Annotated in this window: 80 protein-coding genes, 2 tRNA genes and 4 rRNA genes (2 of these 86 running past the window's edge); 40 read left to right on the top strand and 46 right to left on the bottom strand. The window is 57.9% G+C overall.

Going from position 1 to position 115,343, the window contains the following annotated elements; genetic code table 11:
- From OQ460_RS00695 to OQ460_RS00660, 8 genes are all read right to left on the bottom strand, one after another.
- Positions 1-1,009: the 5' portion of an HlyD family secretion protein gene (locus OQ460_RS00695; protein WP_410020032.1), read on the bottom strand. It extends 50 nt beyond the left edge of the window; the window shows 1,009 of its 1,059 coding nt (coding positions 1-1,009); its start codon is at positions 1,007-1,009; its stop codon lies off the left edge, out of view.
- Positions 1,010-1,026: 17 nt separating this feature from the next.
- Positions 1,027-2,556 carry an MFS transporter gene (locus tag OQ460_RS00690; protein ID WP_410020031.1) on the bottom strand — a complete coding sequence of 510 codons (1,530 nt, stop codon included), beginning with the start codon at positions 2,554-2,556 and terminating at the stop codon, positions 1,027-1,029.
- 171 nt (positions 2,557-2,727) lie between these two features.
- Entirely contained in the window at positions 2,728-3,648 is a 921-nt protein-coding gene (locus tag OQ460_RS00685) for a LysR family transcriptional regulator (RefSeq protein WP_410020030.1), read from the bottom strand.
- Between the two features lie 52 nt (positions 3,649-3,700).
- Positions 3,701-4,249 carry an energy transducer TonB gene (locus OQ460_RS00680; RefSeq protein ID WP_410020029.1) on the bottom strand — a complete coding sequence of 183 codons (549 nt, stop codon included), beginning with the start codon at positions 4,247-4,249 and terminating at the stop codon, positions 3,701-3,703.
- Positions 4,250-4,271: 22 nt separating this feature from the next.
- A complete protein-coding gene (locus OQ460_RS00675; protein WP_410020028.1) occupies positions 4,272-4,565 on the bottom strand; it encodes a hypothetical protein in 294 nt (97 codons plus the stop codon).
- Between the two features lie 161 nt (positions 4,566-4,726).
- Positions 4,727-6,088, bottom strand: a complete 1,362-nt coding sequence (locus OQ460_RS00670) for an HlyD family type I secretion periplasmic adaptor subunit (RefSeq protein WP_410020027.1) — start codon at positions 6,086-6,088, stop codon at positions 4,727-4,729.
- Positions 6,078-8,234 carry a type I secretion system permease/ATPase gene (locus tag OQ460_RS00665; protein ID WP_410020026.1) on the bottom strand — a complete coding sequence of 719 codons (2,157 nt, stop codon included), beginning with the start codon at positions 8,232-8,234 and terminating at the stop codon, positions 6,078-6,080. The genes OQ460_RS00670 and OQ460_RS00665 overlap by 11 nt, the downstream gene beginning before the upstream one ends.
- A gap of 41 nt (positions 8,235-8,275) precedes the next feature.
- Positions 8,276-9,628, bottom strand: coding sequence for a TolC family outer membrane protein (locus OQ460_RS00660; protein WP_410020025.1), 1,353 nt, complete (start codon positions 9,626-9,628; stop codon positions 8,276-8,278).
- 337 nt (positions 9,629-9,965) lie between these two features.
- On the opposite strand from OQ460_RS00660, the gene OQ460_RS00655 reads away from it, so the two are divergent.
- Positions 9,966-31,205: a retention module-containing protein gene (locus tag OQ460_RS00655; protein WP_410020024.1), complete on the top strand. Its 21,240-nt coding sequence runs from the start codon at positions 9,966-9,968 to the stop codon at positions 31,203-31,205.
- Between the two features lie 159 nt (positions 31,206-31,364).
- On the top strand, positions 31,365-31,703 hold the full coding sequence (locus OQ460_RS00650) for a tryptophan synthase subunit beta (protein ID WP_410020023.1): 339 nt from the start codon (positions 31,365-31,367) through the stop codon (positions 31,701-31,703).
- 5 nt (positions 31,704-31,708) lie between these two features.
- Here OQ460_RS00650 and lapD read toward each other — a convergent pair whose 3' ends face one another.
- Positions 31,709-33,655: a cyclic di-GMP receptor LapD gene (gene lapD, locus OQ460_RS00645; RefSeq protein ID WP_410020022.1), complete on the bottom strand. Its 1,947-nt coding sequence runs from the start codon at positions 33,653-33,655 to the stop codon at positions 31,709-31,711.
- A 14-nt stretch (positions 33,656-33,669) separates the two neighbouring features.
- Positions 33,670-34,362 carry a cysteine protease LapG gene (lapG, locus tag OQ460_RS00640; protein WP_410020021.1) on the bottom strand — a complete coding sequence of 231 codons (693 nt, stop codon included), beginning with the start codon at positions 34,360-34,362 and terminating at the stop codon, positions 33,670-33,672.
- Positions 34,363-34,641: 279 nt separating this feature from the next.
- Between lapG and OQ460_RS00635 the strand changes: the two genes are divergently transcribed.
- The 5 genes from OQ460_RS00635 to OQ460_RS00615 all read left to right on the top strand — a co-directional run bounded on the left by OQ460_RS00635 (position 34,642) and on the right by OQ460_RS00615 (position 41,497).
- Positions 34,642-35,352, top strand: coding sequence for a GntR family transcriptional regulator (locus tag OQ460_RS00635; RefSeq protein WP_410020020.1), 711 nt, complete (start codon positions 34,642-34,644; stop codon positions 35,350-35,352).
- Positions 35,353-35,919: 567 nt separating this feature from the next.
- Positions 35,920-36,684 carry a DUF3050 domain-containing protein gene (locus OQ460_RS00630; protein ID WP_410020019.1) on the top strand — a complete coding sequence of 255 codons (765 nt, stop codon included), beginning with the start codon at positions 35,920-35,922 and terminating at the stop codon, positions 36,682-36,684.
- Positions 36,681-37,628 (top strand): diiron oxygenase, encoded by a 948-nt coding sequence (locus tag OQ460_RS00625; RefSeq protein ID WP_410020018.1) that lies wholly within the window; start codon positions 36,681-36,683, stop codon positions 37,626-37,628. Before OQ460_RS00630 ends, OQ460_RS00625 begins: the two co-directional genes overlap by 4 nt.
- Entirely contained in the window at positions 37,625-41,014 is a 3,390-nt protein-coding gene (locus OQ460_RS00620; RefSeq protein WP_410020017.1) for an amino acid adenylation domain-containing protein, read from the top strand. Before OQ460_RS00625 ends, OQ460_RS00620 begins: the two co-directional genes overlap by 4 nt.
- 21 nt (positions 41,015-41,035) lie before the next feature.
- Complete coding sequence (locus OQ460_RS00615) at positions 41,036-41,497, top strand: SRPBCC family protein (protein ID WP_410020016.1); 462 nt, start codon at positions 41,036-41,038, stop codon at positions 41,495-41,497.
- 44 nt (positions 41,498-41,541) lie between these two features.
- Here the strand turns inward: OQ460_RS00615 and OQ460_RS00610 are convergent, their stop codons facing one another.
- The 9 genes from OQ460_RS00610 to OQ460_RS00570 all read right to left on the bottom strand — a co-directional run bounded on the left by OQ460_RS00610 (position 41,542) and on the right by OQ460_RS00570 (position 52,156).
- Positions 41,542-43,422: a methyl-accepting chemotaxis protein gene (locus tag OQ460_RS00610; protein WP_410021897.1), complete on the bottom strand. Its 1,881-nt coding sequence runs from the start codon at positions 43,420-43,422 to the stop codon at positions 41,542-41,544.
- 276 nt (positions 43,423-43,698) lie between these two features.
- Positions 43,699-43,814 (bottom strand): 5S ribosomal RNA (gene rrf / locus OQ460_RS00605).
- Positions 43,815-43,920: 106 nt separating this feature from the next.
- Positions 43,921-44,036: ribosomal RNA gene (gene rrf, locus OQ460_RS00600) — 5S ribosomal RNA — on the bottom strand.
- Between the two features lie 156 nt (positions 44,037-44,192).
- A 23S ribosomal RNA gene (locus OQ460_RS00595) occupies positions 44,193-47,086 on the bottom strand.
- A 234-nt stretch (positions 47,087-47,320) separates the two neighbouring features.
- Positions 47,321-47,396 (bottom strand) — tRNA-Ala (locus tag OQ460_RS00590).
- A 30-nt stretch (positions 47,397-47,426) separates the two neighbouring features.
- Positions 47,427-47,503: transfer RNA gene (locus OQ460_RS00585), tRNA-Ile, on the bottom strand.
- A gap of 81 nt (positions 47,504-47,584) precedes the next feature.
- Positions 47,585-49,121 (bottom strand): 16S ribosomal RNA (locus OQ460_RS00580).
- The 16S, 23S and 5S rRNA genes sit together here with 2 tRNA genes alongside, the layout of an rRNA operon.
- A 619-nt stretch (positions 49,122-49,740) precedes the next feature.
- The gene (locus tag OQ460_RS00575) at positions 49,741-50,961 is read right to left on the bottom strand and encodes a CaiB/BaiF CoA transferase family protein (RefSeq protein ID WP_410020015.1); all 1,221 of its coding nucleotides are present in this window, start codon (positions 50,959-50,961) and stop codon (positions 49,741-49,743) included.
- Positions 50,962-50,974: 13 nt separating this feature from the next.
- Complete coding sequence (locus OQ460_RS00570; protein ID WP_410020014.1) at positions 50,975-52,156, bottom strand: acyl-CoA dehydrogenase; 1,182 nt, start codon at positions 52,154-52,156, stop codon at positions 50,975-50,977.
- A 157-nt stretch (positions 52,157-52,313) separates the two neighbouring features.
- On the opposite strand from OQ460_RS00570, the gene OQ460_RS00565 reads away from it, so the two are divergent.
- The 19 genes from OQ460_RS00565 (at position 52,314) to OQ460_RS00475 (ending at position 72,712) form a co-directional block, all read left to right on the top strand.
- Positions 52,314-53,213 carry a LysR family transcriptional regulator gene (locus OQ460_RS00565; protein ID WP_410020013.1) on the top strand — a complete coding sequence of 300 codons (900 nt, stop codon included), beginning with the start codon at positions 52,314-52,316 and terminating at the stop codon, positions 53,211-53,213.
- A 447-nt stretch (positions 53,214-53,660) separates the two neighbouring features.
- Complete coding sequence (locus OQ460_RS00560) at positions 53,661-54,782, top strand: Re/Si-specific NAD(P)(+) transhydrogenase subunit alpha (RefSeq protein ID WP_410020012.1); 1,122 nt, start codon at positions 53,661-53,663, stop codon at positions 54,780-54,782.
- Positions 54,783-54,797: 15 nt separating this feature from the next.
- Positions 54,798-55,121: an NAD(P) transhydrogenase subunit alpha gene (locus tag OQ460_RS00555; protein ID WP_003187010.1), complete on the top strand. Its 324-nt coding sequence runs from the start codon at positions 54,798-54,800 to the stop codon at positions 55,119-55,121.
- Positions 55,121-56,557, top strand: a complete 1,437-nt coding sequence (locus tag OQ460_RS00550; protein WP_410020011.1) for an NAD(P)(+) transhydrogenase (Re/Si-specific) subunit beta — start codon at positions 55,121-55,123, stop codon at positions 56,555-56,557. The genes OQ460_RS00555 and OQ460_RS00550 overlap by 1 nt, the downstream gene beginning before the upstream one ends.
- Positions 56,558-56,737: 180 nt before the next feature.
- Positions 56,738-58,231: an acetyl-CoA hydrolase/transferase family protein gene (locus OQ460_RS00545; protein WP_410020010.1), complete on the top strand. Its 1,494-nt coding sequence runs from the start codon at positions 56,738-56,740 to the stop codon at positions 58,229-58,231.
- Positions 58,232-58,550: 319 nt separating this feature from the next.
- Positions 58,551-58,766, top strand: coding sequence for a DUF1127 domain-containing protein (locus tag OQ460_RS00540; RefSeq protein WP_032885015.1), 216 nt, complete (start codon positions 58,551-58,553; stop codon positions 58,764-58,766).
- Positions 58,767-59,128: 362 nt separating this feature from the next.
- A complete protein-coding gene (locus OQ460_RS00535) occupies positions 59,129-59,449 on the top strand; it encodes a DUF2388 domain-containing protein (protein WP_410020009.1) in 321 nt (106 codons plus the stop codon).
- Between the two features lie 106 nt (positions 59,450-59,555).
- Positions 59,556-59,864 carry a DUF2388 domain-containing protein gene (locus OQ460_RS00530; RefSeq protein WP_410020008.1) on the top strand — a complete coding sequence of 103 codons (309 nt, stop codon included), beginning with the start codon at positions 59,556-59,558 and terminating at the stop codon, positions 59,862-59,864.
- A 26-nt stretch (positions 59,865-59,890) separates the two neighbouring features.
- Positions 59,891-60,211: a DUF2388 domain-containing protein gene (locus tag OQ460_RS00525; protein WP_410020007.1), complete on the top strand. Its 321-nt coding sequence runs from the start codon at positions 59,891-59,893 to the stop codon at positions 60,209-60,211.
- A complete protein-coding gene (locus OQ460_RS00520) occupies positions 60,208-62,169 on the top strand; it encodes a DUF4105 domain-containing protein (protein WP_410020006.1) in 1,962 nt (653 codons plus the stop codon). Before OQ460_RS00525 ends, OQ460_RS00520 begins: the two co-directional genes overlap by 4 nt.
- A 415-nt stretch (positions 62,170-62,584) precedes the next feature.
- Complete coding sequence (locus tag OQ460_RS00515; protein WP_410020005.1) at positions 62,585-63,892, top strand: CitMHS family transporter; 1,308 nt, start codon at positions 62,585-62,587, stop codon at positions 63,890-63,892.
- Positions 63,893-63,957: 65 nt separating this feature from the next.
- Entirely contained in the window at positions 63,958-64,725 is a 768-nt protein-coding gene (locus tag OQ460_RS00510; RefSeq protein ID WP_410020004.1) for a TerC family protein, read from the top strand.
- A 232-nt stretch (positions 64,726-64,957) separates the two neighbouring features.
- Entirely contained in the window at positions 64,958-66,616 is a 1,659-nt protein-coding gene (locus tag OQ460_RS00505; protein WP_410020003.1) for a Na/Pi cotransporter family protein, read from the top strand.
- Positions 66,617-66,674: 58 nt separating this feature from the next.
- The gene (locus tag OQ460_RS00500; protein WP_410020002.1) at positions 66,675-68,057 is read left to right on the top strand and encodes a M16 family metallopeptidase; all 1,383 of its coding nucleotides are present in this window, start codon (positions 66,675-66,677) and stop codon (positions 68,055-68,057) included.
- A gap of 71 nt (positions 68,058-68,128) precedes the next feature.
- On the top strand, positions 68,129-69,160 hold the full coding sequence (locus OQ460_RS00495; RefSeq protein ID WP_410020001.1) for a DUF5924 family protein: 1,032 nt from the start codon (positions 68,129-68,131) through the stop codon (positions 69,158-69,160).
- A 55-nt stretch (positions 69,161-69,215) separates the two neighbouring features.
- On the top strand, positions 69,216-70,364 hold the full coding sequence (locus OQ460_RS00490; protein WP_410020000.1) for an MlaE family ABC transporter permease: 1,149 nt from the start codon (positions 69,216-69,218) through the stop codon (positions 70,362-70,364).
- Positions 70,361-71,164 carry an ABC transporter ATP-binding protein gene (locus OQ460_RS00485; RefSeq protein ID WP_410019999.1) on the top strand — a complete coding sequence of 268 codons (804 nt, stop codon included), beginning with the start codon at positions 70,361-70,363 and terminating at the stop codon, positions 71,162-71,164. Before OQ460_RS00490 ends, OQ460_RS00485 begins: the two co-directional genes overlap by 4 nt.
- Position 71,165: 1 nt before the next feature.
- Complete coding sequence (locus OQ460_RS00480; RefSeq protein ID WP_410019998.1) at positions 71,166-72,104, top strand: MlaD family protein; 939 nt, start codon at positions 71,166-71,168, stop codon at positions 72,102-72,104.
- On the top strand, positions 72,101-72,712 hold the full coding sequence (locus OQ460_RS00475; RefSeq protein WP_410019997.1) for an ABC-type transport auxiliary lipoprotein family protein: 612 nt from the start codon (positions 72,101-72,103) through the stop codon (positions 72,710-72,712). Before OQ460_RS00480 ends, OQ460_RS00475 begins: the two co-directional genes overlap by 4 nt.
- A gap of 89 nt (positions 72,713-72,801) precedes the next feature.
- Here OQ460_RS00475 and OQ460_RS00470 read toward each other — a convergent pair whose 3' ends face one another.
- From OQ460_RS00470 to OQ460_RS00450, 5 genes are all read right to left on the bottom strand, one after another.
- Complete coding sequence (locus OQ460_RS00470; RefSeq protein ID WP_410019996.1) at positions 72,802-74,031, bottom strand: nucleoside recognition domain-containing protein; 1,230 nt, start codon at positions 74,029-74,031, stop codon at positions 72,802-72,804.
- 96 nt (positions 74,032-74,127) lie between these two features.
- A complete protein-coding gene (gltP, locus tag OQ460_RS00465) occupies positions 74,128-75,459 on the bottom strand; it encodes a glutamate/aspartate:proton symporter GltP (RefSeq protein WP_410019995.1) in 1,332 nt (443 codons plus the stop codon).
- A gap of 709 nt (positions 75,460-76,168) precedes the next feature.
- Positions 76,169-76,636 (bottom strand): inhibitor of vertebrate lysozyme family protein, encoded by a 468-nt coding sequence (locus OQ460_RS00460; protein ID WP_410019994.1) that lies wholly within the window; start codon positions 76,634-76,636, stop codon positions 76,169-76,171.
- A 2-nt stretch (positions 76,637-76,638) separates the two neighbouring features.
- Positions 76,639-76,803, bottom strand: coding sequence for a DUF1328 domain-containing protein (locus OQ460_RS00455; protein ID WP_084378456.1), 165 nt, complete (start codon positions 76,801-76,803; stop codon positions 76,639-76,641).
- Positions 76,804-76,882: 79 nt separating this feature from the next.
- Entirely contained in the window at positions 76,883-77,167 is a 285-nt protein-coding gene (locus OQ460_RS00450) for a hypothetical protein (protein ID WP_410019993.1), read from the bottom strand.
- Positions 77,168-77,552: 385 nt separating this feature from the next.
- Here OQ460_RS00450 and algB point away from each other — a divergent pair, with 385 nt between their 5' ends.
- Both algB and OQ460_RS00440 read left to right on the top strand, forming a co-directional pair.
- A complete protein-coding gene (algB, locus tag OQ460_RS00445) occupies positions 77,553-78,899 on the top strand; it encodes a sigma-54-dependent response regulator transcription factor AlgB (RefSeq protein ID WP_410019992.1) in 1,347 nt (448 codons plus the stop codon).
- 10 nt (positions 78,900-78,909) lie between these two features.
- Entirely contained in the window at positions 78,910-80,697 is a 1,788-nt protein-coding gene (locus tag OQ460_RS00440) for a KinB sensor domain-containing domain (RefSeq protein ID WP_410019991.1), read from the top strand.
- A 31-nt stretch (positions 80,698-80,728) separates the two neighbouring features.
- Here OQ460_RS00440 and OQ460_RS00435 read toward each other — a convergent pair whose 3' ends face one another.
- The 6 genes from OQ460_RS00435 to OQ460_RS00410 all read right to left on the bottom strand — a co-directional run bounded on the left by OQ460_RS00435 (position 80,729) and on the right by OQ460_RS00410 (position 86,319).
- Positions 80,729-81,505: an N-acetylmuramoyl-L-alanine amidase gene (locus OQ460_RS00435; RefSeq protein ID WP_410019990.1), complete on the bottom strand. Its 777-nt coding sequence runs from the start codon at positions 81,503-81,505 to the stop codon at positions 80,729-80,731.
- Positions 81,506-81,603: 98 nt separating this feature from the next.
- Positions 81,604-83,646, bottom strand: coding sequence for a diguanylate cyclase (locus OQ460_RS00430; protein WP_410019989.1), 2,043 nt, complete (start codon positions 83,644-83,646; stop codon positions 81,604-81,606).
- Positions 83,643-84,521 (bottom strand): endonuclease/exonuclease/phosphatase family protein, encoded by an 879-nt coding sequence (locus tag OQ460_RS00425; RefSeq protein WP_410019988.1) that lies wholly within the window; start codon positions 84,519-84,521, stop codon positions 83,643-83,645. Before OQ460_RS00425 ends, OQ460_RS00430 begins: the two co-directional genes overlap by 4 nt.
- Positions 84,522-84,531: 10 nt before the next feature.
- Entirely contained in the window at positions 84,532-85,167 is a 636-nt protein-coding gene (dsbA, locus tag OQ460_RS00420) for a thiol:disulfide interchange protein DsbA (protein ID WP_410019987.1), read from the bottom strand.
- 200 nt (positions 85,168-85,367) lie between these two features.
- A complete protein-coding gene (locus OQ460_RS00415; protein WP_410019986.1) occupies positions 85,368-85,982 on the bottom strand; it encodes a c-type cytochrome in 615 nt (204 codons plus the stop codon).
- Between the two features lie 46 nt (positions 85,983-86,028).
- Positions 86,029-86,319: a c-type cytochrome gene (locus OQ460_RS00410; protein WP_410019985.1), complete on the bottom strand. Its 291-nt coding sequence runs from the start codon at positions 86,317-86,319 to the stop codon at positions 86,029-86,031.
- A 192-nt stretch (positions 86,320-86,511) separates the two neighbouring features.
- Here OQ460_RS00410 and yihA point away from each other — a divergent pair, with 192 nt between their 5' ends.
- Positions 86,512-87,153, top strand: a complete 642-nt coding sequence (gene yihA / locus OQ460_RS00405) for a ribosome biogenesis GTP-binding protein YihA/YsxC (RefSeq protein WP_410019984.1) — start codon at positions 86,512-86,514, stop codon at positions 87,151-87,153.
- A gap of 265 nt (positions 87,154-87,418) precedes the next feature.
- On the opposite strand, the gene polA is transcribed toward yihA, so the two are convergent.
- A complete protein-coding gene (gene polA / locus OQ460_RS00400; RefSeq protein ID WP_410019983.1) occupies positions 87,419-90,226 on the bottom strand; it encodes a DNA polymerase I in 2,808 nt (935 codons plus the stop codon).
- A gap of 74 nt (positions 90,227-90,300) precedes the next feature.
- Here polA and OQ460_RS00395 point away from each other — a divergent pair, with 74 nt between their 5' ends.
- Both OQ460_RS00395 and OQ460_RS00390 read left to right on the top strand, forming a co-directional pair.
- Entirely contained in the window at positions 90,301-90,591 is a 291-nt protein-coding gene (locus OQ460_RS00395; protein WP_410019982.1) for a DUF2782 domain-containing protein, read from the top strand.
- Between the two features lie 55 nt (positions 90,592-90,646).
- Positions 90,647-91,600: a homoserine kinase gene (locus OQ460_RS00390; protein WP_410019981.1), complete on the top strand. Its 954-nt coding sequence runs from the start codon at positions 90,647-90,649 to the stop codon at positions 91,598-91,600.
- Positions 91,601-91,735: 135 nt separating this feature from the next.
- Here the strand turns inward: OQ460_RS00390 and OQ460_RS00385 are convergent, their stop codons facing one another.
- Positions 91,736-92,665, bottom strand: coding sequence for a zinc ABC transporter substrate-binding protein (locus tag OQ460_RS00385; RefSeq protein WP_410019980.1), 930 nt, complete (start codon positions 92,663-92,665; stop codon positions 91,736-91,738).
- Between the two features lie 58 nt (positions 92,666-92,723).
- On the opposite strand from OQ460_RS00385, the gene zur reads away from it, so the two are divergent.
- Genes zur through OQ460_RS00365 form a run of 4 tightly spaced genes read left to right on the top strand, consistent with a single transcriptional unit; the run spans position 92,724 to position 95,529 of the window.
- Complete coding sequence (gene zur, locus OQ460_RS00380) at positions 92,724-93,206, top strand: zinc uptake transcriptional repressor Zur (RefSeq protein WP_410019979.1); 483 nt, start codon at positions 92,724-92,726, stop codon at positions 93,204-93,206.
- A complete protein-coding gene (gene znuC / locus OQ460_RS00375; protein ID WP_410019978.1) occupies positions 93,206-93,991 on the top strand; it encodes a zinc ABC transporter ATP-binding protein ZnuC in 786 nt (261 codons plus the stop codon). The genes zur and znuC overlap by 1 nt, the downstream gene beginning before the upstream one ends.
- Entirely contained in the window at positions 93,984-94,772 is a 789-nt protein-coding gene (gene znuB / locus OQ460_RS00370; protein WP_410019977.1) for a zinc ABC transporter permease subunit ZnuB, read from the top strand. The genes znuC and znuB overlap by 8 nt, the downstream gene beginning before the upstream one ends.
- Positions 94,773-94,809: 37 nt before the next feature.
- Positions 94,810-95,529, top strand: a complete 720-nt coding sequence (locus OQ460_RS00365) for a PA5502 family lipoprotein (RefSeq protein ID WP_410019976.1) — start codon at positions 94,810-94,812, stop codon at positions 95,527-95,529.
- A gap of 53 nt (positions 95,530-95,582) precedes the next feature.
- Here OQ460_RS00365 and katE read toward each other — a convergent pair whose 3' ends face one another.
- Entirely contained in the window at positions 95,583-97,724 is a 2,142-nt protein-coding gene (gene katE, locus OQ460_RS00360; RefSeq protein ID WP_410019975.1) for a catalase HPII, read from the bottom strand.
- 267 nt (positions 97,725-97,991) lie between these two features.
- Here katE and OQ460_RS00355 point away from each other — a divergent pair, with 267 nt between their 5' ends.
- The 3 genes from OQ460_RS00355 to OQ460_RS00345 are packed head-to-tail and all read left to right on the top strand — an operon-like array spanning position 97,992 to position 100,493.
- Complete coding sequence (locus tag OQ460_RS00355; protein WP_410019974.1) at positions 97,992-98,999, top strand: methionine ABC transporter ATP-binding protein; 1,008 nt, start codon at positions 97,992-97,994, stop codon at positions 98,997-98,999.
- A complete protein-coding gene (locus tag OQ460_RS00350) occupies positions 98,999-99,673 on the top strand; it encodes a methionine ABC transporter permease (protein WP_410019973.1) in 675 nt (224 codons plus the stop codon). The genes OQ460_RS00355 and OQ460_RS00350 overlap by 1 nt, the downstream gene beginning before the upstream one ends.
- Positions 99,674-99,722: 49 nt before the next feature.
- Positions 99,723-100,493, top strand: coding sequence for a MetQ/NlpA family ABC transporter substrate-binding protein (locus OQ460_RS00345; protein WP_410019972.1), 771 nt, complete (start codon positions 99,723-99,725; stop codon positions 100,491-100,493).
- A 153-nt stretch (positions 100,494-100,646) separates the two neighbouring features.
- On the opposite strand, the gene OQ460_RS00340 is transcribed toward OQ460_RS00345, so the two are convergent.
- Genes OQ460_RS00340 through OQ460_RS00320 form a run of 5 tightly spaced genes read right to left on the bottom strand, consistent with a single transcriptional unit; the run spans position 100,647 to position 104,555 of the window.
- Entirely contained in the window at positions 100,647-101,282 is a 636-nt protein-coding gene (locus OQ460_RS00340; protein ID WP_410019971.1) for an SCO family protein, read from the bottom strand.
- Positions 101,279-102,178, bottom strand: a complete 900-nt coding sequence (gene cyoE / locus OQ460_RS00335) for a heme o synthase (protein ID WP_410019970.1) — start codon at positions 102,176-102,178, stop codon at positions 101,279-101,281. The genes OQ460_RS00340 and cyoE overlap by 4 nt, the downstream gene beginning before the upstream one ends.
- A complete protein-coding gene (locus tag OQ460_RS00330; protein WP_410019969.1) occupies positions 102,166-103,245 on the bottom strand; it encodes a COX15/CtaA family protein in 1,080 nt (359 codons plus the stop codon). Before OQ460_RS00330 ends, cyoE begins: the two co-directional genes overlap by 13 nt.
- 10 nt (positions 103,246-103,255) lie before the next feature.
- Positions 103,256-103,849, bottom strand: coding sequence for a hypothetical protein (locus OQ460_RS00325; RefSeq protein ID WP_410019968.1), 594 nt, complete (start codon positions 103,847-103,849; stop codon positions 103,256-103,258).
- Complete coding sequence (locus OQ460_RS00320) at positions 103,815-104,555, bottom strand: SURF1 family protein (protein WP_410019967.1); 741 nt, start codon at positions 104,553-104,555, stop codon at positions 103,815-103,817. The genes OQ460_RS00325 and OQ460_RS00320 overlap by 35 nt, the downstream gene beginning before the upstream one ends.
- An 85-nt stretch (positions 104,556-104,640) precedes the next feature.
- On the opposite strand from OQ460_RS00320, the gene OQ460_RS00315 reads away from it, so the two are divergent.
- Entirely contained in the window at positions 104,641-104,844 is a 204-nt protein-coding gene (locus OQ460_RS00315; protein WP_410019966.1) for a twin transmembrane helix small protein, read from the top strand.
- 21 nt (positions 104,845-104,865) lie between these two features.
- Here the strand turns inward: OQ460_RS00315 and OQ460_RS00310 are convergent, their stop codons facing one another.
- Genes OQ460_RS00310 through coxB form a run of 4 tightly spaced genes read right to left on the bottom strand, consistent with a single transcriptional unit; the run spans position 104,866 to position 109,136 of the window.
- A complete protein-coding gene (locus OQ460_RS00310) occupies positions 104,866-105,753 on the bottom strand; it encodes a cytochrome c oxidase subunit 3 (protein WP_410019965.1) in 888 nt (295 codons plus the stop codon).
- A gap of 34 nt (positions 105,754-105,787) precedes the next feature.
- A complete protein-coding gene (locus tag OQ460_RS00305; RefSeq protein ID WP_410019964.1) occupies positions 105,788-106,339 on the bottom strand; it encodes a cytochrome c oxidase assembly protein in 552 nt (183 codons plus the stop codon).
- 21 nt (positions 106,340-106,360) lie between these two features.
- On the bottom strand, positions 106,361-107,950 hold the full coding sequence (gene ctaD, locus OQ460_RS00300) for a cytochrome c oxidase subunit I (protein ID WP_410019963.1): 1,590 nt from the start codon (positions 107,948-107,950) through the stop codon (positions 106,361-106,363).
- A gap of 58 nt (positions 107,951-108,008) precedes the next feature.
- Positions 108,009-109,136 (bottom strand): cytochrome c oxidase subunit II, encoded by a 1,128-nt coding sequence (gene coxB, locus OQ460_RS00295; protein ID WP_410019962.1) that lies wholly within the window; start codon positions 109,134-109,136, stop codon positions 108,009-108,011.
- A gap of 368 nt (positions 109,137-109,504) precedes the next feature.
- Here coxB and OQ460_RS00290 point away from each other — a divergent pair, with 368 nt between their 5' ends.
- A complete protein-coding gene (locus tag OQ460_RS00290) occupies positions 109,505-110,152 on the top strand; it encodes a hypothetical protein (RefSeq protein ID WP_410019961.1) in 648 nt (215 codons plus the stop codon).
- 22 nt (positions 110,153-110,174) lie between these two features.
- Here OQ460_RS00290 and OQ460_RS00285 read toward each other — a convergent pair whose 3' ends face one another.
- The 4 genes from OQ460_RS00285 to OQ460_RS00270 all read right to left on the bottom strand — a co-directional run.
- Positions 110,175-111,725 carry a SulP family inorganic anion transporter gene (locus OQ460_RS00285; RefSeq protein WP_410019960.1) on the bottom strand — a complete coding sequence of 517 codons (1,551 nt, stop codon included), beginning with the start codon at positions 111,723-111,725 and terminating at the stop codon, positions 110,175-110,177.
- Positions 111,726-111,808: 83 nt separating this feature from the next.
- Entirely contained in the window at positions 111,809-112,540 is a 732-nt protein-coding gene (locus OQ460_RS00280; RefSeq protein ID WP_410019959.1) for a carbonic anhydrase, read from the bottom strand.
- Positions 112,541-112,770: 230 nt separating this feature from the next.
- Entirely contained in the window at positions 112,771-113,829 is a 1,059-nt protein-coding gene (locus tag OQ460_RS00275) for a PA0069 family radical SAM protein (protein ID WP_410019958.1), read from the bottom strand.
- Positions 113,830-114,356: 527 nt separating this feature from the next.
- Positions 114,357-115,343, bottom strand: the 3' portion of a protein-coding gene (locus OQ460_RS00270) for a c-type cytochrome (RefSeq protein ID WP_410019957.1). Its footprint extends 297 nt past the window's final position; the window shows 987 of its 1,284 coding nt (coding positions 298-1,284); its start codon lies beyond the right edge, outside the window; it ends in the stop codon at positions 114,357-114,359.

Below are 115,343 nucleotides of genomic sequence, written 5' to 3'. Positions count from 1 at the left end.
TGGCTTCTACCGACATGCCGACCCGCAAGCGCTCGGCCAACGCCTGGCCGGGTTCCAGAATGATTTTCACCGGCACTCGCTGCACCACTTTGGTGAAGTTGCCGGTGGCGTTGTCCGGCTTGATCGAAGCGAAGGTCACACCGGTGGCCGGCGCCAGGCTTTCGAGATGACCTTTGAGCACCTTGCCGTCGAGGCTGTCGACCCGCACTTCAACGGCTTGGCCGGCGTGCATCTGCGACAGTTGGGTTTCCTGGAAGTTGGCGACCACGTACGCATCGGCCAGAGGCACCACGGCGAGGATCTTGCTGCCGGGCGTGACAAAGGCACCCACACGCACGGCACGCTCACCGACCACGCCGTCGACTGGCGCAACGATACGCGTATAGGACAGTTGATAACTGGCCATTTCCAGGGCCGCCTGAGCGCGCTTCAAACCACCTTCGGCGGCATCGCGCTGGGCGGTGAGGATTTCCACCTGCTTGCGCTCGGCAGCCAGTACGGCAGTGGCATTGGCCAGGCGTGCGGTGGCCTGATCGATGCGGGTCTTGGCTTGCTGGGCGTTCTGCACGGTACCGGCGCCGACACCAGCGAGGTGGTTGTAGCGGCTCAGTTCGTGTTGGGCGAAAGCCATTTCGGCACGATCCGCTGCCACCGTCGCCTGGGCCTGGGCAATCACCGAGCTCTGGCGCTCGAGCGTCGCGACGGCATTTTTCAACTGTGCCCGCGCCATCAGGGTTTCTGCATCGGCGGCCTGGGCAGCGGCGCGCAAGTCGCGGTCGTCGATCAACGCCAGCAACTGCCCGGCCTTGACCCGCTGATTGTCCTCCACCAGCACGTCCTTGATAAACCCGGCCACCCGAGGTGCCACTAGGGTGTAATCAGCCGCCACGAAGGCATCGTTGGTGGTCTGGCGTTTGCTGCCAAAGACCCCCGGTGCCAGCAAGTACACCAACACACCCACGGCGAACACGCTGATAGCGGTCACGGCAATCTGGTCTTTACGTTTCATAAGTATCCTTTGTTCAGTCAAGTCGGCGCACGGGGCGGATAGATTCGCGTCGGCATCCAGAAAATCAGCAGGATCAACGCCACCGCGACAGCGGCCATGACGTAATAGAGATCCGAAGACGTCAGCACCACGGCCTGCTGATGCAGCCGGTGGGCAAGGCCCGGAGCATCGCTGTCGGCCAGCGGCGAGTTGCCAAGGGCGTCTACCAGCATTGATGAGTGGAAATGCAGGCGGTGCGTAGTCAGTGCCTCGATCACCCCCGTAGCGATCACCGCAGCCAGGCCCTTGACCGTGTTGAACCAGGCCGAGGCAAACGGCCCGTCCGCCGGCACGATACTGCCGGTGGAGAGCATCAGCAGTGGCAACACGGCCATCGGTTGCCCGAAGATCTGCAGCAATTGCAGCGCGTAGAAATCATCGCGGATCCACGCCGACGTCAGTTGCGCGCCGCCGACACACGACAGCACCAACATGCCCAGGCCAATCCCCAGGACCCAGCGGCAATCCACCCAGCGCAGGTTGCACAAGGCCGCCACCAACGGCAGCGCGATCAACTGCGGCAGCGCCATGACCAGCATTACTGGTGCGGTCTGCAATGGCCGGTAGCCTTGGACCTGCGCCAGGTAGTTGGATGGGATAATGATCACGGCGAGCAGCACCACCAATACCCCCGCGAGCACGATCAGCGCGAATGCCAGATTGCGCAGCCCAAGCATCTGTAGCTTGAAAAATGGCATCGGGTGAAACCATTCGTTGAGCATGAACAGCACCAGCAACAGCGTCCCGCCACACAGCAATGTGGTGATCAGCGACGACTCAAACCAATCCAGACGGTTGCCTTGCAATAGACCGATCACCAGCATGCAGATCGCCGGGAACCCCAGCAGCACACCGCGCCAGTTGAACTGCTTGAAGCGCTCCAGGCGCAGCGGGTCCTGGGGCAAGCCGTAAGCCACGGCAGCCATGGAGAACAGGCACGGCGCAACGATTTGCCAGAAGGCCCACTGCCAGCCGACGTACTCGGTCCACAGCGCAGCCAACGGCGTACCAAGGCTGGGCCCGAAAGTGGCGGTCAGGGCATAGCCGGCCAGACCGTACAGCTTCACATTGGCGGGCAGGAAACGCAGGGCCACGGTCATCAACATCGGCGGCAAGGCCCCTGCGGCCAAGCCTTGCGCAGTACGCAGCACCAGCAGGCTTTCATAGTTCGGCGCCAAGGGGCACAGCACGCCCAACACGGTAAACACGCCGATGGCCCAAAGGGTGAAACGGCGCAGGGACAGGGTGACCGCACACCACGGCGCAAACGCCATGGCCGCCACGGAGGTCGCGGTGTACGCAGCCACCAGCCAGGTTCCTTCGTCGTACCCGATATACAACGCACCGCGAATGTCGGCGAGGGCGACCTTGGTGACCATGTCGTTGAGGCCCGAAACCAGCACTGCGAGCAACACACCGACCAGGCCGACGATGATGCGCGGGCCGAATGCGAGTGGGCTGATAGCGCTTGGCTTGACTGCGGCCAAGGGGGCAGCGAGGGAAGTCATGGAGATACAGCTCGGGAAAAGAATACCCGAGCAGTTTAATAAGGCTTAAACATGACGAAAACTGACTTATCGGAAGGTTATAAGTGCGTCAGACGCAATGATTGATGAGCAGAAGCAAGCAGTACTTTGTAGGAGCGAGCTTGCTCGCTCCTACAGGCGTTCGCTTAAGTGTCATGCGGGCTGAGCTTCGCGCCAGGTGGCCTCGCAGCTTTCACGCATGGTTTCGCGCAGCCATTTGTGGGCCGGGTCTTTGTCGAAGCGTGGGTGCCAGGCCTGGGTCAACACGAGGGTAGGCAAGGAGATCGGCAAGGCAAAAGCGCGCAGCGGCAGCTTCAGTCGATTGGCGCTGTACAGCGCTTCCTTGGGCACCGGCAGGATCAAGTCCGAGTCGGGAAGCATGAACATCGCACCGTGAAACCCGGGCGCAATCATCGCCACCCGGCGTTCCAGGCCTTGGGCGTTGAGTGCGGTGTCGATGGGGCCGCGGGCAATACCTCGGCGCGAGATGCTGATGTGCGAATAACTGGCAAACCGCGCAGCAGTGATTTCTTCGTCGAACAACGGGTGCCCTTCCCTGGCCAGTCCAACGAACGTGGTGGAAAACAGATTCTGCACCTTCACTTCAGGGGTGATCGGCATGGTGTTGCCCACCCGCAGGTCAAGTCGGCCTTCGCGCAGCGCTTCGTCATCGCTGTCGCCTTCCGGGACGAAGCGCAGTTCGCAATGGGGTGCCATGCGCTCCATGGTGTCGAACAGGCGACCACCATAAACCCCGACAAAAAAGTCATTGGCGCGCACGCTGAAACGCCGGCGCAAGGTGCTCAGGTCTACCTCGTCCGCCGAGCGAAACAGCAACGCAGCCTGCTCCACCACATTGCGCACCTGGGCCTGTAGCTCCAGGGCCTTGGGCGTCGGCACCAGGCCGCGACCGGCGCGCACCAGGATCGGATCGCCGACCGCCTCGCGGATGCGCGTAAGGGTACGGCTCATGGCGGCGGGGCTGAGGTTCATCCGCCGCGCGGCGCCCACTACACTGCCTTCATCAAGCAAAGCGTCGAGGGCGACCAGCAGGTTCATGTCTGGTAATTGCATGCCAAGCACTCGTGAACAGTATGGAGTACACCGGACGCAATCGTAGCAGGCTTTATAAGTAGCGTTTGAGGTTAGCCGGAAGGAAGTCAGCAAAGGTGGCTCGAGGGTTGGCCTGGCATTTGCGGACGACTCTGGGCAGGACTTTTTCCAACTGATCGGCCCTTTCCAGGCCTTCGATGTAGTCGCTTTTACCACTCAATGCCGGGAACATTACTGCGACACGGGTGATGGCAAAGCTCTTCATATCGATTAACGGGCGGTTCGGGTGGTCGTGCTGAAACTGGCTGACTTCTTCGCTCAACTTGCTGCAGGACTGAAACGTCGTTTGGCTGAACGTCAGTTGAACAGTGTCAGTGCGTCCCAGTTCAGGTGTGAAGATCATGTCGTTTTGCGCGTCGATCACCGCAGGCCGGTCGGCGCCCGCAGTCCAGGGCTTGAAGCGCCATTGTCTTGCCGCCTCCACCGCGGCTTCGCCAAAGGCTGGCTTGGTGGCGCTGAGCGCTTTCACGTCGCTGACCGAGCCGTCGCTGTGAATATTGAGGCTGACCCGCGCATGGCCCGAGGTCGTTATCAGGGATTTCGGATAGACCGCCTTGGGCATGGAGAGCGCTTCTGGCGCGAAGTCAGCAAAAACCGATGTCGACAAAACCAATGCCGCCGCCAAGACAAAAAACCGCATCGTCGTAAATCCTTTTACCCGCCATGCCTGACGCCGGGGCGACATCAGGTTCAGGCGCCATTATCGAACTCGTAGCGGCCAAAGGGCAATCATTCTTGTTTATTGCTGCATACCCCAGCAATTCGCCACCGACGATGCCTTCGTAGAAGACGTGAAAGGTCCGCAGGAAACTGGGCAGCAACAGGTCGTTGTTTTGATACCGCGCCGCGACTGCCCACAAAATCGCGAGCACGACCAAGGTTAGACAATAACGATAGGTGTTTTGGCGTTGAAGGCTGGGAATTGTGATGGGGTTGAGGGCTCTGTCGCAGGCAAGCCCGCTCCCACACTTTGACCGTTTACACCGGTCGGATGTGGAAGTGGGCTTGCTCGCGATAAGGCCCGCTCAGGCACTGAAAATCAACGCTCGTGCAGCGCCTCGGCCCGAGCCTTGATGATCGGCTTGAGCAGGTAGCTGAGGATGGTTTTCTTGCCGGTCATGATATCCACCGACGCGACCATGCCCGGGATGATGATCAGGGGTTTCTCGTCCGTGCCCAAATGGCTGCGGTCGGTACGCAAGGTGATCATGTAGTAGGTGGTTTTCTTGTCTTCGTCGGTGATGGTGTCGGCACCGATGCGTTCGAGCTTGGCCTTCAGGCCGCCGTAGATGGTGTAGTCATAAGCGGTGAACTTGACCATCGCTTCCTGCCCTGGATGCAGGAAGGCGATGTCTTGCGGACGGATCTTGGCTTCCACCAGCAAGGTGTCATCCAATGGCACGATTTCCACCATATCGCTGCCCGGCTGGATCACGCCACCAATGGTGTTGACCAGCAACTGCTTGACGATCCCCCGTACCGGCGAGGTAACCATGGTGCGGCTCACACGGTCTTCCAACGCTTTGCCGGTGGCCTGGGCCTTGTTCAGCTCGGTACGGGCTTCGTTGAGTTCGGTAAGAGCTTCACTGCGGTACTTGCCACGCGTCTCGTCGATCTTGCGCTGCACTTCCTTGATCGCCGATTGCGCGCGCGGGATGGCCAGCGTGGTGGCGTCCAGTTGCCCGCGGGTTTCCATTTCCGCACGCTTGAGACGCAGCACTTCAACCGGCGACACCGCCCCTTGGGCCACCAGGGGTTCGGACATGTTGATTTCCTGGCGCTGCAACGACAGTTGGTTGCGGTACTGGCTTTGCTTGGAGGTGTATTCGCGCAGTTCCTGCTCGCGTTGCGTCAGCTGTTCTTGCAGGCCGCCGATTTCGTCCTTGAACTGCTGGCGACGACTTTCGTACAGCGATTGCTCGCTCACGGCCTGGCTTGGCCCAGCGAGACGTACCTCCTCGGGGATGTTCAGCGGCCGGTCTTCGACCTGGGCGCTCAAACGTTCGATGCGCAACAGCAAGGACAAGCGCTGGGCTTCGGTTTCCCCGGCGTTGGAGACAAACCGCGTGTCATCCAGCCGAATCAGCGGCGCACCTGCCTCGACGATCTGCCCTTCCTTGACGTACAACTCGGCGACGATGCCACCTTCAAGGTTCTGGATCTTCTGCAATTTGGAGGATGGAATGGCCTTGCCGTCGCCCCGGGTCACTTCGTCAACCTCGGCGAAGCCGGACCACAGCAGCATGCACAGGAAAAATCCGATAATCCCCCAGATCGTCAGACGCACCACACGGGGCGCATCTTCGATCAGGGCTTTCTTGACCTCTGGCAGTGGCTGACCGTCCAGCGAGTCGGAACCTATGAAATAGCGACGGACCGCGTCCTTGAGTTTACGCAACACTGATCTGCCCCTTCTTCAACGCTTCCATCACCACGGCTTTCGGGCCATCTGCGAGGATTTGCCCTCGGTCGATCACCAATAAGCGGTCCACCAGCGACAGCAGTGATGCCCGGTGCGTCACCAGCACCACAGTCTTGCTTTCCACGACGGCTTGCAGACGTTGTTTCAAGCGTTCTTCACCGGTGTTGTCCATGGCGCTGGTGGGTTCATCCAGCAGCAGAATGGGTGGGTTGAGCAGCAGCGCGCGAGCCAGGGCAACGTTCTGTCGCTGGCCACCAGAAAGGTTCTGGCCACGCTCGCCCACTTGCAGTTCATAGCCTTGCGGATGCAGGCGGGCAAATTCATGCACGCCTGCCAGCTCGGCGGCTTGCAGCACCAGTTCGTCTTCAACGTAACGGGCGCCGGAGACCAGATTGTCTCTCAGGGTACCGGCCAGCAGTTGGATATCTTGCGGCACATAACCGACGTTGTGACGCAGCTCGCTGACGTCGATCTGGCGAATATCCACACCGTCCACCAGCAAGGCGCCGGAGTCCGGTTGATAAAGGCCGACGATCAGTTTGGCCAGGGAGCTTTTGCCCGAGCCGCTACGGCCGATAATGCCGATCTTCTCCCCAGGCTTGATCACCAGGTTGATGTTCTTGAGCGCCATGTTCTGCTGGTTGGGGTAGGTAAAGTTCAAGCCCCGGCACTCGATGGCGCCTTGCAGGGTACGGCGGCTCAGGGGGCGCTCTTCGAAGTTGCGCTCCTGGGGCAGTTCCATCATCTGGTCGGTGGAGACCATGGTGACCTTGGCTTGCTGGTAGCGCGTCATCAGGCCCGACAACGAAGCCAGCGGGCTGAGGGCGCGACCACTGAGCATGTAGCAGGCAATCAGGCCGCCCATGCTCAGGTTGCCGTCAATGATCTGGTAGACGCCGAAGACGATCATGATCACACCGGCCAGTTGCTGGATCAGCAGAGTGATATTCATCGACAGACCGGAGAGCATTTTCACCCGTAACTCAAGGCGGCTCAGGGTGCCGATGGTTTGCTCCCACTGGTATTGGCGTTCGCTTTCAGCATTGTTGACCTTGACCGCATCCAGCCCGGCCAGGGTTTCAATCAGGCTCGATTGCCGTTCGGAAGCCAGGGCCATGGTTCGCTCCATGGTTGCCACAAGCGGCTTTTGCAGCAGGTAGCCGATACCCAGGGCGATCGGGAATGCCAGCATCGGGATCCACACCAGGTGCCCGCCGAGCAGGGCGATCACCAGGAAAATCAGCAGGGTGAACGGCAAATCGATCAGGCTGGTCAGGGTCAGGGACGCAAGGAAGTCCCGCAGGCTCTGAAACTCATGGATGTTCTGGGCAAAGCTGCCGACCCGTGCCGGGCGGTACTTCATCGACATGCCGACAATACGCTCGAACAACGTCGCCGAAATGATCAGGTCGGTTTTCTTCCCGGCCAGGTCCAGGCACAAGCTGCGCAGGCTTTTGAGGATCAAGTCGAAGGTGTAAGCGATGAAGATGCCAGTGGCCAATACCCACAGGGTAGCGATGGCCTGGTTTGGCACCACGCGGTCGTAGACGTTCATCACGAACAACGGCGCGGCCATGGCAATGATGTTGATCAGGAAACTGGCAGCGATGGCATCGGCGTACAGCCAGCGCGAACGCTTGAGGGTATCGCGAAACCAGGAACGGGCACGAGGAATCAGGGTGCCGTGACTGACGTCGAACTTGTGTTGGGGCTGGGCAAAGAACACTTTGCCGGTGTAGTCGTCGGCCAGTGCCTGGCGCTTGACGATGGTTTCACCGCCGTCGCTTTCGCTGAGCAGCACCTGCGCCTCGTCTTCACCCTGCCAACCGAGCAGCACGGCCGTGCGGCCGTCCTTGAGCAGCAGCAGCGCCGGCATGGCAATGGCGGGGATCGAATCCAGCTTGCGTTGCAACAAGCGCCCCTGCAGGCCGGCGCGTGCCGCTGCCCGGGCCAGCAAGTCGGCACTCAGGCGCTGGGACGGCAATGGCAGACCGGTGGTCAGCATCGCCGCACTGGCGGGCTTCTGGTGCAGAGCACAAAGCGCCAACAACCCGTCAAGTAACGGGTCATCGTGCAGCGTGCGTGGATCATGACTGAGATGAACTCGACTGACTTCTGATTCCACGCGGGTACTCTCGACTAACTGATGGGTCTATAAGGAATAGCTCAATTCATCCCAGGCAGTTGGACTTTCGGCTTCACATCGTTCTGTACGACGGAGGCCATCGGTGCGACCACTCCCTGGCTCTTGAGCAACTCACCCATGGTCGCCTTGATTCGGTACTGAGTAAATAACTGAACGTTTTTTATCTCTTCCAGGCGACGCGCAGCGGTGAAAAGTTCGTTCTCGCTATCGAGCAAGTCGAGCAGGGTGCGCTCGCCGAGGCTGAATTGCTTCTGGTAGGCGGTACGCACGCTGGTGCTGTGATCAACGTATTGCTGGGCAATCGGCACCTGGGCGTTGGCGTTGTTCAAGGCGTTCCAGGCCAGGCCAAGCTCTTCGTTCAACTGGCGCAGGGCATTGTTGCGAATGTCCAAAGCCTGATTAGACTGATAGGACTTGGATTCCAGGTCGGCCTTGTTGCTGCCACCGGCGAACAGGTTGAAGCGCATGCGCACCATGGCTTCCCAACCGTTGCTGTGGGAAGGCTCACCGCCGACATTGTTGTCGGCATTGGTACCCAGCTCGGCATCGAAGCGTGGGTAGAACGACGATTTGGCCGCCTCGTATTGCTGTTCGGCCGCCACGATGTCGGACTCGGCCGAGCGCAGGATCGGGCTGTTGTCGAGCATCTGGCGGCGCGCTTCGTTCAAGTCGGCGGGCAGCATGGCCATGAAGCTCGGCGGACGCTCCAGTTGGTCAGGCATCTGGCCAACGGCACTGAAGTAATTGGTCTGGGCGTCGGCCAGGTTGGTCTGTTCGGTAATCAGATTGTTACGGGCCTGGGCCAGACGCGCTTCGGCCTGGTCCAGGTCGGCGCCGCTGCCCACGCCGCGCTGGGTGCGCAGCTTGATCTGGTCGTAGATGCGTTCGTGGTTGCGCAGGTTGTCTTCGGCCAGGCGCACGAACTCACGACGGGTCAGTACTTCCAGGTAGACCTGGGCGACGGTCAATGCAGTACGTTCGGAGGTGCCGAGCAACGAGTAGGCGCGGGAGTTGACGGTGGCTTGTTGACGGCCTACTTCACTGGAAGTGGCAAAACCGTCAAAAATCATTTGTTGCAGACGCAGGCTCGACTCGCCGCGGTTCAGGGTGTCCCAGTGGTTGGAACTGCCGCTGGCGCGGGTGGTGGAGTTGTCGGTACCGGCGCGACCATAACCCGCCAGCGCATCCACACGAGGCAGGTAACCACCGCGAGCCGCCTTCAACTGGTAGTCGGCAGACAGACGGCTATTCACGCCAGCCTGAATTTCCGGGTGCACATCCAGCGCCTGTTGCATGGCCTGCGGCAAAGTCTGGGCCTGAACGAAGCTGGCGGCTAGAGCGAACGGTATTGCCTTTAAAAGGTGCAAACGCATTTAGGAGTTCCCCAGGACATCTTGTCTCAAGTCACGGCGGATCGTGCCGCAGTGTCGGAAAATGGCAACCTTATTGACCGTACGTCGGAAAGTTCAAAAAGCGGAACTGGTTCACACATGTAGGACGGATCGCCGCGCAAATATCAATGTGACATTACTGGGGCGATTGTTTAGGATGGCGCCAATAAGGTCAATACTTTGGCATAAAGTAAATCACTTAAGAACATAGCCAAAATATTGACGTAAAGTTTGTCAAAATTTAAATCGCCTCCATATGGCAGCTAAATAGTAGCCAGGATTATGGAAGTCGCCCGAACGGATCGCCGGAGAATTTTCAATGAGCAGTGTTGTTGCCATCGTCAAAAGCATTGTTGGCCAGGTTTTTGTTATTTCTCCGGAAGGAGCCCGGCGCGTACTCGTTGAAGGTGACCGTCTATTTGCGGGCGACCAGATCGACACCGGCATGTCGGGCGCCGTCAGCCTGGAGCTGGCCGACGGTCGTATCCTGGACATGGGTCGCGACACGCAATGGAGCGCTGACGCACCTGACTCCAGCACTGACTTGGCCGCAGCGACCGCGCAGGCCGCACCGTCGGTTGCCGAACTGCAGCAAGCCATTGCGGCCGGTGCTGACCCGACGACCGACCTGGAAGCCACGGCAGCCGGCGCAAACGCCACCAATACGGGCGCTGCAGGTGGTGGGCACAGTTTTGTGGTGCTGGATGCGACCGCTGGCAGCGTCGCGCCAGTTATTGGCTTCCCTACTGCCGGCCTGGGCTCTGTCGCGTCGACCCTGACCCAACAGACTGGTGGGGCAACAAACCCTAATGGCGCCACTGGCGAAGTTCCACAGACCGCAACACTGACCCTGGGCGCAACCCCGACTATCACTGAAGCCGGCGGCATACTGACCTATACCGCCACACTCACCCAGGCCTCCAGCACTGACCTGAACGTTACCCTGTCCAACGGCTCGGTGATCACCATTCCGGCAGGCCAGTTGACCGGTTCCGTCGATGTGCCGCTGGCCCCCAATGACAGCCCGTACATCGACCCAGGCCAGATCAGCGCTACCGTCACCGGCACCACCGGCGGCGCCAACCTGATCCTGACCGTCGACCCGACGCCGGCCGTGACCCAGATCACCGACACCATCGACACCACTACCGTGACCCTGACAGCGGCCGAAACGGTGATCGAAGGCGGCCAGATCACGTACACCGCGTCCTTGACCAACCCGGCGCAAACGCCAGTGACCATCACCTTGAGCAATGGCTCGGTGATCACCATTGAAGCGGGCAAGTCCACGGGCACCGTGGTCGTCGATACCCCGGCCAATGACGTCTACAACAATGGCAGCACCGTCAGCACGACCATTACCGGGGCCACTGGCGGTAACTTCGAAAGCCTGGTGCCAGACACCACGCCGGCAGTGACCACCATTACCGATTCGATCGACACCACCACTGTCACGCTGACCGCGCCTAGCGCCGTCAACGAAGGTGGTCAGATCACCTACACCGCTACGCTTTCCAACAAAGCGGGTAGCGACGTCACCCTGAAACTGGACAACGGCTCGACCATCACCATCAAGCAGGGTGAAACCGTCGGTAGCGTGACCGTTGATGCTCCAACCGATGACGTGTTCATCGACAAGTCCTCCGAAACCGTCAAGATCACCGACGCTGCAGGCGGCAACTTCGAGAAGCTCGTGGTAGCCGGCGACGGTGCAACGACTACCGTCAACGACACCATCGACAAGGTCGACGTGGTCCTGACTGCCACGACAACCGTGGGTGAAGGCGGCCAGATCATTTACACCGCGTCCCTAGTCGACAAGGCAGGGAACGCTGTTACCAACATTACCGGTCCGTTGACCGTGACCTTGGACAATGGTGAAACCATCACCATCGGGGTGAACGAGTCCAGCGGCACTGTTTCGGTACTGGCTCCAGACGATGTGTATGCGGGCGACCAAACTGTCACCACCGCGATCACCAATGTGACCGGCGGTGAACACTTCGAAAATCTGGTTCCAGGCACTGACAAAGTCACCACGACCGTCACGGATACCCCAGGTACCGACAACACCACGACCGTGACCTTGACTGCCCCATCGGCAGTGAATGAAGGCGGCCAGATCACCTACACCGCCACGCTTTCCAACAAAGCGGGTAACGACGTCACCCTGAAACTGGACAACGGTTCGACCATCACCATCAAACAGGGTGAGACCGTCGGTACCGTGACCGTTGATGCGCCGACCGATGATGTGTTCATCGACAAGTCCTCCGAAACCGTCAAGATCACCGACACTGCAGGCGGCAACTTCGAGAAGCTCGTGGTAGCCGGCGACGGTGCAACGACTACCGTCAACGACACCATCGACAAAGTCGACGTGGTCCTGACTGCCACGACAACCGTGGGTGAAGGCGGCCAGATTGTTTACACCGCGTCCCTAGTCGACAAGGCAGGGAACGCTGTTACCAACATTACCGGTCCGTTGACCGTGACCTTGGACAATGGTGAAACCATCACCATCGGGGTGAACGAGTCCAGCGGCACTGTTTCGGTACTGGCTCCAGACGATGTGTATGCGGGCGACCAAACTGTCACCACCGCGATCACCAATGTGACCGGCGGTGAACACTTCGAAAATCTGGTTCCAGGCACTGACAAAGTCACCACGACCGTCACGGATACCCCAGGTACCGACAACACCACGACCGTGACCTTGACTGCCCCATCGGCAGTGAATGAAGGCGGCCAGATCACCTACACCGCGACCTTGAGCAACAAGGCTGGCTCCGACGTCACCCTGAAACTGGATAACGGTTCGACCATCACCATCAAACAGGGTGAGACCGTCGGTACCGTGACCGTTGATGCTCCAACCGATGACGTGTTCATCGACAAGTCGTCCGAGACGGTCAAGATCACCGACGCTACCGGCGGCAACTTCGAGAAACTGGAAGTTGCAGGTAACGGCGCAACGACCACCGTCAACGACACCATCGACAAAGTCGATGTGGTCCTGACTGCCACCACCACTGTGGGTGAAGGCGGCCAGATCGTCTATACCGCCAGCCTTGTGGATAAAAACGGTGCTCCGGTAACGAACATCACTGGCCCGCTGACCGTGACTTTGGACAATGGTGAAACCATCACCATCGGTGTGAATGAGTCCAGCGGCACTGTTTCGGTACTGGCTCCAGACGATGTGTATGCCGGTGACCAAACTGTCACCACCGCGATCACTAACGTCACTGGCGGCGAGCACTTCGAAAACTTGGTGCCTGGCACTGACAAGGTCACCACGACGGTCACGGATACCCCAGGTACCGACAACACCACAACCGTGACCTTGACTGCCCCATCGGCAGTGAATGAAGGCGGCCAGATCACCTACACCGCTACGCTTTCCAACAAGGCGGGCTCCGACGTCACCCTGAAACTCGACAACGGCTCGACCATCACCATCAAGCAGGGTGAAACCGTCGGCACCGTGACTGTTGATGCGCCGACCGATGACGTGTTCATCGACAAGTCCTCCGAGACCGTCAAGATCACCGACGCTACCGGCGGCAACTTCGAGAAATTGGAAGTTGCGGGTAATGGTGCGACTACCACCGTCAACGACACCATCGACAAAGTCGACGTGGTCCTGACTGCCACGACTACTGTGGGCGAAGGCGGTCAGATTGTTTACACCGCGTCCCTAGTCGACAAGGCAGGGAATGCTGTTACCAACATCACCGGCCCGCTGACCGTGACCTTGGACAATGGTGAAACCATCACCATCGGTGTGAACGAGTCCAGCGGCACTGTTTCGGTACTGGCTCCAGACGATGTGTATGCCGGTGACCAAACTGTCACCACCGCGATCACTAACGTCACTGGCGGCGAGCACTTCGAAAACTTGGTGCCTGGCACTGACAAGGTCACCACGACGGTCACGGATACCCCAGGTACCGACAACACCACAACCGTGACCTTGACTGCCCCATCGGCAGTGAATGAAGGCGGCCAGATCACCTACACCGCTACGCTTTCCAACAAGGCGGGCTCCGACGTCACCCTGAAACTCGACAACGGCTCGACCATCACCATCAAGCAGGGTGAAACCGTCGGCACCGTGACTGTTGATGCGCCGACCGATGACGTGTTCATCGACAAGTCCTCCGAGACCGTCAAGATCACCGACGCTACCGGCGGCAACTTCGAGAAATTGGAAGTTGCGGGTAATGGTGCGACTACCACCGTCAACGACACCATCGACAAAGTCGACGTGGTCCTGACTGCCACGACTACTGTGGGCGAAGGCGGTCAGATTGTTTACACCGCGTCCCTAGTCGACAAGGCAGGGAATGCTGTTACCAACATCACCGGCCCGCTGACCGTGACCTTGGACAATGGTGAAACCATCACCATCGGTGTGAACGAGTCCAGCGGTACGGTTTCGGTACTGGCTCCAGATGATGTGTATGCCGGTGACCAAACTGTCACGACCGCAATCACCAATGTGACCGGCGGTGAACACTTCGAAAATCTGGTTCCAGGCACTGACAAAGTCACCACGACCGTCACGGATACCCCAGGTACCGACAACACCACGACCGTGACCTTGACTGCCCCATCGGCAGTGAACGAAGGCGGCCAGATCACCTACACCGCCACGCTTTCCAACAAAGCGGGTAGCGACGTCACCCTGAAACTGGATAACGGTTCGACCATCACCATCAAGCAAGGTGAGACCGTCGGCACCGTGACTGTCGACGCTCCGACCGATGACGTGTTCATCGACAAGTCGTCCGAGACCGTCAAGATCACTGACACTGCAGGCGGCAACTTCGAGAAACTGGAAGTTGCGGGTGATGGTGCGACTACCACCATCAACGACACCATCGACAAGGTCGATGTGGTCCTGACCGCCACGACTACCGTGGGCGAAGGCGGTCAGATTGTTTATACCGCCAGCCTTGTGGATAAAAACGGTGCTCCGGTGACTAACATCACTGGCCCGCTGACTGTCACTTTGGATAACGGCCAGACCATCACCATCGGTGTGAACGAGTCCAGCGGCACGGTTTCGGTATTGGCTCCGGATGATGTGTATGCGGGTGATCAGACCGTTACGACCGCGATCACCAATGTGACCGGCGGTGAGCACTTCGAAAACCTGGTTCCGGGTACTGACAAGGTCACCACGACCGTCACTGATACCCCAGGTACCGATAACACCACGACCGTGACCTTGACTGCCCCATCGGCAGTGAATGAAGGCGGCCAGATCACCTACACCGCGACCTTGAGCAACAAAGCTGGCTCCGACGTCACCCTGAAACTGGATAACGGTTCGACCATCACCATCAAACAGGGTGAAACCGTCGGTACCGTGACCGTTGATGCGCCAACCGATGATGTGTTCATCGACAAGTCCTCCGAGACGGTCAAGATCACCGACGCTACCGGTGGCAACTTCGAGAAACTGGAAGTTGCAGGTAACGGCGCAACGACTACCGTCAACGACACCATCGACAAGGTCGATGTGGTCCTGACTGCCACCACCACTGTGGGTGAGGGCGGCCAGATCGTCTATACCGCCAGCCTTGTGGATAAAAACGGTGCTCCGGTAACGAACATCACTGACCCGCTGACCGTGACCCTGGACAATGGTGAAACCATCACCATCGGTGTGAACGAGTCCAGCGGCACGGTTTCGGTATTGGCCCCGGATGATGTGTATGCCGGTGACCAAACTGTCACCACCGCTATCACTAACGTGACCGGCGGCGAGCACTTCGAAAACCTGGTGCCTGGCACTGACAAGGTCACCACGACCGTCACTGATACCCCAGGTACCGACAACACCACCACCGTGACCTTGACTGCCCCATCGGCAGTGAATGAGGGTGGTCAGATCACCTACACCGCGACCTTGAGCAACAAGGCTGGCTCCGACGTCACCTTGAAACTGGATAACGGCTCGACCATCACCATCAAACAGGGTGAGACCGTCGGTACCGTGACCGTTGATGCGCCGACCGATGATGTGTTCATCGACAAGTCCTCCGAGACGGTCAAGATCACTGACACTGCAGGCGGCAACTTCGAGAAGCTCGTGGTAGCCGGCGACGGTGCAACGACTACCGTCAACGACACCATCGACAAAGTCGACGTGGTCCTGACCGCCACTACCACTGTGGGTGAAGGCGGTCAGATCGTCTATACCGCCAGCCTTGTGGATAAAAACGGTGCTCCGGTGACTAACATCACCGGCCCGCTGACCGTGACTTTGGACAATGGTGAAACCATCACCATCGGTGTGAACGAGTCCAGCGGTACGGTTTCGGTATTGGCTCCAGATGATGTGTACGCCGGTGACCAAACCGTCACCACCGCTATCACTAACGTCACTGGCGGCGAGCACTTCGAAAACCTGGTGCCTGGCACTGACAAGGTCACCACGACTGTCACGGATACACCGGGCACCGACAACACCACCACTGTCACGCTGACCGCGCCTAGCGCCGTCAACGAAGGTGGCCAGATCACCTACACCGCCACGCTTTCCAACAAAGCGGGTAGCGACGTCACCCTGAAACTGGATAACGGTTCGACCATCACCATCAAACAGGGTGAAACCGTCGGTACCGTCACTGTCGATGCTCCAACCGATGACGTATTCATCGACAAGTCATCCGAGACCGTCAAGATCACCGACGCTACCGGTGGCAACTTCGAGAAACTGGAAGTTGCAGGTAACGGCGCAACGACCACCGTCAACGACACGATTGATGATGTGAAGGTTGTTCTGACCGCCACGACTACTGTTGGTGAAGGCGGCCAGATTGTTTACACCGCGTCCCTAGTCGACAAGGCAGGGAATGCTGTTACCAACATAACCGGTCCGCTGACCGTGACCCTAGACAATGGTGAAACCATCACCATCGGTGTGAACGAGTCCAGCGGCACTGTTTCGGTACTGGCTCCAGATGATGTGTACGCCGGTGACCAAACCGTCACCACCGCGATCACTAACGTGAGCGGCGGTGAACACTTTGAAAATCTGGTTCCTGGCACAGACAAGGTCACCACGACCGTTACCGATACCCCAGGTACCGATAACACCACCACTGTCACGCTGACCGCGCCTAGCGCCGTCAACGAAGGTGGTCAGATCACCTACACCGCTACGCTTTCCAACAAAGCGGGGAGCGACGTCACCCTGAAACTGGACAACGGCTCGACCATCACCATCAAACAGGGTGAAACCGTCGGTACCGTGACCGTTGATGCGCCGACCGATGACGTGTTCATCGACAAGTCCTCCGAGACCGTCAAGATCACCGACGCTACCGGTGGCAACTTCGAGAAACTGGAAGTTGCAGGTAACGGCGCAACGACCACCGTCAACGACACTATCGACAAGGTCGATGTGGTCCTGACTGCCACCACCACTGTGGGTGAAGGCGGCCAGATCGTCTATACCGCCAGCCTTGTGGATAAAAACGGTGCTCCGGTAACGAACATCACTGGCCCGCTGACCGTGACTTTGGACAATGGTGAAACCATCACCATCGGTGTGAATGAGTCCAGCGGCACTGTTTCGGTACTGGCTCCAGACGATGTGTATGCGGGCGACCAAACTGTCACCACCGCGATCACTAACGTCACTGGCGGCGAGCACTTCGAAAACCTGGTGCCTGGCACTGACAAGGTCACCACGACCGTCACTGATACCCCAGGTACCGACAACACCACCACCGTGACCTTGACTGCCCCATCGGCAGTGAATGAGGGTGGTCAGATCACCTACACCGCGACCTTGAGCAACAAGGCTGGCTCCGACGTCACCTTGAAACTGGATAACGGCTCGACCATCACCATCAAACAGGGTGAAACCGTCGGTACCGTGACCGTTGATGCTCCAACCGATGACGTATTCATCGACAAGTCATCCGAGACCGTCAAGATCACCGACGCTACCGGTGGCAACTTCGAGAAACTGGAAGTTGCAGGTAACGGCGCAACGACCACCGTCAACGACACCATCGACAAGGTCGATGTGGTCCTGACCGCCACGACTACCGTAGGCGAAGGCGGCCAGATCGTTTACACCGCGTCCTTAGTCGACAAGGCAGGGAATGCTGTTACCAACATCACCGGCCCGCTGACCGTGACCTTGGACAATGGTGAAACCATCACCATCGGTGTGAACGAGTCCAGCGGCACGGTTTCGGTATTGGCTCCAGACGATGTGTATGCCGGTGACCAAACTGTCACGACCGCAATCACCAATGTGACCGGCGGTGAACACTTCGAAAATCTGGTTCCTGGCACTGACAAGGTCACCACGACGGTCACGGATACCCCAGGTACCGATAACACCACTACTGTCACGCTGACCGCGCCTAGCGCCGTCAACGAAGGTGGCCAGATCACTTACACCGCGACCTTGAGTAATAAGGCCGGCTCCGACGTCACGCTGAAACTCGACAACGGTTCGACCATCACCATCAAACAGGGTGAAACCGTCGGTACCGTGACCGTTGATGCGCCAACCGATGACGTGTTCATCGACAAATCGTCCGAGACCGTCAAGATCACTGACACTGCAGGCGGCAACTTCGAGAAGCTCGTGGTAGCCGGCGACGGCGCAACCACCACCGTCAACGACACCATTGATGATGTGAAGGTCGTTCTGACCGCTACAACAACCGTAGGCGAAGGCGGCCAGATCGTTTACACCGCCAGCCTTGTGGATAAAAACGGCGCCCCGGTGACTAACATCACTGGCCCGCTGACCGTGACCATGGATAACGGCGAAACCATCACCATCGGTGTAAATCAGTCCAGCGGCACTGTTTCGGTACTGGCTCCAGATGATGTGTATGCGGGCGACCAAACTGTCACCACCGCGATCACTAACGTCACTGGCGGCGAGCACTTCGAAAACCTGGTTCCTGGCACCGACAAAGTCACCACAACTGTCACGGATACCCCAGGTACCGATAACACCACCACTGTCACGCTGACCGCGCCTAGCGCCGTCAACGAAGGCGGCCAGATCACCTACACCGCTACGCTTTCCAACAAAGCGGGTAGCGACGTCACCCTGAAACTCGACAACGGCTCGACCATCACCATCAAGCAAGGTGAAACCGTCGGCACCGTGACTGTCGACGCTCCGACCGATGACGTGTTCATCGACAAGTCGTCCGAGACCGTCAAGATCACTGACACTGCAGGCGGCAACTTCGAGAAACTGGAAGTTGCGGGTGATGGTGCGACTACCACCATCAACGACACCATCGACAAGGTCGATGTGGTCCTGACCGCCACGACTACCGTGGGCGAAGGCGGTCAGATTGTTTATACCGCCAGCCTTGTGGATAAAAACGGTGCTCCGGTGACTAACATCACTGGCCCGCTGACTGTCACTTTGGATAACGGCCAGACCATCACCATCGGTGTGAACGAGTCCAGCGGCACGGTTTCGGTATTGGCTCCGGATGATGTGTATGCGGGTGATCAGACCGTTACGACCGCGATCACCAATGTGACCGGCGGTGAGCACTTCGAAAACCTGGTTCCGGGTACTGACAAGGTCACCACGACCGTCACTGATACCCCAGGTACCGATAACACCACGACCGTGACCTTGACTGCCCCATCGGCAGTGAATGAAGGCGGCCAGATCACCTACACCGCGACCTTGAGCAACAAAGCTGGCTCCGACGTCACCCTGAAACTGGATAACGGTTCGACCATCACCATCAAACAGGGTGAAACCGTCGGTACCGTGACCGTTGATGCGCCAACCGATGACGTGTTCATCGACAAGTCCTCCGAAACCGTCAAGATCACTGACACTGCAGGCGGCAACTTCGAGAAGCTCGTGGTAGCCGGCGACGGCGCAACGACTACCGTCAACGACACGATTGATGATGTGAAGGTTGTTCTGACCGCAACGACTACTGTGGGTGAAGGCGGCCAGATTGTTTACACCGCGTCCCTAGTCGACAAGGCAGGGAATGCTGTTACCAACATCACCGGTCCGTTGACCGTGACTTTGGACAATGGTGAAACCATCACCATCGGGGTGAACGAGTCCAGCGGTACGGTTTCGGTATTGGCCCCGGATGATGTGTATGCCGGTGACCAAACTGTCACCACCGCTATCACTAACGTGACCGGCGGCGAGCACTTCGAAAACCTGGTGCCTGGCACTGACAAGGTCACCACGACCGTCACGGATACCCCAGGTACCGACAACACCACCACTGTCACGCTGACCGCGCCTAGCGCCGTCAACGAAGGTGGTCAGATCACCTACACCGCGACCTTGAGCAACAAGGCTGGCTCCGACGTCACCCTGAAACTGGATAACGGTTCGACCATCACCATCAAACAGGGTGAAACCGTCGGTACCGTGACCGTTGATGCGCCAACCGATGACGTGTTCATCGACAAGTCCTCCGAAACCGTCAAGATCACTGACACTGCAGGCGGCAACTTCGAGAAGCTCGTGGTAGCCGGCGACGGCGCAACGACTACCGTCAACGACACGATTGATGATGTGAAGGTTGTTCTGACCGCAACGACTACTGTGGGTGAAGGCGGCCAGATTGTTTACACCGCGTCCCTAGTCGACAAGGCAGGGAACGCTGTTACCAACATTACCGGTCCGTTGACCGTGACTTTGGACAATGGTGAAACCATCACCATCGGGGTGAACGAGTCCAGCGGTACGGTTTCGGTATTGGCCCCGGATGATGTGTATGCCGGTGACCAAACTGTCACCACCGCGATCACTAACGTGACCGGCGGCGAGCACTTCGAAAACCTGGTGCCTGGCACTGACAAGGTCACCACGACCGTCACGGATACCCCAGGTACCGACAACACCACCACTGTCACGCTGACCGCGCCTAGCGCCGTCAACGAAGGTGGTCAGATCACCTACACCGCGACCTTGAGCAACAAGGCTGGCTCCGACGTCACCTTGAAACTGGATAACGGCTCGACCATCACCATCAAACAGGGTGAAACCGTCGGTACCGTCACTGTCGATGCTCCAACCGATGACGTGTTCATCGACAAGTCATCCGAGACCGTCAAGATCACCGACGCTACCGGTGGCAACTTCGAGAAACTGGAAGTTGCAGGTAACGGCGCAACGACCACCGTCAACGACACCATCGACAAGGTCGATGTGGTCCTGACCGCCACTACCACTGTGGGTGAAGGCGGCCAGATTGTTTACACCGCGTCCCTGGTCGACAAGGCAGGGAATGCTGTTACCAACATAACCGGTCCGCTGACCGTGACCCTGGACAATGGTGAAACCATCACCATCGGTGTGAACGAGTCCAGCGGCACTGTTTCGGTACTGGCTCCAGATGATGTGTACGCCGGTGACCAAACCGTCACTACCGCGATCACTAACGTGAGCGGCGGTGAACACTTCGAAAACCTGGTTCCGGGCACAGACAAGGTCACCACGACCGTTACCGATACACCGGGCACCGATGACACCACCACTGTCACGCTGACCGCGCCTAGCGCCGTCAACGAAGGCGGCCAGATCACCTACACCGCTACGCTTTCCAACAAGGCGGGCTCCGACGTCACCCTGAAACTCGACAACGGTTCGACCATCACCATCAAGCAGGGTGAAACCGTCGGTACCGTCACTGTCGATGCTCCAACCGATGACGTGTTCATCGACAAGTCCTCCGAGACCGTCAAGATCACCGACGCTACCGGTGGCAACTTCGAGAAACTGGAAGTTGCAGGTAACGGCGCAACGACCACCGTCAACGACACGATTGATGATGTGAAGGTTGTTCTGACCGCCACGACTACTGTGGGTGAAGGCGGTCAGATCATTTACACCGCGTCCCTAGTCGACAAGGCAGGGAATGCTGTTACCAACATAACCGGTCCGCTGACCGTGACCCTGGACAATGGTGAAACCATCACCATCGGTGTGAACGAGTCCAGCGGCACTGTTTCGGTACTGGCTCCAGATGATGTGTACGCCGGTGACCAAACCGTCACTACCGCGATCACTAACGTGAGCGGCGGTGAACACTTCGAAAACCTGGTTCCGGGCACAGACAAGGTCACCACGACCGTCACTGATACCCCAGGTACCGACAACACCACTACTGTCACGCTGACCGCGCCTAGCGCCGTCAACGAAGGTGGCCAGATCACCTACACCGCCACGCTTTCCAACAAAGCGGGTAGCGACGTCACCCTGAAACTGGATAACGGTTCGACCATCACCATCAAACAGGGTGAAACCGTCGGTACCGTGACCGTTGATGCGCCGACCGATGACGTGTTCATCGACAAGTCCTCCGAGACGGTCAAGATCACCGACGCTACCGGTGGCAACTTCGAGAAACTGGAAGTTGCAGGTAACGGCGCAACGACCACCGTCAACGACACTATCGACAAGGTCGATGTGGTCCTGACTGCCACCACCACTGTGGGTGAAGGCGGCCAGATCGTCTATACCGCCAGCCTTGTGGATAAAAACGGTGCTCCGGTAACGAACATCACTGGCCCGCTGACCGTGACTTTGGACAATGGTGAAACCATCACCATCGGTGTGAATGAGTCCAGCGGCACTGTTTCGGTACTGGCTCCAGATGATGTGTACGCCGGTGACCAAACTGTCACCACCGCGATCACCAATGTGACCGGCGGTGAGCACTTCGAAAATCTGGTTCCGGGCACTGATAAGGTCACCACGACCGTCACTGATACCCCAGGTACCGACAACACCACTACTGTCACGCTGACCGCACCTAGCGCCGTCAACGAAGGTGGTCAGATCACCTACACCGCTACGCTTTCCAACAAAGCGGGTAGCGACGTCACCCTGAAACTGGACAACGGCTCGACCATCACCATCAAGCAGGGTGAAACCGTCGGTACCGTGACCGTTGATGCGCCGACCGATGACGTGTTCATCGACAAGTCCTCCGAGACCGTCAAGATCACCGACGCTACCGGTGGCAACTTCGAGAAACTGGAAGTTGCGGGTAATGGTGCGACTACCACCGTCAACGACACCATCGACAAAGTCGACGTGGTCCTGACCGCCACGACTACTGTGGGCGAAGGCGGCCAGATTGTTTACACCGCGTCCCTAGTCGACAAGGCAGGGAATGCTGTTACCAACATCACCGGTCCGTTGACCGTGACTTTGGACAATGGTGAAACCATCACCATCGGTGTGAACGAGTCCAGCGGTACGGTTTCGGTATTGGCCCCGGATGATGTGTATGCCGGTGACCAAACTGTCACCACCGCTATCACTAACGTGACCGGCGGCGAGCACTTCGAAAACCTGGTGCCTGGCACTGACAAGGTCACCACGACCGTCACGGATACCCCAGGTACCGACAACACCACCACTGTCACGCTGACCGCGCCTAGCGCCGTCAACGAAGGTGGTCAGATCACCTACACCGCGACCTTGAGCAACAAGGCTGGCTCCGACGTCACCTTGAAACTGGATAACGGCTCGACCATCACCATCAAACAGGGTGAAACCGTCGGTACCGTGACCGTTGATGCGCCGACCGATGACGTATTCATCGACAAGTCCTCCGAGACCGTCAAGATCACCGACGCTACCGGTGGCAACTTCGAGAAACTGGAAGTTGCAGGTAACGGCGCAACGACCACCGTCAACGACACGATTGATGATGTGAAGGTTGTTCTGACCGCCACGACTACTGTTGGTGAAGGCGGCCAGATTGTTTACACCGCGTCCCTAGTCGACAAGGCAGGGAATGCTGTTACCAACATAACCGGTCCGCTGACCGTGACCCTGGACAATGGTGAAACCATCACCATCGGTGTGAACGAGTCCAGCGGCACTGTTTCGGTACTGGCTCCAGACGATGTGTATGCGGGCGACCAAACTGTCACCACCGCGATCACTAACGTCACTGGCGGCGAGCACTTCGAAAACCTGGTTCCTGGCACTGACAAGGTCACCACGACCGTTACCGATACACCGGGCACCGATGACACCACCACTGTCACGCTGACCGCGCCTAGCGCCGTCAACGAAGGCGGCCAGATCACCTACACCGCTACGCTTTCCAACAAGGCGGGCTCCGACGTCACCCTGAAACTCGACAACGGTTCGACCATCACCATCAAGCAGGGTGAAACCGTCGGTACCGTCACTGTCGATGCTCCAACCGATGACGTGTTCATCGACAAGTCCTCCGAGACCGTCAAGATCACCGACGCTACCGGTGGCAACTTCGAGAAACTGGAAGTTGCAGGTAACGGCGCAACGACCACCGTCAACGACACGATTGATGATGTGAAGGTTGTTCTGACCGCCACGACTACTGTGGGTGAAGGCGGTCAGATCATTTACACCGCGTCCCTAGTCGACAAGGCAGGGAATGCTGTTACCAACATAACCGGTCCGCTGACCGTGACCCTGGACAATGGTGAAACCATCACCATCGGTGTGAACGAGTCCAGCGGCACTGTTTCGGTACTGGCTCCAGATGATGTGTACGCCGGTGACCAAACCGTCACGACCGCGATCACTAACGTGAGCGGCGGTGAACACTTTGAAAACCTGGTTCCTGGCACTGACAAGGTCACCACGACCGTCACGGATACCCCAGGTACCGACAACACCACGACCGTGACCTTGACTGCCCCATCGGCAGTGAATGAAGGCGGCCAGATCACCTACACCGCGACCTTGAGCAACAAGGCTGGCTCCGACGTCACCTTGAAACTGGATAACGGTTCGACCATCACCATCAAACAGGGTGAGACCGTCGGTACCGTGACTGTTGATGCGCCGACCGATGACGTGTTCATCGACAAGTCCTCCGAAACCGTCAAGATCACCGACGCTACCGGTGGCAACTTCGAGAAACTGGAAGTTGCAGGTAACGGCGCAACGACCACCGTCAACGACACCATCGACAAGGTCGATGTGGTCCTGACCGCCACTACCACTGTGGGTGAAGGCGGCCAGATTGTTTACACCGCGTCCCTGGTCGACAAGGCAGGGAATGCTGTTACCAACATAACCGGTCCGCTGACCGTGACCCTGGACAATGGTGAAACCATCACCATCGGTGTGAACGAGTCCAGCGGTACGGTTTCGGTATTGGCCCCGGATGATGTGTATGCCGGTGACCAAACTGTCACCACCGCTATCACTAACGTCACTGGCGGCGAGCACTTCGAAAACCTGGTTCCTGGCACTGACAAGGTCACCACGACCGTTACCGATACACCGGGCACCGATGACACCACCACTGTCACGCTGACCGCGCCTAGCGCCGTCAACGAAGGCGGCCAGATCACCTACACCGCTACGCTTTCCAACAAGGCGGGCTCCGACGTCACCCTGAAACTCGACAACGGTTCGACCATCACCATCAAGCAGGGTGAAACCGTCGGTACCGTCACTGTCGATGCTCCAACCGATGACGTGTTCATCGACAAGTCCTCCGAGACCGTCAAGATCACCGACGCTACCGGTGGCAACTTCGAGAAACTGGAAGTTGCAGGTAACGGCGCAACGACCACCGTCAACGACACGATTGATGATGTGAAGGTTGTTCTGACCGCCACGACTACTGTGGGTGAAGGCGGTCAGATCATTTACACCGCGTCCCTAGTCGACAAGGCAGGGAATGCTGTTACCAACATAACCGGTCCGCTGACCGTGACCCTGGACAATGGTGAAACCATCACCATCGGTGTGAACGAGTCCAGCGGCACTGTTTCGGTACTGGCTCCAGATGATGTGTACGCCGGTGACCAAACCGTCACTACCGCGATCACTAACGTGAGCGGCGGTGAACACTTCGAAAACCTGGTTCCGGGCACAGACAAGGTCACCACGACCGTCACTGATACCCCAGGTACCGACAACACCACTACTGTCACGCTGACCGCACCTAGCGCCGTCAACGAAGGTGGTCAGATCACCTACACCGCTACGCTTTCCAACAAAGCGGGTAGCGACGTCACCCTGAAACTGGATAACGGTTCGACCATCACCATCAAACAGGGTGAAACCGTCGGTACCGTCACTGTCGATGCTCCAACCGATGACGTGTTCATCGACAAGTCCTCCGAGACGGTCAAGATCACTGACACTGCAGGCGGCAACTTCGAGAAGCTCGTGGTAGCCGGCGACGGCGCAACCACCACCGTCAACGACACGATTGATGATGTGAAGGTTGTTCTGACCGCCACGACTACTGTTGGTGAAGGCGGCCAGATCGTTTACACCGCCAGCCTTGTGGATAAAAACGGTGCTCCGGTGACTAACATCACTGGCCCGCTGACCGTGACCTTGGACAATGGTGAAACCATCACCATTGGTGTAAATCAGTCCAGCGGTACTGTTTCGGTATTGGCTCCAGACGACGTGTACGCAGGTGACCAAACCGTCACCACCGCGATCACTAACGTCACTGGCGGCGAGCACTTCGAAAACCTGGTGCCGGGCACTGACAAGGTCACCACGACCGTTACCGATACACCGGGCACCGATAACACCACCACTGTCACGCTGACCGCGCCTAGCGCCGTCAACGAAGGTGGTCAGATCACCTACACCGCGACCTTGAGCAACAAGGCTGGCTCCGACGTCACCCTGAAACTGGATAACGGTTCGACCATCACCATCAAACAGGGTGAGACCGTCGGTACCGTGACCGTTGATGCGCCGACCGATGATGTGTTCATCGACAAGTCCTCCGAAACCGTCAAGATCACCGACACTGCAGGCGGCAACTTCGAGAAGCTCGTGGTAGCCGGCGACGGTGCAACGACTACCGTCAACGACACCATCGACAAAGTCGACGTGGTCCTGACTGCCACGACAACCGTGGGTGAAGGCGGCCAGATCATTTACACCGCGTCCCTAGTCGACAAGGCAGGGAACGCTGTTACCAACATTACCGGCCCGCTGACCGTGACTTTGGACAATGGTGAAACCATCACCATCGGTGTGAATGAGTCCAGCGGCACTGTTTCGGTACTGGCTCCAGACGATGTGTATGCCGGTGACCAAACTGTCACCACCGCGATCACTAACGTCACTGGCGGCGAGCACTTCGAAAACCTGGTGCCTGGCACTGACAAGGTCACCACGACCGTCACGGATACCCCAGGTACCGACAACACCACGACCGTGACCTTGACTGCCCCATCGGCAGTGAATGAAGGCGGCCAGATCACCTACACCGCCACGCTTTCCAACAAAGCGGGTAGCGACGTCACCCTGAAACTGGATAACGGCTCGACCATCACCATCAAACAGGGTGAGACCGTCGGTACCGTGACCGTTGATGCTCCAACCGATGACGTGTTCATCGACAAGTCATCCGAGACCGTCAAGATCACCGACGCTACCGGCGGCAACTTCGAGAAACTGGAAGTTGCGGGTAACGGCGCAACGACCACCGTCAACGACACCATCGATGACGTGAACGTTGTACTGACGGCCACCAACACCGTCTCCGAGGGAGGCCAGATCATCTACACCGCCAGCCTCGTCGACAAGAACGGCGGTGCCGTGACCAACATCGGCTCCGACCTCGTGATCAAGCTGGATAACGGCGAGAGCATCACCATCGGCAATGGCAAGACCTCCGGCACGGTCAATGTGACAGCGCCGAATGACGCCTACCTCGGCGCCAGCGATGTGTCTGCCAGGATCACCAATGTGGTCAGCGGCGGCGGCAAATACGAGAACCTGATTCCGGTCGGTAACCCGGTGGTCACCAAGGTGACGGACGTGGTGACCAACACCGTGATCAGCATCACTGGCGACACTTCGGTCACCGAAGGCCAGACCGCTCACTACACATTGAACCTCACTAACCCGGCGCAGACCGAGGTTACCGTGACACTCAAGTACAGCGGGACTGCTGCCGACGGCTCTGACTTCTCTGGTGTGTACACCGTGAAGATTCCGGCGAACGCCAGCAGCGCGACGTTCGATATCAAGACCCTCGATGACAAGTTGACCGAGCCTACGGAAAACTTCGTGGTCACGATCGACAAGACCACCGGCGGCAACTTCGAGAACCTGGCGATCAGCGGCACCAACGGCAGCGTCACCACCTTGATCATCGACAATGACGCACCACCGGTCATTGATCTGGACGCCAACAACTCCAGCGGCGCCACCGGTAACGACTTCAAGACAACGTTCGCCGAAGGCGGCACTGGCGTGTCGATTGCTGACACCGACATCAAGATCACCGACCCGGACAGCACGCAGCTGACCGGTGCCACAGTGGTCCTGACTAATACTCAGCCGAACGATTCGCTCAATTACACCAACGTTACCGGCATCACCGTGACTTCGGTCACCGACCCTGCCACCGGCAAGATCACCCTGACCTTGAGCGGAACGGCGACGCTGGCTGACTACATGCAGCAGATCAAGAACATCACGTTCAGCAACAGCAGCGACGATCCGAGCACCACGCCACGGACCATCACCGTGACTGTGACCGATGGCGGCAACTACTCCAACGTGGCGACCACCACCGTTAACGTGGTTGCGGTCAACGATCCACCGGTTGCTAGCGGCAGCGCCGTGACCGGCACGGAAGACACGCCGCTGACCCTGACCTGGTCCAACTTCGGTGTCACCGACGTGGACTCTCCACAGGCCAGCCTCGGGGTGAAAATCACCGAACTGCCGGTGGCCGGCAAGTTACAGTTCCTGGCAGCGGATGGCATCACCTGGACCAACGTGAGCAGCGGCCAGACGTTTACCAAGGCGCAGATCGATGGCGGCCAGTTGCGCTTCCAGCCGAACGCCAATGAATCCGGAGCCGATGGTTACGGCGGTACGGGCGTGGGCAATAAACAGGCTGATTACGCGCAGTTCAAGTTCCAGCCAACCGACGGCAAGGATCTGGGTAACAGCGCCACCGTGAAAGTCGACATCACGCCGGTTGCAGACGCGCCGACCTTGAGCGTTGCCGACAACACCATCGACTCGGTGGGCCTGATCAAGCAAAGCTGGAACAGCATCCCTAACCTGGGCACCAACGGTAATGGCGCCTCGGCCACTGCGTTGAAAAACGCCATCGACAATGCCGGCACGCCAAACAGCACGACAATCTCGACCAGCGTCCAGCCCACTGCAGACGTACCCGGCGGTGCCGGCTCGAAGACCTCCGGCCTGATCTACCTGGAAGCCGGCAAGTCCTACACCTTCAGCGGCTACGGCGATGACAGCATCCTGGTCAATATCGGCGGCAAGGATGTCGCCAGTGGTACCTGGGGCTCTAACTCCGGCCAGTTCAACGGTACGTTTACCCCAACCAGCAATGGCTACTACAGCATTGATATCTACCATGCCAACCAGTCGGGTGCTGGCAGCTTTGATCTCAAGTTGTCGGTCAACGGTGGCACGCCGACCCACCTGAACAACAACACGATGCCGATCTACACCGGCATCAACGACCTGATCAATGCCGGTGCGCAGGTTTCCGATCTGCACGGCACCAACGGTCAGGGTTACTACGACGTCTACAAGCTCAACGAAGGCCTGGAAAACGGCACCGTCAAGCTGAGCAAGGTCACCACGGCCCTGACCGATACCGACGGCTCGGAAGCCCTGAGCGTGAAAATTGGCAGCATCCCGGTGGGCGCAGTGCTCAGCGACGGCGCCGGCAATACCTTCACCGCCACCCAGGGCGCGACCGAAGTGAATGTGACAGGTTGGGACCTCAATAACTTGAGCCTCAAGCCGCTGCCGTACACCAGCGGCCAGTACAACCTGACCATTACTTCGACCTCTACCGAAAGCCTGGGCGGTTCGGCCAGCACCGTGACGCAACTTCCGGTCAAAGTGTACCCGGCCACCTATAACCCGGTTACCGCGACCTCGGGCGATGACAACATCACCGGTACCAGTGGCAACGACATTGTCATTGCTGATGTCGCCGGTCTGAACGTGGTGCAAGGCAAGAACTACAACATTGCGTTCATGGTGGACAGTTCGGGCAGTATGAACCCCAGCTCCATTCAGTCAGCGAAAGACTCGTTGACCGCGGTGTTCAACTCGCTAAAGAACAGTCTCGCCGCCAATACATCGGGCAACGTGAACATTTTCCTGGTGGACTTCGATTCCCAGGTCAATCAGTCAGTATCGGTCAACCTCAAAGACGCCAACTCGCTGACCATCCTGCAAAAGATCCTGGACTCGATGACTTCAGGCGGCGGCACCAACTATGAGGACGTGTTCAAGGCGACGGCGAACTGGTTCCAGAGCAATCAGGCAACCGGCAATACCAACGCGATCAACCAGACGTACTTCATCACCGATGGCCAGCCGACGTACTACCAGTACGCCGAGCAAACCAACCCGGTGGTGGCTGATTACTACAACCGCAGCACCGCCAATGACGGCAAGCTGGACGATTACCTCAACGTCAATAACTACAAGCTGGGCGATACCTTTTACACCAACCTGGGTGGTGTAAACCGCGTGCTGATCGACAGCAGTGGCCGCGTACACAAATGGGTCGAAAACTGGAACGGCACCTGGTACGACAGTGGCAACCTCGGCACCATTCGTGCTCAGGGGGACGGTACCTACGAAATTTCCTGGCAAGGCGGCTCTGGCGGTGCCACGGATCAGGCCACCAGCGATAATTCCAAGGCCGGTTTCGCGCTGTTGAACGGCCTGTCGCCTGTGGAAGCCATCGGCCTCAACAGCGGCGTCAGTCTGGAACAGTTGAAGCCTTACGACAGCGATGGCAAGCCACAAACCAACATCGATCCGAAGGACCTGGCCAACGCCATCCTCGGCCACAGCGAGGCTACTCTGCCGGGTGCCGACCGTGTCGATGGCGGTGACGGCAATGACATCCTGTTCGGCGACCTGGTGAGCTTCCCGGGGATCTCGGGCGAAGGTTACAACGCGATCCAGACCTACGTGGCCGGGAAGAACGGCGTGGCGGTGTCTGCAGTCACCGGCCAGGATGTGCACAAGTACATCACCGAGCACTACACCGAATTCAACACCTCGGGTGCGAAGGACGGTAATGACACCCTGTTGGGTGGCTCAGGTGATGACATCCTGTTCGGCCAGGGCGGCAGCGACTTCCTGGACGGCGGCAAGGGTAATGACATCCTGTTGGGCGGTACCGGTAACGACACGCTGATCGGCGGCCAGGGTAATGACATCCTGATCGGCGGCACGGGTGCCGACACCTTCATCTGGAAAGCCGGCGATACTGGCAACGATGTGATCAAGGACTTCAAGGCGGCGGAAGGCGACCGTATCGACTTGCGCGATCTGCTCAAGGGCGAGACTGACGGCACCATCGACAACTTCCTGAAGTTGACCACAGTGGATAACGTGACGACGCTGCAGATCAGCTCCGAAGGCAAACTCAACGCCGCCGGTGGGTTGGCCAATGCCGATGTCACGATCAAGCTGGAAGGTAACAACTGGTCCAGCCAGACGATCAACTCGTTGATCAGTGGTGCCGATCCAACCATCAAGGTCGATCACACCTAAGCTGAACCCATGAACCGGCCGCCCTTGAGGCGGCCGATTCATTTGCGGCCCACCCGTAGCTGGCACGGGGCAACGATTGCACGGCATACTCACGTCCAATCGTGCTCCGTTGGCCTATGCTGACAAGCTGTCGCCTGTTCTTCTCATGAGGGATATTCAATGTTCTACGTGCAACGAAATGCACAGGGTGAGCTGGCTCGCGTAGAGGCGACGGCCTTTGCCGAATCGACCGACACCCTGCCAGCCGATCATCTTGATATCCAGGCCTGGTTCGCTAACGAAGAAGCGGAGGTGAGCCTCAAGCAACTCAAGCAAAGTGACTCGGAAATGATCCGGGTATTGGAAGACTTGATTCAGGTGCTGATCGAAAAAAACGTGATAAACCTGACCGACCTGCCCGTCGCCGCACAGGCCAAGCTCAAGGGCCGGCTCAACGCGCGCGAGTCATTGAGTGGCCTGAGCAAACTGATCATCGATGATGAGACCGGATTGATCTGAGGCGTTTAGTGCCAAGGCGCCGGCTCACCAAACAGCTGGCCCTGCACACCAAAAATCCCCATCTCGCGAATCACCCTCAACTCCCCTTCGGTTTCCACGCGCTCGGCGATCAGCGGCAAGTCGATGCTGTGGGCTGCGCGCTGGATGGCTTCGATAAACAGGCGTTTGTCACTTTCCTGATCGATGTCGCGAATGTAGCTACCGTCGATCTTCAGATACGCCAGGCCCAGGCGCGCCAGGTTGCCGATCATGCTGAAGCGCCCGCCAAAGCGCTGCAGGCTCAAAGAGAAGTTCAGCTCTCGCAGGCGCTGGGTCAGTTGCTCCAGCACTGCTTGTTCGGGCAACTGTTCTTCACCGATTTCCAGGGTCAGGCGCGGCCCCAGGTTGGAATGCTGGCGCAAGAGCTCGAACACACGATTCAGCGCTTGAGGGTCGGTCAAGGTCGCCGCGGACAGGTTCAAGGCCAGCGAATGCTCGTGACTGCTCATTTGCTTGAGCACCAGTTCCAACATCAGCCGGTCCAGGCGCGCCGACCAACCGAAACGCTCGAGCCAGGGCAGGAAACGTCCGGCCGCGATGGTATGGCCTTGATCATCCACCAGCCGTGACAGGACTTTGTAATGCAGGATCAGTTGCGTGTCCTGGCTGGCGACCACGGGCTGGAAATACAACTCGAAACGCTGCTGCGCCAACGCCTGATCGAGCAGGGAATGCCAGGCGTGGTGGTCATCGCCGCCACTGGCGGCGGCGCCGTGGTCCAGGCATACCCAACTGACGTCACCCTGGGTTTCGGCCTGGGCCAGGGCCTGATCGGCCAGCGTCAGGAGTGATTGAGGCGAGTCGCCATGATTGAACGGTGCCAGGCCGATACAAGCAACGGGGTTGACGTCGCTGGCGCCGGTGGCTTGCAGGCTGAGCAATGTGTTTTCCAGGTTCTGCGCCAATTGCATCGCTTCTTCGCGCATCAGCCCCGGCGCCAGCACGGCAAATTCGCCGCCCCGGATCCGCGTGACCAAATTGTGGGTTTCGGGATAAGGCTCGCATTGGCGCAGCAGTTGTTCGCCCACGGCTTGCAGCAGTTGGTCGGTGCGCTGGCCCCCCAGGCGTTGGTTGAGGCCGGCGAGGTCCTTGACCCGTAAAACCAGCAAGTAGCCAGAGCTGGTTTCTTCCACGCTGCTGACTCGAGCGTTGAGTTGCATTTCGAAATAGCGGCGGTTGGCCAGGCCCGTGAGGTTGTCCTGATAAGACTCCACCCGCAGCTTTTCGCTGCGCTCGGCCTGTTCCTGGAACAGTGCCTTGAGCTTTTCCACCATCTGATTCATCGCCTGTACCACACGTCGCAATTCCGGGGTGCGTGGTAGGTCGGGCAGGCTGAGGAACTCCCGACGAGCAATGGCGTGGGACTGTTTGACCATGTAATCGAGCGGTTTCAATTGCCGACGCAGCAGCAACGCCCCGAGCACCGCACTGACCGCGCCACAGAGCAGCAACCAGCCCAGGCTGCCCAGAGCGCTCTGCCAGAGCTTGGCCAGGGCAAACATCGGGTGGCTGACCACCTCGACCCGCGCAGCCTGCTCCCAACCACGGCTGACCAGGGCATCACCACCAGCCGGCTCCAGGCCGATCAACTTGACGAACCAGTTCGGCACCCCATTGTTATCGGGAATGCCGCTGCGCTCGACGATGGTCTGGTCATTGGTCACATCCACCACACGGATGCTCGCGTAATAGCCACTGTCGAAAATTGAGCTGACCAGCAACTCGACCATCGCCGGGTCGTCGATATTGGGCGTCAGCGACAATGCCAGAGCGGTTGCGGCGTCCTGTGCATGGGAGCGCAGCTGGTTCACATACTGCGTACGCGAACTTTCCAGGCTGACCATGAAGCTGCCGCTGAAGGCGATCACCAGGAACAAACAGATAGCGATCAGCAGTTGTTTGAACAGAGACATCTGAACGGTTACTCCTAGTTGGCCGGCTCGGCTGGGAAGCCTTCCGCACGCATTTTTTTCAACACATCCTGCCAGCGCGACAGGCGTTTGGTGTCACCGACCTTTTTGTTGCCCTTGGCGCCTGGCAGGTACAAACCTTCGGCGTTGAAGGAGTAGACCGGCAGCAGATCGGTGCGTTGGCTGGCGGGTTGGATTTCATCGATCAGACTGTCGAGCACCAGCGGCATGGCATCTGGCGTCGAGTAGTAGGTCAAGACCATATGGGCGCGGTTCTGCCGCAACGCCTTGACGTAGGTAATGCGCAATTTATCGCTGGAGACGCCCAGGCGACGCAGGCTGAAGTATTTGGCGATAGCATAATCCTCACAATCGCCGGCCCCCTTCCAGAGAGCTTCGATGGGGGTTTCCCAATAGTCCACCTGCCTCCACAGGTCAATGTCCTCGACATAGCGCACCTGTTTGTTGAAGAACAGATTGACTACCTTGAGTTGCTCCAGCTCGCTGACTTGTTTTTGCGTCGCCAACAGCCGCTGCCAGTCGTCAATTCGCTGCTGGCCTGTTCCCAATGGCCCGTAGAGGTTAGCTGCCTGGCGACTGATCTGCGAGAAATCCCAATCGGCATGCAGCCCGCCAGGCAATAAGCCAGCCAGCAGCAGCGCTGAAAACAACCAGCACAGAATCCGAGAAGGAATAAGGCGTACCGCCAATGCGTTCAGTCCGTAAAAGAGAAACGGAGAATCAATCGATGGTGACGGTTCACCCGGCAAAAGACAATGGCATAGTGCAATCACGCAAAGCCAGCCAGGTAAAAGCAATCAAGGTCTGTAAGACACCGTCATATTCAGTTGTGCGGCGAAATACAGCACCCTTGCACAGCTTACAAACGGAAACTTTCCCTGTTTGACAAGCTTGCATACACTCTCTAGTGTGCTTTGGATCCAATTAGCCGAACCCATACCCAATATTACAAGGAGGATAGCGTAGTCGTGACGCAGAAGCCGAACCCTTTGAGCAGCATCCAGGTCAGTGGACCCATTCCCGCGCACCTCGCCCGCGCCGTCATTGAAGAGACACTACGCAACGCCATCCTGGATGGCCGCCTGCCGTGTGGTACAGCCATGCGCCAGCAAGAACTGGCCAGCCTGTTTGGCGTCAGCCGGATGCCGGTGCGTGAAGCTTTGCGCCAGTTGGAGGCTCAGTCCCTGTTGCATGTGGTGACACACAAGGGTGCAGTTGTAGCGCCGCTGATCGAGGACAACTCGGCCGAGACCTACGCGTTGCGTATTTTGCTGGAGTCCGAGGCCCTGCGCTTGTCGATTCCGCTGCTCGGCGAAGAAGACATAGTCCAGGCGAGTGCCGTTATTGATTCCTTGGAGCGCGAAACCGACTACACCGAAATTGGCCGGCTCAATCGCCTGTTCCACATGGCGCTGTATGGCAAAGCACCCAACCAGCGGCTGTTGAAGCTGGTTGAACACGGCTTGAATGAAGAGGAGCGGTTTCTGCGTTTCAACCTTGAAGCCATGGGGCTGGGTGAGTCGTCCCAAGAGGACCACCGCGAACTGTTGAACCTGGTCGCGCAGAAAAAAGTCGACGAAAGCGTACTGACGTTGCGTAACCATCTCACGCGAGGGATGGAGATGATCACCCTTTACCTGAACAGCCTGGGACAGGACAACGATAAAGGCGCCCTGTAATTTCGGGAACCGAGCGCCATTTATCGCCACAAAGCGGCTGCTCATAGCTTTGGCTTCACATCGGGCACGTGGCCAATCTTGAGCCGTTGGGCAATATTATCGGTCGTCACAACATGAATCTCGATTCCTGTCAGGCGACTGCCCACGGCCATATTCCTGGGCAGCGCTCACAACAGTTTCCACCTGCATGGATACAACAACCTTTCTTCCTGAGTTCAAACTCTACCCTTAACTACTCCCGCAAAAAAGGAAACTACCTACAACTAAACAACAACTGCAATCTAAAAACTTTACATACAAATATTTTATAACATTCAAAAAGACACCTGATCATTTAATCGATTTAACGCTACCACCTATTCCTGATATTCCTATCGCAAGCGTAAGCCGTTGCTTTAGCCCCGCCATGCAAGGCGTTCCGATGAACAAATCGTAGTGTTTCGCCATCGATTGCTGCTGACCAATAATGACGCCAACCGTACAAGATCGGCCAACGATTATTGAGGCGTTCGCTCGTCAACAAACCTTTTTTATTTGAGCCGTCATAACGGCTTATAGGCATTAATCATGCTCCACCACAGAGAACTGCTACAACTTAAAAAGCTACAACTCCATAACCACCCCATCTTCTTAGAAGTTAATTCGCCAAATAAATTACAAAACTTTATGCAAGGGCATGTATTTGCCGTTTGGGACTTCATGACCTTGGTAAAGCGCCTGCAGCAGGATTTGACCTGTGTACGTTTACCTTGGCTCCCACCCACTGACCCGCTAGCCGCACGCCTGATTAACGAAATTGTACTGTGCGAAGAGTCCGACAACGGTCTGGGCAATGGGTATTCCAGCCACTTCGAACTGTACCTGGAGGCCATGCGCGAAATCGGTGCCCGCACGGCACCTATCGAAGGCTTCATTTCCCTGCAACGAGAAGGCGTATCCATCGAAACAGCCCTGACGCGTATCGATATTCACCCGGCGGTCGAGCGCTTCGTCAGGTGTACGCTGGATATCGCCTTGAATGCTCCAACCCACTGCGTGGCTGCGACTTTCGTGCATGGCCGTGAAAGTGTCATACCGAGGATGTTCAAACGGCTCCTGGAAGGTTGCGAGGCCATGCATCATCAGGCACCAAGCTTGTGTTACTACCTCACGCGCCATATTGAACTGGACACGCAAGACCACGGACCTGCCGCCGAACTGTTACTCAGTCGCCTGACCCATGCCAACCCGCAATACAAACAACAAGCCGATAGCGCGGCCATCAGCGCCGTAGAGAACCGTATCGCCTTGTGGGATGGCATACGCGCAGGGCAGCCGGAGGTGGCTTTGTGAAAGCTAGCGACTATCACTCATTTGCCGAAGTCTGGGAACTGAACGCGACCATTCGCACGCGGCCCCGGCGCCTGCTGGAAAACGACGACAAACTGATATATCCCCAATCTCGCCAACCCCTGGTACTCAGTGCTGCTTTTCTCGAGCATTGCCCAGAGTGGCGCGATTTTGTCCTGGTGCAGACATTCTATAAATTCATTAATGACGTGGTGATCTTTGAAACGGAAATCGTCGACAAGATCGCGCGAAGCATCGCCAAAAATCGCTTTTCAGTACCTTTTCCGCCTGCCTGCCGCTACGCCGCCATGACCGTCGTCGTCGATGAGGACTACCACGCGCTCGTCGCCCTGGATTTCATGCAGCAAACGGTGGAGATGACTGGCATCGCGCCCATCCAACTACCAGCAGCAATCGAGTTGAGCCGTGCCATCCCCATTGCCCAGGCGAAAGCCCCCGACCATCTGCGTGATGCCGTAGAGCTGGTTTGCGTGGCGATCGCCGAGAATACCGTAACCCATGACGTCGCTGCCTTCGCCAGGGACGACAGCGTCAAGCTGTCAGTCCGGGGCTTGATGGCCGACCATTTGCTGGACGAAGGGCGTCATGCAGGCTTCTGGACGCACCTGGTGCGCATTTACTGGCAGACGGCAAGCGAACAGGACCGCAATTGCATCGCCCAGGCGCTGCCCGTCTTCCTCCATCACTATCTGGTTAACGAGCTGCAAAAAGACTTTGATCTACAACTGATCGAGCATCTGGACGTCAGCACCAGCACCCGCGATGCGCTACGAACGGAGATCTGCGCACTGACCTTTCCGATTACGTGCCAGCACCCTTTGATCGAAAACATCACGGGTTTTCTGCGCCGTAGCGGGTTACTGCAGACCCCTTGCGTTGCACAGTCGTTGGAGGCGTATCTGCCCGCGTCGGGAAGAAGCTCATGAGGCGCCTGGAAATTATGCTGGCCGGCTCCAGCCCGGCCTTGGCGGCGGTCAGGCAGGGGCTGGAACCTTTTGGCCATGGGCTCAGCGCCACAATGCCGCAGGCCGATCTGTTGATTGAGGACGCCAGCCAGCTTGTTTCGCCGGCTCCAAACCAGGCGACATGGATGAGCCTGCGCCTGGCCATCGGCCCGATGATCGAATGCGGCCTGCCGTTACTGCAGTTTCGATGCTATGACCGTACACAACAATTGGTTGCTGTTCTGGACGTGACGCCGGAGCCCTGCGGCAATGGCCAGCGGCTGCGTCGAAAAGCAATACGGCGCTTGGTGGAGTGGGTCGCGCGGCATGTCAGCGGTTTCTCTCGCCAGGCCGGATACTTTTCACAAACCGTGACCGCGTCTGTATTCCCAGAGCAAAGCCTGCATGGTCTGGAGGACTTGGCGTATCTGCATCGTTTTAACCGGACCGCTGATCCGGCACTCCTGCATAAAGCCAGTACACCGTTGATTGCAGTACTTGCGCACAGCTTGCACACCTTCGCCGAACGGCCAGCCCTGAGCATCGCAGGCGCTACTTTCAGTTATCGCCAGTTGCACCAGCGAAGCCTGGCTATCCAATACGTTCTGTGGCCGCTGATTCAGCATCACCAGATGCCGGTGGTGGGTATTTGCTTGAGCAAGTCTGTGGATCTGTATGCCAGCATTCTGGCCACTCTGGGATGCGGTGCGACCTTCCTGCCGCTGGAACCGGGCCATCCTGTGCTACGTCAAAAAGCCATGCTGGAAAACGCCAGAGCCGTCGTATTGCTGGATGACGGTCAGCATCCCTTGCGAGAGCACTTCACGGCTCTGGATGTCGGCATGATCGACAACCAACACGCGAACGACGACCAACCGCTGGTACGCGTCCTACCCTCTCTCGATAGTGCCGCTCTGGTGCTCTACACCTCCGGGACCACTGGCCAACCCAAGGGAGTCTTGCTCAGTCAGCATAATCTGGCGCACTTCTGTGCCTGGTATGCCCGACATGTACGACTCAACGAATACAGTCGTGTCCTGCAATTTTCGTCCTTGGGTTTTGACTCTTCGCTGATTGACCTCTTCCCAACGCTGAACCACGGCGCCACCTTGATTGTGCCAACCGAGGAACAACGTCGCGACCCCCAACAACTGGTTGCACTGATCCGCCAGCAGCACGTCAGCCACGCATTTCTACCACCTGCACTGCTGAGCATTCTGCCCCTGGACAGGCCTTTGGGCGTGGATCACATACTGACCGGCGGCGACCTTTGTGAGCCCCACGTCATCGCGCAACTGGCCGGGCAATGTGCGTTGCACAATTTTTACGGGCCGACGGAAGCCACAGTATTGGTCACCGCCCGCCAGCTACAAGTCAATGACGACAATCGCCAGCTTGGTGCTCCCATCGCCAACAGCCAGGTGCTGATCCTCGACGAGCAAGACCAACCCGTCGAAGAAAACGTTGTGGGTGAGTTATATATCACCGGTCCCGGAGTGAGCCTGGGCTATGTAAACCAGCCACAGCAGACCGCCGAGCATTTTGTGCATCTGGCACTGCCCGACGGCCAAACCCTGCGCACCTATCGCACCGGCGACAGGGCAAAGTGGACAAAGCACGGAATCGAATTTGTCGGACGTCGGGACCACCAGGTGAAGATACGAGGCTTCCGGGTAGAAACCCTGGAAATCGAACAGAGCCTACGTGACAGTCATCTTTTTCGTCAGGTCGCCGTAGTGATTGATAGCGACCGGCGAATCCTGGCCTTTGTAGCACAGCCCGAAGCCCTCGACGCCAGCGCTTCTCTGACGGCGCTCAAGCAATATGCCCGGCAGGCGTTGCCGGACTACATGCAACCGACCGTTTGTACTGAGCTCACAAGCATGCCGTACTCCAGCAACGGTAAGATTGATCGTCAGACGCTGCTGAATCTGGCAACTCACCCGGCATCAGATACCGCTCCATGTGCGCCGCAATCGCCCATGGAGGAGCAATTGCTCAACTTGTGGAGTGAGCTGCTGACATTGCCAACGAGCGAGATGTCGACGGGCGACAGCTTTTTTCATCTCGGCGGCCACTCCATTCTGCTTTCGACCATGCTGCTGCGCATTCGCGACTTGTATGGCCGCAGCCTCCCTCTGAGCCAGTTTATCGAGGCCCCGACTGTACGTAATCTCGCGGCGCTGATGGGGGATGACCCACCTGCGCTTGCCCCCGCTCATCATGCTGCACGGGACGCGGTGAAAGAGTTGGGGATACGCATGCTGCCTGCCGACCAGGCAGGTGATCGACAAAAGGTCATCGTGACCGGCGCCAACAGCTTCGTTGGAGTACATATTGTCGAAGCACTGCTGGCTGCAGGAGCGACAGAGGTCGCCTGCCTGATCCGTGAAAGTGCCGGGCAATCGGCTGCCACACGATTCACACAGGCACTGCACGAATATCGCCTGGAGCACTTGGACATGACTCGCGTGCAGGTGTATGCCGCTGATATCTGCAAGCCTTGCCTGGGGCTGGATCCACAGGCCTATCAATACCTGTCCCGAGACTATGGGGCTTTGGTACACAACGCTGCCCACGTCAATCACGTCATGGATTACGCCTCCCTTGCCAGAGACAACGTTGAGCCTGTGCTTGAATGCCTTCGCTTGTGTGAGACTCACTGCAAGAAGGTGCTTAATTTCGTCTCGACACTGTCCGCCTCCAGCAGCATTGACGCTCAAGGCCGCGTGCTTGAAGCGCCGGCAGCAACCACCCCACCGCTCTACATCAAGAACGGCTACAACCTGTCCAAATGGGTGGCTGAGCGCTTACTGGGACAGGCGGCCGAACAAGGGGCCTGGGTCAATATCTATCGACCAGGAAACATCAGTTTCAATAGTCAAAACGGGGCCTGCCGACCGCAAAAGAATCGTTTGATGCTAATGCTCAAAGGGTCACTGCAACTGGGCTGGGTTCCACGCCTGGACTTGAACTTCGACTTGATGCCAGTGGATTTCCTCGCGCGCTTCATTGCGTTCCACAGCCGCCGCTACGATTGCTCGCGAGCTGTCTTCAACCTGCATAACCCCCAACCATTGAGCTGGAAAGCCTACGTCGAATCATTTCGCCAGGCGGGCCATTGTTTCGAATTAGTGAGCGTTGAGGATTGGCAACATCGTCTGGGGGAAGTGGGCCGCGAGAACGCGCTATTTGGGGTTCTGGGCTTCTACCTTAATGAGCTGGGAGAGGATATCGGAGACACATCGATGATTTGCCACGACAACGCACGTCATGGAGTTGAAGAGATGGGAGTGCAGTACCCCGAGAAAAGCCCCGCGTTGCTACGCAAAGGCTGCCAATACCTCAAAGACATTGGCTTTCTATAAACCCGCCCCCAGGAAAATCTTATGAACCCGCTGCAACCCGATACCTTGATCAAGAACCCCAACAGCAGGCCGTTGGTATGCTCGGTCACGATTGCCTGCCGCGCCGCCGAACTATGGAAGATAGTTGGCCAGTTCGATCGATTTGATGCATTCATTCCTGCCTTGTCCTGCATTGAAATGACAGGCGCCGGAGTGGGTTCGCTGCGCAAGAAGTTTTTCCACGATGGCAACGTCGTGGTGGAGCAGCTCAACAGCTATGATGCCCAGAACATGCAAATGACCTGGACGACGATCTACAACACACTGGGTGTGGCTCGACTGTGGGCCGCAATGAGGGTCGAGTCGATCGGGCCAAACCATGCCAGCGCGACCTGGACCATCATGGCCGAGCCCGTCGATGCAAGCGACGCGCTCGGATTTGAACAGTTCATTCGTACCTTCGCCGAAAGCGCACTGAATAACGTACGCCTGTTACTTGCCTGACAGCTAGGACGGGGTGAAGGAAAAAACCTGCACCCCGTTGAAGGTCAGATCTTGAAGCTGTCTACCAACTGCTTCAGGCGATTGGCTTGCTGCGACAGAGCATCACAGTCCTTCAAGGTTTCGTTGAGATTGACCACGCCCTGCTGGTTGAGCAGATTGATCTGGTTGATGTCGACATTGAGCGTCTCCACCACGGCCGTCTGCTCCTCGGTGGCTGCGGCCACTGATTGGTTCATCCCGTCGATCTCGACGATTCGCTGGGTCACACTGACCAGGCGCGCACCCGCCTGATTGGCCACTTCGACGCTTTCTTCGCTGGATGCCTGGCTGGCATTCATCGTGGTCACGGCCTCACGCGAGCCGATTTGCAGCGAAGTAATCATTTTATGAATCTCCTCTGCCGACTCTTGGGTGCGATGCGCCAAATTGCGCACCTCATCGGCGACTACCGCAAATCCGCGACCCGCTTCACCAGCACGGGCAGCCTCAATCGCGGCATTCAAAGCCAACAGGTTGGTTTGCTGGGAGATACCTTTGATCACATCAAGAATGTGGCCAATGTTGTCGGTGCTGGCATTCAGGGTTTCTATCTGAGTGCAGGACAGGCTGATTTTCTCTGACAACTGCGACATCGCCCGAATGGTTTGCTCGACGACTTGGCGGCCGTCATCTGCCTGCTCACTGGCACCACTGGCGTGTTGAGAAGCATCTGCTGCGTTACGAGCGATTTCCTGGGTGGCGGCACCCAGTTCGTTAATCGCGGCAGCAACGCTGTTGGTGCGAGCGCTCTGCTCGTCAGAGCCGATAATCGAAGCGTTGGATGATGCCATCACGCGCTGGGAAAGATCATGTACATGGCGGGTTGCCGAAGATACTTCGCTGATGGATGCATGAATACGCTCGACAAACTGGTTGAAAGCACCACCCAATTCACCAAATTCGTCTTTGCTTTCTACGACGAGGCGCCGAGTCAGGTCGCCTTCACCTTGAGCAATGTCCTGCATCGCACGGCCCATAGTGATCAATGGGCGCATCAACACCTGAATAAGCAGGCTCAGCAATACCGCAATCGCCGCAACCGCGATGAACATTGCGATCAAGGCTGACGTACGGAATTTCCCCAATGGAGCGTAGGCTTTGTCTTTATCGATCGACAAACCAATGTACCAATCTGCGTTCGGCAAACCGCTGATCGGAGTAAAGGACAGGATACGATCCTGTCCCTTGAAGACCACATCCTGATTAACCTTCTCGATACGAACGGCCGTGCCAGGATAGATATCCTTGAGGTTCTTCATCACCTGGTCCTGGTCAGGGCTAACAATCACTTGCCCGTCACCACTGACCAGAAAGGCATGGCCTATGCCACCGAAATCTACCGAGTTGATGATCTGTACCAAGGTTTGCAAGCTCAGGTCACCGCCTGCGACACCGAGCAGCTCACCATTTTTCTTGACCGGCATGGCGATAGTCACAATCAAGCCACCCACGGCGGCCATATAGGGCGGTGTGAGCATTGGCTTGCCAGCAGCAACCGCCTGCTTGTACCACGGACGCTGACGTGGGTCGTAGTCATCAGGCATTTTTGCGTCAGGGCGCTGGGTAAACACACCGTTGGTTTGACCAACGTAGGTGAACTGGAAGTTTGACGTGAATGCCGGCTGATCGACCAAACCCGGCAGATCGGCGCCGCTGCCTTGATGAGCAAAGTTTTGCGCCAGGCTTTCCAGAACCAAGATGCGACCACTGAGCCAGTTTTGTACGCTACTGGCCGTTAGGTCACCGGATTGCTCAATGGATGACTCCAGGTTTTGCTTGATGGTGCTGCGCTGCAGGTAATCGTTGTACAGCGTGAATAACGCGAAGGCTAAAACCACAACGCCTGACGCGGCCAACAGAATTTTATGACTGAACTTGAGATTCATTTCATCGACTTCTTTTTGCCTGATGGTGGGTGGGCGTGCCGGATGCAACATTCCATGTAGTGTCATAGGCGGACTCTTCGACCGCTCTATTTCGGTGCGCGCATGGCTCTTCAGGCTTTCGGCCAAGTCGGGATAAAGCTTAGGAATTTATTGGGCCGATGCTCTCATTATGTAAGAAAGTGACCAGTGGTTGCGCAGGACTGTAGGACATAGGTAACCAGCCCCTGAACGACAAAACCCCCGCCTGCGTTAGCAGACGGGGGTTTCGGAATTTGATCTTGACGATGACCTACTCTCACATGGGGAAACCCCACACTACCATCGGCGATGCATCGTTTCACTGCTGAGTTCGGGATGGGATCAGGTGGTTCCAATGCTCTATGGTCGTCAAGAAATTCTGTGACCAGACCGTTGCGTTCACAACGTGCTGGTGAAAATCATGGACTTCTACATAAACAAAACCCCATCTGCTTTCGCAAATGGGGTTTCGGAATTTAATCTTGACGATGACCTACTCTCACATGGGGAAACCCCACACTACCATCGGCGATGCATCGTTTCACTACTGAGTTCGGGATGGGATCAGGTGGTTCCAATGCTCTATGGTCGTCAAGAAATTCGGGTACTGAGTCGTGACCAGATGGCCTCGCTTCAGCAAATTGGGTATGTGACAGCGTTCGGTGTTTTGTGAGCGCAAACTTTCGGTTTGTATCGTCTTCACACACCGCAATCTGATGCTCTTTCGAGTACTCAAATTGCTTGGGTGTTATATGGTCAAGCCTCACGGGCAATTAGTATTGGTTAGCTCAACGCCTCACAGCGCTTACACACCCAACCTATCAACGTCGTAGTCTTCGACGGCCCTTCAGGGAACTCAAGGTTCCAGTGAGATCTCATCTTGAGGCTAGTTTCCCGCTTAGATGCTTTCAGCGGTTATCTATTCCGAACATAGCTACCCGGCAATGCCACTGGCGTGACAACCGGAACACCAGAGGTTCGTCCACTCCGGTCCTCTCGTACTAGGAGCAGCCCCTCTCAAATCTCAAACGTCCACGGCAGATAGGGACCGAACTGTCTCACGACGTTCTAAACCCAGCTCGCGTACCACTTTAAATGGCGAACAGCCATACCCTTGGGACCGGCTTCAGCCCCAGGATGTGATGAGCCGACATCGAGGTGCCAAACACCGCCGTCGATATGAACTCTTGGGCGGTATCAGCCTGTTATCCCCGGAGTACCTTTTATCCGTTGAGCGATGGCCCTTCCATACAGAACCACCGGATCACTAAGACCTACTTTCGTACCTGCTCGACGTGTCTGTCTCGCAGTCAAGCGCGCTTTTGCCTTTATACTCTACGACCGATTTCCGACCGGTCTGAGCGCACCTTCGTACTCCTCCGTTACTCTTTAGGAGGAGACCGCCCCAGTCAAACTACCCACCATACACTGTCCTCGATCCGGATAACGGACCTGAGTTAGAACCTCAAAGTTGCCAGGGTGGTATTTCAAGGTTGGCTCCACGCGAACTGGCGTCCACGCTTCAAAGCCTCCCACCTATCCTACACAAGCAAATTCAAAGTCCAGTGCAAAGCTATAGTAAAGGTTCACGGGGTCTTTCCGTCTAGCCGCGGATACACTGCATCTTCACAGCGATTTCAATTTCACTGAGTCTCGGGTGGAGACAGCGCCGCCATCGTTACGCCATTCGTGCAGGTCGGAACTTACCCGACAAGGAATTTCGCTACCTTAGGACCGTTATAGTTACGGCCGCCGTTTACCGGGGCTTCGATCAAGAGCTTCGCGTTAGCTAACCCCATCAATTAACCTTCCGGCACCGGGCAGGCGTCACACCCTATACGTCCACTTTCGTGTTTGCAGAGTGCTGTGTTTTTAATAAACAGTCGCAGCGGCCTGGTATCTTCGACCGGCATGAGCTTACGGAGCAAGTCCTTCACCCTCACCGGCGCACCTTCTCCCGAAGTTACGGTGCCATTTTGCCTAGTTCCTTCACCCGAGTTCTCTCAAGCGCCTTGGTATTCTCTACCCAACCACCTGTGTCGGTTTGGGGTACGGTTCCTGGTTACCTGAAGCTTAGAAGCTTTTCTTGGAAGCATGGCATCAACCACTTCGTCATCTAAAAGATGACTCGTCATCAGCTCTCGGCCTTAGAATCCCGGATTTACCTAAGATTCCAGCCTACCACCTTAAACTTGGACAACCAACGCCAAGCTGGCCTAGCCTTCTCCGTCCCTCCATCGCAATAACCAGAAGTACAGGAATATTAACCTGTTTTCCATCGACTACGCTTTTCAGCCTCGCCTTAGGGACCGACTAACCCTGCGTCGATTAACGTTGCGCAGGAAACCTTGGTCTTTCGGCGTGGGTGTTTTTCACACCCATTGTCGTTACTCATGTCAGCATTCGCACTTCTGATACCTCCAGCAAGCTTCTCAACTCACCTTCACAGGCTTACAGAACGCTCCTCTACCGCATCATCCTAAGATGATACCCGTAGCTTCGGTGTATGGTTTGAGCCCCGTTACATCTTCCGCGCAGGCCGACTCGACTAGTGAGCTATTACGCTTTCTTTAAAGGGTGGCTGCTTCTAAGCCAACCTCCTAGCTGTCTAAGCCTTCCCACATCGTTTCCCACTTAACCATAACTTTGGGACCTTAGCTGACGGTCTGGGTTGTTTCCCTTTTCACGACGGACGTTAGCACCCGCCGTGTGTCTCCCATGCTCGGCACTTGTAGGTATTCGGAGTTTGCATCGGTTTGGTAAGTCGGGATGACCCCCTAGCCGAAACAGTGCTCTACCCCCTACAGTGATACATGAGGCGCTACCTAAATAGCTTTCGAGGAGAACCAGCTATCTCCGAGCTTGATTAGCCTTTCACTCCGATCCACAGGTCATCCGCTAACTTTTCAACGGTAGTCGGTTCGGTCCTCCAGTTAGTGTTACCCAACCTTCAACCTGCCCATGGATAGATCGCCCGGTTTCGGGTCTATTCCCAGCGACTAGACGCCCTATTAAGACTCGCTTTCGCTACGCCTCCCCTATTCGGTTAAGCTCGCCACTGAAAATAAGTCGCTGACCCATTATACAAAAGGTACGCAGTCACCCAACAAAGTGGGCTCCCACTGCTTGTACGCATACGGTTTCAGGATCTATTTCACTCCCCTCTCCGGGGTTCTTTTCGCCTTTCCCTCACGGTACTAGTTCACTATCGGTCAGTCAGTAGTATTTAGCCTTGGAGGATGGTCCCCCCATATTCAGACAAAGTTTCTCGTGCTCCGTCCTACTCGATTTCATGACTAAGAGATTTTCGCGTACAGGGCTATCACCCACTATGGCCGCACTTTCCAGAGCGTTCCGCTAATCTCAAAACCACTTAAGGGCTAGTCCCCGTTCGCTCGCCACTACTAAGGGAATCTCGGTTGATTTCTTTTCCTCAGGGTACTTAGATGTTTCAGTTCCCCTGGTTCGCCTCTTGCACCTATGTATTCAGTACAAGATAACCATCTTATGATGGCTGGGTTCCCCCATTCAGACATCTCCGGATCAAAGTCTGTTTGCCGACTCCCCGAAGCTTTTCGCAGGCTACCACGTCTTTCATCGCCTCTGACTGCCAAGGCATCCACCGTATGCGCTTCTTCACTTGACCATATAACCCCAAGCAATCTGGTTATACTGTGAAGACAACATTCGCCGAAAATTCGCAATTACTCACAAATTTTACCTTAGCCTGATCCGTTACCAGTGAAAGTAACGTCCAGTCTATCTTTCTATCACATACCCAAATTTTTAAAGAACGAACTAGTCAAAGACTAGAAATCAACATTCACCATCATCACAATGGAATGCTCATTTCTAAGCTTTATACCGACAGAAGCAGTAGTGGTGGAGCCAAACGGGATCGAACCGTTGACCTCCTGCGTGCAAGGCAGGCGCTCTCCCAGCTGAGCTATGGCCCCGTATTTCTACAGGCGTTTCCCACACAAAATTGGTGGGTCTGGGCAGATTCGAACTGCCGACCTCACCCTTATCAGGGGTGCGCTCTAACCAACTGAGCTACAGACCCAATTTCGGGCTGCTTCTTTCGTCTTCTTCAATGAATCAAGCAATTCGTGTGGGAACTTATGGAGCAGCTGATGTCGTCGATTAAGGAGGTGATCCAGCCGCAGGTTCCCCTACGGCTACCTTGTTACGACTTCACCCCAGTCATGAATCACACCGTGGTAACCGTCCTCCCGAAGGTTAGACTAGCTACTTCTGGTGCAACCCACTCCCATGGTGTGACGGGCGGTGTGTACAAGGCCCGGGAACGTATTCACCGCGACATTCTGATTCGCGATTACTAGCGATTCCGACTTCACGCAGTCGAGTTGCAGACTGCGATCCGGACTACGATCGGTTTTATGGGATTAGCTCCACCTCGCGGCTTGGCAACCCTCTGTACCGACCATTGTAGCACGTGTGTAGCCCAGGCCGTAAGGGCCATGATGACTTGACGTCATCCCCACCTTCCTCCGGTTTGTCACCGGCAGTCTCCTTAGAGTGCCCACCATTACGTGCTGGTAACTAAGGACAAGGGTTGCGCTCGTTACGGGACTTAACCCAACATCTCACGACACGAGCTGACGACAGCCATGCAGCACCTGTCTCAATGTTCCCGAAGGCACCAATCTATCTCTAGAAAGTTCATTGGATGTCAAGGCCTGGTAAGGTTCTTCGCGTTGCTTCGAATTAAACCACATGCTCCACCGCTTGTGCGGGCCCCCGTCAATTCATTTGAGTTTTAACCTTGCGGCCGTACTCCCCAGGCGGTCAACTTAATGCGTTAGCTGCGCCACTAAGAGCTCAAGGCTCCCAACGGCTAGTTGACATCGTTTACGGCGTGGACTACCAGGGTATCTAATCCTGTTTGCTCCCCACGCTTTCGCACCTCAGTGTCAGTATCAGTCCAGGTGGTCGCCTTCGCCACTGGTGTTCCTTCCTATATCTACGCATTTCACCGCTACACAGGAAATTCCACCACCCTCTACCATACTCTAGTCAGTCAGTTTTGAATGCAGTTCCCAGGTTGAGCCCGGGGATTTCACATCCAACTTAACAAACCACCTACGCGCGCTTTACGCCCAGTAATTCCGATTAACGCTTGCACCCTCTGTATTACCGCGGCTGCTGGCACAGAGTTAGCCGGTGCTTATTCTGTCGGTAACGTCAAAATTGCAGAGTATTAATCTACAACCCTTCCTCCCAACTTAAAGTGCTTTACAATCCGAAGACCTTCTTCACACACGCGGCATGGCTGGATCAGGCTTTCGCCCATTGTCCAATATTCCCCACTGCTGCCTCCCGTAGGAGTCTGGACCGTGTCTCAGTTCCAGTGTGACTGATCATCCTCTCAGACCAGTTACGGATCGTCGCCTTGGTGAGCCATTACCCCACCAACTAGCTAATCCGACCTAGGCTCATCTGATAGCGCAAGGCCCGAAGGTCCCCTGCTTTCTCCCGTAGGACGTATGCGGTATTAGCGTCCGTTTCCGAACGTTATCCCCCACTACCAGGCAGATTCCTAGGCATTACTCACCCGTCCGCCGCTCTCAAGAGAAGCAAGCTTCTCTCTACCGCTCGACTTGCATGTGTTAGGCCTGCCGCCAGCGTTCAATCTGAGCCATGATCAAACTCTTCAGTTCAAACATCTTTGGGTTTTTAAGAAACCCTAAACTTGGCTCAGCAATCGTTGGTTACATCTTTGATTTCTCGCGGAGTAACTTGTGATGCTGATAATCTTGTTGACTATCAGTCTGACTCCACAAGCACCCACACGAATTGCTTGATTCAGTTGTTAAAGAGCGGTTGGTTAAGATCTTTCGTCTCAACCGAGGCGCGCATTCTACAGCAGCCTCTGTTGCTGTCAAGCGGTTATTTTAAGAAGTTTTCAAAGTTTCCTCTGCAACTTCAACCACTTGCGCTTCCGATCTCTCGTTAGCGGGAGGCGAATTCTACAGCGTTACACGCTGCTGTCAACACCTCTTTTTCTCCGCTTTCGACCGAGAAGATCGAACCGTTAATAGAGCCAAACAACCTTGCTCTACCAACTCCTTCCAGGCTTCGATGACCTGAAGCAGGTCGCTGCCGAATTCCGCATAACTCTTTGTTTACCAAGGAGTTTTCCGTTTCGACTGCGCCGGAAGTGGGGCGAATTATAGACAGATATAAATCGCCGTCAACAGTTAATTTCCTATTTCTATCAATTAGTTAGCTTTGGCTAGAAAACAACCAGACCACCGAGCCTTCTATATAGAGGAACCCTTAGATAACCCCCGCAGCCCTCAACGCTTCGACCTTCGCTACCCCCAACCCTAAAACCTGCTGAAGTACCGCCTCCGTATGCTCGCCCAGCAAGGGCGGTGCGCTTCGATACTCAACAGGCGTCTTGGAAAGGCGAATGGGACTGGCGACTTGTGGGACCATTCCTGCCAGGGCATGGGGTAACTCCATAGCCAGTTCCCGCGCCCGCACCTGGGGATCCGCGAACACTTGCGCCAAATCATTGATCGGCCCACACGGCACCCCAACCTGCTCAAGCTGCGCTACCCACTCGGCGGTCGTCTTGAACACGGTTGCCTGACGAATCAAAGGAATAAGCACTGCACGGTTGGCGACCCGCAGCTTGTTAGTGACAAATCGGGGGTCATCGGCCCACTGAGGATGCCCAGCGACCTGAGCAAACTTGCGAAACTGCCCATCATTACCCACAGTCAGAATGAAGTCGCCATCCGCGGTGGGGAAGTCCTGATAGGGCACGATATTCGGGTGGGCGTTGCCCAGCCGCTTAGGAGAGATACCCGTTGTCAGGTAATTCATCGCCTGGTTGGCTAGGCAGGCTACCTGCACATCCAGCAGCGCCATATCAATATGCTGCCCACCGCCGTCATGATCGCGATGGGCCATTGCCGCCAGAATTGCCACGGTGGAGTAGAGCCCAGTCAAGATGTCGGTCAGCGCAACACCCACCTTCACCGGCCCCTCTCCCTCATCACCTTCAGGCCGCCCAGTCAGGCTCATCAACCCGCCCAAGCCCTGAATCATGAAGTCGTATCCAGCCCGGGCAGCATAAGGCCCGGTCTGCCCGAATCCTGTGATAGAGCAATAGATCAACTCGGGATTGATCTCCTTTAGCGACTCGTAGTCCAGCCCATACGCCGCCAGGCCACCCACCTTGAAGTTTTCGATCAAGATGTCTGACTTCGCCGCCAGGTCCCGAACCAGCTTCTGCCCCTCAGGCTTCGTAAAGTCGATAGTCACCGATTGCTTATTGCGATTGGCTGACAGGTAATACGAAGCTTCGCTGGTGTTCTCACCATGAGCGTCCTTAAGGAAGGGCGGCCCCCAGGCTCGCGTGTCATCACCATTGCCTGGTCGCTCGACCTTGATCACCTCAGCGCCAAGGTCTGCGAGAATCTGCCCCGCCCAAGGGCCGGCCAGCACACGTGACAAATCCAGCACCCGCAAGTGCGATAGCGCGCCCATGGTCGCCCCTCTATTAATAGAACGCCTGAATACCGGTCTGTGCACGCCCCAGGATCAGCGCATGAACGTCATGAGTGCCTTCATAGGTATTCACCACTTCCAGATTGACCAGATGGCGGGCGATCCCGAACTCATCGGAAATACCATTGCCACCAAGCATGTCGCGAGCCATGCGCGCAATGTCCAGGGACTTGCCACACGAGTTACGCTTCATGATCGAAGTGATCTCCACCGCTGCAGTACCCTCGTCCTTCATGCGCCCCAGTCGCAAACAGCCTTGCAGGGCAAGCGTGATTTCAGTCTGCATGTCTGCCAGCTTCTTCTGGATCAGTTGCGTGGCGGCCAGTGGCCGACCGAACTGCTGACGATCGAGGGTGTACTGGCGCGCCGTATGCCAGCAAAACTCCGCAGCTCCCAACGCCCCCCAGGAAATCCCATAACGCGCCGAGTTCAAGCAGGTGAACGGACCTTTCAAGCCACGCACATCAGGGAAGATGTTCTCCTCGGGCACGAATACATTATCCATGACGATTTCACCGGTAATCGAAGCGCGCAGCCCGACCTTGCCGTGAATCGCCGGCGCACTCAGCCCCTTCCAGCCCTTCTCCAGGACGAAACCACGAATATCGCCGGCATCGTCCTTGCCCCAGACAACAAATACGTCGGCGATCGGGCTGTTGGTGATCCACATCTTGCTACCGGTAAGGCTGTAGCCACCCTCCACCTTTCGTGCACGAGTAATCATCGCGCCTGGGTCGGAGCCATGGTTTGGCTCGGTCAACCCGAAACAACCGATCCATTCTCCAGAGGCCAGCTTGGGCAGATACTTCTGCTTTTGCGCTTCGGTGCCAAATTCATTGATCGGCACCATAACCAGGGATGATTGCACGCTCATCATCGAGCGGTAGCCAGAGTCGACACGCTCTACTTCACGGGCAATAAGGCCATAACAGACGTAGTTCAGACCACTGCCGCCGTACTGCTCGGGAATCATTGCACCCAGCAGTCCGGTTTCGCCCATTTCGCGGAAAATCTCAGGGTCGGTCTTCTCGTGGCGGAAAGCTTCAAGCACACGCGGCGCCAGCTTACCCTGAGCAAACTGCTCGGCGCTGTCACGCACCATGCGCTCCTCCTCAGTGAGCTGTTGATCCAGCAGCAGCGGATCGATCCAGTTGAAGCTTGCCTTACCACCCATGAGTGAGTCCTCGCGAAGAAAATCAAAAGTCGTGCATGGAGCCTAGGCCGGACGGGCGAGGAGGGCAAACGAGGTTTTTGCATAGCCTTGTGCTAATTTCTCACTTCGTAAAGATTCAAAAGGGCATCCGTGCCCTTTATTAGTGAGGGTACGGTACATGCGCAGGAAAATCCCCAGCACCACGGCACTCGTCAGCTTTGAAGCGGCGGCACGCCACGAGAGCTTTACCAAGGCGGCACAGGAGCTTTCCATTACTCAAGGTGCCATCTGCCGACAGATCGCCAGCCTAGAAGAGTTTTTGAGTGTCGAACTGTTTCGACGCTCGCGCCGTGGCGTCAAGCTGACTGAAGCCGGACTTTCCTATAGCCGCCGGGTCGCAACGCAACTGGACGCCGTCGAGCGTGACACGCTGTCAGTGATGGGCCAGCAGGGCACCAACGTGATCGAATTGGCGGTAGTGCCCACATTCGGCACCCAATGGTTGATTCCGCGCCTCAAGGACTTCCAGCAGCAACATCCCGAAGTCACCGTCAACCTGACCAACCGCACACGCCCGTTCCTGTTTGCCGACACCGAGTTCGATGCGGCGATCTATTTCGGTGATGCCGATTGGCCAGGCACCGAATCCCACCGGCTCATGGGAGAAAACCCACTTCCTGTGTGTAGCCCACGGTTGCTTGAAAACCGAGCGCACTTCAGCGCGCAAGAAATCGCCGAGTTGCCGCTGCTACAACAAACCACTCGCCCCTACGCCTGGCGCCAGTGGTTTAACGTCCAGCACCTGAATGTTCCTCGCGACATGACAGGCCCACGCTACGAGCTATTCTCCATGCTGTCCCAGGCAGCCATGCATGACATGGGGATTGCGTTGATTCCACCGTTTCTGATTCAAAAGGAGTTAAGTGACAAACAACTGGTGATCGCCAACTCACAGACACTAAGCAGTACCAAGGCGTATTACTTGATGATCCCCGATAGAAAAGTCGAATCCGCCTCGCTGCACGCGTTCAGGGACTGGCTGATCGACCAATCACAACGCTATAGCCTGCATTTTTAAAGGATCTCGATAATTGCTGACCCTGTAGTCAATAATCTTAATGCCCTACAGATATAAGTATATGTCGCAATTTGACAGACTGTACCTGTTCCCTCATAAACCAAGTGGAGACCAGCATTTACAAGGGCTACAGAGCATCTTTCGCTAGATAACCCAATATTCATAGCAATCATTTCAAAAAAAGCGACTTCCTGCTTAAAGCCTATAAGCCACTGTATTTAAATAGATAATTTCAAGCAGTTGCGACAATCAGTCACAGGGTGACTTGTAGTTAATTTTTCGTCACCCGTCATAATCCCTTGAAGGTCGTAAAGTTCGCCTGCAAAATGCCGCGCCCCGCTGTCATTTAAGCGGGATCGTGCTGATCGGCCGCCCCAGATGTGCCACTCACGGCGCACTGGCCTTTTTACAAAAATCAAAGCAAAAAGATCATGCAGGAGATTTGACGTGCACATTGGTGTCCCTCTCGAAACCCAGACCGGTGAAACGCGGGTTGCTGCAACCCCGGAAACCATCAAGAAGCTGATCGGCCAGGGCCATAAGGTCACTGTACAAAGCGGGGCAGGCGTCAATGCTAGCGTCGTGGACAGTGCCTATGAGGCGGCAGGCGCAACCATTGGCAGTGCCAGCGACGCATTCGGTGCCGAACTGATTCTCAAGGTGGTCGCGCCCAACGATAGCGAACTGACGCTGATTAAAAGCGGCGCCGTATTGGTGGGCATGCTCAATCCGTTCAGCAACGAAACCATTACCAAACTGGCAGGACACGGCATCACCGCCTTCGCCCTTGAGGCTGCGCCACGGACCTCCCGTGCCCAGAGCCTGGACGTGCTGTCCTCCCAAGCCAACATTGCAGGCTATAAAGCGGTGCTGCTGGCTGCGCATCACTACCCTCGCTTCATGCCAATGCTGATGACAGCTGCGGGCACCGTCAAAGCAGCGCGCGTGCTGATTCTCGGCGCTGGCGTCGCCGGCCTGCAGGCAATTGCCACGGCCAAACGCCTGGGTGCGGTGATCGAAGCCTCCGACGTGCGTCCGGCGGTAAAGGAACAAATCGAATCCCTGGGCGCCAAGTTCGTCGATGTGCCTTACGAGACCGATGAGGAGCGCGAATGCGCCGTTGGCGTCGGCGGTTATGCACGCCCGATGCCCACCAGTTGGATGCAGCGCCAGGCCTTGGCCGTGCATGAACGCGCCAAGCAAGCCGACATCGTCATCACCACCGCACTGATTCCCGGTCGCAAGGCTCCGACGCTGCTGAGCGCCGAAACCGTGGCGCAGATGAAGCCAGGGTCGGTGGTCATCGACCTTGCCGCAGCCCAGGGCGGCAACTGCCCGCTGACCGTCGCGGACCAGGTAGTGGTGAACAATGGCGTGACCATTTGCGGCCCGACGAACCTGGCCGGTGCCGTCGCGGCCGATGCCTCGGCTCTTTATGCACGCAACCTGCTGGACTTCCTGAAGCTGGTTTTCACCCAGGAAGGGCAGTTTGAAATCAACCTCGAAGACGACATCGTCGCCGCGTGCCTGATGTGCCGCGACGGGCAAGTCATCCGCAAAAACGCCTAAGCAGGGATTCAGACGATGGAAGAGCTTATCTCCCCCGGTATCTACAACCTGATCATCTTCGTGCTGGCGATTTATGTCGGTTACCACGTGGTCTGGAACGTCACCCCCGCGCTGCATACCCCGCTGATGGCGGTAACCAACGCAATCTCGGCGATTGTCATCGTCGGCGCCATGCTCGCAGCCGCGCTGACCGTCACTCCATTGGGCAAGACCATGGGCACGCTGGCCGTGGCCCTGGCGGCGGTCAATGTGTTCGGCGGCTTCCTGGTGACTCGACGCATGCTTGAGATGTTCAAGAAAAAAGCCCCGAAAGCCGTGAAAGAAGAGGCGCCCAAGTAATGAGCATGAACCTTGTCACGACGCTCTACCTGATCGCGTCGATCTGCTTCATCCAGGCCCTCAAAGGCCTGTCGCACCCGACCACATCCCGGCGCGGCAATTTGTTCGGCATGCTCGGCATGGCATTGGCGGTACTCACCACCGTGGGCCTGATCTATAAGCTGGGCGCGGAGCTCGCCACTGCCGGCATCGGCTATGTGATCGTTGGCCTGCTGATCGGCGGCACCGCCGGCTCGATCATGGCCAAACGTGTAGAAATGACCAAGATGCCTGAACTGGTGGCCTTCATGCACAGCATGATCGGTCTGGCTGCGGTGTTTATCGCCATCGCGGCTGTGGTCGAGCCGCAATCGCTGGGCATCGTCAAACTGCTGGGAGATCCGATTCCCGCGGGCAACCGCCTGGAGCTATTCCTGGGTGCAGCCATTGGCGCCATCACCTTCTCCGGGTCGGTGATCGCCTTCGGCAAATTGTCGGGCAAGTACAAGTTCCGCCTGTTCCAGGGCGCACCGGTACAGTTCGGCGGGCAGCACAAGCTGAACCTTGTACTGGGCCTCGCCACGCTGGGCCTGGGCCTGGTGTTCATGTTCACCGGCAACCTCAGCGCCTTCGCCCTGATGCTCGCACTGGCCTTCGTGCTGGGCGTGCTGATCATCATCCCGATTGGCGGCGCCGATATGCCCGTGGTCGTCTCGATGCTCAATAGCTACTCCGGCTGGGCCGCGGCAGGTATCGGCTTCTCGCTGAACAACTCGATGCTGATCATCGCCGGCTCCTTGGTGGGCTCAAGCGGCGCGATCCTCTCGTACATCATGTGCAAGGCGATGAACCGCTCCTTCTTTAATGTATTGCTCGGCGGTTTCGGCAACACTGCAGATGCTGCCGGCCCGGCAGGCTCGAAAGAAGCTCGCCCGGTGAAATCCGGTTCAGCCGATGACGCCACCTTCCTGCTGACCAACGCCGACACGGTCATCATCGTCCCTGGCTACGGCCTGGCGGTAGCGCGGGCCCAGCACGCACTTAAAGAGCTGACCGAAAAGCTGACCCATCGCGGCGTGACCGTAAAGTACGCGATTCACCCGGTGGCCGGTCGTATGCCTGGCCACATGAACGTGCTCCTGGCCGAGGCAGAAGTGCCTTACGACCAAGTGTTCGAGATGGAGGATATCAACTCCGAGTTCGGCCAGGCCGATGTGGTGCTGGTGCTGGGGGCGAACGACGTAGTCAACCCGGCCGCCAAGAACGATCCGAAGTCACCGATTGCCGGGATGCCGATTCTCGAAGCCTTCAAGGCCAAGACCATCATCGTCAACAAGCGCTCCATGGCCAGCGGCTATGCAGGCCTGGACAACGAACTGTTCTATCTGGACAAAACCATGATGGTCTTCGGGGACGCCAAGAAAGTCATCGAAGATATGGTCAAGGCTGTCGAATAAACACTGCTCCAGCGCAATACCCAAAACCCCGGCCTTTAGTAGGCTGGGGTTTTTTATTATCGGGAAAAACCCGACCAAAGGCTCTAAATCGCGGCCTGGCATTCGACCATGGTAGCGGGACGAAACCTTTTGAAATCACTAGACTGCCCACCTTGCCTCCGTTGCCCGAGATAACAATCCATGTACCGTGATCGTATCCGCTTGCCTTCGCTGTTGAACAAGGTCATGAGCGCCGCCGATGCCGCCGCCCTGATCGAGGACGGCATGACCGTCGGCATGAGCGGCTTTACCCGCGCCGGTGAAGCCAAGGCTGTGCCCCATGCCCTGGCCGAACGCGCCAAGACCTCTCCGCTGAAAATCACCTTGATGACTGGCGCCAGCCTGGGCAACGACCTGGACAAGCAACTCACCGAAGCCGGCGTCCTGTCAAGGCGCATGCCATTTCAAGTCGACAGCACTTTGCGCAAGGCCATCAACGCCGGCGAAGTCATGTTCATCGATCAACACCTGTCGGAAACCGTCGAGCAACTACGCAATAATCAGCTCAAGCTGCCGGACATTGCCGTCATCGAAGCCGTGGCCATCACCGAGCAAGGTCATATCGTACCGACCACCTCCGTGGGCAACTCGGCCAGCTTCGCCATTTTCGCCAAGCAGGTGATCATTGAGATCAACCTGGCGCACAACCCGAACCTGGAAGGTCTGCACGACATCTATATCCCGACCTACCGACCAACGCGCACGCCGATCCCGCTGGTCAAGGTCGACGATCGTATTGGCAGCACTGCAATCCCGATCCCGCCAGAGAAGATCGTCGCCATCGTCATTACCAACCAGGCCGACTCCGCATCCACCGTTACCCCGCCTGACAGCGACACCCAATGGATCGCCAATCACCTGATCAACTTCCTCAAGCAGGAAGTCGACGCGGGCCGCATGACCAATAAACTCGGGCCGTTGCAGGCCGGCATCGGCAATATTGCCAACGCGGTGATGTGCGGCTTGATCGAGTCGCCTTTCGAAGACCTGAGCATGTATTCCGAAGTGCTTCAGGACTCCACGTTCGATCTGATCGACGCGGGCAAGCTGAGCTTCGCCTCGGGTAGCTCCATCACCTTGTCGGAACGACGCAATGCCGACGTGTTTGGCAATCTGGAGCGCTACAAAGACAAACTGGTGCTGCGCCCACAGGAAATATCCAACCATCCCGAAGTAGTGCGACGCCTGGGAATCATCGGCATCAACACCGCGCTGGAATTCGACATCTACGGTAACGTCAACTCCACTCATATCTGCGGCACACGGATGATGAACGGCATTGGTGGTTCGGGGGACTTCGCCCGTAACGCGCACCTGGCGATCTTTGTCACCAAGTCGATTGCCAAGGGCGGGGCGATTTCCAGCGTGGTGCCGATGGTCAGCCATGTCGACCACACTGAACATGACGTCGACATCCTGGTGACCGAAGTCGGCCTGGCAGACCTGCGCGGATTGGCACCACGGGAGCGGGCACGCGTGATTATCGATAACTGCGTACACCCTGACTATCGCGACGCACTGAATAACTACTTCACGGCAGCCTGCGCAATAGGCGGCCACACTCCGCACATCCTGCGCGAAGCCCTGAGCTGGCATATCAATCTGGAAGAAACCGGGCATATGCTCAAGGCGTAATCAATGTGGAACCCAGGCTGATACAAATACAGTTTGATCAGTCTGGGCAGCACTAAATCAAAACCGACAAAAATTGTACTGCTGTACCGGTCATTTCCTACCGAAAACCCCTACACCCCCCCTTAAAAACACCTCAAATGCACCATTTAAGTGCTTATAGGTACAGTTGCTCTGTTTTCGTACAGTACAGCTGCTATAAACAGTTAACTGGCCCCTCACAATACAGGTGAACTGTATCTAGAGAGTCTTGCGCCGGAAGAGGATCATTGGCATCAGTTAAACCACTACCTAATCCCGCCACAAGCGGAAGGATGTCATCATGGAACGTACACTCAGTTCCGAACTGTTCTTCGAAGAAAAAGCTGTAAACACCCAGGCTTCCATGCCTTTGCGCGTTCTCGCCAACCTGATGTTGTGGCAGCGCCGTATCTCCAGCCGCCATCAACTGGCTCGTCTGGACTCGCGCCTGCTGGCTGACGCCGGGATTAGCGAAGCTCAACGCTACGAAGAGCTGAGCAAGCCGTTCTGGCGCTGATTTAGCGCTCGCTGGCCCTGACCCGCCGGGTCCACCGCCAGCACCCCGAATTGTTGTAACAAGACCCGCCCCGGGAAACCGGGAGCGGGTTTTGTTGTATTCGGGCCTCATAAAGTTATAGCGTCATCCTGAGCATGCAAAAAAGCGGTACAGTTTTTAGATCACCAAAAACAACAGGTACAGTTACGCCTGCTTGATGCTCAACGTTCAAACTGGCTTTGAGAAGCAACTTCCCTCGCGGGCTACCCGAACACTCAAGCGCCAGCTAATATTCTGTCACTACATGGCAAATCCTGTAGAACGCACGTCTGTACTGCGGCGGCTCTGCGCCACCTTCTTCGTTTATCCTCAGGAGTCACCCCATGCCTCGTCTACGCCTGCTAAGCGCTGTTGCCCTGTTGACCCTGGCTGCCAACGCCAGCGCCTCGAGCTTCATCATGACCACCGATTCGATCGTCGGCGCGCTGAAAGCCACGTCTGACGCCACATCCGATGCCACTTCCTCCCTGCGCGACAACAAAGTGGTGCGTGCCGCTCGCGACGACGCCGCCAGCTTCGTCGCCAGCCAAGGAGCCATTCGCGGTGTGAAACTGGAAAGCGCCCTTGCGCAAATCCGCCAGCAAGCTCCGCAACTGAACACCGCCACCGACGCTCAGTTGGCCCAGGCAATTCTGGCTATCTGATCGCACACCAGGATTTGGGGAGCGCCAGCCGCTCCCAATTCCTCGGCGCTGGCTCTCGCACGGTCATTGCGCTAGCCTTGGCGCTCGTTTTCAATTGTCGAGTCCCATGGTTTTTTCATACCGTTTCTTGATTGCTCCCGCATTGTTTGCAGTGTGCTGGTCCGGTTCGACACAAGCCTTTGACGTGTCGACACAGGGCGTAGTTGTCAGCGCTTATGCCACCAGTAAAATCACCTCCGCTCCGTTCGACCATAAACGGATACTGGCGGCCCAGGATGACGCTGCCGCGTTCATCGCCACGGAGGGCCAATGGCGTGGCGCACGCCTGGAGTCGGCATTGAGCTACTTACGCGCCAGCCAGCCAAAACTTAAGTCCAGCGACCTTGAACTGGCCGAAGCAATTCTCGTCCAATAACCATCTTTGTTTTTCGGAGTCATTCCATGCGTAGCCCGCTGATCGCCGCCGCCCTCGGCCTGGTATTGTTGGCTGATGTTGCCCAGGCCCAAACTCTGGTGGCCACCAGTAACATCATTGTCCGCGCCTTTGGCCGCACCATTGATTTCACCTCGGACACCACCACGTCCATCCGGGATTCCAAAGTCGTGCGCGAAGCCCATGATGACGCCGCCAGCTTCGTCGCCACCGACGGCACGATTCGCGGCGCCCGACTGGAAGCCGCCTTCGACACCCTGCGCACCCGCGTACCGGAAGCCCGCGACGCCAGCGATCAGGTACTCGCCGAAGCCATCCTCGCATTGTGAGGCGCGTCGCCGCCTGGCTACTGGTCACCACCGCGCTGCTCTTTGGCGGCGCGGTTCAGGCCGATCTGCAGCTCAGGCTCAAGACCGACGGCCTGAGCCCAGCCGAGCAGCAGGCCAGCCAGGCATTGCTGGATGAAGCCATGCAGGCCTTGCCGCCACGTTTCATCCAGCAACTGGACCGTCGCATCGACGTAGGCTGGACCAGCGATATGCCCGGCAACGCCTACGGCCAGGCCTCGTTGGTGTCCGAGCTGGACCTCAATCGCAAATTGCTGGCCAGCCTTACCGACGGCACAGCCGCCACCCAGCAGACGCACCGCCCACACGGCACAGTGCGCCGCGAAATGCTCGCCACGGTGCTGCATGAGCTGACCCACATCTATGATCGTGCACGCCGCTGGCCCAGTGCCGAGCGCTCATTGATCAACCGATGCAGCCGCCAAAACAACATCACCGGCCTGATCGGCCTGCCCGATCAATGCCGTGGACAAAATGACCGACGCTTTACCCTCAGCGATGATCCACGCTTGCTGGACCTGGCCGGCTGGCCGCAGTACGTAGGCCGCCGCGGTGAGCGTGAGCAACACAACCGGCAAGTCGCCCGCAGCCCCGACCTCTATGAAATCACCAACCCCAAGGAGTTCGTCGCGGTCAACATGGAGTACTTTCTCCTGGACCCGAGCTACGCCTGCCGGCGACCCGCTTTATATCGGTATTACAAGGAACACTTCGGCTGGGCGCCACCAGCTGCGGACACATGCGCCAAGACATACGCATTCCTCAATGCCGGTAACGATTTTGCCAAGACGCCACTGGGCCAAGTCGACCCCGAACGTGTTTACGCCATCGATTACCTGCTGGCCGAAGCCAACCAGAACCTGGTGAGCCGCTGGGGCCATAGCATGTTGCGCCTGGTGATTTGTGCGCCGGGCCGGCCACGTGGCCCGGACTGCCGTCTGGATCTGGATCAGCACCTGGTACTCTCCTACCGCGCCTTCGTCGGTGACGTACAGCTATCGAGTTGGGACGGGCTGGTGGGCAAATACCCATCACGGCTGTTCGTATTGCCCCTGGCCCAAGTGATCGACGAATACACCAAGACCGAGCTACGCGGCCTGGCATCTGTACCCCTGATCCTCACGCGCCAAGAGATCAACAACACGGTCGAGCATGCCGCCGAGATGCATTGGAGCTATGACGGCAACTACTACTTCCTTTCCAACAACTGCGCGGTCGAAGGCCTGAAACTGTTGCGCAGCGGTAGCGCAAACCCACGCTTGACCGCGCTGGACAACATTACCCCCAACGGTTTGCTGGAAGTCCTCGCGGCCCGTGGCCTGGCCGACACCAGCGTGCTGGACGACCGCCGCGAAGCCTTGCGCCTGGGCTATCATTTCGACTCCTTCCGCGAGCGCTACCAGGCGATGTTCGAGGTGCTGCGCAAACATCTGCCAATCAAGCAGACCCAGGTCGAAGACTGGCTGGCCTTGAGCGCCGAACAACGCCGCGAGTGGTTCGACCAGGCGGACCTGCGCACCAGTGCTGCACTACTGCTTCTGGAGCAGGCCAGCTTGCGCAAACAACTGATGCTCGCCCAGGACGAGGTCAAGCAACGCTACCTTGGCGCTCGCGAGCTGAAGAACGGCGGCATGGACAAGGCTAACGCGACCTTGCAGCAAATCCTCGCCAACAGCGGCTTCCTCAGTCGGCCGGCGGAACTGCTCGGCAACAGCGGGTATGGTCTGCCGCAGCCAAAGGAATGGCAGCGGCTGGAGTCGGAAAGCGCCTCACGCCAGAAACAGCTGCAATCGTTGACCGGCGACCTGGATAAAGAGGTGAGGGCGCTGCTGGAGCCTTCGCGGGCTGCGGAGATTGCCGCCTGCGAAGCCAATCTCAAGCAGGTCGGCGAACACCTGCGCGCCTTGCACAAGGCGGCCGGCGGGCTGCAGCTGCCTTAAGATCAAAAGCATCGCGGCCAAGCCCGGCCCCCACAGTTGAAATGCGCTCAACTATGGGAGGGGGCTTGCCCGCGATAACACACTTAGAGTCAACACTGAATCAACGCCTCGACGCTTGTTCAGACATCAAAAACAGACCAATCCCACGAAACATCTGTTCATCACCTGTTTACCAAGCGAAAGCTGGCTGAAAGCTTGCGCGACTAGGATCGCCGTCACTGCCGGCAAGAGACCGGTTGGCCAACCTGAGCGTTTCAACGCCCAGCGGCCCTATTAACAACAACAATGGTGATTCTGATGTCCGCTCGTACCCGCCTGTCTGTCCCGACTCCCCCCGTACGCCTCGTGTCTTTCGATCTGCGCTGACCTCATTCGGTTCGCCATTACCTAGCCACGCTACGCCTGGAGTATTCCTATGCTGACTTTCCTTGGCTTTGCCATGGTCATCACGTTCATGTTCCTGATCATGACCAAGCGCCTGTCCGCGCTGATCGCCCTGATCATTATCCCAATCGTGTTCGCGCTGTTCGGCGGCTTTGCCCCGAAGATCGGCCCAATGATGCTCGAAGGCATCACCAAGCTGGCACCAACCGGCGTGATGTTGATGTTTGCCATTCTCTACTTCGCCCTGATGATCGACTCCGGCCTGTTCGACCCGGCCGTGCGCAAGATCCTCAAGCTGGTCAAGGGTGACCCGCTGAAAGTCTCGGTCGGCACTGCGGTGCTGGCCCTGGTGGTGTCGCTGGACGGTGACGGTGCCACCACCTACATGATCTGCGTGGCCGCCATGCTGCCGCTGTACAAGCGCATTGGCATGAGCCCACGGATCATGGCCGGCCTGATCATCCTCGCCGGAGGCGTGATGAACATGACCCCCTGGGGTGGCCCGACTGCGCGTGCGGCCAGTGCGCTGCACGTGGACGCATCGGACATCTTCGTGCCAATGATCCCGGCAATGGCCGCCGGTGTAGTCGCGATCCTGGTGATTGCATACATGTATGGCCTGCGCGAACGCGCACGTCTTGGCGAGTTGCATCTGCAAGGTGATGAAATCGACCATAGCGAGATCAGCGTCTCGCAGTACCCGGACGCTCGCCGCCCGAAACTGATCTGGTTCAACGGGGGCCTGACCTTTGTCTTGATGTGCACCCTGATTGCCGGCCTGCTACCGCTGCCGGTGCTGTTCATGGTGGCCTTCAGTATCGCGATGATCGTCAACTACCCGTGCCTGCAACAACAGAAGGACCGCGTCGCCGCCCACGCTGGCAGCGTACTGGCAGTGGTTGGACTGATCTTCGCCGCCGGCATCTTCACCGGCATTCTGTCGGGCACCGGCATGGTCGACGCCATGTCCAAGAGCCTTCTGGCGGTAATCCCCGAAGCCCTGGGCCCTTATCTGGCGGTGATCACTGCACTGGTAAGCATGCCGTTCACCTTCTTCATGTCCAACGATGCGTTCTACTATGGCGTAATGCCGGTGCTCGCCGAAGCCGCCAGCCACTACGGCATCTCCGCTGTGGAAATGGCCCGCGCCTCGATTGTCGGTCAACCGGTCCACTTGCTCAGCCCACTGGTTCCTTCGACATACCTGTTGGTAGCATTGGCCGGGATCGATTTTGGCGACCACCAGCGCTTCACCCTTAAGTGGGCAGTATTAGTGTGCCTGTGCATAATGGTCGCCGCATTGCTGCTGGGGACCTTTCCGCTGTTCAGCACTCTATAATCGTAACAACTCACTGCGCCGGTCTTACTGCCGGCGCGGTCTAACACTCGCGCAAAGGAATACACATGGAATGGCTGACCAATCCGGAAATCTGGATTGCCTTCTTAACCCTGACGGCTCTTGAGATCGTCCTGGGCATCGATAACATCATCATGATTTCGATCCTGGTCAGCCGCATGCCCAAGCATATGCAGGCGCGCACCCGGATCTTCGGCCTGGCCCTGGCCATGATCACGCGGATCCTGTTGCTGCTGTCGATCACTTGGGTCATGCAACTGACTGCTGACTTGTTCACCGTCGCCGGCCAAGGCATTTCCGGACGTGACCTGATCCTGTTCTTCGGTGGTTTGTTCCTGCTATGGAAAAGCTCCCAGGAGATGTACCACGCCCTGGAAGGTGAAGACGAAACCCACAATGAGCCGACAGGCAAGGGTGGAAAATTCATCTACACCATCATTCAGATCGCGATCATCGACATCGTGTTCTCCCTGGACTCGGTGATCACTGCCGTGGGTATGGTTTCCCACGTACCGGTCATGGTTGCCGCAATCGTCGTCGCCGTGCTGGTGATGATGCTGGCCGCGGGCACTATCAGCGAGTTCATCGACAAGCACCCGTCGCTGAAAATGCTGGCACTGTCATTCCTGCTGGTAGTGGGTACCGTGCTGATCGCCGAATCTTTCGACGTACACGTGCCAAAAGGCTACGTCTACTTCGCCATGGCGTTCTCACTGGCGGTTGAGGCCATCAACATCAAGATGCGCACCGCTATCGCGAAAAAGCGTAAGCAGCAGGATCCGGTGAAACTGCGCAAGGACATTCCAGGCCAGTAAACCCGCAATACCTGTAGGAGCTAGGGGGACAAGGTGCCCCCCTAGCTCCTACAGTCGTTTTTGGCGTATGCAAATAGCCGGCTTCATGACACTTTTGTTTCAAGGCCGACTTCAGCTATGCGATGCTGGCGCAAAGCCCATTCGCCAACTACAGCTTAAGTACAAGACGTAGAGCGGCACGCAGTAACTTTCCGTTGCTCCAGTGGAGCACATCAATACAGGGGGGCCGAACATGCTGACCCTGCTCAATCTGCTTTCCGCCGTGACCTTGTTGATCTGGGGCACGCACATCGTCCGCACCGGTATCTTGCGGGTCTACGGCTCCAACTTGCGCCAGGTCATCGGGCAGAACATGGCCAAGCGCTGGCTGGCGTTCATTGCCGGGATCCTGGTCACCGCCATGGTGCAGAGCAGCAATGCCACGGCCATGCTGGTGACTTCGTTTGTCGGCCAAGGCCTGATGGGACTGACGCCCGCACTGGCAACCATGCTCGGCGCGGACGTCGGTACGGCGCTGATGGCGCGAGTGCTGACCCTTGACCTGTCCTGGCTGTCACCACTGCTGATTTTTCTTGGTGTGATCTTCTTTCTGTCCCGCAAGCAAACGCGCGCCGGACAGATGGGTCGGGTCGGCATCGGCCTGGGCTTGATCATTCTTGCGCTGCAATTGATCGTCGAAGCGGCGGGACCAATCACCCATGCCCAAGGTGTCAAAGTCCTGTTCGCCTCATTGACCGGCGACATTCTGCTGGATGCCTTGATCGGCGCTTTGTTCGCGATGATTTCCTACTCCAGCCTGGCCGCCGTCCTGCTGACCGCAACCTTGGCGGGCGCAGGTGTGATTGGCCTGCACGTGGCCATCGGCCTGGTGATTGGCGCCAACATCGGCAGCGGTGTGCTGGCGTTCCTCAGCACCAATATGCAAAACGCCGCCGGGCGCCAGGTTGCCTTGGGCAGCTTGCTTTACAAGCTGATCGGTTTGCTGTTGATCATTCCGGTCCTTGATCCGCTGGTGTTGTGGCTGGACACCCTGGACTACAGCGCCCAAGGCATGGTCATCAGCTTTCACCTGCTCTACAACGTTATCCGTTGCCTGATCCTGCTGCCCACCATCGCGCCCATGGCGCGCCTGTGTGCCTGGCTACTGCCGGAGCGGCCTGAAGCCAATGGCCTGGCCAAACCTCGTCACCTCGACGCGACAGCGCTGACCACCCCCAGCCTGGCCCTGGCCAACGCCGTCCGGGAAACCCTGCGCCTGGGAGATTTGGTCGACACCATGCTGACCTCGGCGCTGGATGTGCTGCGAGGCAAACAAACCGCCATCACCCAGGAAATGCGCAGCCTCAGCGATGATGTCGAAGCCCTTTACAGCGCGATCAAGCTCTACTTGGCGCAAATGCCTCGCGAAGACCTCAGCGAGCAAGACAGTCGGCGCTGGGCCGAGATCATCGAGTTGTCGATCAACCTGAAACTGGCCGGCGACTTGATCGAGCGTATGTTGCGCAAGGTCCAGCAGCAGAAAACCTCCCAGCGCCGCTCGTTTTCCGAAGTGGGCCTGGAAGAGCTGGCCGGCTTGCACAGCCAACTGATCGCCAACCTGCGCCTGGGCCTGACGGTATTTCTCAGCGCCGACCCGGAATGTGCCCGGCAATTGCTGCGTGAGAAACGTCGTTTCCGCGCCCAGGAAAGACGCCTGGCCCACGCTCACGTCAGCCGTCTGCAACGCAAGATCGTGCAAAGCCTGGAGACCAGCTCGCTGCACCTGGAACTGATTGCAGACATGAAACGCCTGAACTCGATGTTCTGCAGCAGCGCGTATGTAGTGCTGGAAACTTCCGAAACCGGGGCGCTGGCAGCGGACAATATCACCGACATCACCCATTCGCCCTGAACGTACAGCAGCGCGCGAAGTCAGTTAACAATCGACCTCACTTGCCAGGAAGCCAGTTATGCGTCGCCTGTTATTCGCCTGCCTACTCTTGGGCTCGGCACACGTCTTTGCCTTCGATCGCTTGCAAGTTGAAGGTTATATGTTGCCCAACGGCCTGCAACTGCTGCTCAAGCCGGGCGTAGACCGCGGTCACGTCGCCATCCGCCTGGTGGTCGGCGTTGGGCTGGACGACTTCAGTTGTGAGAACAAGGAGCTGCCTCACTTGCTGGAACACTTGCTCTTCAGCGGGATTGACGGCGGCGGCGAAGGTGAGCTGGAAGAACAGATGCAAGCCTTGGGCGGCGAGTGGAATGCCTACACCAGCAACGCCGACACGACCTTCGTCATCGAAACCCCGGCCCGCAATCAGCGCAAGGTACTGGACCTGTTGCTGGCGATCCTCACCCGCACTGAATTGAGCGATGCCGCCATCAGCGCCGCCAAACAGGTAGTCGAACGCGAGGACGGCGGCCATTATTCGCACTTGCAACGTTTGCTGGATCGTCAGGACATGGGCCACAACGCCAGCAATCAATTGGCCGTGGAATTGGGCCTCACGTGTGCCGAGCGAGCCGATGTCGGCCATCTGACGCGCGCCCAACTGGAAAAAGTGCGCCAGGACTGGTACGCCCCGAACAACATGACCCTGATCATCGTCGGCGATCTCGACAAGTTGCTGCCCGCCTATCTGGAGCGTACCTATGGCCAGCTTGAGCCGGTCGAGCCCAGCGAACATCGCATGCTGGCGCAAATCCAGCACGCCGCTGCAACCCGCCGCAACCTGGTCCGTGGCTGGCTCGGTGATGGTGCCAAACTGCACTGGCTGCTCCCCGAGCCGGTACTGGATGATCAGCACGACGCAACCTACGACCTGCTCAAGGACTATCTGGATTGGGCACTGTATCGCCAACTTCGTTTGCAGCACGGCCTGTCCTACGGTCCCGGGAGTACGCGGGAAGTCTTCGGCGGTGTCGGTTTCATGAGCCTCAACGCTGACCTTGAACGCAACAACCTGCCCGCGGCCGAGCGCGCACTGGAAGCCCTCAAGGCCCGCCTACTCAAGAATGGCCTGGACCCGGCCATCTTCAACCGCCTACAACAGGCCGCCATCGCCCGCCAGGCCTGGGCCACGCAGGGCAACAGCGGCCTGGCGGATTACTATTGGGGTGCCGCCGGCGATTACCACGATGGTCGCTTCAGTGACCCGGCCAAGCGCGTCAAGGCTGTCAGCCTGGAACAGGCCAACCAGGCCATGCGCCAACTCTTCAAGCAGCCCGGCTACTGGCGCATCGAGAAGCCGCTGTTGAGCTATGAAGCACTGAGCTGGATCGCCGCTGGTGTGTTGGGGTTGATAGCCATTGGCGTGTTTGGCGTGCGGCGTTATCGCAAAGCAATTGCGTAATGACACGCCAATGAAACGGCCAAGGCGTTATTCTGTCTGGGATTTTTCCTATAAAGACTGTGAACCGCCGAATGCCAAACCTGACCCATTTCATACAGCGCATCCTCGAACTGATGAAGCGCTACCCAGGGGTGATTGCACTCGGCGGTTTTATCTCGGGTGTGGGCAGCTTCATCCTGGTCGATCGCCAACAGGGCATGGCCAGTTGGATCGCCATCATCATGCTGGTGAGCTGGCTGTGGCTGATGCTGGAAAACAGCTTCACCCAGTTGTTCAGCAAGATATTCAAGCGCGAAATCCCCGAGCCGCTGCTGCGCTATGCCACGCAGATGATTCACCAGGAAAGCCTGTTTTTTGTCCTGCCGTTCTTTTTCATCACCACGACCTGGAACAGCAGCCAGTCGATTTTCACTGGGCTGCTGGGTGCCGCTGCGCTGATATCGATCATCGACCCGCTGTACTACAAATGGCTGGCGCCCAAGCGCTCGTTGTTTTTGGCGCTGCACACCCTGACGCTGTTTGCCGCATTGCTTACGGCGTTGCCGATTATCCTGCACCTGACCACCGCCGAAAGTTACAAATTGGCGCTGGGCGTGGCCATGCTCTTGTCGATTCCAAGCCTGGCGGTAAGCCTGCCACTGCGCAGCCTACGCGGTTGGCTGATGTTACTGGGCGTCACCGCCGCCATTGGTTGCGCGGGCTGGTTCCTGCGCAGTTGGGTACCACCGGCCACGCTGTGGATGACCGAGGTAGCCATCAGTACCCAATTGCAGGATCGCACCCCAGGCGATGACCTCAAGGAAGTCAGTGCCAGCCAGCTACGCAGCAGCGGATTGTATGCCTACACCGCAATCAATGCGCCACGCGGGCTCGACGAGCGCATTTACCATGTCTGGAAGTTCAACGGTAAGGAAGTCGACCGCATTGCCCTGGATATCCACGGCGGTCGCAAGGAAGGCTACCGGGCCTGGACCCATAAGAAGAACTTCCCGCCAGATGCGGTGGGACGTTGGCAAGTGCGCGTATTGACCGAGGACGGGCAAGTGATCGGCGTGTTGCGCTTCAAAGTCACTGACACAGCGCAAACGTACACGCCAAAGTAAGCAGGATCATGCTATTACGTAGGATTCGTGGAATAGCCAAACAAGCTCGGAGCTTATGACCAGTAGCACTACGGCAGGCAGCGCCTATCTGGACGCGTCCATCAACCCGCCCCAACTCAAGGTGACAGGGGACTGGACGCTGCTCCACTACACCGATCTGAAAAAGCTATCGGAAAAGCTCGGCGGCCAGTACGACGCCAGTACCCGCGTCGACTTGAACGGCCTGGGCGCCCTCGACACGGCCGGTGCCTCTCTACTGGTTGAGTTACTGGGCCCCAGCCGTATCGAAAACTCTGCCGAACAGCCCGATTGCAGCCTGTCGGAGGCTGATCGCGCCCTGCTCAAAACGGTTTATCGCGCCCTGAATGATTTTTGTGTGCCGGTCAAAGAACCGCAAGTGAGTGCGGGCGTTCAACTGCTGGCGCGCATTGGTTGCGCGGTGGATACCGTCTGGCAAGACGCCTTGAAGCTGCTGGGCTTTATCGGTCTGATCCTCGAAACCTTTGCACGCGGTCTGTTTCGCCCCAAGCGCTGGCGCCTGACGCCAATGGTTGCGCACATCGAGCAGACCGGGCTCGACGCGGCGCCTATCGTCGCCTTGCTGACGTTCCTGGTTGGCGCGGTGGTGGCTTTTCTAGGCGCCACCGTGCTGCAAAGTTTTGGTGCGAGTATTTTCACCGTGGACCTGGTGGCGTTTTCCTTCCTACGCGAGTTTGGCGTATTGCTCACCGCAATCCTGATGGCTGGGCGCACTGCCAGTGCCTTCACCGCGCAGATCGGCTCGATGAAGGCCAATGAAGAAATCGACGCCATCCGCACCCTCGGCCTCGACCCCATGGAGTTGCTGGTGCTGCCCAGGGTACTGGCATTGTTGGTGGCGCTGCCGATGCTGACGTTTTTAGCGATGCTCTCGGGGATTGTCGGCGGCGGCGTGGTGTGTGCGGTGGCACTGGATATCTCACCGGCCATGTTCCTCTCGCTGCTGCAATCGGATATTGGCGTTCAGCACTTCCTGGTGGGAATGATAAAAGCACCGATCTTTGCCTTTCTGATCGCCGCCATCGGTTGCCTGGAAGGCTTCAAGGTCAGCGGCAGCGCAGAGTCCGTCGGCGCCCACACCACCTCAAGCGTGGTGCAATCGATTTTTGTGGTGATCGTGCTCGACGCGGTGGCCGCGCTGTTCTTCATGGAGATGGGCTGGTGAATCGTGTACAGCGAACGCCCACCGAGGCGGTCATTGAAGTACGTGGGCTGTGCAACCGTTTCGGCCCCCAGAGCGTGCATGAAAATCTCGACCTGGAGTTGTACAAGGGCGAGATCCTCGCCGTGGTGGGTGGCTCGGGCAGCGGCAAATCGGTGCTGTTGCGTAGCATCATTGGCCTGCGCCAGCCCAGCGAAGGGCAGGTAAAGGTGTTTGGCCAGAACCTGCCCAGCCTGCCGGAACACGAACGTTCCCTGGTGGAGCGCCGCTTCGGCGTGCTGTTCCAGAAGGGCGCTCTGTTTTCCTCGCTGACGGTGACAGAAAACGTCGCCCTGCCACTGATTGAACACGCCGGCCTCAGCCGCGCCGATGCCGAACACCTGGCGGCAGTAAAACTGGCGCTGGCCGGGCTGCCTTTGTCGGCCGCCGACAAATACCCATCCTCGCTGTCTGGCGGAATGATCAAGCGGGCCGCCCTGGCCAGAGCCCTGGCGCTGGACCCGGACATCCTGTTTCTCGATGAGCCCACCGCCGGCCTTGACCCGATTGGCGCTGCAGCATTCGATCAGTTGATCCTGACCCTGCGTGATGCCTTGGGCTTGAGCGTGTTCCTGGTCACTCATGACCTGGATACGCTCTACACCATCACCGATCGCGTAGCCGTGTTGGCGCAGAAAAAGGTATTGGTGGCGGATGCCATCGATGTGGTCTCGGAAACGGACGACACCTGGATTCACGAATACTTTCATGGCCCACGGGGCCGTGCGGCACTGGATGCCGCTCAACAGCTCAACGAGGTATGACATGGAAACCCGAGCCCATCATGTGATGATCGGCCTGTTCAGTGTAATCGTGGTGGTCGGCGCCATGCTGTTCGGCCTGTGGCTGGCCAAATCCAGCGTCGACAGCGCCTTCCAGGATTACGAAGTGGTGTTCAACGAGGCCGTCAGCGGCCTGTCCCAGGGCAGTGCGGTGCAATACAGCGGGATCAAGGTCGGCGACGTGACGAGCCTGCACCTGGACCCCAAGGACCCACGTCGGGTGCTGGCGCGTATACGCCTGGCCGGACAGACACCGATCAAGGAGGACACCCAGGCCAAGCTGGCACTGACCGGCATCACCGGCACCTCGATCATCCAACTCAGCGGCGGCACCCCGCAGAGCCCGGAACTTAAAGGCAAGGACGGCAACCTGCCGCAGATCATCGCCTCGCCATCCCCGATCGCACGCCTGCTGAACAACAGCAACGACCTGATGACTAGCATCAACCTGTTGCTGCACAACGCCAACCGCGTATTTTCCCCGGATAACGTGGATCGCCTCAGCAGCACCCTGGCACACCTGGAGCAAACCACCGGCGCCATCGCCGAACAACGGGGCGATATCAAACTGGTCTTGCAGCAATTGGCCCAAGTCAGCCAGCAAGCCGGCGCCACCCTGGAGCAAACCACCGCGCTGATGCGTAACGCCAATGGCCTGCTCAATGATCAGGGCAAACAAATGTTCGGCAGCGCCGAAGGTGCAATGCGCTCCCTAGAGCAGAGTACTGCGACCATCAACACCTTGCTCAACGACAACAAGGACTCCCTGAACAGCGGTATGCAGGGTTTGCATGAACTGGCTCCGGCCGTGCGTGAGCTGCGCGATACCCTGGGCTCGTTGCGGGCGATTTCCCGCCGCCTGGAAGCCAACCCCAGCGGCTACCTGCTGGGCAGCGACAAGAACAAGGAGTTCACGCCATGAAGCGCGCTTGCCAATTGATTGCCCCGCTGGCCCTGGCATTGCTCAGTGCCTGTTCAATCTTGCCCAAGGCTGATCCATCAGATGTCTATCGACTGCCTTCAGCCCAGACTTCTGGCCAAGGTAGCCCCGTCGCCTGGTCCTTGCGCCTGGCCAAGCCCCAGAGCAGCGAGTTCCTTGATAGCCCACGCATTGCCGTGGTGCCTCAGGGTGACTTGATCAGCAGTTATGCCCACTCACGCTGGAGCGATCCGGCCCCTGTGTTGCTGCGCAACCGCTTATTGGACGGCTTCCAGCGCGACGGCCGGGTGGCATTGCTAAGTACCGATGACACGAGCCTGCAAGCAGACTTCGAGCTGGGCGGGCAGCTGCAGGCCTTTCAAAGCGAGTATCTGGCCAGTGCGGTGGAGGTAGTGATTCGATTGGATGCGCGGCTGGTGCGCGGTAGTGATCAACGGATCATCGCCGCCAAACGGTTCGAGGTGCATCAGCCTGTGAGTGATACCCAGGTACCAGCAGTCGTGGCCGGGTTTGGGCTGGCGGGGGATGCCTTGAATAAACAAGTAGTGGATTGGGTTGTGCAGCAGGGCAATGCAACGTCTAAGCACTGAGGGCCTCATCGCGAGCAAGCCCACACATTTTGATTTGTGAGTACATCCAAATGTGTGGAGCGGGCTTGCTCGCGATAGCAGTCCAAGCCTCAGCCAAAAAACCAGTAGCAGACGGCAATCGCCGCCACCACACCGGCAAACTCTGCGAGCAACGCACAACCAACCGCATGCCGTGCGCGCTGGATGCCTACCGAGCCAAAGTACACCGCCAACACGTAGAAGGTGGTCTCGGTGCTGCCCTGAACCGTCGCCGCTACCAACGCAGGGAAGCTATCGACACCCTGCGTCTGCATGGTCTCGATCAACATGGCCCGCGCTGCGCTGCCGGAGAATGGCTTGACCATCGCCGTGGGCAAGGCATCGACAAAACGCGTGTCCAGACCGATCCACGCCACCAGGTGGCGAATCCCTTCCAGACCGAACTCCAGAGCCCCGGACGCTCGCAGCACGCCAACCGCACACAGCATCGCTACTAGATAAGGCAGCAGATTCTTCGCAACATCGAAGCCTTCCTTGGCGCCTTCGACAAACGCTTCATAGACCTTGACCTTGCGTAACGCGCCAATCAGCAGAAACAGCATGATCAGGCCAAACAGCGTCAGGTTGCCAAGGATCGATGACAGCCCGGCCAGCGCTGTGGCCGACAGCGTGGCCAGCAATGCCATAAACCCACCCAGCACCAGCGCACCGGGGATCAGGTAGGCCAATACCACAGGGTCCCACAAGCGCAGACGCTGCATCAACGCCACCGACAGCAGGCCGACCAGCGTCGAGGCGCTGGTCGCCAGCAGGATCGGCAGAAACACCAGCGTCGGGTCCGGCGCGCCTTGCTGGGCGCGGTACATGAAAATCGTCACGGGCAGCAGCGTCAGGGAGGATGCGTTGAGCACTAGGAACAGAATCTGCGCGTTGGTTGCCGTATTGGGAATGGGGTTGAGCTCTTGCAGCGCTTTCATGGCTTTCAAGCCGATGGGCGTTGCCGCATTATCCAGCCCCAGCCCGTTGGCTGCGAAGTTGAGCGTGATCAAGCCAATGGCCGGGTGACCCGCCGGCACTTCCGGCATCAGGCGCAGGAACAACGGGCCGAGGGCCTTGGCCAGCCACTCGACGATCCCGGCCTTCTCGGCAATGCGCAAGAAGCCCAGCCACAGAGTCAAGGTACCGAACAACAGCACCATCACTTCCACCGACAACTTGGCCATGGCAAAAATGCTTTCCACCATCGCCGCAAAAATCCCGGCGTTGCCCCCCGCCAGCCATTGCGCCAGTGCTGACACCATTGCCACAACAAAGAAGCCAAGCCACAGGCCATTGAGCATCGGTCACACCCCTAGAAATATGTGGCGAATGATAGCGGGACTGGCAGAAACGACAAACCCCGGATTTACCGGGGTCTGTTCGATTCAAGCGGGGGATCAGCCTTGCAGGGTCTCGCCAGCCGGCTGCACTTGCTTGGTACGCCAGTGCGGCAGGGAGTTCCAGTAGCGCTCACCTTTGGCATCGTCGTACATGCCTTCCCAGCGCGCGATAACCAGCACGGCCAGGGCGTTACCGATCACGTTCAGCGCGGTACGGGCCATGTCCATGACCCGATCGACACCGGCGATAAACGCAAGGCCTTCCAGCGGAATACCTACGCTGCCCAGGGTCGCGAGCAGGACCACGAAGGACACGCCCGGCACGCCAGCGATACCCTTGGAGGTAACCATCAGGGTCAGCACCAGCATCAATTGCTGGCCAATCGACAGGTCGATGCCATACAGCTGGGCGATAAAAATCGCCGCGATGCTCTGGTACAGAGTCGAACCGTCAAGGTTGAACGAGTACCCCGTCGGCACCACGAAGCTGCAGATCGCCTTTGGCGCACCGTAGGCTTCCATTTTCTCGATCACACGCGGCAGTACGGTCTCGGAGCTGGCGGTGGAGTAAGCCAGTACCAACTCATCCTTGAAGATGCGCATCAGCTTGATCACCGAGAAACCAAACAGGCGGGCGATCAGGCCGAGAATCACAAAGGCGAAGAACAGGATGGCGACGTAAACCAGGATTACCAGCTTGGCCAGCGGCAGCAGCGAAGCAAAGCCAAAGTTGGCAACCGTCACGGCGATCAAGGCGAATACACCGATAGGGGCGTATTTCATGATCATGTGAGTGACTTTGAACATGCTCTCGGACACGCCCTGGAACATGGTCACCAGGGGTTCGCGCAATTCAGGCTTGAGGCTCGACAAGCCCAGGCCGAACAACACAGAGAAGAAGATGATCGGCAGCATTTCGCCACGGGCCACTGCCGCAAAAATGTTCGACGGGATCAGGTTGAGAATGGTCTCGATGAACGCATGTTCATGCTGGACCTCGGCGGCGGTCGCCTGATACTTGGAGATGTCGACGGTACCCAGGGTACTCATGTCGATTCCGGCGCCCGGATGGAACAGGTTAGCCAGCAACAGGCCGACCACAATCGCAATGGTGGTAACCACTTCGAAGTAGACAATGGTTTTTACGCCAATCCGACCAAGTTTTTTCGCATCGCCTACACCGGCGATTCCGACAATCAGCGACGAAATCACGATCGGAATAACGATCATCTTGATCAAGCGGATAAAGATATCGCCCGCCGGTTGCAACACGTTGCTGATCCACCAGGCTTTTTCGGCACTGAAGTGGTTGAGTACAGCACCGATTGCAATCCCCAGCACCAGACCGATGAGGATCTGCCAGGCGAGGCTTAATTTTGCCTTCTTCATGTCATTACCCTTGTTTCAAGTGGACTCAGGCAGATGCGTCAGCTGGAACGCCCGGAAGCGAAAAAGTGTGTGCATCAGCCTCCGTAGAAGGTCGCCGCAAGATGGCCGATATGGCTTACTGGCAGGCGAAAAAAGGCGCAACTATTCCGACGCAGGAGGGCGGCGTCTAATGCCGTAAACGCCTACCCCATGCCGAATCGGCATGGGTTTTTTTCAGGAAAACTGTCTGTTTGGTCAGTTCAAATGCGACATTTTGTCGGGTATACATGCCGTGAACCGGCCATTTCAGGCTCGCTCAGGGATTTTCCGGTTTTTCTGTCATCCAGAAAAAACTCTCGAAAATTCCTACGCATACATCGAAAACCTGCTCTGGCTGAGCACAAATTTTCTCGATAGATGGTCGCGCAGAAACACCGAGAAACGGTTGAGTTGCGGAAAGTTGGAGATTCTCAGCTATGAGAGGCATGACATAAACAGCAAGCACAACGAGCCCGCCGCATATCCGTCAGTCACCATGACTCACGGACTTGCGACGCAGCTATTTTCCTGACCCGGCCCTTGCGCAGGCACTCCCTGTCCCCGTAGGTCACGCCGATCCACCTTGATCAGAGCAACCCGGCCCCCTGGTCATGTACCACGCTTATGCCGTGGCACACACGCAAAGCGGCAACTGACCGCGGCGCGTGAGTATCAGGTCCATCAAGCGGGCCTAATACCAATTCGGATCGTTCTTGAGTTGCTCACGCAGCAACTTCTGCATGCCTTCATCCGGCTCGCCGAGGAAGCAATAGTCAGCATGCCGTGTTGGCGACTTGTCCGCCGGCAGGCCGGCCGGGACCTCCACTAGCATGGCGTAGGCATCGTCCTTGTCGTAACTGAAAGCGACAATCAGGCGTTTGTTCCGGCAGGTGTCAGCAGTTTCACAGAGCGGCCCGACCAGGTACTTGTCGCCATCTTCTTCCACGGCGGTCATCTGCTCGGCAGTGCCCGACAGGTTCAGCACCCATTCCGGCAAACGCTCCTCCTGCTTTACAACTTCTTGCCAGGTGGCGCGGTATTGCGGGTCCGCGCCGAGCAGTTCGTTAACCCTGGACTGCCCATCATTGGCCGCCATCGCCAGGCTACTGCCACCCAGCAACAGGGCGGCAGCAACGGTCTTCCAAGAAAAGTCAGACATGCTCAACCTCGACCGCGACGGCCAAAGAAGAAAGAGACAATGAACATCACCAGAAACACGACAAACAGAATCTTGGCGATACCCGTGGCGGTGCCCGCGATACCACCGAAGCCCAATACTGCAGCCACGATGGCAATGATCAGGAATGTGATTGCCCAACTCAACATGGTGATTCTCCTTACGCTTCTACTTATGAGTGATTGCTGTGCAGACCCTTTCGCCCAAGGCGAGCGTCAAGGTTGATGCCTAAAACACCCAGCGTTCCTGATAGGGCTGGTCGTGCAGGGCAATGTCCTGCTCAACTGCAATCATTCGCGGGGTTTTCGCGTCGACGCCATAGCTGTCAACGGAACGGAAATGACTCTGGGTCATCACCGAATGCTCGATTTGCGGGGCGGGTTGCCGACTCTGCTCCCAGCGCTGCAACTGCTGGCCACTGATCAAGGTCAGCATCAAGGCCAGGCTTGCGAACAATCCTTGCTGCAAACGCAGCGGGGATATACGCAGTTGAGTGAGCTTTTGGCGAGTCATCCTGAATCTCCCGCATTTTGATTATTGGCAATGGCGCTTGTAAGAAAGGTATTGCAGAGCGCGTGCCAGTTTTAGCTAACCGAAAAAACCAATAAATTCAAATAGTTACGATATTTTTGTATTTTGCCTCGCCAGCATCCTGCACGATGCACCTATCCTCACCGTGCAAAATGCACGATGCCCCGCTGAAACGTAGGGATCAGACGCAAAGCGTGGTTGTCAGAGAGGTCGATCGATTGAAAAACTGGTTGCGTCGATGGGCTCGCCAAGGTGAGCGTAGATAACTGCGTGGTGCTGCTTTTTATCAATCAGAATAAACCATGCAACTTGCCCGATTATTCCGGGACTAAACAAGATCATTCACTTTTAAGGGAGCGCGGGACAGATGGAATCAGCCAAGGAATTACAAGGCCGCATTCTTTTAGTCGATGACGAATCCGCTATCCTTCGCACTTTCCGCTACTGTCTGGAAGATGAAGGCTACACCGTAGCCACCGCCAACAGCGCCGCCCAGGCTGATGCCCTGTTGCAACGGCAGGTGTTCGACCTGTGTTTTCTGGACCTGCGCCTGGGCGAAGACAACGGCCTTGATGTACTTGCGCAAATGCGCATTCAGGCACCCTGGATGCGCGTGGTAATCGTCACTGCACATTCGGCAGTCGATACCGCGGTGGATGCGATACAAGCCGGTGCCGCTGACTATCTGGTCAAGCCGTGCAGCCCGGACCAATTGCGCCTGGCGACCGCCAAGCAATTGGAGGTGCGCCAACTCTCGGCACGCCTGGAAGCCCTGGAAGGCGCAGTGCGCCAGTCCAAGGACGGCCTTGATTCCCACAGCCCGGCGATGATGGTCGTGCTGGAGACAGCCCGCCAGGTTGCAGGCACGGATGCCAATATCCTGATCCTGGGCGAGTCCGGTACCGGCAAGGGTGAACTGGCACGGGCGATTCATGGCTGGAGCAAAAGGGCGAAGAAATCCTGCGTCACCATCAATTGCCCGTCGCTGACCGCGGAACTGATGGAAAGCGAGCTGTTCGGCCACAGCCGTGGCGCCTTTACCGGCGCCAGCGAAAGTACGCTGGGGCGTGTCAACCAAGCTGACGGTGGCACGCTTTTTCTCGACGAGATCGGCGATTTCCCCCTGACATTGCAACCCAAGCTACTGCGTTTCATTCAGGACAAGGAGTATGAGCGAGTCGGCGACCCGGTCACCCGGCGCGCCGATGTACGTATCCTGGCAGCCACCAACCTGAATCTGGAAGATATGGTTCGCGACGGGCGCTTTCGCGAAGACCTGCTGTATCGCCTCAACGTCATCACCTTGCACCTGCCGCCCTTGCGCGAGCGCAGCGAAGACATTCTTACCCTGGCCGACCGCTTCCTCGCACGCTTCGTCAAAGAGTACGCACGACCAGCACGCGGCTTCAGCGATGAGGCACGGGAAGCGCTGCTCAACTATCGATGGCCGGGCAACATCCGCGAGCTACGCAACGTGGTGGAGCGCGCCAGCATCATCTGTGCCCAGGAAAAGGTCGAGATCAGTCATCTGGGTATGGCCGAACAACCGACCAACAACTCACCGCGCATCGGGGCGGCCTTAAGCCTGGACGAACTGGAGAAAGCCCATATCGGTGCGGTACTTGCCACCAGCGACACCCTTGACCAGGCGGCCAAGACCCTGGGCATTGACGCGTCGACGCTGTATCGCAAACGTAAACAGTACAACCTGTGAGCGGCACTTTATGAAGCTGGCGATGAAATTGCGCACTCGGTTGTTCCTGAGTATTTCGGCGCTGATCACCGTAGCCCTGCTCGGATTACTGCTGGGCCTGGTCAGCGTCATGCAAATGGCCAACAACCAGGAATCACTGATCCGCAACAACTTCATCACCCTGGACCTAGGGCTCAAGCTGCGCCAGGCCCTGGGCGATCAACTGATGCTGATGCTCAAGGAAAATCCTGATCCGGCCAAGCTGCAAACGTCCCGGCAGCACTATCTCGAAGTGCTGGATCAAGGGATCGAACACGAGCAAGAAGACACCAGTAGCCACGGCTTCACCCAAGCAAAAGCCGACTATCTAAAGTTCTGGCAAGCGTTCAAGGAAAGTAAAAGCACGGTACCAAGCCTGCGCACTGACGAGAAATTGACTGTCAGTTTCAACGTATTGCGCAACGGCTTGATCCGTGAACACAAAAAAGCGTTGGAAAATATCAACGCCACCGAGCGCCAATCCCGGGAGCGAGCGCTGTTGGTCGCCACTCTGCTGGGGCTGGTAGGGCTGGCAGTACTGATCATCGGTTTTATCACCGCCCACGGAATCGCCCAGCGCTTTGGCGGCCCCATCGAAGCTCTGGCCAAGGCGGCTGACAAGATCGGCCAAGGCAATTTCGAGGTGACGCTACCCATCTCATCGGCAGTAGAAATGAATCTGCTGACCCGACGCTTCGGCATCATGGCCGAAGCGCTGCGCCAGCACCAGGCGACCAACATCAACGAGTTGATGGCCGGCCAGCAGCGTTTGCAGGCCGTGCTCGACAGCATCGATGACGGCTTGTTGATGATTGATCGCCAGGGACACTTGGAGCACCTCAACCCCGTAGCCCAACGCCAACTGGGCTGGGACGAAAGCCGTCTGGGCCAAGGCCTGGGCGAAGCGCTGGAACGCCCGGAGCTAGATGAACAACTGCAATTGGTATTGCGCGGCGGTAATCTGGAACGAGCCCCCGAAGATCTTGAGGTGCAGGTGGAGGGCGAATCGCGCCTGCTGACTTACAGCCTGACACCGGTCAGCCACACCCAAGGTCATATTCTGGGGGCCGTGATGGTGCTGCATGACGTTACCGAACAGCGAGCCTTCGAACGCGTGCGCAGCGAGTTCGTCCTACGCGCCTCTCATGAGCTGCGCACCCCGGTCACGGGCATGCACATGGCATTCGGGTTATTCCAGGAACGGGCGAAATTTCCGGCCGAATCTCGCGAAGCCGACCTGCTCAATACCGTCAATGAAGAAATGCAGCGATTGATGCAGCTGATCAACGATTTGCTCAACTTTTCCCGCTACCAGAACGGCCTGCAAAAACTCACGCTGGCACCGTGCAATATCGATGAGTTGCTGGAGCACGCCCGCGCCCGCTTTGCTGAACTCGCGTTTGCGCAAAACATTGAGTTGCTGGTCGAAGCACAGCCCCAGTTACCCAGACTGCATGCCGATCAAGCACAGTTGGAGCGGGTACTCGACAACCTGCTGGGCAACGCCCTTCGCCACACTGCCGATGGCGGGCAGATTCGCCTGCAGGCGCGTCGTCATGGCGAGCGACTCATTGTCAGTGTTGAAGACAACGGCGAAGGCATCGCCTATGGCCAGCAGGGTCGTATTTTTGAACCGTTCGTCCAGGTAGGCCGTAAGAAAGGCGGTGCGGGCCTGGGTCTGGCGCTTTGCAAAGAAATTGTGCAACTGCATGGCGGACGCATGGGCGTATATTCGCGGCCCGGCCAGGGCACACAGTTTTATATGGCGTTGCCGCTTTGAACAGGTAAAGCCGGCGTACCGGCTCCCTTGCTCAGCGAGTGTTCAGTACACGCAGAATCGCTGCACTTTCGGCGTCCGGTGTACCGTCAAACAACGACGGCCGGAAACGCATCTGGAACGCGGCCAGTACATGGCGTGTTGCTACATCCAACTCGCCTGTTTGCGGCGTTGAATAACCCAGGCGCGCCAACTCTTCCTGGAACCAGGTGATGCTCGGCAGATCAGCAGCGTACTGCGGCTGATAGCGCGCCACAGCATTGGCATCCGGCCAGATCCCCAGCCCTTCGTCAGCCAGACGCTTCCACGGGAACAACGGCCCCGGGTCCAGCTTTCGCAGCGGAGCGATGTCGCTATGACCGATGATATAGCGCGGGTCGATCTTGTTGCGCTTGCTGATGTCCTTTAGCAACGTCACCAGCGAGTGGACCTGCGCTTCGGTGTATGGATACCAGACACGTCCGGTCGGCGTATCACGATACCCTTGATTGACGATCTCGATCCCAATGGAGCTGGAGTTGAGCCAGGTACGGCCCATCCATTCACTTTCTCCCGCATGCCAGGCACGCTTGCTCTCATCCACCAACTTGTAGATGGTGGCAGAGGCGTCATCACCCACCAGGTAATGACTGCTGACCTGACCACGGGTCAATAACTCCAGAGAACGTTCAAGGGACGTGGAGGTGTAATGGAGGACGACAAATTGCACACGCTCGTCATAGTTTACCGAAGGGTAGCTGGTATTCAGGCGAGGACCGCTTGCACAACCAGCGAGCAACAGAAACAGAAGGGCAGAACATAGTAATTTCATGGCAGCAGACAGTACGCTTAAGACGATAATGAAATAGTGTAACGTACCGCTTGCCAGCCAGCCGCCAAATACATCCATTTATACAAATTGACAGGGTTTCAGGCCGCCTGCACCTGATTACGCCCTGCGGCCTTGGCCCTGTACAACGCTTCGTCAGCACGCTTGAGCGCCAGGTCACTGCGTTCGCCGGGTAGAAACTGCGCCATGCCGACAGACATGGTGATGGTTACCCGCTCGCCCTTGAAGTGAAACGGGCATGCTTCGATAGCGGCACGCAGGCGCTCGCCCAAGGCCAATGCATCGTCCAATGCCGAGTTCGGCATCAGCAGAACGAACTCCTCACCGCCAAAACGCGCGATAAAGTCCGTGGGTCGCAGGCGCTTGACCAGTACATTGGCAATAATTTTCAACACCTTATCGCCCGCCAGATGCCCATAACTGTCGTTAATCCGCTTGAAGTGGTCCAGATCCAGCATTGCGAGCGACAGGCTATTGCCATGCTGATGCCAGGCATTGACCTCATGTTCCAGACGCTCGCTCCAGGCAGCACGATTCGGCAACCCGCTCAAGGGATCGACCAGTGCTTTCTGGCGCTGTATCTCAAGGTGCTCACGATAGCCCTGGGCCTCGTGTTCCATACTGGCGACCCGCTCCGCCAGCCCCTGCAAGCGTGCGGCAACTTCGTGTTCGCGCTGGTCACGCTGCTGCTGGTGCTGGTCCATGGTGCCCAGCAAGCCCTCAAGATGGCTTTCCAGTACGTGCTTGAGGCTCTCCAGGTCAGCTGCCTCCTGGACACTGCTTTGCAGGCCGTCGACCTGTTCACGGATTTGCGTATCCATTTCCCGCGCCGCCGTGCGGCTGTCGGCATGCCCTTCGCTGGCAGCCCTCAGGTTGTTCTGGAAAGCCTCCAGGCGATCATTGAGACGCTTGAGATAATCCCCAAATTCGTGCTGCCCGCTGTCAGTGATGGCCAGCATCAATACGGCCAGATCATCGAGAATTGGCAACAATTCATACCAGTTCAATCCGTGGGCCAGGCGGTCGCGCATCACTTGCGCTTGAGGCCGGTGACGCTCAGGTAGAGCCAGATCCTCAAGCAGGCCGAGCAAGGTGTCTTCTATATGCTTGGCGACTGAGCTATAGGACGGTTCGCAAGAGTCTGGAAGCGCGTAGTGCTGATCGTCCTCTGTTGCTTCTGCAGCCATCACCGGCGGCAAGGAAAGACTGCCGATGACTGTCGACTCCAACGCACCGACCTGAACAGGCGGCATCACTGCCTCTACAGCCGGGGTACTCTCAGCAGGTGCGGCAACCACCACTTCGATGGGTGGCGCTTCTGGCACTTCAGCGACGGGAGCTGTGGATGCCGGGGGCGGCTGCAGTACCAACTCATGGCTATCGAATTGAAGGTGCTCAGGCACTGGCGCAACTACAACCCCAATCGACGTATCCGTTACAGGGGTAGCCGCTGCTGCCTGCGGGAGTGGAGCAAAAGCACGTAGCGCCTCGGTCAACTCCGGTGCCTGCGCCGGGAAGGCTCTTGACTCGCCAGCAGGTTTTTCCACTCGGGGAACGGGCGAAACGGCGAGCTCGACCGGCGCGGTGTCCCCGGCGACCTCCTTGGTACCAAACAAACGCTGTAACAATCCCGGACGACCGGGCTCGTCACCCACTTCCAGGTTTCTCAAGGCCTGGCCCTGAAGGCCGCTCAACTCACTGAGCAGCAGCGGAATTTCTCGAGCCTGGCCGACTCGGTTGTCCAACTGCTTGGCAAAGCTCTTGAGCGGGCGACTTACCTCCCGCGGCAACGGCAACGCTTGCAACTGAGCCACCAAAGCGGTCAACGCAGTGCCGATCTGATCAACGCGGGTTTCCCGGCGCTGCTCGGAGTCCAGTACCGCCTTTTCCAGACGAGGCAACAAGGCGGCCAGTGCGGCATCCATATCATCGGTACGCACAACATCGCGCATCTCTTTCATGCACTGATCGACTGCTCGATCCGTGCCCTCGGCCGCCAAGGTGCTGCGCACCAGGCCACGACGCAGCAAGTCGAGGCGCGCGGCCCAGCGACGTTCAAGCTTTTCTTGGTGCTCGATGCCTAACAGGTATTTTTCTTTCCAGCGCTGGGCGTCGTCGCTCATGCAAGGGGTCCGCTGGTGCCTGGGCTCAACGCGGGCAATGCATCAACCGTGAGCGAACCCGGCAGACGAATCTCTACCGCGACCGGCAAGTGATCGGAAATGGGTTGCGCCAGCACCTGCACACTTTCCAGCGTCAGGGTGGGGCTTAGCAGGATGTGATCCAGACAACGCTGCGGGCGCCAGCTGGGAAAAGTGGCTTCGACCTGCGGAGCCAACAGCCCAAGGTCGCGCAACGGGGAGTTCTGCAGCAGGTCGCTGGCATGGGTATTCATATCCCCCATCAGCACCTGGTGTTTATAGTTACCAATCAGCTCACGAATATAAGCCAACTGCATCGTCCGGGTACGAGCTCCCAGCGCCAGATGCATCATCACCACGACCAGCGCCTCGGGGCCTTCGCCAAAACGCACGAGAATCGCACCACGCCCCTTGGGACCCGGCAGCGGATGATCCTCGATGGCCCAGGGTTTCAAGCGACTGAGCACGCCATTGCTGTGTTGCCCGAGCTTTCCGAGGTTGCGATTGAGCTGCTGATACCAGTAAGGGAAAGCGCCAAGCTGGGCCAGATGCTCGACCTGATTGACATAACCGGAACGCAGGCTGCCACCATCGGCTTCCTGCAGAGCCACCAGGTCGAAATCACCCAGCAAGTCGCCAATCTTCTGCAGATTGCCGGCCCGACCGTTGTGAGGCAACAAGTGTTGCCAGCCACGGGTCAGATAATGCCGGTACTTCTCGGTACTGATTCCCACCTGGATATTGAAACTCAGCAGACGCAGCCGGCTGTCTGCCGGCAGGCCCGTGGATTCCAGATGGTGCTCGTTGACCTGCGGATCATGCAGGCCAACTACACGCTCGGTACCCCAGCGACGCATGGAGAGCCCCTTACTTGGCTGCGCGCTCTTTGGCGATCAACTGGTCGGCAACGTTGAGCGTCTGCTCAGGACCGCCGGAAGTGCCGAGGTCGAAGCGGTATTTGCCGTTGACGATCAGGGTTGGAACACCTTGCACGCCGTATTTCTGCGCGAGTTCCTTGGCCTGTTTTACTTGGCCCTGGATCGCGAAGGAGTTGAAGGTCGAGAGGAACTTGTCCTTGTCCACGCCCTGGCTGGCGAGGAAGTCAGCCATTTGCTCCGGCTTGGTCAGTGGCTTGCGGTCCTTCTGGATGGCCTCGAACACTGCATTGTGGACCTTGTGCTCGACACCCATGGCTTCGAGGGTCAGGAACATCTGGCCGTGGGCATCCCAAGGACCGCCGAACATGGCAGGAATACGCTTGAAGTTCACATCCGAAGGCAGCTTCTCGGCCCACGGGTTGATGGTCGGCTCGAACGTGTAGCAATGCGGGCAGCCATACCAGAACAGCTCGACAACCTCGATCTTGCCCGGCACAGAAACCGGCACCGGATTGGCCAACTCAACATAGGTTTTACCCGCCTCAAGCGGCACATCGGCGGCTTGCGCGGTCATGCCGAACAGGCTGGCAGTGACGAGAGCGGCGCTGAGGATCAATTTACGCATGCTTTACTCCTGGACAAATAAAGTCGCCTCGCGCGACCTTTTTTAAGACAGGTCTACACGGGCATGAGTTCGTTAGTGTAACGGCAGCGGCCACAAAAAAGGGCAGCCTCAGCCACCCTTTTTATGCTTGCATCGACGGATTAATCGAGCGTTAACGTTGCGCGAGTCGCGCAACCCGGCAACGTCAGATCATCCACGCCTTACTTGTGCAGGCCCTGGATGTAGCTGGACACCGCTGCAATGTCTTCATCACTGAGCTTGCGGGCGATGGTACGCATGGTCATTGCATCACCATCGTTGGCTCGGCCGGCTTCTTCCTTACGGAAATCAGTCAACTGCTTGGCGATGTACTGGGCATGCTGACCACCCAGGTGCGGGAAGCCCGCAGCAGCGTTACCCGAACCGTCCGGGGCGTGGCAGCCCGTGCAGGCCGGCAAACCTTTCTCGAGGTCGCCACCACGGAACAATTTCTCACCGCGAGCAACGAGCTTTGGATCCGCAGCCCCCACACTGCCTGTCTGGCTGGCGTAGAACGCCGCAATATCCGCCAGATCCTGATCATTGAGGTTGGCCAGCAAGCCGGTCATTTCCAGAACCGTGCGCTTGCCGTCCTTGATGTCGTGCATCTGCTTGGCCAGGTAACGCTCACCCTGGCCCGCCAGTTTTGGAAAGTTTGGCGCCGGGCTGTTGCCATCCGGTCCATGGCAGGCACCACATACTGCGGCTTTCGCCTGACCAGCAGTAGCGTCACCTGCAGCATGGGCAACACCTGTGATACCCAAGGTCAACAGCAGACTCACGATCAATTTGTTCATCAGCTAATCCAATTACGGCTAAGGGTTATAGAGTTATGGACCGGGTCTACTCGCTCATCAATACAATGATGGCCTGGTAATCCTCGGCACTGCAGTCCATGCACAAACCACGCGGCGGCATCGCCTTGAAACCCTGGGTCACGTGTTGCACCAACGTACCCATGCCCTGCGCCAGTCTCGGCACCCACGCTGCCCGATCACCCCGTTTTGGGGCCGATGGCAACTGTCCGGCATGGCAAGCCACGCAAACGCGGTTGTACACAGCTTCCGGATCCTGTGTAGCCTGAGCGCTGTTTAGCGTCATCAGGACACCGGCAGCCAGTATCCATTTGGTCATACATCGACCTTTTCAGGGTTTGAGAGCGTTTTGCGTTCTAATGCGCAATAAAGGTCTTTCGCTCCCGTGAACTTTGTCCTTCGCTGGGACAAAGCACACACAAAATCTGCGGCATTATATACTGGCGCTACTGAAACGGAAACGACACTACTTGCCGCACCCATTCCCGGCACCGCCCACATCGGAAATCCCATGCAACTCAAGAACCCCATCCTCGGCCTGTGCCAACAGTCCACCTTCATGCTCAGCGCCGCCAAAGTCGACCAATGCCCGGACGACGAAGGCTTTGAAGTTGCTTTCGCCGGCCGCTCCAACGCTGGCAAATCCAGCGCGCTCAACACCTTGACCCATGCAAGCCTGGCTCGCACCTCGAAAACACCAGGGCGCACACAGCTGCTCAACTTCTTCAAGCTAGACGATGATCGGCGTCTGGTCGACCTGCCAGGCTACGGTTATGCAAAAGTACCCATCCCGCTGAAGCTGCACTGGCAACGCCACCTGGAAGCTTATCTGGGCGGCCGGGAGAGTTTGAAGGGTTTGATCTTGATGATGGACATCCGTCATCCAATGACCGACTTCGACCTGCTGATGCTCGATTGGGCGGTCGCCAGCGGCATGCCGATGCATATTCTGCTGACCAAGGCCGACAAGCTGACCTACGGCGCAGCAAAAAATACCTTGCTCAAGGTGCAGTCCGAAATTCGTAAAGGTTGGGGTGATGCAATCACCATCCAGCTGTTTTCGGCCCCCAAGCGCATGGGCCTGGAAGAAGCCTATACCGTATTGGCAGGCTGGATGGAGCTGGCGGACAAGGGTTCTGAAGCGGCGGAATAAAAGCTGCAGGCAAAAAAAACCCCGGACTTCGTATGGGGAGGGAAGTTCGGGGTCCAAGCTCCGGACCTCTAGGGCGGGGTCCGGATATCTGCCAACACTTAACACAACATAGGAGCATTGAAGGGCTTCACCACCCATTCAACTTCTCTGAGTGGCTTTTCAGGGGTTAAGTTCCTGGCCCCCGGAAAACTATTGGAAATAACTGTCGGCCGTTTCTGACATGCAACATTGCTGCAGCGCCACGCCGCAGCAAAAAGCCCAGCATCTAGTGCGCCTCATCCCAGTTATTGCCCACCCCGACTTCAACCAGCAGCGGCACATCCAGTTGCGCCGCACCGCTCATGTGCTCACGGATTTTCTCGCTGACTTCGGCCACCAGGTCTTCACGCACCTCGAGGACCAGTTCGTCATGTACCTGCAGGATGACCTTGGCATCCAGGCCTGACTCCGCCAGCCAGTTATCGACCTTGACCATGGCCTTCTTGATGATGTCCGCCGCGGTGCCCTGCATCGGCGCGTTGATCGCCGTACGCTCTGCGCCGGCACGCTCCTGGGGTTTGTTGGAATGGATGTCCGGCAGATACAACCGGCGACCGAACAGGGTTTCGACATAGCCCTGATCAGACGCCTGGGCGCGTGTGCGCTCCATGTATTCGCGTACCCCGGGATAGCGGGCGAAGTACACATCGATATAAGCCTTGGCCGTCTTGGTATCGACACCGATATCCTTGCCCAGCTTCTGCGCGCCCATGCCGTAGATCAGGCCGAAATTGATCGCCTTGGCGCTGCGGCGCTGATCGGAGGTGACCTGCCCCAGCTCAACCTTGAACACCTCGGCCGCCGTGGCCGTGTGGACATCCAGATTGTCACGGAACGCGTTCAGCAAGCCTTCGTCCTTGGACAAATGCGCCATGATCCGCAGTTCAATCTGCGAATAGTCTGCCGCCAACAGCTTGTAGCCCTTGGGCGCCACGAACGCCTGACGGATCCGCCGGCCTTCGGCGGTGCGTACCGGAATGTTCTGCAGGTTCGGATCGCTGGACGACAAACGCCCAGTAGCGGCCACGGCCTGATGGTAAGAGGTGTGAATACGCCGGGTCCGCGGATTGATCTGTTCCGGCAGTCGATCGGTGTAAGTGCTTTTCAGCTTGCTCATGCTGCGGTACTGCATCAGCACCTTGGGCAGCGGATAATCATCTTCAGCCAACTTGGCCAGTACTTCTTCGGCCGTGGACGCCTGGCCCTTGCCAGTCTTCTTCAGCACCGGGAGACCGAGTTTTTCGTAGAGAATCACCCCCAATTGCTTGGGCGAACCGAGGTTGAATTCCTCACCGGCGATTTCATACGCCTGGCGTTCCAGTTCAACCATCTTGTTACCCAGCTCGATACTCTGGACACCCAGCAACTGCGCATCCACCAGCGCCCCCTGGCGCTCAATGCGTGCCAGCACGGGCACCAGTGGCATCTCGATATCGGTCAGCACACCGGCCAGGCTCGGCAGGGCAGCGAGCTGTTCATACAACGCCAGGTGCAGGCGCAGGGTCACATCAGCATCCTCTGCCGCATACGGGCCGGCCAGTTCCAGAGGAATCTGGTCAAAAGTCAGCTGTTTGGCGCCCTTGCCGGCGATGTCCTGGAAGCTGACAGTGTCGTGCCCCAGGTACTTCTTCGCCAGGCTGTCCATGTCGTGACGGGTCGCGGTGGAGTTCAGCACGTAGGATTCGAGCATGGTGTCGAAGGCAATGCCTCGCACGGTGATCCCACAGGCCGGATCGCCACCGATAGAGCAATTGGCCAGGATATTCATATCGAATTTGGCGTGCTGGCCGACCTTGAGCTTTTCCGCGTCCTCAAGCAGTGGCTTCAGTGCAAGCAGTACGGTGTCTCGATCCAGTTGCTCCGGCGCGCCGATATAGGAATGGGCCAGCGGGATGTACGCAGCCTCATTGGCTTGTACGGCAAAAGACACCCCTACCAACTGCGCTTGATGGGCGTCGAGCCCTGTGGTTTCGGTATCGAAGGCAAACAACTTCGCGTCGTTGAGCTTCTTCAACCAGACCTCAAAACGGGCCTGATCCAGGATGGTTTCGTACTGAGGCTCGACTGCTGCCGACGCTATAACCTCGACAGTTTCGTGGGCAACAGACGCCTGGACTGGCGCAACGTCGGCGGCGGATTTCAGCTCGACGCGCTTGGCATCACGCGCAATCTCTTCGTACCAGCTCTTGAACTCCAGCAAGGTGTACAGCTCAAGTAACTTCTCGCGGTCCGGCTCGATCAGCTGCAGATCGTCCAACCCGACTGCCAGTGGCACGTCGACCTTGATAGTCGCCAGTTGATAGGAAAGAAACGCCATCTCCTTATGCTCTTCGAGCTTGGCCGGCAGGGTCTTGGCGCCACGAATGGGCAGGGTCGGGACGATATCGAGCTGTTCATAAAGCTCTTTCAGACCGCCATTTACACCCACCAGCAAGCCGGATGCGGTCTTGGGACCAATCCCAGGCACACCCGGAATGTTGTCGGAGGAGTCACCCATCAACGCCAGATAATCGATGATCTGCTCGGGAGCGACACCAAATTTCTCCTTTACGCCCTCAATGTCCATGGCACTACCGGTCATGGTATTGACCAGGGTAATGTGCCCGTCGACCAGTTGCGCCATGTCTTTATCGCCGGTGGAAATCACCACCGGTCGGTCGGCAGCTGCGCTGCTGCGGGCCAATGTGCCGATCACATCGTCGGCTTCAACGCCTTCGACGCACAGCAGCGCAAAGCCCAGGGCGATCACGCTCTGGTGCAGCGGCTCGATTTGCAGGCGCATGTCATCAGGCATACTTGGGCGGTTGGCCTTGTATTCGGCGTACATGTCATCGCGAAATGTCCCGCCCTTGGCGTCGAACACCACGGCGAACGGGCTGTCCGGGTACTGCTTGCGCAGGCTTTTGAGCATGTTCAACACGCCCTTGACCGCACCGGTCGGCAAACCTTTGGACGTGGTGAGCGGCGGCAGCGCGTGGAAAGCGCGATATAGATATGAAGAACCGTCCACCAGGACGAGGGGGGCGTGGCTCATGAGCAGGATCAACCTTTTCGGCGGGTCAGGCGCTAGAATAGCCGGACCAATGACAACAAAGGGACAAGGTTATCATGCGTACATTCAATCGCCTGCTGTTGACCGGTTTGATTGCATTCCTTCCGCTGGCCGCCACGGCAGCCGACGATGCACCCTCGGGTGATCCGGAAGTCACCATTCGCACGGAAGGCGATAAAACCATCCAGGAATACCGCCAAAATGGCTTCCTGTATGCAATCAAGGTCACCCCGAAGGGCGCGCCGCCTTATTTTCTGGTGCGCGCAGACGGAACCGATGCGAACTTCATCCGCTCGGACCAGCCGGATATGCTGATCCCGTCATGGAAGATCTTCGAATGGAAATGATTTCTTAATTTCAATTGGCGCTGCAGCCGCAGCGCCCGTACTGGCAGTTTTAACCATGTCTGTGTTCACCCCCCTGGCTCGGCCCGAGCTGGAAACCTTCCTTGCCCCTTATGGGCTCGGCCGCCTGCTTGATTTCCAGGGAATTGCCGCCGGTAGCGAAAACACCAATTTTTTTATCAGCCTGGAGCAGGGCGAATTCGTCCTGACCCTGGTCGAGCGCGGTCCCGTGCAGGAAATGCCGTTTTTCATCGAACTGCTGGACGTACTCCACGAGGCCGACCTGCCCGTACCCTACGCGCTACGCACCACCGACGGCGTGGCCTTGCGCACCCTAGCCGGCAAGCCGGCACTGCTACAACCGCGCCTGGCGGGCAAGCACATCCAGGACGCCAATGCCCAGCACTGCGTGCAAGTAGGTGAGTTGCTCGGCCACCTGCATATCGCGACCCGGGGCGACAAGGTACTGGAGCGCAAGACGGACCGCGGGCTGGACTGGATGCTCAACGAGGGCTCACGGCTGATTTCAGGCCTCGACGCCCAACCACAAGGCCTGTTGCAAGCTGCACTGGATGAAATCCAGCAGCATAAGGAACAGATCCTCGCGCTGCCTCAAGCCAACATTCACGCCGACCTGTTCCGCGATAACGCGATGTTCGAAGGCACGCACCTGACCGGGCTGATCGACTTCTACAACGCGTGCTCCGGGCCGATGCTGTATGACGTCGCAATCGCGCTGAATGACTGGTGCTCGGACGCTGACGGTGTCATTGATGGACAACGCGCCCGCGCACTGTTGGGTGCCTACGCGGGCCTGCGGCCATTTACCGCCACGGAAGCCGAGCTGTGGCCGACCATGCTGCGGGTGGCGTGCGTGCGGTTCTGGCTGTCACGACTGATCGCCGCTGAGTCCTTCGCCGGTCAGGATGTGCTGATTCACGACCCGGCCGAGTTCGAGAAACGGTTGGCACACCGACAGCAGGTCAGTACGCACCTGCCGTTCGCGCTGTAATCCTTCTGAAGACCGGACACAGTCAAAATGCGGGAGCGGGCTTGCTCGCGATTGGGGTGTATCAGCAATGAATATGTTGGCTGACGCACCGTCTTCGCGAGCAAACCCGCGCCCACAGGGGGCCTACGTCCCCTGTTACAGAGATTCCAGGCATCCCGCCAGATCATTGCCCAGTTTTTCCAGCAATTGCTCATACCCTTGGGCCGTGGCCGGGGCGTAACCGCCCAGCGCATCCAGTTCCGCCAGTTTCACCGGCAGGCCCGCCACCAACGTCTGCGCCAGGCGCGGGCGCAGCGGCGGCTCGCTGAACACACAACTCTTGCCCACTTCCTGCAAACGCGTACGCATCGCTGCGACGTGCTGGGCGCCTGGTTGCACTTCAGAGGCCACACTGAACACGCCCACGTGCTTGAGCCCGTAGGCCTCTTCAAAATAATCGAAAGCTTCGTGGAACACGAAGTAGGGCTTGCCGGCGATCCCTGCCAGACGCGCCTTCAAGCGCACATCCAAGGCATCCAGACGCGCGTCGAATGCTTGCAGATTGCTCTGGTAGCGTGCCGTGTTGGCCGGATCGGCAGCGCTCAAGTCCGCCGCCATCCTGCTGGCAATCACCCGCGCATTGATCGGCGACAGCCATAAATGCGCATCCAGGCTACCCGGACGATGATCGTGATCATGGTCGTCGGCCTTTTCGCCATGGGAATGGTTATCCTCGGCAAAATGACGAAGTTTCAGGCCGGGAAGGTCCTGCACCGCCACCGTCGGCAATTTACGGCCCGTCAATACACGTGGCAAAAAGCCCTCCATGTCCGGGCCGATCCAATACAGCAACTCCACCGATTGCACACGCCGTACGTCGGAAGGTCGCAGCGCATAGTTGTGAGGTGATGCTCCCGGTGGCAGCAGCACCTCCGGAACCGCGACGCCGTCCTGCACCGCAGCAGCAATCAACTGCAGAGGCTTGATGCTGGTGAGCACCCGAACCTCGGCCTGAGCGGCACCGGTAATTAATAAACTGGTGACAAATACGACAAAAACGGGAAAAAGTCGGGACACGATGAGCACTCAAGGCGACAGGAACGGGTAACATAATAACGTCTCTCACAAAAATCTGTTGCCGCTCATGCCTAAAACACCGCTTGCCAGCCGTCCCCATGACCACTCTCATTGCGTCCACAGCGCGCTGTCAGAGGCCGACGCCCTGTGCGCGCGGCAGGGTCTGCGCCTGACCGCCTTGCGTCGCCGGGTGCTCGAACTGGTCTGGCAAAGCCACAAGCCGCTGGGTGCCTACGACATCCTGGGCGTGCTCAGCGAGCAGGACGGCCGCCGCGCCGCGCCGCCCACGGTATACCGCGCGCTGGACTTCCTGCTGGAAAACGGCCTGGTACATCGCATCGCATCGCTCAATGCCTTTGTCGGCTGCAGCCATCCGGAACATGCGCATCAGGGGCAGTTCCTGATTTGTCGCGACTGTCACGCCGCCATCGAGCTTGAGCAAAAAAGCATCAGCGACGCCATCGTCAAGAGCGCCAGCGACGTCGGCTTCAGGGTTGAAGGGCAAACAGTCGAAGTCGTCGGCATCTGCTCGGGCTGCCAGGGGGCTTGATGAGCACTGCGCTAATTCGCCTGGAGCAGGTCGGTGTCACATTTGCTGGCCAAGCCGTGCTGGACAACATTCACTTGAGCGTCGAGCCGGGGCAGATCGTCACGCTGATCGGCCCCAACGGCGCCGGCAAGACCACCCTGGTACGCGCCGTGCTGGGCTTGCTCAAGCCGGACAGCGGCAGCGTCTGGCGCAAACCCAAGCTGCGGGTCGGCTACATGCCGCAAAAACTGCACGTTGATCCGACTTTGCCGCTGTCGGTACTGCGCTTCCTGCGCCTGGTACCCGGCGTGGACCGCGCCCGCGCGTTGGCAGCACTCAAGGAGGTCGGCGCCGAACAGGTCATCGACAACCCGATACAGGGTATCTCCGGCGGTGAGATGCAGCGCGTGCTGCTGGCCCGCGCCCTGTTGCGCGAACCCCAGTTGCTGGTGCTCGACGAGCCGGTGCAGGGCGTCGACGTTGCCGGCCAAGCCGAGCTGTACAGCCTGATCACTCGCTTGCGCGACCGCCATGGCTGCGGCGTACTGATGGTTTCCCACGACCTGCATCTGGTGATGAGCACCACCGACCAGGTGGTTTGCCTCAACCGCCATGTCTGCTGCTCAGGACACCCCGAACAGGTGAGCGGCGACCCGGCTTTCGTCGAGTTATTCGGCAAGAATGCCCAGAGCCTGGCGGTCTACCACCATCACCATGACCACGCCCACGACCTGCATGGCGCAGTCGTCGACGATCCTGGTACCCCTTCAACCCACGTTCACGGAGATAGCTGCAAGCATGGCTGATTTTCTGCTCTACGCTCTGCTCGCAGGCTTGGCTCTGGCATTGGTCGCGGGCCCTCTGGGCTCGTTCGTAGTCTGGCGGCGCATGGCCTACTTTGGCGACACCTTGTCCCATGCGGCCCTACTCGGCGTGGCCATGGGTTTTTTGCTGGATATCAGCCCGACCATTGCGGTGACCGTTGGCTGCCTGCTTCTTGCTGTGTTGCTGGTCACATTGCAGCAACGCCAGCCACTGGCTTCTGACACATTGCTGGGGATCCTTGCACCCAGCACGCTATCGTTGGGCCTGGTGGTACTGAGCTTCATGCACGAAGTACGGATCGACCTGATGGCGTATCTGTTTGGCGATCTGCTGGCGATCAGCCCCCCCGATCTGGCATGGATTCTCGGCGGTAGCGCTGTGGTGCTGATCCTGCTGGTGGTCCTGTGGCGCCCGCTGCTGGCAATCACAGTCCATGAAGAGTTGGCCACGGTCGAAGGTTTGCCGGTTCCCGCATTGCGTATGGCGCTGATGCTGCTAATTGCGGTGGTGATTGCTGTCGCGATGAAGATTGTCGGCGTATTGTTGATCACCTCGCTGCTGATCATTCCCGCCGCCGCCGCCCAGCGTCATGCTCGCTCTCCGGAACAGATGGCGATCGGAGCCAGCGTGTTGGGGATGCTTGCGGTGTGTGGTGGCTTGGCGTTGTCCTGGTTCAAGGACACCCCGGCCGGGCCGTCGATTGTGGTCGCGGCGGCCACCCTGTTTCTGCTGAGTTTTGTCCTGCCCCGTCGTGGGGTGTAGACTTGCTTGTTTTTTGCGCAATTAGAGAGTCGCAGGAATGAAGCCGTGTACCTCCCGTTATCTGCTCCTTGCCGCATTTTCCCTGCTGCTGGGCGCTTGCCAAAGCACGCCCCCCGTCGCCCCCAAGGCTGCGGATGCACGCGCTGCGGCTATCGCACAGCTGGAACAAAACCTGGCCAGCAGTGAACTGGCCACCGCCGAAGACCAACTTGCCGCCTTGCAGGCCCAATCGCCAGAGGACCCGGCGCTGGAACCCTACCAACGCCAACTGGCCGAAGCTTATTTGCAGCGCAGCCAGATCGTCCTGCAAAAAGGTGATGTCAATGCTGCCGCAACGGCCTTGAGCCGCGCCCGGGCGCTAATGCCCAAGGCGCCTGCATTGACCGGTGGCGTCAACAGCGCCATCGTCAACGCCCGTAAAGCCGAGCTGGATAAAGCCGAAGCCGCGCTGAAAGCTGCAGAAGCAAAGCCTCCAGCCAAGGTCATCGACCCGGCGGCCGAAAGCACCACCGTGGCGCTTAACCTCATCGATATTGCGGAACTTCGCGACCAATTGGACGCGATCGCCACAGATGTGGTGAATTATCAGTGCGATGTCAGCATCCAGGTGCCGCGCACGCAGGATTACCCGTGGCTGGCCACGCTGCTGACCAAACGGGTGAAACGAATTGATGCAGGATACGACCTGAAAATCCACCGACAGATTCTCAAACACATACCGGCGCAGGTCGTACTGATTCCACGCAAGGCAAACTGATACCCAATACTGCAGGAGCGCCGGCCGGCTGCTCCTGCAGTATTGATCGCAGCTTAAGCCGGAATGGCCTTAGCCTTGGGTTCGCGATCCCAGACCCTATGCTGCGCAATTGCTGCAAAGAATGCCTTGAACGCCTTGGCGTCCCCGCCCACGATTAACCCCGCATCTGTTTCCAACTTCAACACATCCAACAATTGCTTGGCCTCACCGGCCAAGGTAATCGCCTTCAGGTGCTTGTAAGCCTCCAGCACGTAGTGCAACGCCACACCGTCACCACTCAACGCCTGCACCGACTTGGCCCCGCCCGGCACAAACACCGCATCGAATGCAATCGACGGCATGCCCTCCATGGACGCATCCACCGGCAGCGTCTTGCCATCGGCAGTGGTCACCGGCGCCGAGGTCGGCCCCAGCAGCTTGGCGTGTGCGCCTTCAGCTTCAAGCGCCCTTTTCAACGCAGAAATAACCGCACCGTCCACGCCATTCGCAGCCAGGATCGCAACTTTACGGGTCTTGATATCGCCGGGCAGCAAGTTGGCCTGACTCAACGCTGGAGAGCGATCGGGCTTGGTCTTGCGCACCGGGACCGTACCTTTGGTGGGCACGGGCAGCCCGAGATTCTGCGCCACGCGCTTGGCCAGCTCCAGGTCGATATTGGCCAGAATCTCGTTGACCTGGCGCGCACGAATAAACTCACGCTCCACCTTGCCCAACTCAAAACTGTAGGCGGCAATAATGTGCTCTTGTTCGTGCGTGCTCATGCTGCGGTAAAACAACCGCGCCTGGGAGAAGTGATCACCGAATGATTCACTGCGCTCACGAATCTTGTGAGCGTCAATGCGCTCTGGATAGGACTCAAAACCACCGTCCTGCGCCGCCGGAGGCGTTTCTTTGGGCCAGCCACTGTCAATAGAGTTTGGCTCGTAAGACGCCCGCCCCTTGTCGATGATGGAGCGATGCATGGCGTCACGCTGGTTGTTATGGAGCGGCGTCACCGGCTGGTTGATTGGCAACTGGTGAAAGTTCGGCCCACCCAGTCGGCTGATCTGCGTATCGGTGTAGGAAAACAGTCGACCTTGCAGCAGCGGGTCATTAGAAAAGTCGATACCCGGCACGATATGCCCCGGACAGAACGCAACCTGCTCGACTTCGGCAAAAAAGTTGTCCGGGTTGCGGTTAAGCACCATCTTGCCCAGCGGGGTGATCGGCACCAGTTCCTCGGGAATCAGCTTGGTAGGGTCAAGAATGTCGAAGTCGAACGCGTGCTCCTTATCTTCAGGAATAACCTGCACGCCCAGTTCCCACTCCGGGTAATCGCCACTCTCGATGGCTTCCCAGAGATCGCGACGATGGTAGTCAGTGTCTTTACCTGCCAGTTTTTGCGCCTCATCCCACACCAGCGAACAGGTGCCTGCGGTCGGGCGCCAGTGGAACTTGACGAAGTTGGACTGACCTTGTGCATTGATCAGGCGGAAGGTATGCACGCCAAACCCCTGCATGCTCCGTAGGCTTTTTGGAATTGCCCGGTCAGACATAGCCCAAATCACCATGTGCGCCGATTCCGGCTGCAGCGAAACAAAATCCCAGAATGTATCGTGAGCTGAGCCGCCGGTAGGAATCTCGTTGTGTGGCTCAGGTTTTACGGCATGCACGAAGTCAGGAAACTTGATCGCATCCTGAATGAAAAACACCGGCATGTTATTGCCCACTAGGTCGAAGTTGCCTTCTTCTGTGAAGAACTTCACAGCAAAACCGCGCACATCGCGCACGGTATCACCCGAACCACGAGGGCCCTGTACTGTGGAAAAGCGCACAAAGACCGGGGTTTTATGCCCAGGGTCACGCAGAAAACCGGCCTTGGTCAGTTCCGCGTGATTTTCGTAGCTCTGGAAATATCCATGGGCGCCGGTCCCCCGGGCATGGACGATGCGCTCCGGGATCCGCTCATGGTCAAAGTGCGTGATCTTTTCGCGCATGATGAAGTCTTCCAGCAGCGAAGGGCCGCGGGATCCGACTTTTAATGTGTTCTGGTTATCGGCGATTTTTACGCCCTGATTGGTACGCAACGCCTGGCCGGTGGCGTCGGAGCGGTATTTTTCCAAGCTTTGCAGCTTGGCGCTGGTGTTGCCACGGTCCAGGGTGTCGGTGCCTGCCAATTCACTCTTGGACGGGGACACAGGTTTTTTAGTACTCATCAGACAAAAACTCCTCGTTTGCGTTGGCCAAGGCGGTCCCCGGCTCCGTTCGAGCAAAACCCCAGGCACGGCACCTGGGGAATCGAGTTGCTTAAGTAATGACTGGTGCGGTTTTGCACCGTTCCTTTTTTATGACCTTTGATCGCGTTATTGCCAAAACGCTGGTTGAATACGAAATAAATGCTAAGAAACGCTATACGGACAGGCTAAAATGCGCGCCCGGCTAACCGCTGATCCCTTTTCAATGCGCCCCACAAGGTTCGCTACGTGATCGAGTTTCATAACGTCCATAAAACCTACCGGGTCGCCGGTAAGGATATACCCGCCCTGCATCCCACCAGCCTGCAGGTCGAGAACGGCCAGGTGTTCGGCCTGATTGGCCATTCGGGTGCAGGAAAAAGTACCCTGCTGCGCCTGATCAATCGCCTTGAAGAACCCACTGGCGGCCAGATCAAGGTCGATGGTGAAGAAGTCACCGCCCTGGATGCCAACGGCCTGCGCCGCTTCCGCCAGCAAGTCGGGATGATTTTCCAGCATTTCAACCTGCTGGCCTCCAAGACTGTCGCCGACAACGTGGCATTGCCGCTGAAATTGGCAGGCGAGTTGTCCCGTCGCGAAGTCGATGAACGCGTAGCCGAATTGCTCGCCCGCGTCGGCCTGTCCGATCACGCCAAGAAGTACCCGGCGCAGCTTTCAGGCGGCCAGAAACAGCGTGTCGGTATCGCCCGCGCCCTGGCCACCAAGCCAAAAATCCTGCTGTGCGACGAGGCCACCAGCGCCCTTGACCCGCAGACCACTGCTTCGGTCCTGCAACTGCTGGCCGAGATCAACCGTGAGTTGAAACTGACCATCGTACTGATCACCCATGAAATGGACGTGATCCGACGGGTGTGTGACCAGGTGGCAGTAATGGATGCTGGCGTGATCGTCGAGCAAGGCAGCGTGGCCGACGTATTCCTGCACCCCAAGCACCCGACCACCAAGCGCTTCGTGCAAGAATCCGAGCAGGTCGATGAAGGCGAGCAGCGCAATGACTTCGCGCATGTGCCAGGACGCATCGTGCGCCTGACCTTCCAGGGCGATGCGACCTACGCACCATTGCTGGGTACCGTCGCTCGCGAAACAGGCGTGGACTACAGCATCCTGGCCGGTCGCATCGACCACATCAAAGACACTCCCTACGGGCAACTGACCCTGGCCATTACCGGCGGTGACATGGAGGCGGCTTTCGCTCGCTTCACCGCGGCCGATGTCCACATGGAGATCCTGCGTTAATGGACGGTTTACTGCACTACTTCGACCAGGTTGACTGGGCCGACATCTGGCTTGCCACCGGCGACACCATGTTGATGCTCAGCACTTCGCTGTTCTTCACTGTACTGATCGGCCTGCCGTTGGGCGTGCTGCTGTTTCTGTGCAGCCCCCGGCAATTGCTCGAACAGAAAGCCACCTATTCGGTACTGGCCTTCGTGGTGAACGCGATACGCTCCTTGCCATTCATTATCCTGCTGATCGTGATGATCCCCACCACAGTCTTTCTGACGGGGACGTCCCTGGGCGTAGCCGGGGCGATTCCACCGTTGGTGGTCGGTGCCTCGACGTTCTTTGCACGATTGGTGGAAACCGCTCTGCGTGAAGTGGACCGCGGCATCATCGAGGCAACGCAAGCGATGGGGGCGACCACCCGGCAAATCATTGTCAAGGCGTTGCTGCCCGAGGCTCGCCCCGGCATCATCGCGGCGATCACCGTCACCGCCATTGCCTTGGTGGGCTATACCGCCATGGCGGGCGTGGTGGGTGCCGGCGGCTTGGGTGACCTGGCGATTCGCTACGGTTATCAGCGTTTTCAGGACGACGTAATGGTTGTCACTGTGGTGATGCTGATTGTGCTGGTGCAAATTTTGCAAACCGTCGGCGACAAGCTGGTGGCGCATTTTTCTCGAAAATAACGGCCATTGCCGGCATAACGTCGGCCTGCCCGAACAAGGAGCTTGTTGGATGAAAAAACTACTGGTTGCTTTCGCCGCCGTTGCCGCATTTTCCGCGCACGCCGAGACCCTTACGGTCGCTGCCACACCGGTGCCGCACGCTGAAATCCTTGAGTTCGTCAAGCCAGCGCTGGCCAAGGAAGGCCTGGATCTACAGGTCAAGGTCTTCACCGACTACGTCCAACCGAACGTACAAGTGGCCGAAAAACGCCTGGATGCCAACTTCTTCCAACACCAGCCGTACCTGGATGAATTCAACAAAGCCAAGGGCACTCACCTGGTGAGCGTTGCCGGCGTGCATCTGGAGCCCCTGGGTGCCTATTCCAGCAAATACAAAACCCTGGCCGAACTGCCAAGCGGTGCCAACGTGGTGATTCCGAACGACGCCACCAACGGCGGCCGTGCGCTGCTGCTGCTGGCCAAGAATGGCGTCATCACCTTGAAGAACCCGACCGATATCCTGTCGACCATCAAGGACATCACCGCCAACCCGAAAAACCTGAAATTCCGTGAACTGGAAGCCGCCACCTTGCCGCGCGTTCTGACCCAGGTCGACTTGGCGCTGATCAATACCAACTACGCCCTGGAAGCCAAGCTGGACCCTTCCAAGGACGCACTGGCGATCGAAGGCAGTGACTCGCCTTACGTCAACATCCTGGTGACCCGCGAGGACAACAAGGATTCGGACGCCGTGAAGAAACTGGTTGCAGCCCTGCACACGCCTGAAGTGAAAAAATTCATCGAAGAGAAGTACAAAGGCGCAGTCAAGCCGGCGTTCTGATCGATCTCCAAGCTGACCGCAGATCAAAATGTGGGAGCGGGCTTGCTCGCGATTGTGGTGTATCAGACACGCATAAGGTGACTGACACGCCGTCATCGCGAGCAAGCCCGCTCCCACATTTGTTTTGTGGTGCAGGCAAGATACCCGCTCGGCTTAGTTACGCTGCAATAACCCCGGTAACTGCGCTACCAACTTCTGGTTGTTCAATGGCGCGCGGATAAACCCGCGCTGCGTGCCGTCCGGACCGATCAGCGCCAGGTTGCCGCTATGGTCGACGGTGTAGTTCGGCTTGCTGGTATCCGCCGGAATGAACGGGATACTCACCGCATTCGAGACCTTCTGCACATCCTCCACGTTCGCGCCGGTCAGGCCCGAAAACTGTGGGTCGAAGTAGCCCAGGTACTGCTTGAGTTGTGTCGGCGTATCGCGATGTGGGTCAACGCTGACCAGGATCACCTGCAACTTATCCACAACGTCCTTGGGCAGCTCAGTCTTGATCTGCCGCAACTGGGCGAGGGTGGTCGGACAGATGTCCGGGCAGAAGGTGTAGCCAAAGAACAGCACGCTCCACTTGCCTTTCAACTCGTCGACCACCACGGGCTGGCCGTCCTGATTAGTCATGGTCACAGGCGGTAACTGACGGCTTTGCGGCAGCAGGATAATGCCCGCGTCGATCAACGCCGTTGGATCACCTTGCCCCTTGCCGGACAGTACTTTGTTGACAGTCAGGCCCATGACCAACGCCACAAGAGCCACCAGGATAAAGACAGTTTTTTGAGTTCGAGTCATAGGTTCAACAATAAGTAGTGATCTACGAGCAGGGCAATAAACAACAGGAACAAGTACCAGATAGAGTACTTGAAGGTGTTGATCGCCGCGTGCGGCCGACTGCCACGGTACAGCACCCAGGCCCATTGCAGAAAGCGTGCACCCAGAACCAGTGCACATCCCAGGTATAACAACCCGCTCATATGGATGACATAGGGCATCAAGCTCACGGCCAATAGTGCAAAGGTGTACAGCAGGATATGCACCTTGGTGTAGTGCTCACCGTGGGTCACCGGCAGCATCGGAATGTCGGCCTTGGCGTATTCCTCCTTGCGATGAATCGCCAGGGCCCAGAAGTGCGGCGGGGTCCAGGCGAAGATGATCAGCACCAGCAGCAGTGGCTCCGCGCTGACATGACCGGTCACCGCGACCCAACCCAGCAACGGTGGCGCCGCTCCCGCAAGACCGCCGATCACGATGTTCTGCGGCGTCGCACGCTTGAGAAAGCCCGTGTAGATCACTGCGTAGCCCAGCAGCGAGGCCAGCGTCAGCCACGCCGCCAAGGGATTGGTGAACGCCAGCAACAAAGCCAATCCAGCTACCGCCAGCGCCAGCGCAAAGGTCAGCGCTGCGGCTGGCGATACACGACCTTCCGCCAGTGGCCGTTTGTGCGTACGCGCCATCAGCGCATCGATGCGCCGATCCACCACATGATTGACCGCCGCCGCGCCGCCGGCACACAGCGCAATCCCCAGGTTACCGAAGATCAACACCGTCCATGGCACGCCAGCCCGAGTGGCGAGAAACATGCCCACCAGGGACGTGATCAGCATCAGCACCACGACTTTGGGCTTGGTCAACTCCAGGTAATCCCGCCAGATTGCCCGACTGTGATGCGCCTCGGTCAAGGTCGCCATGGCATCTCTCCTTTAAGGGTAATAAGGCCCGATACCTGTTTGCGCGGGCTGAAGCGCCAACCGAACGGCACTTGATGTCGGACCCGGACCAGGCTGGTGCGGGCGTGATAATTGACCAGCACAAGGGTCAGCAACAGCGCTGCACCGCCTGCGTTATGCGCGACCGCCACCGGCAGCGGCAAATGGAAATACACATTGCTCAGCCCCAGGGCGATTTGCGCAGCCAGCGCGATCAGCAACAGGCCGGCCAAGCGCGTCATGCCCACAGCCTTGAGCTGCCAGGCCAGCCCCAACAAAACCCCGGTCACCACCAGCGCTCCCACGCGATGGGTCAGATGAATCGCCGTGCGGGCCTCGCTGTCCAGTTGCCCACCGAGATAATTGGGCCCGATATGCTGGGTCAGGTGAAAGCCATTGGCAAAATCTGCCGCCGGCCACCACTGGCCATGACAGGTGGGCAAGTCGATACAGGCCACTGCCGCATAGTTGGAACTGACCCATCCGCCGAGGGCGACCTGTCCGATGACCAGCACCAACCCGGCAGTCGCCCAGTACTGCAGGCGCCGGGGGACGATCAACGCCGGCAATACACCCGACAGGCGTAGCGTCAGCAAAAACAGCAGGCTTAACGTGGCAAAGCCGCCTAACAGATGCCCGGTGACCACTTGCGGCCAGAGCTTGAGCGTTACCGTCCACATCCCAAAGATCGCTTGGGCAAACACCACTGCCAGCAGAAATAATGGCAGCTTCAACGGCTGCCCCGGATGACGTCGATGGGTCCAGGCGCGTGCGGCCAGCAGGGCAATCAACAACCCCAGCGCGCCTGCCGCATAACGGTGAATCATCTCGTTCCAGCCCTTGTCGGCCTCCACCGGCGCCTCCGGGAAATGCAGTTCGGCATGGGCCAATTGCGCCTCGCTCTTGGGCACGCTGATAAAGCCGTAGCAGCCCGGCCAGTCCGGGCAACCGAGGCCGGCATGGGTCAGGCGAGTGTAGGCACCCAGCAACACCACAATCAGCGCCAGCAGGGTGGCAAACAACGCGAGGCGAAATCCAGGTTTGGCCATGACGATGCCCTTATCCGATATTCGACAGTTTCAGCAGATGGCGCAGGTCGTTAAGTAGGTCCTTGCCCTTGACCCGAGCGTCGTAGCGCAATACCAGATTGCCGTGGGGATCGACGATCCACAGTTGCGCATCCCCCGGCGCTGCTGCGCCTTGATTGAAGGTCGCGAGCTCCAATGGGTAGCGTTGTAATTGTGGATATTCGGTTTTCAACCTGGCCTCGTATTCGGCACTGACCGGCTGCACAGTGGCCAAGGCATGACTGGCGCGGGAGGCATCCCGGCCCAGGCCGATCTGCAATTGGCGGGCGAGGTACACCAGTTGCTGGCATTCGCCAGCGCAGGCAGTGGGCGCGGTGACCAAAAGTTGCCAGCGACCTTCGTCCGCCTGCACGCCAATATCGGCGCGGGTCTGGCCGTTGCCAATCATTTGGCCGTGATAGCTGCGGCCGTCCGGCACCCAGAACTGCAACTTGTACATATAGGTGGCCAGCACCATCGGACCGACGACCATCAGTACGATCAGAATCAATTGCCAGCGCCCCTTGCGCCGGTCTGGTGCTGCGGATGTGTCAGACATGTTGGGTGGATTCATGGCCGCTCCCATGGTGCTTCTCCCTTGCGTTGTGCCATCCGAGATAGAGGTAAAGGCCCAATAGCGCCAACGCCATGGCGAACCACTGCACGGCATACCCCAAGTGTTTTTCCGGCCCCATGGCCACTACTGGCCAATTGGTTTGGTACATTGCCGGGCCGGCTTCGGCCCGCAGCTCATATGAGAATCCGTCGCGCCCCAACTCCGCCCACAATGCCCCAGGATGCAGAGCAGTCAGCAATCGTGGCCAGGGCGTGCGGGCAGGGTCAGCGTGTAATTGAAAAGTCTCGCCGGGGGCTACATACACCCATGCCTCGAGACTCAGCGGCCGCGCCGGTGTGGTGAACGCGGGCGGTGTACGCCGGTCCGGCCAAGGCAGCCAGCCGCGATTGAGCCACAGCCAAAGGCCGCTGGCCTGATCATGAAAAGGTTGCAGTAACTCCACGCCTGCCTTGCCATCGCGCATGCGATTATCCAACAGCACGCTATGCTCGGCATCGAACTGGCCCTGTAGAAGCACCCGGCGAAAGGCCGGATCCGCCGTGCCATTCAGATGCTCAAGGCTCACCGGTTCCGCCGCCCGGCGCTCGGCGTAGTTTGCCAGCAGCACCTGTTTTTCCTGGCCACGAGACAACTGCCAGAACCCGAGGCTCACCATCAGTGGCAACAGCACAAACACCACCAGTGTCGGTGCAATCCCGGGACGAAAACGTTTCATGGCATTGCCACAGGGGTTGATAGTGCGCTGGCTATACTGAATCTCATTGCCCGCCCCTCCAAAAAAAGAGCCCAGGAGCCTGACCATGCTCAAAGCCGCTATTGCCCTGATGCTGATCGCTACCGTTGTGAGCCTGTTCAGTGGCTTGTTTTTCCTGGTCAAGGACGAGGGCCACTCCAATCGCCTCGTCACTGCCTTGACCGTACGTGTCGTGCTGGCCGTGATCACTCTGGCGCTGATCAGTTGGGGCTTCTTCAGCGGCCAACTGGTGTCGCATGTCCCTTGGTAAATAGAGGCCGCGGCAAACGCGTCAAAGTACGTAAACGAAGAAAAACAGGCCGATCCACACCACGTCTACAAAGTGCCAGTACCAACTGGCCGCTTCGAAACCGAACTGATGTTCGGCATTGAAATGCCCCTTCAGGATGCGCATCAACATCACGAACAGAATAATGGTGCCGATGGTTACGTGGGCGCCGTGGAAGCCAGTCAGCATGAAGAAGGTCGCGCCATACACCCCGGAGCCCAAGGTCAGGCCCAGCTCCTTGTAGGCGTGGACGTACTCCTCAACCTGGAACCCGAGAAATGCCACCCCCAGCAACACGGTAAGCGCCAGCCAGATTTTCAGCGCGCCCCGATGCCCCTTGCGCAAGGCGTGGTGGGCGATGGTGATGGTCACGCTGGAGCTCACCAGCAAAATGGTGTTGACCAACGGCAAGCCCCACGGGCTGATGGTGCCTTCGGGCGCCGGGAACAGTTTCGGGTCCGGATTGTTCAGCAGCGGCCAGGCGAACTCGAAATTCGGCCACAACATGTGCGCAACACCCTTCGATCCCTCACCGGCCAGCCAGGGAGCAGACAGGTGGCGCACATAAAACAGCGCACCAAAGAACGCGATGAAAAACATCACCTCGGAAAAGATGAACCACGTCATGCCCCAGCGAAATGAACGGTCCATTTGCGCGCTGTACAGCCCGGCCCGACTCTCCTTGATCACCGCGCCGAACCAGCCAAACATCATGTAGGCCAGCAGCAACCCTCCGACGAAAAAGATCAGCGGGCCGTGGGATTCCGGGCGGACCGCCTTGAGGTCGTTGAACCACACACCCAGGCCATACACGCTGATCAACATCCCAAACGTGGCAATTATCGGCCACTTGCTTTGCGCTGGTACGTAGTACGTATCATGATTCGACATGTATTCGTTCTCCTAATCGAGCCCGCAGGCACGCCTAGCCGCCGGGATGGACAGCCACGGGCGGTTGGCGCTCGGTGATATCGAACAGCGTGTAAGCCAGGGTCAAGTGCTTCACGTTCATGGGCATGTCGCGGTCAACAATGAACCGCACCGGCATCTCGATACGCTCCCCGGGCTGCAGCACTTGCTGGGTAAAGCAAAAACACTCGGTCTTGTGGAAGTACATCGCCGCTTCCGAGGGCGAAATGCTTGGGATCGCCTGAGCCGTCATCGGCTTGTCCGTAGGGTTGAAGGCGACAAACACCATCTCGTTGACCGCCCCCGGGTTGACCACGATTTCGTCCGCCTTGGAGTGAAATTCCCAGACCATATCGATGGCATTGGTGGACAGAAACTGCACCCGCACCTGGCGTGACTGATCAACAACCTGCGAGCCCTCGTACTGCCCGGCCGTCTTGCCGTTGATACCGAACGCGCTGCACATCACGTCATAGATCGGCACCAGGGCAAACCCGAAGGCGAACATCCCCAGCACCAGAATCAACAGGCGCGTAACCAGGCGCCTGGTCGGCAGGGACTCAGCCATGCGCGCCTCCCATCCGAATGTTCATTTGACCTCCGGCGGGGTGGTGAAGGTGTGGTACGGCGCCGGCGAAGGGACGCTCCACTCTAGGCCTTCGGCACCATCCCATGGCTTGGCTGGCGCGGGCTGGCCGCCACGAATGCATTTGATGACGATGAACAGAAAGAAGATCTGCGTGGCCCCGAACATGAAGGCGCCAATGGACGACACCATGTTGAAATCGGCGAACTGCAGGTTGTAGTCCGGCACCCGGCGCGGCATACCCGCCAGCCCCACGAAGTGCATGGGGAAGAACGCCATGTTCATTCCCACGAAAGACAGCCAGAAATGCAGCTTGCCCAGGGTTTCGTCATACATGTGGCCGGTCCATTTCGGCAGCCAGTAATACGCCGAAGCGAAGATCCCGAAGATGGCCCCCGGTACCAGTACGTAATGGAAGTGCGCCACCACAAAGTAGGTGTCGTGGTACTGAAAATCCGCCGGGGCGATGGCCAGCATCAACCCGGAAAAGCCACCGATGGTGAACAGGATCACGAAGGCCACGGCAAACAGCATCGGCGTCTCGAAGGTCAGCGAGCCCTGCCACATAGTACTGACCCAATTGAACACCTTCACCCCGGTAGGCACTGCGATCAGCATCGTGGCGTACATGAAGAACAGCTCACCCACCAGCGGAATGCCAACGACGAACATGTGGTGCGCCCAGACGATAAACGACAGGAATGCGATGCTCGCCGTGGCATAAACCATCGAGGTATAGCCAAACAGCGGTTTGCGCGAGAACGCCGGAATAATCGCGCTGACGGCGCCGAACGCCGGCAGGATCATGATGTAGACCTCGGGATGGCCGAAGAACCAGAACACGTGCTGGAACAACACCGGATCACCACCGCCGGCTGCACTGAAGAAGCTGGTGCCAAAGTGAATATCCATCAACATCATGGTCACGCAACCGGCCAGTACCGGCATCACTGCGATCAGCAGGAACGCCGTGATCAACCAGGTCCAGACAAACAGCGGCATTTTCATCAGCGTCATGCCCGGCGCGCGCAGGTTGAGGATGGTCGCGACCACGTTGATCGCGCCCATGATCGAACTGACGCCCATCAGGTGAATGGCAAAGATAAAAAAGGTCACGCTTTCCGGAGCGTAAGTGGTGGAGAGCGGGGCGTAGAACGTCCAGCCGAAATTGGGCCCGCCACCCGGTGAAAACAACGTCGACACCAACAACAGGAATGCCGCGGGCAGCAGCCAGAAACTGAAGTTGTTCATCCGCGGCAATGCCATGTCCGGCGCGCCGATCATCAACGGGATCATCCAGTTGGCCAACCCGACAAAGGCCGGCATCACCGCGCCAAACACCATGATCAAGCCATGCATGGTGGTCATCTGGTTGAAGAACGCCGGCTCCACGATCTGCAGGCCCGGCTGGAACAACTCGGCACGAATCACCATAGCAAACGAGCCACCCAGCAGGAACATCGCAAAACTGAACCATAGGTACATGGTCCCGATGTCTTTGTGGTTAGTGGTCAGTACCCAGCGCATCAGGCCCTTGGCGGGGCCGTGAGCGTGGTCAGCGGCATGACCGTGGTCATCGATCACAGTGCTCATGGCCTGTCTCCTGCAAACGAGTGGGCGGGACGGTTCAGGGAATACGCAATGAAGGAGGTCATTTGCTTTCCGCCTGTTTAAGTGCCAGCACGTCTTTAGGGGTCACCATGTCACCCTTGTTGTTGCCCCACGCATTGCGTTCGTAGGTCACCACGGCTGCAATATCGACTTCCGAAAGTTGCTTGCCGAAAGCCGCCATCGCGGTGCCGGGCTTGCCGTGGTAGACGATACCCAGGTGCTCGGCCACAGGCCCGGTGGCGATTTTCGAGCCCTTGAGGGCCGGAAACATCGGTGGCAGGCCTTGACCCTCGGCTTGGTGACAGGCCACGCAGGCGGTGTGGTAGACCTTGTCGCCACGGGCCACCAACTCTTCAAGCGTCCACTCCTTGGATGTCAGCTCCTTGAGCTTGGCAGCCTCTTCCTTGCGCTCGCCCAGCCAGGTTTCGTAGTCAGCCTTGGACTTGACCTCCACCACAACCGGCATGAAGCCGTGGTCCTTGCCGCACAGCTCGGCGCACTGGCCACGGTAGATGCCAGGCTTCTCGACTCGGGTCCAGGCCTCGTTGACGAAGCCGGGGATGGCATCGCGCTTGACCGCAAAGGCCGGCACCCACCAGGAATGGATGACGTCGGCTGCCGTCACCAGGAAGCGCACCTTGGCACCTACCGGCAACACCAGCGGCTGATCGACTTCCAGCAAGTAGTGCTCACCCTTGTCGGCCTTGTTTTGAATCTGCTCGGCGGGCGTGGCCAGGTTGCTGAAGAACTCGACATCCTGTCCCAGGTATTTGTAATGCCATTTCCATTGGTAGCCGGTGACCTGGATATCGATATCCGACTCAGTGCTGTCGTAGATGTTGATCAGGGTCTTGGTCGCCGGAATGGCCATGACCACCAGGATCAGCAAGGGCACGACGGTCCAGAGGATTTCCACCGTGGTGCTCTCGTGAAACTTGGCCGCCACCTGGCCGGTGGAGCGTCGATGGACAATCATCGACCAGAACATCGCGCCAAACACGATGATGCCGATTACCACACAGATCCAGAAAATGGTCATGTGCAAATCGAACACGGCGTGACTGACTTCAGTGGCCCCTGGCGTCATATTCACCGTCCAGGCGGCCTGCGCCTGGCTGAATACCGACCACAAGAGTAAGCCCATCCAAACATGTGGATGTCGCGTCATTGCGGGTTCCCCTTATCGTTCTTGTTATCCCGCCGGTTTGCACCTGCGGCCAAGGGGGCGGCTTCCAAACTGCTTGCATCCGCCAAGCCTTGCCTGCTTATGTGCAGTCGGGCGTCATCAGCTAATTGCGTACAAACCCGAGTATAGACAGCGACTGCGACCCCGCAATGTGTGAGGACAAATCAGTAAAAAAGGACGAACGGTCGAGGCCTGACTGAAGATTCGGCGCCTATCCGACGAACGATGGCCTTTCGATATAACGCGGACGCATAACCATGAAATAATTATGACAAATGCGTCTTAGGGCCTCGTATAAACGAGCTACCTTATGCAGTCCCCTTTCCTACGCCTGTATTTCTGGAGCTTTCATGAACACCGCCGCATTGCGCGAGCAGATTTCCCGTGCCCATCAACACGAAGTCTCCACTGGCCAATTGGCCAAGCAGCTGGACCAAAAATTGCCGCACCTGCATTCGGCCATTTCCCTGGCTGAAGGTGATCGCAACGTGGTGATGACACGCTTCGTTACGGCCTATATCGATTTGGTCCCAGACTTGCTGGATGCAGCCAACGACGTCGCCCGCGAAGCCGGTATTGAAAGCCAGATCAAGCCGGTATTGAAGATCGCCGAGCACTTCTTCCTCCAGCCGCCCGCCATCCTCGAGGGCCATGAAGGCTTGGACAGCCTGTTGGACGAGGCTTACCTGGCCCATCGGTTAGTGGAAGAAGTAAACGATCTGTATATCAAGCATTTCGGTCAGCCGTTGATTCCGGCAGACACTACCGTCGCCAACCTGATCGCTCATCAGCTGATCGGCGAAGCATTCGCCAATCAGTTGGACGAAGCCGTACACCTGGCGGTTGATGAGATGCTCAACGAAGAAAGCTTCGCGCTGGAGTCGGTCGAAGCCTACCGCGACAAGCTCAAAAGCCCTGACACGGAAGCCGCTTGGAAGCGCTGGCCGTGCCTGTCGCGGCAACTGGGTGTGGAGTTGGAGCTTGATCAGCCAGCGTAACCTTCTTTGGAGAGGGCCGCGCCTACACAGGTTCAGCGGCCGCTGAACCAAGCCCGGTGTTCGTCCGCACCCGGCCTTCCAGCCTGCGTTTCAAGCCTCGCGCCTCAATCACCAACCTGGAACCCTTCGCCGTATTGGCGCGCGCCCACTCCTCCAGCAATTCCAGGCAGGAATGGTCGATGTAGCTCAGGTTGTTGAGGGGTACATGCACGGTAATCCCTGCAGGTACCGTCGACAGCACCCGGGTCAATGCCGGCACTTTCAGAAAGGTCGCTGCACCGCTCAGGCGCAGCTCCATCTCGCCATCCTGAGGCAGGTCGACCAGGCTGACTTTCAACCGCGATGCCTTAAATGCCAGTTTGAGCAATGTCAGCCCGAAGCCTACCAGCACACCCGTGAGCAGGTCGGTGAAGATGATTGCCAACGCCGTGGCGGCATAGGTAAACATCGGCATCCGGCCATATCGCCCCAGTGCCCGGAAAGCCTTGAGATCTACCAGCTTGACGCCGGTGTACACCAACACCCCCGCCAGGCTCGCCACCGGAATGCTTTGCAGCACACTGGACAACAGCAACACAAAGCCCAGCAGCCATAACCCGTGGAACATCGCTGACAACCGCGTAGTTGCACCTGCCTGGACATTCGCCGAGCTGCGCACAATCACCCCGGTCATGGGCAACGCGCCGACCAAACCACAGAGCATGTTGCCTACCCCCTGGGCGGACAATTCCTTGTCGAAGTCCGAGCGCTGGCCGCTGTGCATCCGATCGACCGCCGCCGCCGAGAGCAGGGTTTCGGCGCTGGCGATAAAGGCCACCGCGAAAGCAGCAATCAGCAAGCTAGGATCAGCCAGGTTCAGCAGATCGCTGGGACGCAGCCAGTCGATGGCATCGGCGAGGTTTTCCGGTACTTCGACGCGTTTGACCTGCAAAGCCAGCGCCAGGCTGGTCACCGTCGCAAGGCCTACTCCGAGCAAGGCCCCCGGCACAAAGCGGAGCTTTTGCGGGCGAAATTTGTCCCACAACCACATCACCAGAATCGTCGCCAATCCGAGCAAACCAGCTTGCCAACCCAACCCGCCGCCTACAGAGGGAATGGCCTGGACCACCGCAGCGGGGAAGCCTGCGAGGTTGTCCAGGCCAGAGGGTTTCGGCGCCGCATCCAGCATTACATGGACTTGTGACAGGACAATCAACACCCCGATCCCAGCCAGCATTCCATACACCACCGCTGGGGCGGTCACGCGGAACCAGCACCCAAGGCGCAAGCGTCCCGCTACCAGTTGCAGGAAGCCCGCCAGTAGCAGAATGGGCCCGAGCATGAGCATGCCGTGCTGGCGCACCAGCTCGAAGACCAATACCGCCAAACCAGCCGCCGGGCCACTGACTTGCAGGGGCGAGCCGGCCATCCAGCCAACCACCAGGCCACCGATGATCCCGGTAATCAAACCTTTGGCCGGTGGCATCCCCGAAGCGATAGCGATGCCCATACACAGAGGCAGGGCAACCAGAAACACCACCACGGACGCCAACAGCTCCCGCGGCAATACAGCTTTCAATTGAGCAGCACGCATAATGACTCTCCCGAGGCATTCGCCGGGCGCGGCAATGCCTGGCTGCTCAATGGCAGCCATCGCGTTACCCGGCGGGAAGATTTTTAGAAGCGCGCTTTAGGCGTCGCCGAAGGGATCGATTCGGTACCGTTCAACGGTCGAAACGCCGATTGATCCGCATCGTAGGCCCGGATTTCACTGGTCTCGATGTTGTAGATCCAGCCATGGATAAACAAATGGCCATTTGCCATGCGCGAGGCCACCGACGGATGGGTGCGCAAGTGCTGCAATTGGGCGATGACATTCTCTTCAGTCAGTACCTTCATGCTTTCGCCTTCGTTGGCGCAGTCGCAGTTGTCCTGCACCATGGTCTTGGCAACCTCGGCATGACGCAGCCAGGCTTTGACTGTGGGCATTTTTTCCAGACTTTGGGGGTTGAGTACCGCGCGCATGGCGCCGCAGTCCGAGTGCCCGCACACAATGATGTGCTGCACGCCCAAGGCCAGTACCGCGTACTCGATGGCCGTGGAAACACCACCGTTCATCTGTCCATAAGGCGGCACGACGTTGCCGACGTTACGGGTAACGAACAAATCGCCAGGGGAGCTTTGGGTGATCAATTCCGGCACGATGCGCGAATCGGCACAGGTGATGAACATCGCCCTTGGGCTCTGGGCCGTGGCGAGCTTCTTGAAGAGTTCTTCCTGCTGAGGGAAAACCTCGTTATGGAAGTGCATAAAACCATCAACGATATGCTGCAGCGCTGCATCGGCGGACTCCGCCTCGTGAGGGGCTGAAGCCGACGCAGCCAACGGCTGTTTATCCTTGTCACTCATGATTCATCCTCTTTGGTTGGAGCGGGGGAGTCTTCCCATTCAGTTTGACGCGCCACCTGTGAAATAGTTGAAAAAACTACACACCCGGCGACGCGGACTCATTGGTCACTCCATGAACAAGGTATCCGCCGAAACTTAACTCAAACTGAATAAACCGCTCTAACTCGCGGCTTTCAGTGATATCAAAACACAACTACCCGAACCGGGCCCTGCTACATATTTGCGTAAGTCTACAACAATGCCATCTGCCTGCCGGGGGGACAAAATGCCGTGCAGTCCAGATTAAATCCTTCCCGGCGATTGAGCCCTAATCGCTTGATCGCCTTGGAGAATCGTTGTGCCAGCAGATCGGCAAATGGCCCTTCGCCGCGCATGCGTACACCGAAGCGACTGTCATACACTTCACCACCGCGTACCTGACGCACCAGGCTCATCACATGGGCCGCCCGTTGCGGGTAATGGGCAGCCAGCCACTCCTCGAACAGCGGCGCCACTTCAAGCGGCAGCCGCAACATCATGTAGGCCGCGCTTTGTGCACCAGCAGCGTGGGCCTCGGCCAGCAGGCTTTCCAACTCCCTGTCATTGATCATCGGGATCATCGGCGAACACAGCACGCCCACCGGGATTCCCGCTTCACGCATCACCCGAATGGCCCGCAACCTTGCCTTGGGCGCGGCAGCGCGTGGCTCCAGGATGCGCTTGAGCTCGTCATCCAGGCTGGTGAGACTGATCATCACTGCCACCAGACGCAGTCGGGCCAGCTCCGTCAGCAGATCAAGATCACGCAGGATCAGCGAGCCTTTGGTAATAATCGTCACCGGATGGCGGTAGCGCAGCAGCACTTCCAGGGTTTGCCGGGTAATCGTGTACTCACGCTCGATGGGCTGATACGGGTCCGTGTTGGAGCCAAGGTTGATCGGTGCACAGGTATAACCTGGCTTGGCCAGTTGCTGCTCCAGCACTTGGGCGGCGTTGCTCTTGGCGATCAAGCGGGTTTCGAAATCCAGCCCAGGCGACATGTCCCAATAGGCGTGGCTGGGCCTTGCATAGCAATAAATACAACCGTGCTCGCAGCCCCGATAGGGGTTGATGGAGCGATCAAACGGCAGATCCGGTGAAGTGTTGCGGGTGATGATGGTCTTCGCCACCTCGATGCGCACTTCGGTACCCTGGGTCGGCGGGACTTCTTGGTACCAGCCGTCATCTTCCGCTACCGAACTCGTGGGGGCGAAGCGGTTGCGGGGGTTGGCGCCGGTGCCGCGTCCGCGAGGAGACGAAGGAGCATTCATGGTCAAGCCTCGTATACTGTATCTATATACAGTATACGGGAAATTTACTTCCTGCCAGTACCGTCGAGCACTGCGTCTCGTCATCAGGGTTCATACGAGTGCAATTAATACTTCCTACATGTATATAAACAAGTAATAAATCGCGACATATGCACCATGGATAATCTACCAATGACGTCGCTATGATCGCTGCTTAATTCATTAACACTTGCAGGATAGTTATGTCTCAAGATCAAATCTGCTTAACGTGCGAAGACTTCGAAAAAGATAGTAGCCCAGAGATTTTACTAGAGCGTTTTACCGACGGTAATCTTTCATACGCGATGTATGCCTCTTCATCCAATAAAGACGGGCACTACGACACTACCTCGTCCCCAACCGACCTAGACAATGACGGGGACTTTGACGAACAGGACAAGGCTCTATTTTTAAACTTGGCAAATAACTTTGTAAAAACCTGCTTTCGCTTGTAACTAATAAACCAAATACCGGCTTATAGGCAGTACCTATAAGCCCGGTAGGAAACTTTATTTTCCTGAAGTTTTCTCAACCTCTATCTCATCGTCCTTATTTCGCAAGGCGGTCACTTGCGAAGTCTTTACAAGCTCCGCGCTATTACCCCAACTACTTCGGATGAAACTGACTACATCGGCCACTTCCTGATCCGACAGCCGCCAGCCAAAGGCCGGCATGGTGAACGTCGACGGTGCGGCGTGAGTCGCCGGCAGTGTGCCGCCATTCAACACAATGTTGATCAGCGACGTGGCGTCTGCCGTCTGCAATACCGGGTTGCCCGCCAGCGCGGGGAATACGCGGGTATAGCCGTGGCCATCGGTACGGTGGCAGGCCGCGCAGTTATCGATATACACCGCAGCGCCCGGCTTGCTGTCGTCACCTTTCCACAGTGCCTCGGCCACCTGCTTGTCGTACTGGTGAGGCTGATCGTTGGGGTCCACTGCGGGAAGGCTCTTGAGGTAACGGGCAATTGCCGTCAGGTCGTCTTGCGACATGTACTGCATGCTGTGGACCACCACATCACTCATGCCGCCAAACACCGCGCCGCGGTCACTGCGACCGGTCTTTAGAAACTGCACCAGTTGCTCTTCGCTCCAACTGCCCAGACCATCCTTGTGGTCGCCGCGCAGGCTTTTGGCGATCCAGCCCTCCAGCGGCGCACTGCCCGACAGAAATGCATTGCCGTCAGCGGAGCTCAAGGCTTTTTCCTGCATGGTCAGGGCACGCGGGGTGTGGCAGGCACCGCAATGACCAAGGCCTTCAACCAGATAGGCACCACGACTGATCACCGGATCCGCACCTGCCGGGGCTTGATAGCCCGCAACCTCAGGCGCAAACATCCAGCGCCACGCCGCCAGTGGCCAACGCATGCTCAAAGGCCAGGGGATGTCGCTGTCCTTGTTCTCCTGGGCAACCGGCTCCACGCCTTTCATGAAGTATGCGTACAGCGCCTGCATATCGGATTCGCTAACACGCGCATAAGACGGGTAGGGCATCGC

Origin of the sequence: Pseudomonas imrae, assembly GCF_046352735.2 — a bacterium.
GTDB classification, from domain to species: domain Bacteria; phylum Pseudomonadota; class Gammaproteobacteria; order Pseudomonadales; family Pseudomonadaceae; genus Aquipseudomonas; species Aquipseudomonas imrae.
The sequence above is the reverse complement of the archived record's forward strand: the minus strand, read 5'-3'. Positions and strand labels throughout refer to the sequence as shown.

Coding starts and splice junctions, on each gene's coding strand:
- OQ460_RS00690 (WP_410020031.1), bottom strand. CDS start 2,556: ATGACTTCCCTCGCTGCCCCCTTGGCCGCAGTCAAGCCAAGCGCTATC.
- OQ460_RS00685 (WP_410020030.1), bottom strand. CDS start 3,648: ATGCAATTACCAGACATGAACCTGCTGGTCGCCCTCGACGCTTTGCTT.
- OQ460_RS00680 (WP_410020029.1), bottom strand. CDS start 4,249: ATGCCCAAGGCGGTCTATCCGAAATCCCTGATAACGACCTCGGGCCAT.
- OQ460_RS00660 (WP_410020025.1), bottom strand. CDS start 9,628: ATGCGTTTGCACCTTTTAAAGGCAATACCGTTCGCTCTAGCCGCCAGC.
- OQ460_RS00655 (WP_410020024.1), top strand. CDS start 9,966: ATGAGCAGTGTTGTTGCCATCGTCAAAAGCATTGTTGGCCAGGTTTTT.
- OQ460_RS00650 (WP_410020023.1), top strand. CDS start 31,365: ATGTTCTACGTGCAACGAAATGCACAGGGTGAGCTGGCTCGCGTAGAG.
- lapD (WP_410020022.1), bottom strand. CDS start 33,655: ATGTCTCTGTTCAAACAACTGCTGATCGCTATCTGTTTGTTCCTGGTG.
- OQ460_RS00630 (WP_410020019.1), top strand. CDS start 35,920: ATGCTCCACCACAGAGAACTGCTACAACTTAAAAAGCTACAACTCCAT.
- OQ460_RS00620 (WP_410020017.1), top strand. CDS start 37,625: ATGAGGCGCCTGGAAATTATGCTGGCCGGCTCCAGCCCGGCCTTGGCG.
- OQ460_RS00615 (WP_410020016.1), top strand. CDS start 41,036: ATGAACCCGCTGCAACCCGATACCTTGATCAAGAACCCCAACAGCAGG.
- OQ460_RS00610 (WP_410021897.1), bottom strand. CDS start 43,422: ATGAATCTCAAGTTCAGTCATAAAATTCTGTTGGCCGCGTCAGGCGTT.
- OQ460_RS00575 (WP_410020015.1), bottom strand. CDS start 50,961: ATGGGCGCGCTATCGCACTTGCGGGTGCTGGATTTGTCACGTGTGCTG.
- OQ460_RS00570 (WP_410020014.1), bottom strand. CDS start 52,156: ATGGGTGGTAAGGCAAGCTTCAACTGGATCGATCCGCTGCTGCTGGAT.
- OQ460_RS00565 (WP_410020013.1), top strand. CDS start 52,314: ATGCGCAGGAAAATCCCCAGCACCACGGCACTCGTCAGCTTTGAAGCG.
- OQ460_RS00555 (WP_003187010.1), top strand. CDS start 54,798: ATGGAAGAGCTTATCTCCCCCGGTATCTACAACCTGATCATCTTCGTG.
- OQ460_RS00550 (WP_410020011.1), top strand. CDS start 55,121: ATGAGCATGAACCTTGTCACGACGCTCTACCTGATCGCGTCGATCTGC.
- OQ460_RS00545 (WP_410020010.1), top strand. CDS start 56,738: ATGTACCGTGATCGTATCCGCTTGCCTTCGCTGTTGAACAAGGTCATG.
- OQ460_RS00540 (WP_032885015.1), top strand. CDS start 58,551: ATGGAACGTACACTCAGTTCCGAACTGTTCTTCGAAGAAAAAGCTGTA.
- OQ460_RS00535 (WP_410020009.1), top strand. CDS start 59,129: ATGCCTCGTCTACGCCTGCTAAGCGCTGTTGCCCTGTTGACCCTGGCT.
- OQ460_RS00530 (WP_410020008.1), top strand. CDS start 59,556: ATGGTTTTTTCATACCGTTTCTTGATTGCTCCCGCATTGTTTGCAGTG.
- OQ460_RS00525 (WP_410020007.1), top strand. CDS start 59,891: ATGCGTAGCCCGCTGATCGCCGCCGCCCTCGGCCTGGTATTGTTGGCT.
- OQ460_RS00515 (WP_410020005.1), top strand. CDS start 62,585: ATGCTGACTTTCCTTGGCTTTGCCATGGTCATCACGTTCATGTTCCTG.
- OQ460_RS00510 (WP_410020004.1), top strand. CDS start 63,958: ATGGAATGGCTGACCAATCCGGAAATCTGGATTGCCTTCTTAACCCTG.
- OQ460_RS00505 (WP_410020003.1), top strand. CDS start 64,958: ATGCTGACCCTGCTCAATCTGCTTTCCGCCGTGACCTTGTTGATCTGG.
- OQ460_RS00500 (WP_410020002.1), top strand. CDS start 66,675: ATGCGTCGCCTGTTATTCGCCTGCCTACTCTTGGGCTCGGCACACGTC.
- OQ460_RS00495 (WP_410020001.1), top strand. CDS start 68,129: ATGCCAAACCTGACCCATTTCATACAGCGCATCCTCGAACTGATGAAG.
- OQ460_RS00490 (WP_410020000.1), top strand. CDS start 69,216: ATGACCAGTAGCACTACGGCAGGCAGCGCCTATCTGGACGCGTCCATC.
- OQ460_RS00480 (WP_410019998.1), top strand. CDS start 71,166: ATGGAAACCCGAGCCCATCATGTGATGATCGGCCTGTTCAGTGTAATC.
- OQ460_RS00475 (WP_410019997.1), top strand. CDS start 72,101: ATGAAGCGCGCTTGCCAATTGATTGCCCCGCTGGCCCTGGCATTGCTC.
- OQ460_RS00470 (WP_410019996.1), bottom strand. CDS start 74,031: ATGCTCAATGGCCTGTGGCTTGGCTTCTTTGTTGTGGCAATGGTGTCA.
- gltP (WP_410019995.1), bottom strand. CDS start 75,459: ATGAAGAAGGCAAAATTAAGCCTCGCCTGGCAGATCCTCATCGGTCTG.
- OQ460_RS00460 (WP_410019994.1), bottom strand. CDS start 76,636: ATGTCTGACTTTTCTTGGAAGACCGTTGCTGCCGCCCTGTTGCTGGGT.
- OQ460_RS00455 (WP_084378456.1), bottom strand. CDS start 76,803: ATGTTGAGTTGGGCAATCACATTCCTGATCATTGCCATCGTGGCTGCA.
- OQ460_RS00450 (WP_410019993.1), bottom strand. CDS start 77,167: ATGACTCGCCAAAAGCTCACTCAACTGCGTATATCCCCGCTGCGTTTG.
- algB (WP_410019992.1), top strand. CDS start 77,553: ATGGAATCAGCCAAGGAATTACAAGGCCGCATTCTTTTAGTCGATGAC.
- OQ460_RS00440 (WP_410019991.1), top strand. CDS start 78,910: ATGAAGCTGGCGATGAAATTGCGCACTCGGTTGTTCCTGAGTATTTCG.
- OQ460_RS00435 (WP_410019990.1), bottom strand. CDS start 81,505: ATGAAATTACTATGTTCTGCCCTTCTGTTTCTGTTGCTCGCTGGTTGT.
- OQ460_RS00430 (WP_410019989.1), bottom strand. CDS start 83,646: ATGAGCGACGACGCCCAGCGCTGGAAAGAAAAATACCTGTTAGGCATC.
- OQ460_RS00425 (WP_410019988.1), bottom strand. CDS start 84,521: ATGCGTCGCTGGGGTACCGAGCGTGTAGTTGGCCTGCATGATCCGCAG.
- dsbA (WP_410019987.1), bottom strand. CDS start 85,167: ATGCGTAAATTGATCCTCAGCGCCGCTCTCGTCACTGCCAGCCTGTTC.
- OQ460_RS00415 (WP_410019986.1), bottom strand. CDS start 85,982: ATGAACAAATTGATCGTGAGTCTGCTGTTGACCTTGGGTATCACAGGT.
- OQ460_RS00410 (WP_410019985.1), bottom strand. CDS start 86,319: ATGACCAAATGGATACTGGCTGCCGGTGTCCTGATGACGCTAAACAGC.
- yihA (WP_410019984.1), top strand. CDS start 86,512: ATGCAACTCAAGAACCCCATCCTCGGCCTGTGCCAACAGTCCACCTTC.
- polA (WP_410019983.1), bottom strand. CDS start 90,226: ATGAGCCACGCCCCCCTCGTCCTGGTGGACGGTTCTTCATATCTATAT.
- OQ460_RS00395 (WP_410019982.1), top strand. CDS start 90,301: ATGCGTACATTCAATCGCCTGCTGTTGACCGGTTTGATTGCATTCCTT.
- OQ460_RS00390 (WP_410019981.1), top strand. CDS start 90,647: ATGTCTGTGTTCACCCCCCTGGCTCGGCCCGAGCTGGAAACCTTCCTT.
- zur (WP_410019979.1), top strand. CDS start 92,724: ATGCCTAAAACACCGCTTGCCAGCCGTCCCCATGACCACTCTCATTGC.
- znuC (WP_410019978.1), top strand. CDS start 93,206: ATGAGCACTGCGCTAATTCGCCTGGAGCAGGTCGGTGTCACATTTGCT.
- znuB (WP_410019977.1), top strand. CDS start 93,984: ATGGCTGATTTTCTGCTCTACGCTCTGCTCGCAGGCTTGGCTCTGGCA.
- OQ460_RS00365 (WP_410019976.1), top strand. CDS start 94,810: ATGAAGCCGTGTACCTCCCGTTATCTGCTCCTTGCCGCATTTTCCCTG.
- katE (WP_410019975.1), bottom strand. CDS start 97,724: ATGAGTACTAAAAAACCTGTGTCCCCGTCCAAGAGTGAATTGGCAGGC.
- OQ460_RS00350 (WP_410019973.1), top strand. CDS start 98,999: ATGGACGGTTTACTGCACTACTTCGACCAGGTTGACTGGGCCGACATC.
- OQ460_RS00345 (WP_410019972.1), top strand. CDS start 99,723: ATGAAAAAACTACTGGTTGCTTTCGCCGCCGTTGCCGCATTTTCCGCG.
- OQ460_RS00340 (WP_410019971.1), bottom strand. CDS start 101,282: ATGACTCGAACTCAAAAAACTGTCTTTATCCTGGTGGCTCTTGTGGCG.
- cyoE (WP_410019970.1), bottom strand. CDS start 102,178: ATGGCGACCTTGACCGAGGCGCATCACAGTCGGGCAATCTGGCGGGAT.
- OQ460_RS00330 (WP_410019969.1), bottom strand. CDS start 103,245: ATGGCCAAACCTGGATTTCGCCTCGCGTTGTTTGCCACCCTGCTGGCG.
- OQ460_RS00325 (WP_410019968.1), bottom strand. CDS start 103,849: ATGGGAGCGGCCATGAATCCACCCAACATGTCTGACACATCCGCAGCA.
- OQ460_RS00320 (WP_410019967.1), bottom strand. CDS start 104,555: ATGAAACGTTTTCGTCCCGGGATTGCACCGACACTGGTGGTGTTTGTG.
- OQ460_RS00315 (WP_410019966.1), top strand. CDS start 104,641: ATGCTCAAAGCCGCTATTGCCCTGATGCTGATCGCTACCGTTGTGAGC.
- OQ460_RS00310 (WP_410019965.1), bottom strand. CDS start 105,753: ATGTCGAATCATGATACGTACTACGTACCAGCGCAAAGCAAGTGGCCG.
- OQ460_RS00305 (WP_410019964.1), bottom strand. CDS start 106,339: ATGGCTGAGTCCCTGCCGACCAGGCGCCTGGTTACGCGCCTGTTGATT.
- ctaD (WP_410019963.1), bottom strand. CDS start 107,950: ATGAGCACTGTGATCGATGACCACGGTCATGCCGCTGACCACGCTCAC.
- coxB (WP_410019962.1), bottom strand. CDS start 109,136: ATGACGCGACATCCACATGTTTGGATGGGCTTACTCTTGTGGTCGGTA.
- OQ460_RS00290 (WP_410019961.1), top strand. CDS start 109,505: ATGAACACCGCCGCATTGCGCGAGCAGATTTCCCGTGCCCATCAACAC.
- OQ460_RS00285 (WP_410019960.1), bottom strand. CDS start 111,725: ATGCGTGCTGCTCAATTGAAAGCTGTATTGCCGCGGGAGCTGTTGGCG.
- OQ460_RS00280 (WP_410019959.1), bottom strand. CDS start 112,540: ATGAGTGACAAGGATAAACAGCCGTTGGCTGCGTCGGCTTCAGCCCCT.
- OQ460_RS00275 (WP_410019958.1), bottom strand. CDS start 113,829: ATGAATGCTCCTTCGTCTCCTCGCGGACGCGGCACCGGCGCCAACCCC.